Consider the following 115,343-nt stretch of genomic DNA (forward strand, 5'->3'; position numbering starts at 1 on the left):
TTATTTGGATTTATTGTTCTGTAGTTTAGCTAATAAGTCGTTAATTTGTAACTTATTTATAGACAAGAGAAGATATGCAAGTAGAGGCCGGTCCACTATTACAACAAATAAACTATCCATCCGACCTACGGAAATTGAAATCCACGGAACTGGAGAAAGTTTGCGATGAACTGCGACAGTTTATCATCGATATCGTGTCGGTAAATGGAGGGCATTTTGCGGCTAGCTTAGGTGTGGTGGAATTGACCGTTGCGCTTCACTACGTCCTCAATACCCCTTATGATCAGATTATATTCGACGTAGGCCATCAAGCCTATGGGCATAAAATCCTCACCGGAAGGCGGGAGGAGTTTCATACGAACCGCGTATTTGGCGGACTTTCGGGTTTTCCAAAACGTGGAGAAAGTGAATACGATACCTTTGGCGTTGGGCATTCATCAACCTCAATTTCCGCGGCCTTAGGGATGGCCGTAGCGTCGGAATACAAAGGAGAAACAGATAGGCAGCATGTGGCTATCATCGGTGATGGTGCCTTGACAGGAGGGATGGCCTTTGAAGCGCTGAACCACGCCGGAATAGAGAAGTCTAATCTTTTGGTTATCCTAAACGATAACTGCATGTCTATCGACCCCAATGTCGGCGCGATGAAAGAATACCTCACCAGCATTACAACGTCTAAAAGCTACAACAGGTTTCGCGATGATCTTATAGCCGTATTGGCTAAGATATCCAAGAATGGCCCCGATGCGTATGGTTGGGCGAAAAAATTGGAACAAAGTATAAAAGGCACGCTGCTTAAAAGTGCTAACCTTTTTGAGTCGTTGAATTTCCGATATTTTGGTCCGGTTGATGGGCACGATGTAGCAAAGCTGGCCAAAACAATCGAAGATTTAAAGCATATTCCAGGACCCAAACTGCTGCATGCTGTTACCGTAAAAGGTAAAGGCTATGCCCTGGCAGAAAAAGACCAGACCAAATGGCATGCGCCCGGCTTGTTTGACAAGATCACTGGAGAAATAAAAAAGAGCATCGCTGAAAAGCCGCAGCCACCAAAATACCAAGATGTATTTGGACATACCTTGGTGGAGTTGGCGGAAGCGAACGATAAGATTATGGGGATTACCCCGGCTATGCCCTCTGGCTCGTCTATGAACATTATGATGAAGGCGATGCCGAATAGGGCGTTTGATGTTGGTATAGCAGAGCAGCACGCCGTGACTTTCAGTGCGGGTCTAGCTACGCAGGGCATGGTACCTTTTTGTAATATCTACTCTTCGTTTATGCAACGCGCCTACGACCAGGTGATTCACGATGTCGCCTTGCAAAAGCTGAATGTAGTATTTTGTCTGGATAGGGCAGGCCTTGTCGGTGCAGACGGACCGACACACCACGGCGCCTATGATATCGCCTTTATGCGGTGTATTCCGAATCTGGTGGTGTCCGCACCGATGAATGAAGAAGAACTTCGTAATTTGATGTATACCGCACAACTGCCGGATAAGGGACCGGTCGTTATCCGTTACCCTCGTGGAAATGGGGTGATGTCCGATTGGAAACGTCCATTTACAGAAATTGAAATCGGGAAGGGTAGAAAAATTCAAGATGGCGAAGAGCTCGCTATCTTAAGCTTTGGCGCTATCGGAAACGAAGCCTCCAAAGCGATACAGCTATTAAACCAAGATGGTATTTACCCAGCTCATTACGATCTTCGGTTTGCAAAACCGTTGGATGAGGCACTCTTGCATGAGGTTTTCTCTACCTTCACCAAGGTAATTACCGTAGAAGATGGTAGCCTAATGGGTGGTGTAGGATCTGCCGTGTTAGAGTTTATGGCAGATCATGGCTACAATGTAGAAGTAATACGCTTGGGAATTGCGGACGAAGTTGTAGAGCATGGCGAGCAGGTAGAATTATGGAAGTTATGTGGTTACGATGCTGTATCCATTGTTTCTGCGGCCAAAAGATTAGCTACATCGATAAAAACGAGCTCCATGGTTTCTTAAGCGTCTAAGGCTTTCTTCGTTTCAATTTAAACCGAAAATACCAAAATACGATCATACACAATGTTCAGTTTGCCAGCAGTTTTGTTGACGAACTGAACTCGTTTTGTGTAATAAACACGCATCCCATCAAAACGGAGAGGATACCGAGCTCTGCGCAGCATGGTATATAAAATCGCTGTGTGGTGGGATAATTAGTTGTAGTCAATGGTTTCAACAACATCATGAAATATTCAGCCCGCGGCGACTCCAAGCCCGCGGTTTTTTTTCTGTTTTTCTATGACAGAGCAGCATCCTGCAATGCATTCTAGTACAGCATGTAGAGCAATAGCGTACCGTGCGACTCTATTCGTCTAAAAAAAGACCTGTTTCATCGAAAAAAAAAGCGATAAAGCCATGTGCAACCTACTTTTATGCATGGACTAATTAACACAATTAATAAACTAACCTGGAACGATCATGAGGAAATTTCTCAATTTATTTTGGAAAGGGGAACAGAATAAAACACTAAACAATTGTGACGAATTTAAAATGAATGATCAGCATGCGAGCAATCTTTTTGGTGGGTATCGAGAAGCAAAACCCCCGATACATGAGCTAAAGGACACGACACTGGATCTCATGCGTGTCAATGACCTCTTAAGCGACATTGGTATTAAAAAATAACAGCTATGGCAAAAAATGATAAAAAAAATAATCGAAAACAGGCTTTAAAAACAATTCGTTTAGATGAATTAAAAGCATTCGGCATTACCCAAGACCCACAAGTGGGTAATGGGATTGAAGAAATCGATGGAGAAAAATTAGCTGGGGGGAGAAACGATAATTCAGGAACTAGTCTCTGCCAAAACTGGCCTACCGTTGGTTCTCTTGGCGGAGACTAACTGATTGTCACACACCTTCAGTAACCAGACTTTTTATGAGCATCTTTAGAAGCAAATTTAAGTTTTACAAGCAATTGGACTATATGGATTGTGGTCCAACTTGCTTGCGCATGGTATCCGCTTACCACGGAAAGGAGTATGATTTAGATTACCTGCGAGCCAATTCCTATATTACGAAGAACGGCGTAAGCATGCTTGGACTGAGTGAGGCTGCCGAAAAAATAGGATTTAAAACAATCATTGCAAAATTAAGCTTTGAACAACTATCGGAGCAAGTACCTTTACCCTGTGTGCTCCATTGGAACCAAGAGCATTTTGTTGTTCTTTACGACGTTGAAAAAAAGAATCTATTCCGAAAAACCGAAAAGTTAGTGCTGGGCGACCCGGGGCATAATCTTATTCGGCTAGAGCGAAAAGTTTTTGAGAGTTGCTGGCTAAGCGCCGACAACAAAGGGGTAGCATTATTGTTAGAGCCTACACCATCTTTTTATGAGGACCAAGAGGAACATGCGAAAAAGAACAAGGGATTTCGCTTTTTGATCTCTTACCTGAAACCGTATAAGCAATACTTTACGCAATTGATTCTGGGCATGTTGCTCGCCAGCCTGATTAGTATGTGCTTTCCATTTTTAACGCAAAGTTTGGTTGACTTCGGGGTGATGAGAAAGAAAATAGACTTTATACATCTCATCTTACTATCACAGCTTTTGTTGTTCATGGGCGGGATAGCGGTCGATTTGATCAGAAATTGGGTGCTGCTCCATGTTAGCACACGCATAAGCATCACGATTATTTCCAATTTTTTGATCAAGCTGATGAAGTTGCCCATTAATTTCTTCGAATCAAAAAATGTGGGTGACATCACCCAACGAATCAATGACCATCATCGTATAGAGACCTTTCTTACGGGTTCAACGCTTAGCACATTGTTTTCCGTTATCAATTTAATTGTGTTTTCGGTTATTCTAGCGATGTATAACCCGCAGTTGCTGTTTATTTTCGCGATTGGTAGTGCCCTCTCTATACTGTGGATATCCATCTTTTTACGCAGACGCCGCGATATAGATTACAGTAGATTTCAGCGCTCTCGAGAGAATCAAAACAGCCTGTTCGAGATTATAACAGGCATGCAAGAAATAAAACTTTATAACAGTCAAAAGACAAGACGATGGGAATGGGAGCGTGTTCAGGCTAAGCTTTTTAAAGTAAATATACAAAGTCTTGCACTAGAGCAATATCAAGAGATAGGCGCCACCTTCTTTACCCAGCTAAAGAATATCATCATCAGTTACGCTGCTGCAATGCTTGTTATCAATCAGGAAATTTCTCTCGGCGTGATGCTGAGTATATCCTACATTATTGGCCAGATGAACAGCCCGTTAAACCAGATTATCCAATTTATCAAAGGCATTCAAGATGCGAAAATAAGCTTAGATCGTTTGGGAGAGATACATGAAAGGCCAGAGGAAGATTCGGAAGACGACCTGATAGGATATAATGAGAATAATTTTCCACGCATGCCGCAAGAGAAATCCGAAGCGCTTTTCTTGAACCATTCCCGTTTCTTAAAAAATATTAGAGATGAAAAGGGAGGGATTACGATTTCGAATCTTTCCTTTCAATATGGATCGCCGAAAAGTCCGATGATTCTAAAAAACCTCTCTATGCATATTCCGAAAGGTAAAATAACAGCGGTCGTTGGAGCGAGTGGAAGCGGAAAGACGACATTGATGAAACTTCTTCTGAAGTTCTACCCAATCACGATGGGAAATATCTACGTCGATGGGGTGAACTTACAAGATATATCGGCACAGCTCTGGCGAAACAATTGCGGAACCGTTATGCAAGAAGGTTTTGTTTTTTCGGACTCTATCACGCGAAATATTGCTGTCGATGGCGACCGGATTAAGGAAGAGCAGTTTTACGATGCCGTCCGGCTAGCCAATTTAGAGGAGGATATCGCGCGTTTGCCGTTAGGTTTTTCTACCCGCATAGGAAATTCGGGTTCGGGGTTAAGCGGCGGACAAAAGCAACGATTGTTTATCGCGCGTGCAGTCTATAAGGACCCCAAGTTTTTATTTTTTGATGAAGCCACAAGTGCGCTTGATGCAAACAATGAAAAGATCATTATGGAAAACCTGGATGAGTTTTACAAGGGAAAAACCGTTTTTGTAATTGCACATCGTTTAAGCACGGTGAAAAACGCCGATCAAATCATTGTGATGCATAAGGGTGAAATCGTGGAACAAGGAACCCACGAGGAATTAGTGAAAAATAGGGCGTATTATTTTGAATTAGTGAAAAATCAATTGGAATTGGGCGCCGCTTAAAAAAACAGAGTATGCCAAGATTAACGCAAGCATTAGAAAGCGTCAGCAACGAGATGGACGAAATCGTTGGTCGCATTCCGCCATGGATCGTACGTTGGGGTATAACCGTATTGTTCGGGGTCGCTACCATTAGCTTATTTATATCCGGCTTCGTGCGCTTTCCGGATTCTATTGTCGGCACAGTAGTCATCCAAGCGAAGGAACAACCCGGGAAAGTCACTGTACGCAGAGAAAGCGCGAATGAAGAATACAAATTTCTGGTCAAGGAAGGAGATCGGGTAAAACCTGGCGACACATTGCTGTTAAGAATAGAAAAATCCGAGAATAAAATATCTCCCGTAACCACGCCGATGACGGGTTCGATTTATAGGGTAAGCAGTCGAAATACAGACGGTCTTTTAGAAGAAACAATCTGGGTGGTTCCCATAGCCACAGGGTTTCATATGAAAATCAATTATCCAAACAAAGGAGCAGGGAATGTGCAACCTGGGCAGCAGGTACGTATCGCCCTGCATGATTACCCAGATGCCGAGTATGGCTTTCTGGACGGCATCATCGAGTCCATCCTGCCTATACAGACTGATGATAAACATCAAGCGACTATTTCTTTAATCCACAATAAACTATTAACTTCACGGGGAAGAGAAATACCCATACTCCCCTTAATGGAGGGCAGTGGCGAGATACTACTCAACGAAAAAAGTATTTTCTACCGCATTTTTGGTAGCATCCTGCAGTAGTTAATGTTCAAGAAAACAATGGTTTGTGTTTAAAGATTTCGGAAGGTTATTACTTAGGCGTCCTATTTTTACATATGATACCTTATTTGAACCGCAAGGAACCACGCGTTCCCTGCAGGAGCTCGTTGTCGAAAAGTTAAGCGATGATGTCTTTATGGAGAGCCTGCATTGGGCTTCGCCAGATCTCTTCGATCAGGCCATTCGTTTGCGACAAAATAAGATCCCACCAAACAAACAAGCAAGAATCCTTCATAGTTTAAAAAAGTATGTCGTGCGTGCTTGTTCGCGATCTACTCCTTATGGAACCTATGCTGGCTGCAATGTGGTACACTTAGGGGATGGAAATCAAGCGGTTACTTCACATAAAAATCGACATGTACGCCTGGATATGCAGGTGCTGTTTCAACTGCTTCGATCGATAGCGAACAACGAAAGCTTACGGCCAATCTTGCGTTATCAAGTTAACAACTCTGTTTATTTGGTTGGAGATGCTTATCGTTATTTGGAGACACAAGTGACAAATGGACAATTGAACTACCAAATAGCCTCCTTTCAGCGAGATGATCTGCTTGATAAGCTATTAGCCAGCGTTAAAAAACAGCCATGCACACAAACTGATCTTATTCATTTCCTTGATGATCGCTATTCGTTAGCTGAGCGTAAAGCCTACACAGACGAACTTATTCGTGCGGATTTTTTCGTTGCTGATGTTATGTCGATTTTAACGAGTAAAGATCCAATCTCAAAACTACAAGCGTTCCTCCTCGCCGTGGATAAAGTATCTTCCGGTGCCGCGCATCCATACCTATTGTTCCTGCAGCTATGTCAAGAGACCATGGAAAAACTGGCCGATTATCCACTTGGAAAAATTCCGTCCCACGACATCGACGCATGCTTACAGTCCCTGCAAGAATTAGCTATCACGACAGAAACGAAAAACCTATTCCAAGTTGACTTGTCTCATCCAGCCGCAACAACAGACATTTCCCCAACGATCGTTAAAAATATCCAACAGGCCATGGCTGTTTTGGCGAAATTAACACCTTCAGAATCGAGCCACGAACGCAGAATAGCAAGGTTTAAACAACTTTTTGTCGAAAAGTATGGTGATCAATCTGTTCCTTTGATGGAAGCTATAGACGTGGAACTTGGTATTGGCTTTCCTGCGCAAGCAGCGTTGGGCACGGCAGCGTTTAATGAGATGGCAGACAGTTTGTCCAAATCTGGGGGGAAGGAACGGCCACTTCCAGAAAAATCGCTCGGCGCGATCGAAATTTGGCTACAGGAGCAGCTTAGAAACGCCTTGGAAAATGGCGAAACGGAAATTAGACTTTCGCCCGCGGCGTTGGAACAATTTGAAAGCCAACTTCCGAAATTACCACAACAGATCGCTGTTATGGGGCTATTTTTGGCAAACAATCAGCTGCTGCTTCAGAGTGTTGGCGGGGCGAATGGACTCTCGCTTTTGGGACGTTTCGGCTATATGAACGATGAAATTACTGCCCTGTGTAGCGATATTTCCGCGGCCGGGACGGACACCGCCCAGATACATGCCGAAATCCTGTTCTCACCGGAGGGGCGGACGGCGAATATTGCAAGAAACAACGATATTTTGGCATATAAAATACCTTACCTTACTTACCTTTCCGGTCAAGAAGGGAAAAATATCGCCGTTGACGATCTTTATATTTCTGTAAAGAGGGATCGATTATGCCTATTTTCCAAAAGCTTAAACAAGGAAGTAAAGCCCTACCTTACACATGCCCATAACTATATGTTGAGTGAGGTTCCTCTCTACCGTTTTTTAGCATCGATCCAGCATCAACAAAAAATCGGTCTGCACCTTCATTGGGGAAATTGGTCTAATTGGTTGCGGTTTATCCCGCGCATGACGGTTGGAAATGTTGTGCTGCAAAAAGCTACCTGGCAAATCAAGGCCGATGAAATAAAAAACATCAAGCGTGCCGATAATCCATTTGCACGGCTAAAGGAAGCGCTGACGCTGTGGAAACTTCCACGATTTATTTGCTTGGTGGAAGGCGACAACGAACTTTTTATCGATACGGACAATGAGGAGTATCTCGCGCTATTACTACATGAGCTTAAGCCACAGTCCGCGGCCAAACTTGCTGAATGGCTCTTGGACGAACCCAATACAGCGTCATCAAACAACTATGTGCAACAGTTCATTTTGCCGTTAAGCCGGCCAGAAAAGAGCCCGGTTAACAGCTATCATGCAGATAGCGAAGACGAAAGCATACAACGCGTTTTTTTTCCAGGTAGCGAATGGATGTATGTCAAGATTTATTGCGGCGCTTATGTTTCGGATCAGCTGCTGGTTAAGGTCATTCAAACACTTACCGACTCGCTATTGGTCAGTCGAAAGGTAGATCAATTCTTTTTTATCCGCTATAATGATCCACATTACCATATCCGTCTGCGTTTGCATCTTCCTGCCGGGGTAGCGGCTGTATCATCCGGGCAAATATTGCAAGAGCTTGACAGCCTGTTGGCACCCTATCTGTCGACAAGAATGGTGTGGAAAGTGCAGTTAGATACCTACCAGCGCGAAATTGATCGGTATAGCAGCAGCGCCATGTTGGCTAGTGAGCAGGCCTTCTTTCATGATTCTGTAGCTTTTTTAGCCATTTTGCAAGAAGAAGATATCTTCGAAGATGATCGGGCACGGTTTTATGGCTGTTTGCAAAATATAGACAATTGGTTACTTTTGTTTGGTCTCGCTATGGAAGATCGTCGAAACTTCTGTGCTAAGATGGCAAAAGCTTTTTCTTACGAATTTGACAAAGAAACAAATCGACAGATTGATGATCGATTTCGGGCAGAGGAGCAGGATTGGAAAGACATCTTGGGCGGCACGGAGCAAACCTCCGCTATCTTGACCAAACGGAACACGGCATTAGCACCCTTGGACTTACCGCTAGAAAATCTTTCCAGTTATATCCATATGAGTATCAATCGCTGGTTTAGCAGTAACCAACGATTACTCGAGTTTACGCTTTACAAATACGGTGAAAAAATATACAATCAGCTGATGTATCGCCATGATCACAAATAACGAACTGTCATTACTATATACCAAACCCCAAATTCGGATAAGCATTCACCTGCTTTTTTGGGGATGTGTATTTATTTTTCTTTGTTTTTTTAACCACCTCCCTTTATTCAATACCACGTCATTCAGCCGAATCAGCCTGCTCTCTAATGCGACATTTCTGGTCGCGATCATCCTGAACCATTACTTCTTTTTTATCATAATCCTCCCATTAATCCGGCGGAAAAAATGGCTGTTGCTATTTTTGGCAGTTGTTTCTGGCTACATAAGCAGCATCTATTTGGCTACCGTCCCGCTATGGATTTCCCAGATGGCCTACCCGGACAACAAAGCCTACCTCGCTAAACTCAACTTTTATGGCGTCCGCTCGTGGAGCGACCTGTTCTCGTACGGCCCCATGATCTGGGCCTTCACCACGATATTCTTTTACAATTTTGCCACCATTTTATTAAAAACAGCATTAGACTTTTATAAGAGCCAGCGTGAAAAGTTATCCGCACAGAAAGAACGCAATCTTATGGAACTTCACTTCCTAAAAATGCAGATCCAACCCCATTTTCTGTTCAATACGCTAAATAATATCTACGGCATGGTTATCGACAACGAGTTGGCGGCCAACTCCATAACTAGGCTTTCCGATTTACTGCGTTTTTCTATTACAGGATCAAAAAAAGACTGGATTTTGTTGAAAGAAGAAGTGGGTTTTCTGACAGACTACATCAATCTGGAGAAAATTAGGCATAAACCCGAAAAGCTTAACCTAGAAGTCGACTTTCATCATGTATCGGAATCGGAGCTGAAAATTCGGCCGCTACTGCTCATTAATTTTATAGAAAATGCTTTTAAACACGGCGTGAATGCCAGTGCATCAACATCATGGGTTACAGCTTCTCTTGTCGAAAAGGATGGTTTGCTCAAGTTTATCGTTCGAAATAGTAAGCCGGTAATCGTTCCGAAAGATAAAAAAGAGGACGAACGGAGGGTGCTTCGCCATACGCACGAGGGCGGCATTGGCTTGATCAATGTGCGGCGCCGCTTAGAATTGGAGTACCCCGAAAAGCATACACTATCAAGCCGGGAAACAGATACGGAATATTCCGTAGAACTTGTTTTGGATCTTAGGTAGTCAGAAAGAAAGTGATTAACATCTAAAAGAGCTTATATGAACGTATTGATTGTTGACGACGAACCTATTGCACAAGAAATTCTAAAGAAGCTGGCAGCACGCGTTTCATTTATCGAAGTGATCGGCTGTTGCGATAATGCTATTTCTGCGCTGGAATTTATCAATACTGCCAACCCAGATTTGATATTCTTGGATATCCAGATGCCCGAAATGACCGGCGTAGAGATGCTTTCTATGATGGAACGACGAGGTGCTCAGGTGATCTTTACCACAGCCTATCCGGAGTATGCGATAGATGGGTATGCGCTAGACGCTACCGACTACTTATTGAAACCCATTCCGTTTGACCGTTTCCTAAAAGCAGTGAACAAGGCGCATATACGCTTCAAAAACAGCCAGCAATTCAACACAAAGCCCGACCAAGCACATGTCGATATGGACAGCATTTGGGTTAAAGAAGGAAAACGATTGGTACAAATTTACCTGAAAGATATTGTCATGGTGAAAGCGATGGCAGACTACATGGAGTTTGTTATGCTCGACTCCCGTGTCATTGTACATGTCACCATGTCAAAACTGGAGGAGCTTTTGCCAACGCCAACATTCCTGCGGGTTAACCGCTCATGCATTGTCAAGTTATCGGCAATCCGTTCTATTCAAGATTTACAGATCGAAACAATTTTACCAAAAGAACCTAGAATCTCTATCGGTGCCACTTATTGGGATTCTGTTAAATCTCATTTCAAAGAATTGTTTTAGCCATTTCATCGAAAAAAAAGGGCCTTTAGTCGAAAAAAAGCCTCCCGGGTCTTTACGTCTGGTAGTTTAGGGGTAGTACTTATCTAACCCCTTTTATTATGAACACCAAACTAAACTTGAAAAAGAAGATCGTCGTAAAATTGACTAAAGAAACAGGTAGCAAAAATGCTTTCGGGCGAACAACGACGGGCACTGTGAGCGAAACCGTTTCGGGAACCATAGTATTCAATCAGTAAATGGAAAAGCAAATGAAAAAGGTTGTATCGGTTTTTGCCGGTCAGCCTTTTTCGCTTTTAGAGGCTGTACATAACCCCCATCGTTTTGTATTTCATCGAAAATAAAAGTCCGTTCGTCTAAAAATATACCCTCAAATTGCTTTTACCTATTTCTTTGAAATACGTTACCGAGATACTTAAATCTGATATTGATGAAGCGTTTACTAGCACTCTTTTTTATTTTCCTTGTCACTGAGAAGTGTAGTCTAGCGCAAGAGAGCCGAGTGCGGGGGAAAGTGCTTAGTTTACATGCACAAGACATCGCTTTTGCGTCTGTGCGCTTATCAGCAGAGGCGCCAACGGCGGGACGTCAGGACCTAGGGATGGTAAGCAATGAGAGCGGTGAATTTACCTTTGACAAAGTACCTAACGGTGCCTACGTCCTCCAGATCAGTATGGTCGGTTATAAACCTTTGGAAAGAAGCCTTCAGATCCTAAAGGACACCATTCTGCAAGATCTGTATTTGGAGCTAGAGGGCACCTTACTCGAAGAAATCACGGTAACCCATAAGAAACCATTGGTAAGCCGTTTAGTAGACCGTTATGTCTTGAACGTTGGTGAAAGTATTCTTTCGTCAGGACGTTCGACTTTCGAGCTATTAAAATATGCTCCCGGCGTAATGGTCAAGGGTAGCCAGATCAGCATCAACGGAAACACATCAACCAAGGTGATGGTGAACGGCCGACTATTGAGGCTTAGCGGAGATCAGCTCCAAAATTACCTCGCTACGCTCCGCTCGGAAGACATTGCCTCCATTGAAGTTGTTCCAAATCCAGGGGCAGAATATGAAGCGGAAGGCAGTGGTGGCCTTCTGGACATAAAGTTAAAAAAGGGTACAAAATCAGGGTGGAACGGCACCATCGGTCTCGGCGCAACAACACCGATTTGGCCAAGCTACAACGGAAATACACAGTTGAACTACGGCGGCGAGAAATTGCAAGCCTATGGCAGCTATAACTATACGCAGCGAGAAGCCGATGCCACTTTCGGAGACCGGCGTTTTGCTGACCAAAGCACCTACCAAACGGATAGTGAGACCGCATATAAAAACAGAGCGCATAATGTGCGCTTGGGCACCAACTATGCCATCAATGATGCGCATACCGTGGGGCTGGAATACAACGGCAGTTTTAATGACGCGAAAAGCCAAACACAGTCCAGCGCAGTATTAAACGATTTGCGCAACAACCGGTTCAATACTATCTCGGGTGATTTCAATACCGACAATAGGAATCGCTTTAATAATGTTTCTTTCAATTACGATTGGAAGATGGATACGCTAGGCACTACGCTTATTTTCATCGGCGACTATACCAGTCTGTCGAGAACGTCGGGCGCTAATTTTCTATCCCGATATACCGATCAGGGGAACAATTTTCTATTTGACTCCCTTTACCGAAATGCTATACCAACTGATATCGAGAACTATAATGTATCCGCCGACTTTGCCAAGAAAATAGGGGGCCGCGGACAGTTGAAAGCCGGGCTAAAATATACCAAGACGAATACTGTAAATGATGTCCTTTATGAATATTGGGACAATGATGGGTATGTGAAAGACGAGGAAAGAAGCAATACGTTTGATTACCAGGAAGAGATATTTGCGGCGTATGGGCAATACGGGTTTTCGTTGGATAAATTTGCTTTCCAAGCGGGTCTTCGTGTAGAAAAGACGCGTTCTGAAGGAAACTCTGTAGGCCTGTCTACATTCAACCGAGATTATTTGGGTCTATTTCCTTCTATGTATGTTAAATACGATCTCCATCAAAATCACTCCTTGGCGCTGCGCTATAATAGACGTTTGGAACGACCCACGTTTAACATCCTTAACCCTTTTGAATGGCGAACGGATGATTACACCTATGTTTTAGGAAATCCGGGTCTTAAACCGCAATACACCAATGCCATCAACCTGTCGTATCAGCTTTACAAGCAATATGATCTTACGTTCTTTACATCACTCCTGGATGGGACGTTCGGGTCGCTACTGAGTGACGAGCCGTCAAATGGCCTCATTAGCCGATACCGTTGGCAAAACTTAGATCGCGGATATATGTATGGAGTCAATATTTTCGCTCCAATAACCGTAACAAAATGGTGGAGCATGACTAACAATGCTCTTGTTTACCGTCATCAATTGGAGTACGCGGGGCTACGTAATAACCGCACAATCTTCGAAGGAAAGAGCACGCAGCTTTTTAACTTCAAAAACGACCTCACGATTGAGCTTAGTGGGTATTATCAATCGCGGTATATCATCGCAAACCTCGTTTATGTGCCAAACTATTCCGTTGATTTTGCCATCAGCAAAGCCTTTTTCAACAAAAAATTACAAGTGCGCGGCCTTATTACAGACATCTTCAATAACGACCGCATGGACTATAACAGTGTTACCGAAAATTTGCAGCTACAGGCTTATCAGAAATACCTGACGAGGCGCTTTTCGGTCAACTTGATCTACAATTTCAGTTTGGGCAAAAAGGTGAATGTCAAAAAAGTACAATCCGGCAATACGACGGAACGAAATAGGATGAATTAACTATAGTTATGGGGGATCTCGAAAACCCTAAATAGAGTAGAGAATAATGAATAACTTAAAACTTAAAAAAATGGGTAATCAAAAAGAAATCAAAAAGAAAGTATTAGATGTGCTTAAAGAGGAATTACAACCAATCTCCGAGCAAGATGGTGCGGCATTAACAGGTGGTTTCACCGGGGCAGCAGGCAATGCCGATAGCCTTCTGCCTATCGACGACATCAATGTGCCTTGCAATGTTAAAAACAGCGGCTGCCCGACAAACACCGTAGCGAACTGCGGCGGTAGTACAACCTAATTTCCCTACAGCTTTCTTTCCATCATCGGGAGAACGTATCTTCTCCCGATGATTTTTACAACCAAATCACGACCATGAAAAACAGTCAATTTAACTACTTCCTGAAGTATGATAGTAACACCGTCCTTTTTAATACCTTGACGAGCAGACTTGTGCTGATGGACCCCTTGCTGGAAAATTTATACCAGGCTGCGGTAGAAAATGAAGAGGTAGCTGCGCTAAAAGCGTATCACGAGACGTTTTACGATCATCTTGAAAAAAATCGCTTTATCGTTGACAGTGGGTTCGACGAGGTCGAGCAAGTCAGGAAGATCATGAACACCATCGACAACGATGATAGCCGCTATTACCTGATCATCAACCCCACGATGAACTGTAATTTTAAATGCTGGTATTGCTACGAATCGCATATCAAAGCATCGAAAATGGATGAAAACACCGTAGAGAATATCTACAATCACGTCATCAATATCTTTAATGAAAATGATCGTATACGGCAATTGACAATCGGTTGGTTCGGTGGCGAACCGCTGCTCTACTTCGACAAATTGATGATCCCTATGATGGAAAAGCTCGGTGAGTTTTGTGCCGAGAGGGATATATTTTTCGATCAGAATATCACCACAAATGGATTCCTACTCCGAGAGGATATGATCCATTACTTCAAAAAATACAATCTCGGGCATTTTCAGATTACCTTGGACGGCAACCGTTTTGTACATGATACGGTACGTTTTGTTTCCAAAGCACGGGGGTCGTATGACGATATTCTGAACAATATGAAATTGCTCGTTCGTCATGCGCTTCCGGTCACTGCACGGATAAATTTTACCAAATCAAATCTGGACGGTATTGAAGAGATTTACGATGATCTTCACGATATGAGCAGCGAAGAGCGGAAGTATTTTGATATCTCTTTCCATCAGGTGTGGCAAGAAACGGCTACGGACCTGACCGATAGGCTGGACTATCTGATCAACTACTTCCGCGAACGAGGGATCACAACACGAGACGGAAATATTCCCAACAACCTTGTTGGTTCCTGCTATGCGGATAAGAAAAACCACGCGACAATAAACTATGATGGGAATGTGTTCAAGTGCACAGCGCGCGACTTTAACGAGACGAGCAGAGAAGGCATTTTGAATGATGAAGGAAATATTATCTGGAATGAGAAATTTCACAGCAGAATGGATATCAAACTTCGGAATAAACCCTGCCATAGCTGTGGTATCCTTCCTTTGTGTAACGGGGGCTGTTCCCAGGTGGCCATAGAGGCTAACGGGGAAGATTTCTGTGTGTATAATTTTGACGAGGACAAAAAGCGAGAAATTGTATATAGAAAAGTGAAAGATATATTGCATAAACAAGCCGTTCCTGCCTAACCGCGTAAAACACATTGATAAAAGCATGATGGAAAAAACACATGATACCTCAACTCCTATCCGCAGCAATCACTCTTTTGGCGAATATATAGACTCTATTATCCATGATAAATTGGAAAGCGACGGCCAGATCATTCGATTACTAGACCTATACAACGTTGGTTTTGCAGCAAGTAAAAAGGGCGATCTGGTAGAAGCGGGCATTCAATTCGAATTGGCCCATTCGTTGGTTGAAAATACGACTGTGGAATCGCTGCGTTGGGTTACAGCGCTAAGTGGCGGAAACCTTTCTTATTATTTCTATAAAGCGGGTGATTATGATGCGGCGAATACGCAAACCCTCAAGAATATAGAGGCGTCGCAATACATCATGCAAAAATATGCCTGTTGGGGTCTTTTTTGGGGTGAAATACAGCAGTTGCATAATTTGGGGAGGATGCAGCTCAAACAAAATAACGTGGATGCTTTTCTTGAAAAATGTGGTGCAACCTTCCCAAAGATGTATCTCGCCTTTGCGGAATGGAAAGGCACAAGGATCAAGGACGATTGGGAATGGCAATCGTTTACGGCTATCGGTTATGACATGCTTATACAAGTTTTTTCTGAAACGATGCACAGCATCTTATTTGCAAAAAAAGGTAATGAAAAGGAAATAAAAAAAGATCTTTCCGGGTTTTTGCAGGTGCTCTTACCTGCGAAGTATGCCGACATCACCGGCCTACCCGAAAAGTTCAAATTGCTTGATGATTTTATTCTCTTGGTTTACAAAATACTGGAGCACGGCACAGACGCCCTAAATGAAGAGGATTTAAAATTTGTAACGGATACCAAAGAAAACAAAGAGCTCAGCAAGGTTTTGTACAATTTGGTGGTTAGCATCCCTTAGCGGTATTTTAAACAGGGGTTTTGGTATAGCCTTCGTCCCGCAAACTTTTTGCTATCGACGTATTATCGATTTTAGCCCTACCATTCTGTTTACAACGGGCAAGAATAAAAAATAGGGAGTAGATTTCTTTTAGGATTTGTCAAACAGGTCATCATCTGCAAGCGCTTTGTTTGTGGCGTGCCATACTATCGTTAAAAAATTCTGTAGTTTTAGTTCGAAGTGCAGCATGTTGGCGGTCGATGATAACGGATCGTGTTTGGGTGCTGATTGGTATTGTAGGATAACGACAGATAGTTTATTCAAAATCGCTAAGCCACCCACTCAGACTGGACTGAGTATGGGCATTGATGCTTTACCCGAAGAAATTAAAAATTCCCCAATGCTAACAGGAAATAATCTAGGCTTACTAGCACTTGTAAAAACGCTGCCATCTCATGAGGAGGTGGAGGCGTTTAGCAAAACAGATGAAATGAAAGAAATACTTGATGCGAACATGGATACGTATATCCGCACCACACGAATTCATTTAAAAGCCAAGCAGTTATTGGAAAACGGCCGTGTAATGGATGCTTGGAAGGTATTGTTGATGTAATTTGTTCGTACGACCATTTTATCGGCGACGCCAATTTAAAATAGCTTATAAACGTATTCAAAACCGTTTTACGGGAAAACCGATAGAGAAATGATAAGGCTCGGCTCTTTTGGATGTTAAGATCGTTGAAGATTTCAAGCGGCCCTAAGAGCGTAAAAAGCCGTTTCTGCTTTAGAAAAACGGCTTTTTATAAAGTGACCCCGCTGAGGCTCGAACTCTTTTTTGGGAAGATTTGAGGCGGTTGAACAACAGTAACAGCTACCTGATAGGGCTACATTTAAGTCTTACAGATTTTTTAGCAATATCTCCTTTACCTTATTCTGTAATTCTTTTTTATCCGGCAGATAAAGTTGGTACTGGGAAACAAATATCTTATTGGAAATGCCTCCAGTTGCATATTCCACCAACACTTCGTCCTTTTCAGCGGAGAGAATAATGCCAATAGGTTCATTGTCATCTTCGACATTCTCTTCCGTGCGAAAATAGTTTAGATAAAGGTTCATCTGCCCTATGTCATTGTGTTCAACCTGTCTTATTTTCAAATCAATGAGAACGAAACATTTCAGAATACGGTGGTAAAAAACAAGGTCAATGTAAAAATGACGGTTGCGGATAGATATTTTGTATTGCCTGCCAATAAAAGCAAAGCCCTTTCCTAATTCGAGCAGGAACAACTGTAGATTATCGATAATCTTTTGTTCGAGTGCCTTTTCCGTCATACGGTGGCTTTGTGGTATTTTGAGAAAGTCCAGAACATACGGGTCTTTTATCGCTTCAGTGGGGTCGGTAACGATATGCCCTTTTTCTGCAAGTTGCAATATGCCCTTTTTGTCTTTGCTCAAAGCTAAGCGTTCAAACAGGGACGAATTTATTTGTCTTTCAAGTTCCCTATATCCCCAATTTTCCAGTACAGACTGTTTTTCATAAAATTTCCTTGCTGTGTCGTCCGATACCCCCAATAAGGTAACAAAATGTGTCCAGTTCAATTTGGCAGGCACTGCCTGCCATTTTTGGTACATCAGGTAAAAACGTCGCATATCTAAAATGTTCCGCCTGCCATATCCTTTGCCATATCGTTGTTTAAGGTCTTTGGAAAGATTTGACAATAAGTCGCTTCCGTACTCTGCCCGTCCCTTTCCGTGCTGTTCATATTCTACAATGTGCCTGCCAATTTCCCAATTAGCTTTCACCAATTCAGTATTTACAAACTTAATGGCATTCTGTCTCGCCTGCTCAATGGTAACACCAATATTGTCGAGCAGTTGTTCGTATTTCGAGTTTGAAAGTTCCATAGACGTATTTTAAACAAACAAATTTAAACATTCTGCCACGAAATTCACCTTTCAAGCCAATTACAGACAGGCCAAGGCAGACGTAGTGCATATTGTGGAAAGCGATATGGAGTATCATACTGTACGGCCTTCTTTATCATCTTCAAAGAATGGAAGATAGAGATTTAGCCATTTGCGAAGCTAAACGTATTTTGAGAAATAATGAGATCATTCTGGGATTTGCCATTAATTATACAGCATCGACAAAGGTTGGTCTTTTAAATGGCTTAATTCACAAAAAACCATTTTTTGAAATGTACAAAGAAGAATTAACTAGGCCAATTTCTACAAGCCCTATTTGGAAATTAGAAACCGGAGGTGATGTTACGATACACCACATCGAACCCCAAAAACAAATTCAGCATCAACGTATATATGTCAGAATATCAGTAAAATATAAGAAAATAAAAAGGGACAAATCTGCTATTTTCAGACTTGTCCCAAGAGGTGACCCCGCTGAGGCTCGAACTCAGGACCCACAGATTAAGAGTCTGTTGCTCTACCAACTGAGCTACGAAGTCGATGTTTCACAAATGTACTAGCTAGCGCTAAAAATCGCAACGGTTTTGCGTTAATTTTTACCATGTGATATAGCACTGACAAAAAACGAACCTTTGGATGCGGCACAGCTGCCAAACATAGTTCGTGGCTATATTCCGTTATGCACCCGCTCAAGCAAGGCTCAAGCCAATATCCCATGATAAAACAGGAGCAATTTGTTCTTACCAAAATGTGTTCGTTTTGTTATGTCGTAAGCATTACCTAATTTAGAGCGGCTCTACAATTCTTTAAATCATGAAAAAATTTCTGTTCACCATCGCCCTTTTTACCGCTTTCGTTTCTTTTAGTTGTAAAACAGCCAAGCCTGTGCAGGAACAGGAGCGCGAGCGGATGAAAGATGAACTGCGCGAAATGGTCGCCATCGATCAAGTAGCAGCGAAGGTGAGGACAGGGAAATATAAAGATTATACAGAAGAACAGTGGCAAGCCTTTAAGGACAGCGTTTTTCAGACCAATCACAAAGTCCTTGAGGGTTATTTTTCCCGATATGGTTATTTGGGTTACCAGCAAGTGGGTAAAGAAAGCTCCAATCATTTTTGGCTATTGGTGCAGCACTGCGACCATGACCCCGCATTTCAACGGAAGGTGTTAAAGGCGATGCAGAAAGAAGTAAAAAGGGAGAATGCAAACCCGGAGAACTATGCTTATCTTTTTGATCGGGTGCAAGTGAACGCTGGTGAAAAACAGCGCTTTGGAACTCAGGTAGATTATCTGGTGAGGACAACAGGAAGGGCAATTCCGAAATTTGGTTTGTTAGATTCCGCTCGCGTCGATCAACTGAGAAAGGAACACAATCTTGGATCGCTTAAAGACTATTTAAACCTAATGACCCAAATGCATTTTCAAATGAATAAGGCTTCGTATCATGCGAAAGGCATTACCGAGCCAGATCTATACTAGAGGTAACCGGGTAGTCTGTTGTGCGGCATGACGTTCTAGCGCTGACCGCATTATTTTCTTGATGCCTAGCTTTACGCCCCATGGCAGAATGGCCTTGTCAACGGTAATCGTATTGCTGCTATGGCCGAGATGGAGTGCTCGCTTAAACGCCTTGGGATAACTGTTAAAGCAGATGGTAAAGATCATATTTTAAAAACGGACTGATTTAAGATGGTATTAAAAAATTATTCTTTTCTCCATAAATAAAACAACAGACCCATTTCCGTTAGCAACGGCTTGAAGTTTTTGATAAGCGATTTTTGTTTGCCCTGGTACATCCACCGGATTTTGGTTTGGTGCGCTCTCCCGCATCACGATAGGGCGCGCTCTCCTAGTTTTAACGTCAGAAAAATAAAGGTTTCTCTTTGTGATAATTATCTCGTTTAGTGTTTCAAATAAGTGGTGATACACCCTGTGCTGTTATTTATATTTCTTTTATATTTGATTAGGTTCCATTGTGTTTTTGTTTTTTTTCGATTTCTTTTCTTTTTTTAGAATAAATATTTATTTTCGCGACGTTTATTAATCAAAAAAACACATATATAATGCTTAATCAAAACAAATCATTTACATCGGTATTGTTTTTTGTCGGAATAGTCGCGACTTTATCGCTAATTTCGTCCTGTAAGAAAAGTGATGTTCATCATGAAGAAAAAATTTTGTTTCCCGACGATGGGGATGATCGAGAATTTGATAATCTTATTGTAACATACAATGTAAATGGTAATACGATTGTCTTGGATAAGGTTTTTCCAATACCGAGTGACGGGTCTATAGATAAGGAGATCTGGGAAAAACAACAGAAGGCGATAGACGAACATAAAAAGAGATTTAAATTTTTTGCAGACATTATTCCGGCAGCCTATCGAAAGGAAATAACGCGGTTCACGGTATCTTATCCGGAAGAGGGTTCCAATGTATACGCCACTATTGGGCGCCGTAAAAACAGCTCGATAAGTCAATTTTCGCTCAACATATCCTATGATTTTGAAAAGGGTAGAACGCAAATACCGAACTTTTCAGCACCCGATTACAAACACAACACGTTGGGGTATGACATCGCTACATATGCTATGATTCACGAATTTGGACATTACATCACATTGAATAAATCACAAGCTTATTTACAGTATTATCCGGAAAGCGATAACTATGGCGTCAACTATAAAGAGGGCTCCTTTATAACCCAAATGATTGGCATTTCTTGGAACAGGGTGTTTGAATTACCAGAAGAAATATTGATCGCTATGAATAAGAGTGACATTTTCAATGCTTTACCGGGGGAATTTGTCAGTGCTTATGCCTGTAGTTCTTTCGATGAGGATGGGGCCGAGACCTTCACGCATTTCGTGTTGTTAAATGATAAGCCGCAAGATGTCGATGGAAAGAGTAAAAAAATACTTCTTTTTTACCAAGATCCAGAAATGGTAAAAATCAGAACCGAGATTAGACAAAATTTGCAACGGATGGGCATCGCGCCAGGTAAACCCAATATGTAAGTTAATGATTGGCGGTTTAAAAACGAGGTCAAAAATAGATCTCGTTTTTTTTAAACGTACCCCAGGTAGTCGTCAGCACGAGAAAGACATAGAGGAATGTAAAGATTGGCTCCCAAAATCAAATTAAAAACGCGTTGTGAAAAATAGGGCCGCCCCTGAATATGATTTGACTGTAGATTTATAGGAAATTAGCTGTAGTTTTGCAATCAAATTACCCGCAGCATGGATTCACCTTCAAGCACCCCACCCTTACCACATTTCAAAGCAAGCAAACAGCGCATACGCCTTGCCGTTTCTCTTTTCTATTTCGGACAAGGAATAGCGTTCGCGAGCTGGGCGAGCCGCATTCCGATTATCAAGGAACATCTTCATCTGACGGAGGCCCAACTGGGCACGATACTGCTGATGCTTCCCGTAGGGCAGCTGATGACGATGCCCCTCTCGGGTAAGTTGGTCGGCAAATACGGGAGCCACCGTCTCCTGCCGATCGGGGCGCTATGTTACTTGCTGGTGCTTTGTAGCATCTCTTTTGCAGGGAATGCCTGGCAGTTAGGTGGGGCACTGCTCTTATTTGGTGTTTTCGGAAACATCTGCAATATCGCCGTGAATACACAAGGCGTTCTTGCTGAGCGGATGTATGCAAAATCCATTATGTCATCCTTTCATGGTGCTTGGAGCATCGCAGGGTTTACGGGTGCGCTGATTGGCCTGGCTACGCTTAATTTAAGGATTGATACGTCCACCCATTTCTATATTGTTATAGGCCTAATGCTAATCAATATTTTGGTAAACCGTGCTTTTCTAATACAAGATCTTTCGGGGAGCACGGAGAAAAAATCGTTTTCTTTCAAACCGGATAAGCTGCTTATCTCGCTAGGTGTGATTGGTTTTTGTAGCATGGCTACAGAAGGGGCGATGTTTGACTGGAGCGGGGTTTATTTTCACGATATCGTGAAGGCGCCAGACAGTTTGACGACCTTAGGTTATGCTGCATTTATGGTGATGATGGCCGTTGGCCGATTTATCGGTGATGCGGTAATTAGCAGGATCGGCCGTCAGCGTACACTACAAATTAGTGGTGTGCTGATGTTTGTCGGCATGATGAGTGCCGTTGTCTTTCCGGAACTGCTATTCTGCACGCTGGCCTTTATGCTGGTGGGGCTAGGCGTTGCATGTAACGTTCCCTCTGTATACTCCGTCGCAGGGACACACAAAACGATTTCTTCCGGCGTGGCCCTCGCCATGGTATCCAGCGTAAGCTATCTCGGCTTTCTCATGGGGCCGCCACTCATCGGGTATATCGCTGAAATCCTGAACCTACGTTACTCATTTGGCGTCTTCGCCTGTTTCGGTTTGCTCCTGTTTGTGCTAACAAGCCGACTCGCGGTGTTTAAGCCAACGAAAGGAAGTGAATAATAATAAATGGTAGGGCTAGCGCATAAAAACGCGAAGCCTTTCGAAGGCTGCGAAGACATTCGGTGCGTTTTTCACAAGTAGCACCATCTGCATTGGGGCGTGGAAAAAATCTACCTTAGCTTTTTATAAAAATAAGTGGTGCTGCAAAAAGCGCCATCCGGAAATAGCGCATACTCCGGGATGTCGCCTACTTTTATCCACCCCAGTTTTTGATATAAGTAGGACGCCGGGCTTCCTGTTACGGTGTCTAAGACAAGGATATGTTTGCCTATTTTCTTCGCCTCTTCTTCAATCGCGCGCAATAGCTGCTCGCCAATTCCCAAACGCCGTGCTTCGCTATGTACCTGCATTTTTGCTACATCAGCCCGATGGGGCTGATTAGCCGGCTGGTCAATAAGCAATTGTACCGTTCCGATCAATTGTTTGGTATCGGCGTCCTCGGCCGCAAGTAAAATCACTTTTCCAACGATTACCCGATCTAAGACCTGTTGCCAAAAGACCAACGCCTCTTCAAAGCTTAAGGATGCCATAAATCCTATAGAAGCATTGTTTTTAACAACATCGATGGTAAGATTGGCTAACGAGGAGAGGGTAACTTCGTCCCTTACCGCAACCTGTCTTATGGTATAAGTTTTTCCCATATATTTTTTTCTCTGCGTTAGTCGTGGGAGGAAATCCGCTGTGATTCGCCCCTAAGACGATGAATATACAAATTTTGTCGTTTGGGTGATAGAAGTGTATGGTTTTAGCGACGTTATCAATTGGAGGCCAGGCCAACTCCATGTGGGAAAAATAATAGCGATAAAATAATAGTCTATAATGTTGATAGATTAAATATTAATTCGTTTATTTGCACCCATACTACACAATCTATCGAAAAACTATGTTATTATCGAATTTACCACGCTCTTTAGCTTACGCGAATGAATTATTAAAATTTATACCTAATCCCCTCCGTTTATACGACCGAATGCACCAGCGATCAAATTCGTCGGGCTATGGGTTCACGTATTTGGTCGCTGCTATACGCTAGATCTTTAAAAGCAAACCCAAACTTCATGATAGGCATGTCTGTCATTGGCCATTCATGTGTCGAACGAAAGACTTTTAAGGGCATTGTTAAGCACAGCGTCTCCTAAAATTACCGGGATAGATACATCTGTCTGTTCATCTTGAAGTACGCATTTAATATGCCTACACGGTAAGTGTAGGCGTTGACACAGCTATGCCAGGGCAAGCTCATAGCATGAATGTATACCCAGGTCTGCACTAATTTCACGAACAATCAATTTTTAATTTAATGACAAAGAAACTCAAATACTATTTATTTGCCTTCGCCTATATTTCATCTTTCACGCTGCTGGTTGCGCAGACCAGCCGCCAAGGCACCATTGTAGAGGCCGCAACCGGTAAGCCTATCGCCGGAGCCACGATTAAAGTAAAGGGCACGACAACACAGATTAACAGCAATACCAATGGTCGCTTTACACTGCAAAATGTTGCCAGTGGTAGCACATTGATCGTTAGTTCTGTTGGCTACAGCAGCCTTGAAGTTCCAGCCGCAAGCGATTTGTCTTCCATAAAATTAACCCAATCTACAGAGGATCTGGATGAGGTCGTCGTGATTGCTTACGGGACAACAAAAAAATCAGATTTTACAGGATCCGTATCGACCATTAGTGGCGAACAGCTGCAGCGAGCACAAGTGAGTAGTATCTCGAAAGCATTACAGGGCTTGGCACCAGGATTACAATCGGTTTCCAGCAGCGGACAGCCGGGCACAGACGCCACCATCAGAATTCGGGGTATTGGATCTATCAATGCATCCAGTGACCCGCTCTATGTGGTTGATGGCGTGCCCTATGGCGGAAGTTTGAGCGCCATCAATCCGGCTGATGTGGAGTCTATCAGTGTGCTGAAGGATGCTACGGCTAGCGCATTATATGGATCAAGGGCTGCAAATGGCGTGATATTGGTTACGACGAAGCAAGGCCGATCTGGCGTCAAACCAGCCATAGACGCTCGCTTTACACAGGGATACTCATCTAGAGCGGTGAGGGACTATGAGCACGTAACCACCGACCAATATTTCGAACTTTATTGGGAGGGTTTATACAACCAGTTGGTCACCACCAATACGCCAGCAACGGCAGCGCAGTTGGCAAGTGGTCGGGTGGTGCAGGAGCTCGGCATTAATCCGTATGGTACAAATTTTCCACAGCCTGTGGGAGCGGATGGAAAAATAGTGCCTGGTGCCACCCCCTTATGGAATGACAACTGGCAACGCGAACTCGAACAGTTAGCCCCGCGAACGGAAGCAACGCTGAATATTAGTGGCGGAGGAGAGCACAATCAATATTACATATCCGGCAACTACCTAAATGATCAAGGAATCGGTGTAGGTTCAGGCAACCGCCGGTACAATATTCGGAGCAACAGTACGGTAAATGTTACTCCATGGCTCGATGTGGGTGTGAATATCTCCGCAACGGCCACCAAGCAAGATTACCCACAATCCGAAGACAGCCAGGTTTCCAACGTGATAAATTTTGGACGCCGCTTGCCTTCATTCTACCCGGTGTATACCAGAAATCCGGACGGTTCTTATGCCACCGATAGCAATGGCGAACACCTGATTGATTTCGGCTCTTACAGACCGAGTGCGGCCAACCCAAATTGGAATTTGCTCGGGACGTATGATCTGGATCTGCGTGAAACACTAAAAGATGAGGTTTCTACACGAGCATTTGTGCAAGTTAAGTTCTCGGATAACCTTTCCTTAAGAAGTTCTTACAATATTGACTATAGGAACCAAACAGGGCACAATTATACCAACCCACTATTGGGCGGATCCGCTAACATTAATGGATCGGTTTCCAAAAGCAACGCACGAAATGTTTCGTGGACCCAAAACAATATTCTAACCTATGATAAAAGCTTCGACACGGGCCATGCTTTAAAAGTGTTGGTGGGGCAAGAGCTTTTTAATTATAATTCGAGAAGTTTTAACGGTAGCAGACAAAACTTTGTATTGCCGTATCTCTATGAACCGGTTGCGGCCTCGCAGCTTAATAGCTTTACCGGATCATCCCAGGATCATCGGATATTGAGTTTTCTGGGGCGTGTAGAGTACGATTACAATAAGCGGTATCTATTTACAGGTTCCTTACGTACTGATGGCACTTCCCGTTTCTCTCCGGAACAGCGCTGGGGCACGTTTTGGTCTTTAGGTGGTGCATGGAAACTTGCTGAGGAAGATTTTTTACGCGAGTCCAGTTGGATCAATCTGCTTAACCTAAAAGGTAGCTACGGCGGTCAAGGCAATGATAATATAGGTACTTATTACGCCTATGAAGCGCTCTATGCCATTGCCAATAATTTAGGGGAAGGTGGCGTCAGGCCATCACGCTTGCCCACACCCGGCTTGAAATGGGAAACAAACTTAAACCTCAATATCGGTGTTGATTTCGGGTTATTTAACAACCGCCTTAGCGGAACGCTAGAGTTTTTCGAAAGAAGATCGAAAGATTTGCTCTTCTCCAGGCCATTACCACCATCTAGCGGATTTTCAGCTATTGATGAGAATGTCGGCAGTTTGAAAAATACCGGGTTAGAACTGGATTTGCGAGCCACAGCCGTCCGTTCGGCGGATTTCCGTTGGGATATAGCATTTAACATCGCACATTTCCGAAATAAAATCACCTCATTGCCTCAAAAGCAGATTATAAGCGGAACAAAAAGGATGGAAGTCGGGAGATCGGTATACGACTTTTGGCTGCGTGACTGGGCTGGGGTAGATCCCGCAAACGGGAATCCGCTTTGGTACCAAGATATTACCGAGGTTGACGCGAATGGCGTTGCTCAGGTCGTTGGTAAAACCACAACAAGTAACTATTCTGCGGCCACATTCTACTATACGGGCAGCTCCCTTCCCGATGTGTATGGTGGGCTTACCAATACATTTGGATACAAAGGCTTCGAACTATCTTTTCTGTTTAGCTACAGCTTAGGTGGAAAGATTTTGGATGGCGACATACCCGCTTTATACCACAATGGTACGGCAGGCGTGGCTTGGCATAAAGACATGGTGAATCGATGGACAGCGGAGAACACGGAAACCGATGTGCCTCGTTTGGGCGGCGCAAGCGCGCAAGCGGCCAGTCAATCGACACGGTTTTTGTACGACGCGTCCTACGTACGCCTGCGAAACCTGAGCTTAAGCTATACGTTTCCCACGCGCATCGCGAACAAACTTGGACTGGGAAGACTCAGCGCCAACCTGCTCGGGGAAAATCTATTGACATTCTTTGGCCACGATGGGATGGATCCCGAACAATCCGTGGGTGGAACCACCTATTTCCGGTATCCGGCTATGCGTGTCGTATCTGGAGGAATAAATTTTGGGTTTTAAATACGATCACACCTTATCAATACAATGAAAAAGAACATGTTTAACACGATATACCGCCTTTTCACGACCCTGCTAATCGTAGCGGGACTGAGCTCATGCGATGATTATTTGGATACCATACCGACGACATCCGTACCGGAATCTGTTGTCATCGACAACGTTGAAAATTTGCAGACGCTACTAAACGGCACCTGGAGTACGTACATGGATACGTATTTTACATTCGCCAATCCAGGATATGCATCGATCCTGCGCGCTAGTGATGCAATGGGTAGCGACGTCGCAGTAGTTCGCGGGCGTTATGGGTACCTGAGCCCTTACGATTATTTAGAGATGCATACACGTGTTGGAACGCGGGTAAACGCCTTCTGGAGCATCTTGTATACGGCCATCAATTCGAACAACATTATATTGGCTAACGTCGATAATATCCCCGGTGATGATGCATTGCGGCAACAGCTCAAAGGACAATCTTTGGCTTTTCGGGCACATAGCTATTTGACGCTGGCCTCATTTTATCAATTGAGCTATCTAAAAGATCCGGATGTAAAAACAGCGCCTATCTATACCGAGCCGACCGGACCACAAACCGTAGGAAATCCGAAAGCCACATTGAAGGAGATTTTCGATTTGGTCATCCGCGACTTAACAGCAGCGGAAGCCTTATTGGACGGATACCAAAGGCCAGCTAGCCAGAAGTACAAAATAAATAAGCAGGTCGTACAAGCGCTACTGGCTCGTGCATACTTGCAAACAGGAAACTGGGAAGCCGCGGCACAGAAAGCCGCAGCGGCACGTACAGGTTATGCACTGATGTCCGGAGAAGAGTATGGAGCAGGTTTTAACGACTTGGCCAATGCCGAGTGGATATGGGGCCATGGTCAGCGGCCGGATCAAAGCGTGGCTAGCTATCATTTCCATTTCTTGGACGTCACGACACCGGCATCGTATTATTACAGCTTTATGGCGGATCCTCATTTTAAAGAATATTTTGAAGAGCAGGATGTTCGGTCCAGACTTTTTTCCTGGGACAATGCTGCGCCGGCGCGATATGGATTGTTGCGCTATGCAAAATTTAAATTTCGTGAAGACATGACCGGTGATATCGTCCTTATACGTGCCGCCGAAACATACTTGATTCAGGCGGAAGCGTATGCTAGACTCAACAGGCTGGAAGAATCAGCGAGCGCGCTCAACCAATTGCGGACGGCAAGGAACGCGACGCCATTATCGTTAGCGGGCAGAACACAAAATGATGTGATTGCTGAAGTGTTGCTAGAACGCCGGAAGGAGCTTTGGGGAGAGGGCTTTGCCCTGGCTGACATCATCAGAACGCAAGGTAAAGTCGAACGACGCGCCTATACCACGGTCAATCCGCAAGGCGAAACCGTGCCCGTACGGGTTACCATAACCTTGCCGGACGGAAGGACGCAGACCGTAAACGCCATAGGCCATACGACAACGCGAACAGAAAATAATGCCGGTGCAGAATTTACGGTTAACAGCCCGTATTATATTTTCGGGATTCCGGAAAATGAATCGAATAACAATCCGAACCTAAATAACTAGGAGGGCGGATAAATCGCGCCTGTACGTATATTCATTCCCCTGCCCTATGGTGGGGGAATTTTATTTTCTTTCGATGAGTGTGGTCGGTAGTATCACCGTTTGAAAATCGGTAACTGTTTGCTTGGATTCAATTTGTTGGATAAGAAGTTCCGCTGCCCGCTGTCCCATATCGAAAGCAGGCTGCCTTATGGCCGTAATCGTGGGCGAAAAGATATTCACCACTTTAGAATTGGTAAATCCAGCAATAATGATGCTGTCAAGTTTCTGGCTATCCTGTTCGTTCATGGCTTGCAGATAGCCTGTTGTTAACTTGTCCCCCGATATGAAAATGCCGTCATAATCTTGATCGCGCAGTTCTGTTACCACCTTTTCCAGTTCACCTTGGTGCAGGCCGCCATACTCGCAATATTTAACCAGTTCCGGATCAAAATCAAGGTTGTGGGCGAGCAAGCCCATTTTATACCCTTCCAGACGTTCTTTGGTAATGGAGAGCTTTTTTGCGCCCGTTACATGCGCTATTCTTTTACATCCTTTTTTAGACAGATAGCGGACCGCTTCATACCCACCTTGCTTATTGTCTGCAATCACTTTATGCGAACGAATCTGTGCAGGTACGCGGTCGAAAAACACAATGGGGAAACCCTTCGCCATGAGGTTTTCAAGATAGGAGCAGTCGCTTGTTTCAGCCGATAGGGCCATCAGTAGCCCGTCGGTAGATCGCGAGTAAAGGTGTTCCACATTCAGGCGCTCCCGCTCCGCAGACTCATGCGTCTGCGAGATCACCACCTGATAGTTTTTGCTGTAAGCCACCGATTCGATGCCGTCAATTACTTGTGAAAAGAAATTATTAGCAATTTCACTGACAATGATACCGATACTGTAGCTTTTGCGCTCTTTCAAGCTGCGGGCGATGGGGTTTGCTCGGTAATTGATCTTTTCTGCATAGGCCAATACGATTTGCTTTGTTTCCGTGCTTATCTCGTAACTATCCCGCAATGCCCGAGAGACCGTTGAAGGAGAGAGGTTTAAAGCCCTGGCAATATCTTTTATCGTGTAGTTTTCGAACGCCATGTGAGTAAAATTACGTAATGATACCCAAAATAGACGAGAAAGCCAAGCTTGCTGGAGCTTACTCGAATACGTGCGGGCAACATTGCTGTTACCCGCACGAAAAGAGAAAATTAAAAAATATACTTTGTGCTCAGGAAATTTGAACTGTCGTCGCGAACAATTTCGTTCAATAATTTCTTGTTCTTGTCCGTATTTTTGGTGGCTACCAACGACCGTATCGAGAACGAGCGCAAGGCGTCGACAACAGACAAGGTACCCTCGGCGCTATCTTTGCGGCCGGTAAACGGAAAAGTGTCTGGCCCGCGCTGGCATTGGGCGTTGATATTTACTCGGCTCACTTGGTTTACCAATGGATCAATCAAAGAGGATATAACCGCTGCATTATTACTGAAAATACTAACCTGCTGCCCGTGCGAAGATTCGATAAGGTATTCGATTGGCTCTTCTAAGTCGTCAAATGGAACGACAGGAATAACCGGCCCAAATTGCTCTTCGCGGTACAGCTTCATCTGCGCATTGACCGGGTAGACGATAGCCGGATAGAAGAAAGATTCTACGGTTTCGCCGCCATGCTCATTAACAACCTTCGCGCCGTGGCTTCTCGCATCTTCCAGGCATTCGGTCAAATAAGCGGGCTTATTGACTTCCGGTAGCGGTGTTAACGCAACGCCCTTTTCCCAAGGCATGCCATACTTCAACTTCCCTACTTCTGCACTTAGCCTTTTCAAAAATTCCTGTGCAATACTTCTATGCACGTAAATAATCTTCAATGCCGTACAGCGCTGTCCGTTGAACGACAAGGAGCCTAATACGGTTTCCGAAACAGCCAGATCTAGATCTGCGTCTTTGGTGATAATGGCGGCATTTTTTGCATCCAACCCTAAAATAGCACGTAAGCGGTTTACACGGGGGTGCAACTTCTTCAACTCATCAGCCACTCGGCTTGATCCGATCAGCGTCAAAACATTGATTTTGCCGGACTGCATCAATTGCGGAACAATTTTGTTTCCACGACCGTAAATCGTGTTGACAACACCTTTTGGAAAGCTGCTGCGGAAGGCATCTAACAAAGGATAGTGCAAAAGCGTACCGTGTTTCGGTGGTTTGAATAAAAGTGTATTACCCATAATGAGGGCAGGAATAAGTGTGGTAAAGGTTTCGTTCAATGGGTAGTTGAATGGTCCCATACACAGCACAACGCCCAGTGGCGAACGTCTTATTTGCGCGATGATACCCTGCTCAATCTGGAAACGCGAAGAGTCGCGATCGACATCTTTCAAGGCATCGATCGTGGCATATATGTATTCCACGGTTCTGTCAAATTCTTTCACAGAATCAGTGAACGATTTCCCAATCTCCCACATGATGAGCTTGACGACGATATCTTTCTTATCAATCATCTTCTGCGTAAAGCGGTCCACACAGGCAATCCGGTCAGCGACGCTCATCGTGGGCCATTCGCCGCGGCCATTGTCATATGCTTTCACCGCTGCGTCTAAAGCTTCCATAGATTCTTTCTCGGTACATACCGGATAACTGCCGATGCGCTTTCGTTGAAGCCCATCTTTTGTTTTCACACAGATCGGAGAAAACACCTCACTAACCTGGCCCGTCCAGGGCAACATCTCACCATTCGACAAGAACTCGCGTTGATCGATTTGCTCTTGTAATGCATATTCGGCGGGGATATCTTCCTCCCCGTAAAATATGCTTTCTAAATCTAACTCCATTGTTAAAACTATTTAGGTATTAAAATAAGTCGATGTGGTTAATCTTTGATCAACTCCATGCGCGGCACCAGGCTTTTCATGACTACCCAAGCAATCAAGTAAGCAACAGCGCAGAAGGAGAACACAATAAAGTAGCCAGCCTCTTCACCTTGAAAATTCAAAAATGTCATTTGCGTTTCCTTTGCATGATCAAACAATTTTCCAGAGAAAAAATTGATAAACGTGGAGCCCACGCCACCAGCAAGCCCACCGATACCGGTCACCGTAGCTATCGCACGTCGCGGAAACATATCTCCGACAGTCGAGAAGATGTTGGCAGACCAAGATTGGTGTGCCGCACCCGCCAATCCGATTAGCAAAACAGGGATCCAATACGAAATATGGCCTAAGGGCTGCGCGAATAATACAGTCAAGGGAACGAAGGCAAAGATGAGCATGGATTTCATGCGCCCGTCATAAGGGTTTAATCCTTTCTTATCGACAAAGTATGTCGGTAGCCAGCCACCGATAATCGATAGTAAGGTGATCAGATACAATACGAAAATAGCGAGTTGCCCTTCCGTGTCTGACGATTTAATATCATACACGGCGGAAAGATAGGCTGGCATCCAAAACAGGAAAAACCACCAAACACCATCTGTCATAAACTTACCAAAAGCAAAGGCCCACGTTTGCTTGTATTTGAAGCATGTAGCCAAAGACATTTTCTTTTTCACGACAGGGACAGCCATTTCCGGCGTTGTCTCTTCTTCATGATCGCCATCCTGCATGATGTATACCAGCTCGGCGGCATTTACTTTTGGATTTCGATGTGGCTTATTGTACAAGAAGACCCAAAATCCCATCCAGACAAAGCCTAATGCACCAATAATAATGAAAGACATCTCCCAACCCCAATAGGCTGCGATGACAGGAATAGAGAGGGGAGCAGCCAGGGCACCTATAGTTGCGCCGGCATTAAAGATACTGGTCGCTAAGGCACGATCTTTTTTTGGAAAGTACTCCGCAGTAGCTTTGATGGCAGCTGGAAAATTTCCCGCCTCGCCCACGGCTAAAACAAAACGCGCAAAAATGAACAATACGACACTGACATTGATAACTCGGGCTACGTCTTGAACTTGGCCAATGGCATGTTTTGCGCCTTCAAAGCCCACAAACCATTCGCCGGCCACGATTCCTGAGGTTGCAATACCACAGAATGCATGCAATATCGCCCCCAATGACCATACGCCAATAGCCCAAAGAAACCCCTTTTTGGTATCCATCCAGTCCACAAAAGGCCCTGCAAATAGCATACTTACAGCGTAGAAAATGGAAAACAAGGCTGTAATCAGTCCATAATCACTGTTAGTCCAGTGAAATTCTGGACTAATAAAATCTTTCCAGGTCAGGGATAGCACCTGCCTGTCCATATAGTTTATCGTGGTCGCAAAAAACAGGAGGGCGCAGATCGTCCACCTGTAGTTTCCCTTTTTTTCATTAGTCATTGGTAGCTTGGAAATTAAAATGTTAAAATAAAAATATCAAAATTATGGTTTACGACGTATGTGTTGATGTGCTTTCTAAAAAAGGTATGATGGCCTATAAAATCCGTCATCGCAAGAACTTGTAACAACGCAATCAGCATGGTGTTAACGATAAGATTGCGTCGTCATTTGGGCGCTATAGTACCATGACGATAGCCTCCAGCTTTTCAGACGGGTTTTTAACTTTGTTGCGCCTGTTTTACCAAGGACAAAGCTTGCGTTGTTCGTTCTGCGAGTCCATCTACGCGCTTAGGATCAATTAGCTTGCTGCCCATGCCGACGGCACAAACCCCTGCTTTGAACCATGATTGGAGGTTTTCCAGCTCTAGATCTACGCCGCCCGTGGGCATAAAAAGTTGGCCTTTGAACAATTCTCGGATGGCGGATAAAAAGCCGGGTCCGAGAATATTGGCCGGAAAAAGCTTAATCAGCGAAGCTCCATGTGTTTGCGCAAGCGTGATTTCCGTTGGCGTCATACAGCCTGGAATCCATAAAAGCTCCTCTTGATGAACAAGTTCGCCGACGGCAGGCGTAACAATGGGCGCCACAATAAAGTCTGCCCCCAGTGCGATAAACTGGCTAGCCTCGTCCGTATTTTTTATGGTGCCAATGCCTAAATGTAAACCGGGCATTTCTGCATCGCGGGCCGCCAGCAATGCTTCAAATACCGCTGGGGCTTCGCTTCCACGATTGGTGAATTCGAAAACGCGGATGCCCGCTTGATACAATGTGCGCACGATATGCACGCTCTCTTGCACGTCGGTGTGAAAAAATAAAGGAAGCATCCCTTGTGTTGAAATAGCGTCTAAGACCTCTTTTCTTTTAGTCATGTTTTATTCTTTTTTCTATGGTTGATGCCGAACTTACGGTCGCATCACTTGGAATAAATAATTTATCGTAGGCTGCTGCTGTCGCAAACTCAAGCGTATCGCTAGCCGTACGTTCGTGATAAAGCCCGTAGATCAATCCTGCCATAAAGCAGTCACCACTACCTACTTTATCGATAATGTTTTCCGAAAGATACTCATTTGATACCAAAAGGGCATCCTGCACATACAGGGATGTGTAGTATTTTATGCCTTTCTCAAAATGGTTAAAACGGAACGTATTCGCAACATACTGACAGTTTGTATAACGGTCAGTAATCTCTTTGCTGGTTTTGGCCGCTTGTTCGAGCAAGGCTTCTTTTGGATACTCCAGCTGATCAACCTTAAACAGCTCATCAAGGCTTATTCCGAGCATCTTGTGTGCGGCCCAGATATTACCCATAATAAGCTTGCAATGTGCCGCTAGGTCCGGTATTACATCAATAGGATCTTTACCATATTTCCAAAGCTTAGCGCGATAGTTCAGATCCAGCGAAACGGTAATTCCTTTTTCCTTGGCCGCAAGCACAGCGTCCAAGCATATTTCCGCGAGCTCAACACCTATGGCAGGGCAGATAGCGGAGAAATGAAACCAGGTCACGCCATGAAAAACAGTGTCCCAGTTTATATCATTTCTTTTCAGATTCGCAAAGGAAGAACCAGCACGATCGTATACTACCCCCGCATTTTTTACATCCTTGCCCTTCGGCAAGTAGTATATTCCTATCCGATCGCCTTGCCAACGCATGGGCTCGAGGTTCACCCCTTTGTTGTGCAGATGCTGCGCAATGCCCTCGCTGATGGCATTTCGGGGCATCGCCGAGAGGTAGGAGGAAGGCACCTCCCAGAGGGAAAGCGCCGTAGCAACGTTAAGTTCGGCTCCGCCAATGTAAAATGGCAAGGCCCCTTCGGCTACCCAATCCGTCGCCAGGTCTGGACAGATACGTAAGAGGATTTCCCCGAAACTGAGCACGTTTCCGCTATGCATTATTTAAAATTAAAGTATTCTTTTGCATTGTTGTAGCTGATGTCGCTTACAATTTTGCCAATCCATTCCAAATCATTTGGCAATTCGCCTTTCTCGATATCCTCACCGAAAATATCACAGATCAGTCTTCTGAAATATTCATGCCTTGGAAATGATAAAAAGCTGCGCGAATCGGTAAGCATACCCACCAAACGGCTTAGTAAACCCATGTTGGATAGTGCGTTGATCTGTTTGGTCATACCATCTTTCTGATCCAAAAACCACCAAGCCGATCCAAATTGTACTTTCCCTTTTATCGAGCCGTCGTTGAAATTGCCGATCATCGTGGCCATCAATTCGTTATCCGCTGGATTTAAGTTGTAAAGAATCGTTTTGGCCAAGCGATCTTGGTTGTCTAAGCGGTTTAAGAATTTAGACAACGCCCGTGCTTGAGAGAAATCGCCGATTGAATCCCAACCGGTATCGGGGCCGTTTACGCGCAGCATGCGTGCGTTGTTGTTGCGTAAAGCGCCCAAGTGATATTGCTGCACCCAGCCTTTTTCATGATCCCATTCTGCAAATTGGACCAACATGGCCGATTTGAACTTTAGGTTCTCGCTATAGCTTAAAGCTTGCTTCGCACGGATCTTCTGAAAAATAGCTGCGATCTCTTCGTCCGTGTAATCTTCGGCATAAATCTGCTCCAACCCGTGATCCGAAACCGAACAGCCATTTTCTGCGAAGAAGTCATGCCGGCTCTTCAAAGCATCAAGGTACTCATGGTAGCTTCCGATTGATGTATTCGTAACCGACTCTACCTGATCGATATAAGCGTTTAGGGCATCCACGTCATCCGCGTTCATCGCTTTGTCTGGTCGAAAGGCCGGTAACATCTTTAGGCTATTTTGCGCTGCGGCAAACTGCTGGTGGAAGTTGAGCGCATCGATAGGGTCATCTGTCGTACACACGACTTCTACATTCATCTTTTGTAAAAGACCGCGAACGTCATAACCTGGCTCAGCAAGCTTCGCTGCCGTTTCTTCATATATTTTCTCCGCAGTCTTCGGCGACAGCAGATCGGTGATACCAAAATACCGCTGCAACTCCAGGTGCGTCCAATGGTATAAGGGGTTACGCAAGGTGTAGGGCACTGTTTCTGCCCATTTTAAGAACTTGTCTTTGTCAGAAGCATCACCCGTGATGTATTGCTCATTTACACCATTGGCGCGCATAGCCCGCCACTTGTAGTGGTCGCCGTTTAGCCACACCTGGCTGATGTTATCAAAGCGGCTGTTATTCGCGATCTGCTCTGGAATTAAATGGTTATGATAGTCAATGATGGGCAGGTGCTTTGCAAATTGATGATAAAGATCCTGCGCCGTTTTGCTCTGTAATAAAAAGTTTTCGTCTAAAAATGCTTTCATGCTTGTTGTTGTTATAGACTTACTCCGCGTTTCCAAGGAATAAAATCGTCTTGATTTAACTGAACAGCTTTCGGGATTACTTCGCCACTAGCTGCTTTGATACAATATTCAAGGATATCTTCACCCATTTCCGCAATGGTTTTTTCGCCGTCGATGATGGCACCTGTGTTGATATCAATGATATCGGCCATGCGAGCGGCGAGGGCGTTGTTGGTTGCTACTTTGATAACCGGACAAATCGGATTTCCCGTTGGTGTACCTAATCCCGTGGTGAAGAGGATCAACGTGGCTCCGGATGCGGTTTTTCCTGTCGTTGCTTCGACATCATTGCCGGGGGTGCACACCAGGCTGAGCCCCGATTTTGTGGCTTCCTCGGTGTAATCCAGCACATCGACAACCGGCGAGTTGCCGCCTTTTTTTGCGGCGCCGGTACTTTTAATAGCATCCGTAATCAAACCGTCGCGGATGTTCCCCGGTGATGGGTTCATATGAAACCCGGAACCTACGTTTTCTGCCGCTTGGCTGTAAGCTCCCATCAGCGCTATAAATTTATGGGCCGCATCGGGCTCAATGGTACGGTCGATAAGGTTTTGTTCCGCGCCGCAAAGCTCAGGGAACTCCGCCAGCAGCACTTTTCCACCTAAAGCGACCAAGAGGTCTGAGGTATAACCAACGGCGGGATTAGCCGAGATGCCGCTGAAACCATCGCTACCACCACACTTCACCCCTAAGGTAAGCTTACTCAATGGCACGGGTTGGCGGCTGAGCTTATTGATTTCTACCAGGCCAGCAAACGTTTTCTGTATGGCTTCTTTAATCAGTTGTTCTTCGCTTTTCGACTGCTGTTGCTCGAAAACAAACATCGGCTTGGCAAACTGTGGATTCCGCGCCTTGATATCATCCATCAAATCCGTAAGCTGCAAGTTCTGGCAACCCAAACTCAACACCGTTACACCTGCTACATTAGGATGATCGGCATAAGCAGCTAGTAGTTTGCCCAGCACGGCCGCATCTTGACGAATACCGCCGCAGCCGCCTTGATGGTTAAGAAACTTGATGCCATCTACATTTTTGAACACCCGATTCTTCGTATGGGAGGCCACGCTCAGCGCATCAGGAGAAAGGTTGGCAATATCTTGCCCATCCTCATAAGCGGCGAGAAGCTCGTGCGTGAAAGAACGGTATTTGCCGGTTACGGAGTAACCCAACTCATTATAGAGCGCCTCTTTAATGACGTCGAGGTTTCGGTTCTCACAAAAAACGGTAGGAATGAATAGCCAATAGTTTGCTGTGCCTACGCGCCCGTCATTCCGTACATAACCGTTAAACGTACGGCCTTCAAAGCGCGATACATCAGGTGCTTCCCAATGGTAGTTGTACGGCCGGAACGTGTAGGGATCGGCCGCATGCTTGGTGTTATCGGTGTTCATAAGGCCGCCGCGTGGGATGGCATATTGTGCCTTTCCAACCAGTACGCCATACATGTATATCTCATCAGCCTGTTGCATATCTTGCATAAAAAACTTATGCTTCGCCGGAATGTCGTCTTCCAGGATATAGCTTATACCTTCAAATTCTATCGCCTCGCCCTTTGATAGATCCTGCAACGCAACCAGCACGTTGTCTTTCGGGTGGATCCTTAATATTCTACTTGCCATACTGCATTTAACTTTTCAATTGTCTTCAACACACCGTTTTCCGCCATCTCGTCTAGATAGCGCTGTACGGTATGCTCAAATTCTGGGTATTTACTCAAATCTTTACCCCATAAGCTTTCGTCGCGCAATACGCGATGTGCCACGGTGCTTTTATCTTGCCAATAGTCGTGAAGCTGCGGTGCAAATTCATCCTGCAGCGCAATCGTCACATCGCCAATGGTTTGTAAATATTTTCCATCCACATGTTGCGTGTTCATAAATTGCAGATAGGCCGCAAAGCCTAAGGCAATATGCTGCGGAGGAACCAAATTTTTATTGTACCACTTCTCGATGAGCGCAATATTGCGCATGTTCATCTTCGAGGTGAAATTTAGGGCAATATTTTCCCAGCGGTGATCTAAGAACGGGTTACTGAACCGATCGATGACACTGCTGGAAAAGGTATCCACATCAGCCTGTTCAATGTACTGATCTAAAATTGCTTTCCCGATTTCCTGTTGCATAAGCCCACGAACAAAGTCGTTGAAAGCCTGGTTGTTCATCGCTTCTTTTACGGTGACGAAGCCGCTCCACAATGCTGCGGCACAGCTTAGCGTATGGGTACCGTTTAACAAGCGAAGTTTAATTTCCTTAAACTTATCAATGGAATGGACCAGCACGATTCCAGGATCTACGGATGCAAAGGAAAGCTTTTCGCGCACCCGTGGCGAGGCCGTCTCGATCGCCCAAAGGCTAAAGGGCTCCGCCATGATCATCAAGTCATCTTCGTAGCCCAACAGATTTTCAGTATCCTGTTGTTCTGCTGCGGGTAGGCGCCCGGGAACGATTCGGTCGACAAGCGTGTTGCAGAAATCATTGGCGCTTTCCAACCATGAAACGAATGCGGCATCCAACTCATTTTGTGCCGCAAGGCTCAATAAGATTTTCTTTAGCTTTTGTGCATTGTCCGAGATAAGTTCGGTCGGTAATATCACGAGACCTTTCTCCGCGTCACCTTTGAAATAGTGGTAACGCTCAAATAAAAACGCTAATAGCTTACCCGGGAAAGAGGCGGGCGGTACATCGGTCAATTTATCATTACTCATTACAATACCCACCTCCGTGGTGTTAGAAAAGACAGCAACCAGATCGGGGTTCTTTGCCGCCTCTAAAATGCTGTTCCAATCGGTCGACGCCGACAGCACCCGTGATATGGCATTGTTAAGCGTATATTGAATAACTTCCTTGCCGTCTTTTTTTCCTTTAATGCACAGGGTATACAGGCCGTCTTGCTGAGCAAAAGCATCTGCACCGGAACTACTGGTCGATTTCACGACGAGGATGCGGCCGTTAAACACGCCCTGTTTATTTGCCTGATCTACATAATAATCAGGCAAACCGCGCAGCAGCACACCGGTGCCAAACTGCAGCACACGCTCGGGCAGTGCAAACGAGCCTTGCGTGGGCAGCTCCACCTGATTGGCCGTTATTTTCTCTAAATTTTCTTTTGAAAGCAACATGATCTATTCTACTATCTTATTTATCTTTTCTCTTTATTGAAAGCCTTTCTTGGGTCAAAAAATCCTGTCTCCTTGCACCAAAATAGGCTATCAGTTCCTATTTTATTTTGCCTGCTTAACCAACCAGCTCACCAACTCGTTTGCTGCGTCAAAGTTTTGATATGTCTTGGGCAGCTTTCTACCATCGACATATTCGTTGTATAGCCAAGGGTCGCCAATGGCGAATACCGTGCCCTTTCCGTATTTCGCTGTGGCGATGATATGGTCTCCTTGATCTGTCACCAAGGCTTTTGCCGGATCTTTGATTTGCATGGTCGATATTTCCTTAATATAGATGTTCTTCGTCTTCTCGAAAATACCTGTCCCAGCAGGAATGGCGATAGCACCTGTTTCATACTGGTCCCCTTTGACCCGGTTCCGACTATCCTCGTTAAAGGTGATCCCAAACTGCTGAGGAAGTACGTTGAACTTAGTCAGCTCGCAATTTCCCGCATCGTTCAATAATAAAACCAGTACACCACCTTTATGTACCCACTTGGCAACTTCTTTGGCCTGGGCTTCATTCATGAAGTTTGGCTTTGCTGTTTCTTTTTCCGTATCGGGATCGACGATGATGTAAATATCACTTTTGCTTAACGTTTTGGTACTTGGTGCATCCTTAAGGGTGTGTAGTGTTGCACCATGTTGTTCGAAAATTCGACCTAGTAACGAAAAACCATTATTGTCATCACCATTCCATAGGTAATGGTAAGGCTCCAGCTGGCCACTTGGACCTTTTTTGAATTCGTTATTATAGAAATTATCTAGCGTGACCGTGACAGCCTTGTTCTTTTTCGGGAGCTTTGCAAATTCCACTTCCGAAGATGCTAACAGGAAAGCGCCTACACCTTTAGGATCGTTGGTCCGAATCGGTTCGCTCATGTAATACTCGAAGCTTCCGTCGCGGTATTTTTTACCCCCCAGGCCAGACACTTCCACCACACGGTTTAGATCCACTCGATCTTGACCGGCCGGCGTAACAAATTCTTTCAGCAAGCCTGCATACCCTCTGTCTACATTTTTTTGAAATGAAGACGAAACATAGCCTTTTCTTACGGCTTTAGCCATCGCGTATACAAACATGCTGGATGCCGAAGCCTCCAGATAGTTGCCTTCGCGGGTGCCTAGGTCAAGTATATCATACCATACGCCAGACCTTTTATCTTGGAATTTCGCAGCAGCTGTCAAAGTGCGGTTTAGAATTTGAATAAGTTCCTTGCGCCGAGGATGATCTTCTGGGAAGTTATCCAGCACGTCCACCAACGCCATGGCATACCAACCCATTCCGCGCCCCCAGAAATGCTTGGATAGGCCGGTTTTAGGGTCAGACCAGCGTTCTTTGCGCGATTCATCCCATCCATGGTATAAAAGACCCGTTTTCGCATCTCGTGCATGATTTTCCATGTAGGTAAACTGGTTTACCACATCCTCATAGATCTCTGGAATATCCATTAAAGCCGCATATTCTGTATAAAAGGGCTGTGCCATGTACAAACCGTCTAACCACATTTGGTTCGGATAAATATGCTTGTGCCAAAAACCGCCTTCATTCGTTCTTGGATGCGTTTTGAGCTGCGCATATAGCTTTTCGCTTGCTTTCAGATATTTTTGTTTGCCCGTTACTTTGTAAAGAAATAAAAGGGAGCGGCCGTTTTTTACGTGATCGATATTGTATTCTGTCGCTTTATAATTACGGATGTGGCCATCTTCGCTGACATATTGATCCATCCAGTTTTGAATGTATTGGAAATAAACAGGATCCGCCGTATTTCGCCAAACTTCTGCGACGCCTTCCAGCACCACACCCATGTCATAGGTCCAGGTAGGCCCTTTTTCTGGATTCGTAAATCGAGCATCTTTAAAGAGCTTGTCCATAGCCGTGAGCGCCATCTGTTCCGAAACGGCCTTCTGTGCGTGCAGGACCGGCGTAATCAGTAAAAAACAAACAATAACTAGTAAATTCCTTTTCATCTATGCTTGGTCTATGATTTATTTTTTGATAGTAAGTACGGTCTTTTTAGCGCCATTGATAAATTCGCTCTGCTGCTTGACGCTTTGTAAAGCGGAATTGCTCAACGCTATATTTTTATTTTCCGCGCCTTCGACCCGGAACAGCAAATCCGTCGCATTGACAGGCGTCAGGCCATCGATACGGACATTCTTCCCGTTGTGAATATGGACAAGCGGCGTAGAAGACTTGCTGTTAAGCTTCACGTTTTTCAAGTGTATACCATCCGCCTCGATGATATCTATACCTTTTTTTGCTAAAATATTAGTGTTTTCGATCGTGATATTTTTGATATTCATTTCCGGCAATCCGCGTACAAATATTCCTTTATCGGCCCCGTTAACCTGTACATTTCGGATGACAAAGTTTTGGAAACGCGGGGTCTCCTCGGTTACGGGAAGCTTTTGCACTTTTATTTCTTGCTTCTTATCGCCTATCAGCGGCACTGGATCTACAGCGGCGTAATACATATCAAACAAGATGGCTTCGCCAGGAATATCAACCATATTGATGTTGTTGATAAAGATATTCTCGACTACTCCGCCACGACCACGAGTCGTTTTAAAGCGCAGACCGATATCGGTGCCAATGAAAGAGCAATCATCCACCCAGATATTGCGTGCGCCACCGCTCATTTCGCTACCGATTACGAAGCCACCATGGGCGTGGTAAACAATGCTGTTGCGGACAATCACGTTTTCTGTTGGCATCGCACGATCGCGGCCTGCTTTGTCTCGTCCGGATTTGATGCAGATACCATCATCGCCCACGTCGAAGGTACAATCTTCTACCAGCACATTTTTGCAGGATTCAATGTCTACACCATCGCCATTTTGCGCATACCAAGGGTTGCGAACCAATAGTTTGCGTAGCGTTAAGTCTTGACACATCAACGGGTGTAGGTTCCAGGCAGGCGAATTTTGAATAGTCACACCCTCCAGTAATATTTTTTTACAGGATGTAAAAACCAAAAGGTTCGGGCGCAAATAATCTTTTACATCATTAAAATCGGCCACCGTTGTGCCGGGACGTATAACACCGGCCTTTTTCTGCTGTGCGCCTCGCAATGAGCTTTCTGAAGGATACCAGATATTCGCTTTTTCATCAACCACGCCACCCGAGGAAACAAGATTCTTCCATTGTGTTTCGGTCATTTTGCTGCGTTTCACCATACGCCACGCGCCGCCGTTACCGTCGATAATGCCGGATCCGGTGATGGCTATATTTTCCAGGTTTTTTCCAGAGATAGGGTTTTGGTTACGCCAAGCCGGCTCGCCTTCCCAATTTGACTCGACAAGTTTATAGTGATCAAAATTATCGGAAAATAACACAACGGCCTCGCGCGCAACATGGAGATTCACATTGCTTTTCATTTCTATTGGGCCGGTGAGCCATAGTCCAGCAGGCACCAATACGACACCGCCGCCTTGTTGACTGACAGAGGTAATGGCTTTGTTGATAGCTTCGGTGTTTAAGAACTGCCCGTCGCCCTTTGCGCCAAATGTAGCGATATTGGTGGTATCTCGAGGAAAGCTAACTTGTGCTATGGTTGGTCGTGTAGGCTCCTGTGCCGAAGTGTACGATAGGCCAAATAGGCTAAGCAACAGCACGGCTGTCTGCTTCATTCTTTTACCTCTAATTGAATTTCTTATCATCATTATATTGCTTAAAATTGGTAGCGATTCTTTTAACAAGTCTACAGTGTTTGCTGCTCATTGTAAAGAAAAAACTATGCAATCGTTACCGGAGATGAGCATGATCTGCGGAGGGCAAGTCAACCTGCCAATCCCCGAAAACCGCTGTTAGCGAGATGTTTTCCGCTTCTTGTGTGGAAAGCTGTTTTGCCCATTTGACACGACTTTGTGACAAAGCTCCGGCACCGGTATTGTGATACTCCGCAAAAAAAGCCGTTTGCTCGTTACTCGCTTTCCCCCAGTTGTCCCAACCGGCTTTGCTGATAAAAGCCGGGATGCTGCTATGCATGAATACGACTTTCGCATAAGGGCGCCATGGTCGTCCTAAATAAAACGTTTGCACATCAGGCGAGCCTGTTATGGTGCAGTTATTAAATATATAGCCGAATGATGAGGTCTCGGGTGTGGATGCGGCGGTAATGTAGCCGCTATTTTTGCAATGTAGCTCACAACCTTCAAACCAAGCTGTAGAAGACCCGAAAATGTAATCAACCGTGCCCTCGATATAACAATGTACATACAGCTGCCGAGCGCCCTTCCCATACGTGTATAACGTATCTTGAAAGCCTAAAAACCTGCAGTTGATAAAGGTTGCTTTATCTGCAGCAACCCATAAGGCTACTGCTTGCCCCACAGGACCGGCACTATTTTCGAAGCTGATATTTTCTGCCGTAAAGTTATCCCCCAGACAATAGAAACTTGCCGAACCTGAGGTGCCGATGTCTTCTCCGAACAGATTTTTACGCTGTGCGTAGTCATCGAAAGTGAGTATAGTGGCCGATACATCTTCTCCAACCAGCTTAATATGCTGCTTCGGCACTGATAGGATAATTTTTTCTTTGTAGATACCCTTCTTTATAAAAATTGTTGTGGTCTCTTTCCGAAAGGAAGGAACCGCATCGATTGCCGCCTGAACGGTTGTAAATTGCCCGCTACCGTCTTTCGCCACCACAAAATCATAGTCTTTGGCCCAACTGTTTTGGACAAAGAACAGGGCACATAAAAGCAAAAGGCTTACATATTTTATCATACAATCTACTTCCCATCAATTGGTTGCCCCGAAATTTAGCTATTAAATTTTGCTTTACTCCCCCATAGAGCCGAAATTAAGAACGCAAACGTTATCGGTAACGTTTGCGTTGCTGTAGAACGGTCAATGTCGATCCGTTTTTGTGGTTTAACGAAAATAAGGATGCATGCAGTAAGTCTTGCTGTTGTATCCGCTCGCAATGCCGGTTAATCGAATTCGATCACCGTTTTTATTCCAGAGGTTAGGGGCGAGGCCGGATCCGCGAACAGCGCCGATGCTTCCATAAATTTCACCCGCCGCGTAATAAACTGTTCGGGCTTTAATGATTTGTCACGCAAACGTTCCATGACATATTGGAAGTCTGTTCCGACCGCATTCCGACTGCTCATCAGTGTGCCCTCCCGTTTATGAAATTCGGGATGGCTAAAGTGAATTTCCTCTTTTTGTAATCCCACCAATACATATCGTGCGCCGTGTGCCATATACTGAAAAGCATGGTTAATGGCGGCCGTATTTCCTGTTGCATCAAACAATAAGGTTGGCATATCGCCGTTTGTCAGTTTTTGCAGTTGAGCCAAAACATCTTCATCACGTGCAGATACTACATGGCTAGCGCCCAAATTGCGCGCATGTGCTAGTCGCGCTTCATCCACATCGAGCGCGATGACCTTTGCTCCGGCAATATTGGCCAACGCGATAATCCCCAAACCGATAGGCCCCGCACCGATTACAAGAACAAATTCGCCGGGGATAATGCCTCCTCGCTGAATGCCGTGTGCACCGATGGCCAAGGGTTCGACCAATACGAGATCATCATAGTCAAGCCCTTCTTCTTTGCGGATCGCGTGCGAGGGTACCACGACATACTCGGCCATGGCGCCGTCAATATGCACCCCCAAGACGCGCATGTCTGTGCTACAATTTGGTTTCCCCATGCGCGATGCAATGTCTTTCCCCGCTGTAAAGTAAGGAATCACCGTCACTTTATCCCCTTTGCTAAAGCCTGGGGCATCACCTTCAACGTAGTCAGCAGCGACCTCATGACCCAGCACCCGCGGATAGCTGAAAAATGGCTGTCGACCCGCAAACGCATGAATATCTGTTCCGCAGATGCCGATCTTGCGAATACGCAATAGCGATTCTCCAACGCCCGGTGTTGGTATTTCTTCTTCGGTGTACACGAAGGTGCCCGGTTCCGCACAAATAAGTTTTCTCATTATATCTTGTATGTTTTACTTCTTCAATTCTTTCGCCAAGGGATGTCTTTGCCTGCGTAATTCGTTCGCCACTAACGCGGCGATGGATGCCGCCCCTTTTTCATTCAAGTGCGTATTGTCGATAACGCCTTCGGGATAGTTGGGGGAGCCTTTCGGCAGATGCAAAAACAGCTCCCGTGATTTTAGCTCTCCTTCTTTAACAAGTAGCGCTGTGCTAAGTTCTGTCAGATCCAGGAAAGAAGCCTGAAGGCTATCCGCAACTTGGCGAACGGCCGTGGGATAATTCATATGCGTGTCTTGCAATTCTTCATCGACGAACGAGCGACGCGCAATGGGACTTAATAAAATGGGCGTTGCTTTTTTTCCCTGCACAGCCCTTACAAATAGCGATAAGTTTTTCTTGTACTCATCTATCGTAACGCCGGTATTGGGTTTGTGGATCTTCTCATCGTTGTGGCCGAACTGTATCAGCACATAATCGCCGGGCTGTATACCGCGGTAAACCTCGTTCCAAAGACCCTCGCGTATAAAAGACTTCGTACTACGACCGTTTTTAGCCATATTCTTGATCATCACATCCTCATTAAAGAGCTTCGCAAAAGCCACGCCCCAGCCTGTTTCTGGAAACTTGTTCGGAGCCTTGATCGCCATCGTAGAATCGCCCATCATCCAAATCGTGAGCTTCTTCTTCGGCAACATCAATCCGCAACAGATGGTCAGTATGGAAAGAAAGCTTACACCTAAAAAAAATGCCCTATTCATTCGCTGGATTTATAACGTGGTTTACCTGAATTTATGCAGCTGAATTTCTGCATTTTTTTGGATTTATCCACATAATTAAACGCAATCGTTACCGGCAACGATTGCGCAAAACTTTATTTGTTTCGCTGGCCAAATTGCGTATTCTTGTGAATACCACTATAAATCAAACCCCTACCCATGAATAAGTACGTACTATTATCTATTACTGCGCTGCTCATTTCTAGCTATAAAACCATAGCACAAGAGAAAACCGTTTCTTCCGTTTGGGTTGCCGATCTTGGCAATGGCCAGTACAGGAACCCTATTTTGCATGCCGACTATTCCGATCCGGATGCTATCCGTGTGGGCGATGATTACTACATGATTGCTTCTAGCTTCAACCACGCACCAGGACTTCCATTACTCCACTCGAAGGATTTGGTTAATTGGCGTATCCTTTCTCATGTGTTGCCCTACCAGCAACCGGTTGCAGTATTTAATAGCGTGCAGCATGGCAATGGCGTTTGGGCGCCATCGATACGCTTCCATAAGGGTGAGTTTTATATCTACTACCCCGATCCGGATTACGGGATTTATGTGACCAAGACGAAAGACCCGGCGGGTGCATGGTCTGCGCCGATATTGGTTTTTGAAGGGAAAGGATTGATCGACCCCTGTCCCTTCTGGGATGAGGATGGTCAAAACTACTTAGCCTTCGCCTATGCCGGCAGCCGAGCTGGGTTAAAAAGTGTTTTGTCGATAGCGCGACTGAACGAAAGCGGAGATCAGGTCTTGGACCGCGGAACGATCGTATATGATGGGCATGAGCTGGATCCTACGATAGAGGGTCCTAAAGTACACAAGCGGAATGGTTATTATTACCTATTTGCGCCTGCTGGCGGCGTGTCGACAGGTTGGCAATTGGTGCTCCGTTCAAAAAACATATATGGCCCTTATGAGCGGAAGGTCGTGATGGAACAAGGGAGCTCGCCCATCAACGGCCCGCATCAAGGTGCTTGGGTAGATACGCAAACTGGCGAAGACTGGTTTATTCATTTTCAAGATAAAGAAGCCTATGGGCGTATCGTTCATCTGCAGCCCATGAAGTGGCAAAACGATTGGCCGGTCATTGGTGTAGATAAATCAAACACAGGTATTGGTGAGCCAGTTTTGCAGCATCGAAAACCTAACGTCGGCAAAACATTCCCGATAGAAACGCCTGCAGAATCTGATGAATTTGACAGCCCTCGACTCGGCAAACAATGGCAGTGGCAGGCCAACCCCGATGGAACCTGGCTGATGCCGAGCAAAGACGGCCACTTGCGGCTGTATACCAAGCAACTACCTGAAGGGGCAAAAAATTTATTAGACGTTCCCAATGTACTGACCCAAAAGTTTCCCGCAGAGGAATTTATGGCCACAGCAAAGTTGCGTCTAGTAGGCAATGCTAAAATTCCAAATGAACGAGCAGGCTTTGCTGTGGTGGGCGAAGATTATAGCCACCTGTATATCAAGCAGGGGAAGGGAGAGCAAACGCTATTTTTTGGTGTATGTAAAGAGGGTCTCACGAGCGGAAAGGAAACCGCCAAAGAGCTTGCTAAGGTGGGAGACGAAGCTTACGTTTTTTTACGCGTATCAGTAGCCAAGGGCGGCGTATGCAATTGGTCTTACAGCTTGGACGGCAAAACCTATACATCGCTGAAGGAAACATTCGTCGCCAAGCCTGGCAAATGGATTGGAGCAACACTGGGCCTGTATGCCCTGCGCGATAATACCATCAACGATAGTGGCTACGCCGAAATAGATTGGTTTAGAATTGAACCTATACACTAAAAAGATGGACACATATAAAACACTCATCGTATTGCTGCTTTGCCTCGCGAACAATTTTAGCTTTGCACAGACCATCGACAACAGGTATGAGTTGACGGTTTCTCAAACAGGCGACGCAGATTTTAAGACGATACAAGAAGCTATTAACCACGTTCGCGACCATGCGGAGAAACGGGTGACTATCCTTATCAGACCAGGGATTTACAATGAGAAGGTTGTTATCCCTTCCTTTAAGCGCAACATCAGCTTGAAGGGAGGGGGCAGAGACAAAACGATCATTCGTTTTGACGACTATTCGGGGAAGCCCTTTCGCGGCATTGATGTGACCGGAAATACAAAATTTAGCACCTACACGTCATACACCGTGTTCATAGGAGCAAACGACTGTGCACTGGAAGATCTAACGATCGCGAATACGTCTGGCCGTGTAGGACAGGCTGTGGCTTTACACACGGAGGGTGATCGTATTTTAATTCGCAACTGTGCGATTTTAGGAAACCAAGACAGCCTTTATCTTGCTAAAGGAGGCACGCGAAACATGATTGAAAATTGCCACATCAGCGGCACAACAGATTTCATCTTTGGTGGAGCAGCTGCATATTTTCTGAACTGCACGATAGAGAGCTTATCCAATTCTTACCTCACGGCAGCATCTACCAGTCGGGAGGATGCATATGGCTTTGTCTTTCAATCCTGCAACCTGATTGCGCACGATAGTACGGTAACGAAGGTTTTTCTGGGCCGACCTTGGCGCCCGCATGCCCAGACGGTCTTTCTGAACTGCACTATGGGCACACATATCGTGCCGGAGGGCTGGCATGCCTGGCCCGGCGATAAGAATTTCCCGGATAAAGAGAAGACGGCCTTTTATGCGGAGTATGCCAGTGGGGGCAGGGGAGCCCAAGACTTGTCAAAGCGAGCTCCGTGGTCCAAACAACTTCGTAAAAAGGATGTGAAGCGTTATACACAGTCTGCCGTGCTTGCAGGCTGGGATCCTTTACGGAAATGAGTGTACCGCAAGCACCTTCCCTTAAAAAAGGATCATGATGTCATTAACAATCATGACGTACTTTTAGCGCTTCTTTAGGTGGGCATAATCGCCCGGCGAATGCACGCGGGACGATTAGGGAGCTCATACGCCACAACTATTGCCGCTGCCTCGAGTTAACGTTGGAGAGATCGGAGATCCACAGGGTGTCTGCCCCATAAGTAGACGGGTCTGCGCCAGCTTCAATTTCCAAGCGTCCACCTTTTGCAATCTCGTCATGGCGCAGCCAGAGGCGGTTGATATCTTTACCGTTCAGACGGATCCGTTGGATGTACCGATTTTTATCGCCAAAATTGATGACCTCTATAGTAAATGCAGAACGTCCTTTACCTAACGTAACAGCAGGGAACAGGGGCACATTGACATAGTAAATAGGTTCGCCCACCAAGGGTTGGTGTAAGCCGAGGGCAGTCATCACAAACCAACCTGACATCGCGCCGGCGTCGTCGTCCATCGTACGTACAAAAGCCTTGGGCTCGTTTTTGTAAATACGGTCGATATGTGGATCGATCCCACGGCTGTTGTCGTTAAAGTAGTATTGTACCACCGTATCTAGCGCAAGCTCCTGCACAAGCGACTGGTATCGCCAAGGCTTGTCACTCGCATAATAAAGGGTTGGCGACTGTATATCGGGCTCATTTGCTCGGTTGAAATAGTGGTTATCAAAAAAATCATCCAGCTGCTTGGTAAGGATGGCCTTGCCACCTATCAACTGCGTTAAGCCAGCCACATCATATGGAACATTCCATCGGTATTGCCGAATGGTTCCTTGATACATATTTCGCGCTGACATGCGATCGACATCTCTTTTTGAGATGTCTTTAAATTCTTTATTCCAGATGGATGCATACGTTTTGCTGCGGTCTACATACCGTTGTGCATCACGCGGCACAAGTTGCGCCATTGCCCACATATCATACGCCGCTTCTAAGTATTTATCTGGCTTCGAAAAATCAAAGCGGGTGGTATCTTTTATGAGCGAGTCTGTGATACCGCGCACATCGACGTCAAACCCCTTTTTCTTGGCGTCTAGCAATACCACCGCAGCGTGTTCCGTGCGTACGGAGTTTGCGGGTTCGTGTGGTCCGGCGAAATCGTATTTGCCATATCGGTACAGATCAGCAATAGAGCTGCTGATATCTTGATAGCGCTTTGGAAACGCCAGCGCTAGCAAAGGCAATTGCGTTTTGTAATTATCCCAAATCGCCCACCCGTGGTAGCGCTTTCCTTTTGCGCGGTGTAGGTTCCCGTCCGTACCACGAAACGCGCCGTTCTCTTCCGAGGTTTGGTAGGGCGACTGCAATGTGCGGTAAAACAGACTGTAAAATAACTTTTGTCTTTCGGCATCGCCCTTCACCACAATATGGGACAGCTGTTCTTCCCAATGTTGTTGCGAACGGTTTTTCAGCGATTGGTAATCCTCTCCCTGGTTTTTTTGAAGAGCTTGCAAAGCCGATGCTTCATCTACCGCGGAGAAAGCTATCTTCAGGTTTACCTCCTCCAGTTCCATGGGCAAAACAACATCAACGAGCTGCTCACTTCGCCTTACAGTTCCTTCAGGCAGAGCGATGGCATAGTAAATCGTATAGGTTCCTACATGGCATGTCGTTTTTGCTTTTATCTGGCCCAGCAGCAAGCCATCTTGCTGTATGCTGTAGGTGTTGGAAACAAATGCACCGTTGAAAGCATGGTTTAATACAAGTTTGATTCCTTTCTTTCCCTTTTTAAAGCTGTACTGATGAACACCTACATTTTCGTGAACGGCGAAACGCGCCTCAAGGTCTTCTTTCATATGTACTTCATAAAAGCCGGGGCCAGCCTGCTCCTGCGCTTTGTTCCATACATGTACAGAATCGCCCAGATAGGGCTGTACCAAGAGCAGCCCCCCGCTTCCCATACATCCAACACCCTCGAACCTGTTGTGCGTGAAACCGAGAATTTTCTTCGCGTAGTGTTCATAGCCTGCATGTAGGTGTGGCGATGTTTGCGGTGCGATATTCATTTGGTGGAAAGCAGACGAGGCGCCGGGCGATAGCTGCCCGTGATCGCCAGAGGTGCCTAGAAATACGTTTACCTGATCTGTCAATCGTTGCTGGGCTCGCGTAGGAAGTGAACCAATAAACAAAGCGATAGCAAGGGCGAATAGGTTGAGGTTTTGAAGCATGTGCAAGTTGATTTGCGCCTAAATTAGGGAATTAAAACGGTTTAGTCAATGCTATAAAGGGATCACTTCGGTTGCCGATCCATCAAAAAGATAATCCTGAGCGTGTGCTGGCTGCATATCGCCAGGCACAAGCATCAGGATCATAGTTTTTAGCACATTGCCCAGTAACGGATTGGTTTAATAGCCGGGATTTTGATACATCCTTGTCGGATCCAATTGATATTCGTCGAACGGGATAGGATAATAGCGATCTTTCGTGCTGATATTCGAGAGTTGCGCATTTCCATAATCTGCTTGACTTTTGGTTTTGAAATAGTTTACTAAGCCTTGCGCATCATAGTTCCGGATCAAGTCAAACCAACGGTGATTCTCGAAGGCCAGCTCGACGCGGCGCTCGTGCAAAATAGCATCTTTCAAGGTGGGGTATTTCGTATTGTAAACAGGGATGTTTCTTGATGCAGCATAGGATGGTAAACCAGCTCTTTCCCGTACTTCGTCGAGCAAAGCCACAGCTTCGGCCTCTTTTCCGAGGTTCATTTTCGCCTCGGCAAGTAATAACATCACGTCGGCATAGCGAATCAAGATCCAATCGTTTCCGCCCCAGCCTTGCGAACCTGACGCGTCGCTATTGTCTCGAAACTTCGTGATAAACCAGTCGCTTACTTGCGGGTGTTCCGCAAATTTAATGGAGAAATCTTTTCTAAGATCACTGGATTCGTAATCGTTGACCAAATCCATTTTGACATTTCCACCAATACCGGTAGATGGATATCGGGAGTTGATGGTTTCGCCACGCGCCTGATTATTACGGGCGATGGATGAGCTGTAATTTTGATCGCCTTGTAGATACTGCACTTGAAAGACTAACTCCTTACACGTCATCTTGCTATTCACATCAAACACCTGTTCATAGGGTATTTCGTTCAGCTTACCGAATGTCCGCATAGCATACGATGCAGCTAAATGGTTCTCTGCATTTTGGAAGTTTACCGTCTTGTTATCTGTCATGGTGGACCCCATGGTGAGATAGACCTGTCCTAAAATAGCGTTGATGGCTGCTTTTGACGTTCTACCAACAGCATATTCCCATTGCGTGTTGGGCAAATTACTGTCAAGCGCTTCTGTTAAGTCCTTCACAATGTGTTCGTAGATTGCCGCTTCCGGTTGTCTGTAGGCTAGCTCGCGCGCTTGCTCTTTATTGGTTACTTCTACAGTAGCCAGCGGTAGATCGCCAAATTTGCGTACCATGTGGAAATAGAGTAGACCGCGTAGAAACTTCGTTTCAGCAAGGTAACGCTTTTTGATGTCTTCATTGCTGAAGGAGACTTGGTCAATTCTGGACAAAATAGTATTGCATCGCGCAATACCATCATACATATTTGCCCAATGTGATTTTAAATAGGAATTACTGGGTAATATGGAGAAATCGTTGAATTGAAATGGCTCTCCCGCGTTTGATTGGTTATCATCACGTCCTGTATTATCTGATCGTTCTTCGCTAAATAGCGTGCTACTCTCACCCAGATTGTTTCCTGAGCGTAATGCCTGGTAGGCACCATTGACAGCAAGCAATACATCATTTTCAGTTTCAAAAAATTTTTCCACAACAACCGCATTGGGGTCGAGCTGATTCAGAAAATCTTCTTTACAAGACGCTAAGCTCAATAGAAGAAAGGGTACTATATATCTTTTTTTCATGACAGTATTTTTTTAAGAGTAAGCTCTTCCAAAGGGGACGAGCTTACTCGAACAATTTTTTAGAATGTTACTTTCAGGCCTAAGTTGTACCCTCTAACCAAGGGGTATAAACCATAGTCTACACCAGGCGTTAAGTTTCCCCGCTGGTCGTAGTCAGGCTCAGGGTTATAGCCTTTATATTTCGTGATGGTAAATGGGTTTTCAACGCTAGCAAATACGCGTACGCCAGCAATCTTTAACTTGCTTGCTAAGGCTTGTGGCACGTTGTAACCGAGCATGACGTTTGTCATCCGTAAGAAGGAGCCATCTTGCAGGTAAAAAGAAGAAAGGCGAGTGCTGTTACTTTGGGTGCCTGCACGGGAAGCGCGATACACGCTGCCGTTTCCTGGATCGGCGGCAGAGCGGTAGCGCTGCGCAACGTCTGCGTATTGGTTTCCAGAACCCTCCATATTGTACAAGTAATAATCGTATCCATCCAAAACCATATTGCCTTGGGATCCGTTAAAAGACGCCCGAATATCGAATTGCTTGTAAGAAGCATTCAACGCAAAACCATAGGTGAAATCAGGGTGGGGGTTGCCGATCACGCGCTTGTCAGCATCATTCACGACACCATTGCCATCTACATCTTCAAAGTATAGATCGCCAGGCTGCATGGGGTTTGTGGAGCTTGCGGAAGGCGCTACCGTTTTATAGTTTTCCTCCGTGGCTACACCCAAAACCTGAAATCCATAGAACATGCCAATAGGGCTTCCTTCTTGGGTAATATGGGTGATATAGGATCGTTCGGCGCCGTTGGTCATAATCGTTGCCGCACCTCCTAAGTCAAGCACTTTGTTCCGGTTCACATTGATATTACCGCTAAAGCCCAATTGGAAATCTCCCGTTCGGATTAATGTGGCGTCCAGCTGTACGTCAAATCCTTTGTTTTCCACTTTGCTCTCGCGCAAGTTTGTCAAAATAGAGGTGGCTCCAGAAAGAGCAGACACGGGTTGATTGAACAAGAGGTTGAACGAGCGACTAAGGTAGAGGTTCGTCATAATATTCAGGCGCCCATTAAACAACCCAATATCTATCCCGCCGTTGTATTGCGAGGTAGACTCCCATCCCAATCCGGTATCCTGGAAGTCATTAGGCCAATAGCCCGTGGCGACCTGATCACCGATAATGACTCCTCCTGGCGAGCTCATCGTTGTCATGTTTCGGTAATCTCCAATGTTGTTGTTACCACTTAAGCCCCAGCTCGCTCTTAGTTTTACGGACGAACCGTTTCCTAACCAGCTAGTATAGAACTCTTCATTAGACAGTGTCCAGCCGGCAGATACGGATGGAAACGTGCCCCACTTTGTTTCGGATCCAAAACGCGAAGATCCATCTGTACGAAACGATGCCGATAGAAAATATTTAGCATCGTAATTGTACATGACCCGACTAAAATACGACTGTAAGGTTGTTACTCTTTTAAAAGCATCTTGTAAGGTGAAATTAGTTGGATCTGCGCCTTTATCCGTGATTTCCCCAATTTTGTCGTTCTGGAAGCCATTGGCTCGTACATGCTTGAGATCCGTATCTGTACGTTGTGCCGAATAACCCAAAAGGGCGTTTATCTGATGTTTTCCGTTGAACGTCTTATTGTAATTCAGCGTGGTCTCCACCAATTTATCGATTTCACTTCTGGTCCGTGCATCAGCGTACGCACCTGTTATTGCTTGAGCAGAATACGGTGGATTATTTCCATTGGAGATACTCGTAGGGCGGAAATAATCGTACTTTTCATCGTAGGTAGATAATCCCCCATTTATTTTTAAGTTCAAACCGCTTAAGATTTCAAGATCGGCAAAAGCGTTGTATAACCCACGTTTACCACGGCGGTTATTCTTGATCATGGTTACGTAAGCCAATGGGTTTTCCGGATTTTGAATACCGAAATTATTCGCCGATAAATCCGCCATTAAATATTGGGCATAGCTCCCGTCTTCGTTGTAAACGGGCAGCGTCGGCAGGTAAAGCAACGCTGCCATTGATGGGCTGCGGTCGTAGCGACCAGTTGTTACTTCGTTGTTGTCATTGTATGTAAACGACACGTTCGCGCCTACAGTCAAGCGGTCATTGACTTTGGAGTCAATGTTCGTGCGGAAGTTAAATACCTGCTGGTCTGTACCGAGCATGATACCATCTTGGTTTTGAAATGATCCGCTTACCAAATATCGTGTTTTATCATTTCCTCCATAGGCAGATAAGTTATGGCGTTGGAAAGGCGCATTTCGGTATAATGCATCTTGCCAGTCGGTATCGTACTGCGCACGCTTTGCCGTACCCGTTGCAAAATCGTAATACTCTTCCGGGATGGATACCGATCCTGCGTTTCCGACGCGACCGACCCGCGTAGCGTTGTTGTCCATGCGCATCGCATCATTCCAGGTACCGCCTCTGTTCACCACAAGATCTTTGTAGGCATTATTCCGCCCATCGATCAATAGGTCAATAAATTCCTCAGCATTCAGGAGGTCGATTTTCTTGGAGAGCTGGCCAAAGCCTCCCACAACCTCGTAGTCGATATTACTTTTTCCCTCTTTTCCGCGCTTTGTCGTGATCAGAACAACGCCGCCAGCTGCTCGCGATCCGTAAATCGCTGCCGAAGCGGCATCTTTTAGCACGTCGATGGTTTCAATATCATTAGGGTTGATATTTAAGTTGTTGCCCGCAGGGTAGCCGTCAATAACATATAAGGGATCGGAACCCGCGTTGATAGAGCCCATGCCACGCACCCGTATCTTTGTGCCATCGTATGGCGCACCGCTAGTTTGCATCACCTGTACACCCGCAACTTTACCCACTAAAGCTTGCGATAGTTTAGGTGCGTTTAAATTGAGCTCTTCCGCCTTGACACTGGCAATAGCGCCAGTAACGTCCGACTTGCGAACGCGTTGATAACCGATGGATACGAGCACCTCATCTATCGCTTGGGACTGCGATTCCATGGAGAATATCAGGTTATCCTCCTTTGTAATGTGTTGATCGACCGGATTAAACCCGATATATCGAACCGAAATCGTGTCGCCCGCAACCCCAGGCAACGTAAAGGTTCCATCGTTACTCGTTTGTACACTTTGTTTCGTACGGCTGTTGCTTACGGTAGCGCCAGCGATAGGATTGCCTTGAGAATCTAGAACTTTACCGCGTAAATTTTGTTGATCTTTTTCAATGTTTGTTTTTAAGCTATTGCTTTCTTTACTATAGGCGCTCCCTGAGATTGAAGCGGTACTGATTGAAAGCAACAACCAGAGTAATCTGGATGGTTTAGGATACATTTCTTCACGTATTAGTTGCCGCAAACCTAGCAGTCTAATATTATGAAAACGTTAATAAAACTTTATAATATTATTAGGTAAATCGTATTAGCTATACATCTCCTGATCAGTCCTGATCAAAAGATTTTAGCGAGCCGTCAGCATTGAATTCTATCGTGTATCTCGATCGATCACTTGTAAGTGAACGGGGATACCACCTGATTTTGTTATTTGATGTGATTGCGTACACGTTGTAATCTTTTGATTTGCTCTCAATTTCTATAAGTTTATCTTGTATAATGCGGGACACACGATGCGCATTCTTAAAAGGTAACTCGTTTATGTTGACTATATTTTTGGAGACAATATCCCTTTTAGAAAGGATGACAGGTTTAGAATCAGACCATCTGCCCTTATCATAATGGTAACTATCTACATATTTTGGGTTGTCCGGGTTTTGAATTTTTAGATAAATGCGGTAGTCGTCATAAAACTGGATAGACATGTATATGAAAATCTCCTTGCCGCGTAGCTCCGGACGATTTCGCAACGCTTCTTCCGCTCGCAGCAAAGCGGATGTATCCATCAAAAAGCCATGGTTTGGCGTGTCAATAGGAGCACTATGCTCGTTTTGAGATTCCGCTTTAAGCGCATTTGACTTTTCGCCGGAAGTTATGTTTTCATTTCGGGTTGCTCCGCTTTTGGTTTCTTCAATCGTCTTTACAAACGAGTCACAGCCGTTGAATAAAACCAGCAAAGCACACAAAACTGTCATGAACAGGATATTTTTTCTCATACAATGTTTCGTTCATTCATTAAGTCTTCCTCGAACACCACCCGTTTTGGGTTTTCAGGGTCATAGAACAACATTTTTTCTTTGCTGTTTTTAATGGTTCCCAGATCTATTAACGATACTATTTTCTTAATGGTCGGCGTATGAAGGTTTCCATGCGCATCATGAAATTGAACATGGAAGCGCACCTCAGGCTGATCATTAATAGATGTTCCTGTTTGCTCAATCTGTCCAATAGATGCAAGCGCTCTTTTGCCTTTGAATTTCAATACGGTCGCTTCTGGGCCAATGTTCATCTTTTTGAATACAACATATCTAAGTATTAAAAAGATGATCCCGGGAAAAAAAATAATGCAAGCAGGTATTACGACCAAGGGGTGCCAAGTGGATAAAAAACGCCAACCAAATCCCCCATTTTCAAGATCATAAGAAAATGTAAAATAATACAATACCGCGGCTAGGAACATACACCATACGACCATGAGAAACCAGCTTACGCTAACCAAACTTTCTTCCAAAACAACATAGGGGCTAGTTTCAAACTTTGGATCCACACGTAAGTAGCACATCTTGCCAACTTGGTACCTGTTTTCCTCAGGCTTTGTATCCGTAAAGCTCATGCTGTGCCAGATTGTTTCCCCGGCAAGGTTTGCTAATTTCAAAACAATTGTTTGAGTTTTAAATTTAGCATGTGCTGATTTAAGCGGTTTCACTTCTACAATTTCTCCCTGTAGTCGCTTACCCGTATTTAAAAGCTTTTTGAGATTCCTTTTGGCAACAACGGTGTATCTTAGGATGAGCCAAATCGCGATCGTGAATACTGCTGCCCATAGCATGAAACTTAGCGCCAGATTGAACAATGCGAAGTTCGGATTGACAAGATCAAGGTTCGTATTTCTGAATTCTGTATTGTAATATATAATTGCCGGGTGCGCAAAAATAAAGTATAAAAAGAATAGCAACCAGAAAATTCCAAATCCTTTACGCATAAATTGACTTCATTTTTTGCAAGATTGTAGTGCTAAAAAAGGTGTAGCAAGATTTTTATCAACATAACCCAAACGCCCCATCCAAATTAAGCGAATACAGTATGTTTATCAAAAACTTTGCCAAGTGAATTGTGGTACGAAGGTTGCTGAGTAATTGTGATTTAGAAAAAATGTGCCATAAAATTCCGTTGCATAGATCTTTTTTAAAGGACTTTTTTTTTGATTTAAAAACCCGTATATTTAAACACGAAGAGTAGTCAATAGTTTTCCACACCCAACAGCGCCCTCGTGCAATTTTGACTCCGAAAGACTTGTTGTAATCAAGAAGGAGCTGTGCTGTTGAAAACTAAAAAAGAAAATTTTTCTTTAGCAAAATAACCGATAAAAATTACTTAAACACCTGACTAATAGTGTATTTACCTTTTTTTAAATTTTTAATTTTTTAGCTCGGCTTTTTTTGTCATCTTCGTCTTAAGCGAAAGTTTTAAACAATTTTTTTGTCAAATATTGGTTTTCAAGTTATTAACAATTTAAGAATGGAAAAAACGTGTACAAGTGTCTGGAATAGCTGTCTTCAAATCATAAAAGACAATATTCCTGCGCAAAGTTTTAAGACCTGGTTTGAACCCGTGAAAGCGGTAGGTCTAAATGGAAACGTTTTGACTATTCAAGTGCCTTCTGTATTTTTCTACGAGTGGTTAGAGGAACACTATGTTGGGATTCTACGCAAAACGATCAAAAAGTTCTTAGGTGAGCAAGGTCGGTTAGAGTACAATATTATTGTCGATAAGTCATCTGCCAATACGCCCTATACCACGAATATTCCGTCAAACGGCAATGGTGCGGAAGGCAAAAAGCAATCTATTCCTGTCCCTGTAGCGTTGAACAAGAATATCAAAAATCCTTTTGTTATTCCCGGCTTAAAAAAGCTACAGGTGGACCCACAGCTGAACCACCACTATACCTTTGATAATTTTATCGAAGGGGAATGTAACAGGTTGGCGCGTTCCGCCGGATTTGCCGTAGCAAACAAACCCGGAGGCACGTCCTTCAACCCCTTAATGGTGTATGGCGATGTAGGCTTGGGTAAAACGCACTTGGCGCAAGCTATCGGTAACGAAATCAAAAGAAATCTACCCGATAAGCTGGTGATTTATGTTTCCTGTGAAAAGTTCTGTCAGCAATTCGTGGACTCTTTGAAGAATAATACGATCAATGACTTTGTAAATTTCTATCAGGCTATGGATGTGATTATTATGGACGATGTGCATAATTTCGCAGGGAAAGAGAAAACCCAGGATATTTTCTTCCATATCTTTAATCACTTGCACCAGTCAGGAAAGCAAATCATCCTTACTTCTGATAAGGCTCCTAAGGACTTGTCAGGATTAGAGGAGCGCTTGTTGAGCCGCTTTAAATGGGGATTATCGGCAGATATCCAAATTCCAGATCTGGAGACCAGAATGGCTATCTTGAAGAAAAAAATGTATTCCGATGGTATTGAACTACCAGAGAACGTGATGGAATACGTTGCCACTCAAATTGACAATAGTGTACGTGAACTTGAAGGCGCTATGGTGTCCCTTCTGGCACAATCTACCTTGAACAGAAAAGAAATCGACTTAAACCTGGCCAAATCCATGCTAAAAAACTTTGTGAAAAATACGCACAAGGAAATTTCCATGGAATATATCCAAAAGTTGGTTTGCGAGTATTTTGAGGTGCCTGTGGAGATGGTGAAATCAAAAGTGCGAAAAAGAGAAATTGTGCAAGCTCGTCAAATTTCGATGTATCTGGCAAAAAACCACACGAAATCGTCTCTGAAATCTATTGGTAGTTTCTTTGGCGGCCGCGATCATTCCACCGTGATCTATGCCTGCCAAACAGTAGAGGACTTGATAGAGACCGACAAGAAATTTAAAACGTATGTACAGGATATCCAGAAGAAGCTTAAAACTTCATAAAGGTCTGTTGTACATTTTTTGAACATGAACATGCGAAGCCTCATCGGTTTCGCATGTTTTGTTTACGGCCGTCTTTCCCAGCGTGCGGCGCATTGCCGTTCAAGCGCTATCTTGTGCTTGCATAGCAAGGCTGTTTCAGCAAAGACACTATAAAAAATGGGAGCACGAATGGCTCCCATTTTTCATTTGTTCAACGTAATTCCCAAAATGGAAATCTATTTATAGCGATTATAAAGATGTGTACTATCTATTGTTTCGCCCTTACTCTGGCAGCGCATGGGGCGCAGGTACAGGCTTAGCAGCCTTTTCCTTCGGACGTTCAGAAGCAAGTTTTTTGTACAGCGGTTTTTGCGCATCGGATAGCTGTTCTTCAACCTGTGCGTCTGCGCTCGCTTGTATTTTATGCAGCGATTCTGCAAGAACCTCCGGAGATAGTGTTGCATCTTCCTTAGCGATTTCTTTTGCTTTAGCTCCCTCCCAAACAATCTGTAAAACACGTGTCTGCTGATCTTCCGTGAGCGTTAATTTTTCGGTAAGTAATGCTACTTCCTGTTTTGCCAATTCCTCCGGATTGCCTTGCGCCATTGTCAAGGTCACGGCAAATAATAAACTGATACCTGTTAGCATTAATTTTTTCATTTCTTTCAAATGTATTGTTCAACCATGTATACGCTTTTCACTGCTATTATAACAGCAGAACACGTACATTTATTACTCCAATTGTATCAGGTATGTTACTATTTAACGTTCATTAACGATTCGACCACGTCATGCTTCCAAGATGTCTCATGCGCTAAAGCACAAAAACCAAAGGCGATTAGTCATGCTAATCGCCTTTGGTTTTTACTAGATCAAGAAGGGCTCATGACGAGCGGCCAGCTCTACCTTGCGGACGGCGCTGCTGCAGTGTGTCATATTTTTTCGCTTGCTCTTCGGTTAGAAACGCCCGTATTTTGCTCCGGTATTTTTCCCGCGTAGTTTGCATGCTTTGGCGCACCGCCTGCCTGTCGCCACTGCTTTTGCTAAAGATTTCCTTTTCCTCCGTCGCCTGCGCAAAGACTTGCTTATAGATAGAATCTTGTTGTGCGCTGCTCAATTCCAGCTCCTCGGTCAATCTTGTAACCGTGGTTTTGGCTCGATCGGCCGGGGCTAACTGTTGCATGCCTCGCCCTTGCCGCTCTTGTGCAAAACCCATCATACTCATCCCGAACATCATCGTTACTAGTAGTCCTGTTAACTTTTTCATATGTATAAAATTTGCTCTTCCATTATCATTATGGTATATACACTTCGTTTATTTAGCCATGGTTGCATTTTCCTTTTTTCTCGCTACACGCCGTTTACGTGGCAATACACATCTAGCCTTGCAGCGATTCAGATATTCTTTTGTTGGTATCGATCGTATCGGCTATGTATTGCATCGTTAAAAATAGTACATATTGAATTAATTACCTCATGCAGAGAAAGTTATTTAGGATAGTTTAACCTCTATTAATAGTATTTTACACTTCGCTGGGGCGAAAGGCGCTTTTAAGCAACTGATCGAAGACGGGAGCATCCCCAAACATGATTTGCTGTTGGATAGGAACAAAATATACGGGATACTGGGCGAGAAAGGGTGCCGGTAAGCGCTGCAGATCTTTTTCCGTACAGATGATGATTTTATGTTCACCTTGTAGCGTATGGAACTGCTGGGCAATGTCGACCAGATCTGCCGCTGTAAAGGGATGGTGATCACCATAACGGAGGTGCTCCAAGTGTTTCAGCTTCAATTCGAGGTATTGTCGTAGCGGCTCGGGCTTTGCAATACCGGTTACCAGTAGGGCGGTCGTCTCAGCAAGCGGGGGGGCGGCTGTGCTGTGCCCTGTGCTATGCTGAATAGCTTGGTAAGCAATTTTAGAAAAGAATAGAGGAGCTTGACTATGCCTGCCGAGCTTTGCCGTTATTGCAGATTTTACCGTAGCGTCCAGTATTTCCGGGCATTTGGTCACGACTATGCAGTGGGCGCGTGCAGTCTCTCGCAATACATCCCGGAAGTTGCCTGTAGGAAGCGGAAGCATAGGCTGTAAAAGCGATTGGTAGTCGAATAGAAGGATAGAGAAGCTTGGCTTCAATGCCCGGTGTTGGTAAGCATCATCTAGCAGCACCGCTTTGCAGTGTGGAAGGAGTTGCTGAATACCCTGCACCCGGTTTTCACAGACGGCCACGGTAATCTCGGGAAACTTACGTTTAATTTGAAGGGGCTCATCTCCACTTTGAAAGGCTTCATCGTCGATACGGACGTCGCGAAAACCTTTGGTTTTTCGACCATATCCACGACTAAGTACGGCTACATCGCTACTTGATTTCAACGTACGTAACACATATTCTACCATCGGACTTTTGCCGGTACCACCCACGGCCAAGTTTCCAATCACCACTACCGGAATTTGGAACGACGTGCTTTTTAGTACATGGAGATCATATAATCGATTTCGTAGCCAAACTACGCTGGCATATAAGAGCGAGAAAGGAAAAAGAAGCCAACGTATGAGCAAGATCATGGCTTTTCTACCACTTTTAGTCCAACATCAGCGATTTCCTTAAGTGGATTTTCCCGCATGTTTTGCTCAATAGCGAAGCTATAATGGCCCGTATCGGGGAACATCACGTCTTTTTTGACAAGGCGTTCGCTTGCATAGAGATTGCCGGCGCTACTTCCCGTCCAGCGACCGTCAGCTTCGGCGAGCTTGATTTCGTAACGCTGCACGGTGTCTTTTAATCCCGGACCATGCTGCCGCAACAGGATGAAAAGGTTGGAATATTTGTAGTCATTCGTATGGCGTACGTTCACCCATATATCGTATTTCCGCCCAGCATCTGCAATGTGGAAATCGAAAGTCGGAACATCGCTATAGCTCCAGCTACGATTGGGAATGCTTTCGTTGCGTTCAAACAACGCCGAATCACCGCATGCACTTCCTAACAAGAGCATGGATAAAAAAAGAAGTCGTCCTAAGAGATCTTTCATACTATATGTCTAAAACCTGCAAAAGCGCGAATTAGGGCCAGAAGGCTAGGTTTCCAAGGGCAAGTGGAAGCACAACCATGACCGCTGCTACCAGCAACGGTATGCGCACTACTTTGAGCGTGAGCTTCAGGGGGCTGCTAGAACCAATCAGCCATTTTTACAGACCAAGGATCGCTTCGTCGCCGTTTTTACGCTTGCCACGCCGTTTCCATCTTGCTTCGAGAAAAGCCTTGCCGGTTAAGATTCGTTTCCGGCAGGTCCCTTATTGTTTTCTGAGGCTCTATTCTTGTTCCTGTTTTTATTGCGGTTAAAGCGTTTTTTCGGCTTGTTCGCTTGCTCTGCACCTTCCCGGTTTGAATCCCGATTGGCAGGCGTTGCGGATTTATTTTCCTTTGCTTCCGGCTTTTTAGGCTCTACACGTCGTTGTTCCGGTGCTTTGCTTTCCTGTCCAGGCTCTCGTCTGCCTTTCGGTTTTTTCCTTTTCTTGCGTTTGTTCTTATCGTCCAAGCGGGTCAGTGAATCCTGTCCCACAACGTTTTCGTAATCGTAGGAAACGGGTTTTTGCACCTCTTCCGGAACAAAGTTTATCGTCAGGTCTTGCGACTTACGGCCGTCTCTGTTTATTTCGGCATATTCCCTTACCTTTTTCACCTCAACTGGAATCCAATTTTCCGCACCAGGGTAAGAGTACCACATAATCTTTTTGAAAATATCCGTTTTCTGCAGGTAGGCTGTGCCGACCTCCGTGTCCAAGCGTTCTACGTTGGTCGGGATATCGCGCAAAGCATCCATGTAACTATCCAATTCATAGTTTAGGCAGCATTTCAATTTCCCGCACTGGCCGGCCAGCTTTAGTGTATTCAGCGATAGGTTTTGGTAACGCGCCGCCGAGGTTGATACCGTTTTGAAATCGGTAAGCCACGTCGAACAGCAAAGCTCGCGTCCGCAAGAACCAATTCCGCCCAAACGGCTAGCTTCCTGCCGCATGCCGATTTGCCGCATCTCAATCCGAATCCGAAAAGCTTCGGCCATCCGCTTGATTAGCTCGCGAAAATCTACCCGACCTTCAGCCGTGTAGTAGAAGGTTGCCTTTGTTTTATCGCCTTGATAATCGACATCAGATATTTTCATCGATAGGCCAAGCTCCAGCGCTAGATTGCGCGCTCGGTGCATAGTTTCCCATTCCAGGTCTTTCGCAGCGTTGTACTTCAGTACATCGGTTTCATTCGCTTTCCGATAGATCTTTTTGGCAATATCTTCGATTTTGACATTGTTCTTTTTGAGCTGTAAGCGTACGAGTTCACCTGTTAAGGACACATGGCCGATATCAAAGCCACCCGTAGAGGGCTCCACGGCAACCATCTCGCCCATCTCCAAATAAAGGTTATCCGTATTGATATAAAAGTCCTTTCGAGAGCCTTTAAATCTTACTTCTACAATGTCAAAAGGTTTATAATTTGATGGCAAATCCATATCGGATAGCCAATCGTAAACATCTAATTTATTACATCCGCTAGTCATGCAAGAGCCATTATTTTGGCATCCTGCAGGGGTTTTTCCAGCAGTAGTTGTACTACTACCACACCCACCTCCGGATGAGCAACTGCCACATCCCATATTTTCTTCTTTTATATATATTGAGTCCCTTGTGGGAACGTTTGATATTTAAATATTAAAACCAATTGCAAAGATAAATCTAAAAATAAAATTTTAGGATTTGCATTGCGCTCTACTTTGTAATGCGTTTTTTCCAACATATCAATCGCCATCTCCAATTGATCACCGGTAAAATTTTCACTAAATTTTCGAACAAAATCTAACTCCTGACCCTGTAAAAGCACTAATTGTTGAAGGCCCTGTTGTATCAGGATGATTTGCCGTAACATATTAATGGCATAAAGTAAGAAATTTTTCTGGTTTTCGCGTCCGAGCTTCGGAAAGTCCTCTTCGCAAAACCGAATGATATTAAGCCCAGAATCTGTCACCACAAAGCGCAACCACTGTATCAATACATCAAAATAGGGGTTTGCTTCTTCGTCGAGCAGATCTATTGCCGCCTGGATGTTGCCATCAGCAATGAAGGCAATTTCGTTAGCGCGTTGCGCATCCACGTTAAAATCGCTGATCAGGTATTGTTTCACCTTTTCGTGATCCAGTTTGGATACTTTGACCAACTGGGTCCGGGAAATAATTGTATTTAATATGCGATCTTGATTTTCGGCCACCAAGAGAAACAACGTTTTCGCAGGCGGTTCTTCGATTAGCTTTAACAGGGCATTGCCCTGCACGTCCAGAAACTCCGGTAGCCACATGATAAGAACTTTGTACTCTGCTTCAAAAGCTTTTAGACTCAGTTTTTTAATGATGTCGTGTGCTTCAGCAATATTGATATTTGCTTGTTTATTTTCGGCGTCCAAATTTTGACGCCAAAAATCCAGCCCCATGTAGGGGTTTCCAAGAAATGCCTTGCGCCATTCTTCTAGATACGTCACGGCCACCTCATCTTTACCCTTCGCAAAAAATGGATAAGAGAAGTGCAGATCTGGATGGATCAATTTTTGGTATTTTTTGCAGGAGCTACAGACGCCGCAGCTATCCAGTTCTTGCTTATTTTCACAGTTGATATACTGCGCATAGGCCACAGCCAGGGCCAGGCTTCCCGAACCTTCCGGTCCTAAAAAAAGCTGGGCATGACTCACACGGTTGTCCTTCGCCGTATGGAGCAAATGCGCCTTCACCTCTTCGTGTCCTATGATATCGTTGAACTGCATATTCTATGGTACAAATGTACTAATTAATTAAATGGCGACAGGAATTAAGACACATTGTGTTTATAATATGTAGATTCTTTTCTGTAATATTGCATATAAAAAAAACTATAAAATTCAGGAAATGAGATTTATTGTATCCACTTCAATTTTATTAAAACAACTACAGGCAATTAGCGGAGCTTCAAGCAGCAGTACGGTCCTTCCCATCCTTGAAAATTTCTTGTTCGAAATCAAAGATAATTTGTTGACAATATCGGCAACAGACCTTCAAACGAGCATGGTGACCTCTCTACAAATCGAGGCGAAGGAAGAGGGTCGCGTGGCTATGCCATCAAAAATTTTGATTGAGACGCTCAAGACACTTCCCGATCAGCCTGTCGCTTTTTCTGTGGATACCAACACCTTAGCGATTGAGATTAGTGCAGGCGACGGTAAATATAAACTTAGCGGCGAAAATGCGGATGATTTTCCAAAGATTCCCGTTGTGGACAATGTTTCCAGTGTTTCTTTAGACGCTTCTATTCTTTCCGAAGCCATCAACAAAACGATTTTTGCAGTAAGTAACGATGAGTTGCGCCCAGCGATGTCAGGTGTGTTGGTACAGCTTGCTGAGCAGGGCATTACCTTTGTATCGACGGATGCACATAAATTAGTGCGCTATCGCCGCATGGATGTAACTTCAGAAAAGCCGACTTCACTGATTCTTCCCAAAAAGGCGTTGACCTTGTTGAAGTCATCGTTACCTTCCGATGAAACCGTGGTGGCGATTGAATATAACAACACCAATGCATTCTTTCAGTTTGGTAATATCCACTTGATCTGTCGTTTGATTGATGAGCGTTACCCGGATTACGAAGCTGTCATTCCACAGGTAAACCCCAATAAGCTTACCGTGGATCGCTTGTTGTTTTTGAATACGCTGCGTCGCGTGGTGATCTTCGCGAATAAAACTACCCACCAAGTGCGGTTGAAAATTTCAGGAAGTGAGTTACACATCTCTGCCGAGGATCTGGATTTTGCCAATGAGGCCCACGAGCGCTTGAGCTGTCAATTTGAAGGACAAGACATGGAAATAGGTTTTAACGCTAAATTTTTAGTGGAAATGCTGAATAACTTAAGCTCTAGTGAAGTGGTCATTGAGATGAGCACACCAAACAGGGCCGGGCTATTGATTCCAGCGATAAAAGAAGAGAACGAGGATATTTTGATGCTCGTGATGCCTGTCATGTTAAATAACATCTAAACGCGCCGTTTTGGAAATCATTTCGTCTGTCATTGATTTCATCTTGCATATAGATGATCATTTGGCCGCTCTTATTACCGAGTATCATTATTGGATTTACCTGATCTTATTTCTGATTATTTTTGTCGAAACTGGATTAGTGATTATGCCATTCCTGCCTGGTGACTCACTCCTATTTGCAACAGGGATGTTTGCCGCGCAAGGCATGCTGGATATTTATACCAGTATCGGGCTGATGCTCGTTGCCGCAGTTCTTGGCGATGCCTGCAACTATTTGATCGGTAAATACGCCGGCGACAAATTTGTCAAGCTCCGTTTGTTTGGAAAGCAGTTGGTCAAGCCGGAATACATTGTAAAAACACACGGCTTTTATGCCAAGCATGGCCCACAAACTATCATCATTGCCCGTTTCGTTCCTATCGTACGCACCTTCGCTCCTTTTGTTGCGGGTGTCGGTAAAATGAATTACGGCATATTTCTGACGTACAACCTTATTGGTGGCGTGCTATGGGTGGTCGGTTTAACCTTAGCTGGGTATTTCCTTGGAAACATTGCTTGGGTTCGCGACAATTTCGAGAAAGTCGTTATCGGTATTATCCTTATTTCGGTATTACCCATTCTGTTCGGATTTATAAAAGAAAAATTTAGTACGAAAAAGGAAGCTCTGTAGGGCTTCCTTTTTGCTTACATAGGTTTGTACAGTCGCTCAGCGATGTTATTTTTTTCTTTGCCATTGTCTTCCCAACAAGACGTTATTTGGCGGCGTAGGTTCGCTATCATTAAACAATCGTTGTAAACCAAAGTCTATCTTTTTAAAGGAACATGATAATGCGTATTTTCTCTATTTTTGTGATGTTGTTGCTGATGACGGATTCCTATGCGCAGCGAAAAAAGATAACTGTAGATCGGGCTGCAGCAAAGGAAGCCTTCGCGTACCTGCAAGCATTTCGGGACAACCCGAAAAAGATGATGCGCGCCTTGGGTGTCCGGTTTGATGCTAGACAGGTTTCGACAATACGATTAAGGTGGAACGATGATTTGGCTAAGGCGGCTGAGCGCCGCGCACGCGACATGGCCGAGCGAAACTACTTTGATCACACTAGCCCCGAAGGGATTGGCCCCAATCACTACATTGTCCAATCCGGCTACACGTTAAACAACGCTTGGTTGAAGAAGCGCTCGGCAAACAATTTCGAGTCTATAGCAGCCAATCACCCGACCGCTGTAGACGGAATCAAGGCTTTCATTATTGGCAAAGGTTCGCCAGGCTTTATGCATCGGAAACACGTGTTAGGCCTTGACGCGTGGAATGGTTCGCTACAGGATATTGGGATCGGTTTTGTACGCATCCCAGAAGGGGCAACGTATAAAACCTACTTGAGCGTTATCATCGCCAAACACGATTGGTAGAGCGCCTCCCGCTAGCAAGCTGTTCTAATTTCATATTTACACGCAATTATCACAGTTTTAATTTTCACTTTTCATACCTTTGCGTATGATAAAATCTATGACAGGGTATGGTATTGGCTCCCAGGAGAATGGGAAGGTTAAATATACCGTCGAATTAAAATCCCTGAATTCGAAATTTCTGGAATTAAATCTTCGTTTGCCTAAGGCCGTTTCTGATAAAGAGTTTGCTTTACGATCAGAATCCAGCAAATTGATTGAACGCGGGAAGGTCAACATTTTTGTGACGGCGGAGTATGCCGATCAAACCGCAAAGGCTTCGACAATCAATGCGGCACTGCTCACAAAATATTATAAGCAGCTTAAGGAGGTGGCTACGCAAGTAGGTGAGGAGCACGCTTCTCTTTTTGAGATGGCCCTTAACATGCCAGAGGTTGTTACGTCCAATGAGGATACCGTTGATGAAGAAGAAGGAAAGGTACTCATGGATGCTTATCATGCAGCAGTAAACCAATTTAACAAATTCAGAGCAGATGAAGGCGAGATCCTGAAAGACGATCTGGAAACCCGTGTACAAATGATTCTCTCTTACCTCAAGCAGGTAGAAGGCACCGAAGGAGATCGCATTCCGCTCATTCGCGAGCGAATAAGCCATTATCTAGACGAGACGGTAGGGAAGGAAAATGTAGATATGAACCGCTTTGAGCAAGAGATTATTTTCTACATCGATAAGCTCGATATCACCGAAGAGAAAGTACGACTTCGGAGCCACTGCAACTATTTCGTTCAGGCATTAAATGCCAGTGATTCAAACGGTAAAAAGCTAGCCTTCATATCGCAGGAAATGGGTCGCGAGATTAATACATTGGGTTCTAAGGCAAATGATGCCGGCATACAGCAGATCGTGGTGCGTATGAAAGAGGAACTCGAAAAAATAAAAGAACAACTGCTTAACGTATTATAGCATGAGCGGCAAACTAATCATATTTTCTGCGCCTTCCGGTGCCGGGAAAACAACTATTGTAAAGCGACTGTTGGACAAGCATGCTGATAAACTGGCTTTTTCTATATCGGCCAGCACGCGCCCCCCCCGAGGTGCCGAGGTTGATGGCAAAGATTATTACTTTATCAGCAAAGAGGATTTTCTACATAAAATAGCGAAGCACGAGTTTATTGAATTTGAGGAGGTGTATGCAGGTACATTTTATGGCACGCTGCGCAAGGAAGTGGAGCGTATATGGGCAGAGGGCAAATCTGTTATCTTCGATATTGACGTTGTCGGAGGGCTTCGTTTAAAATCTAAATTCCCGGAGAAAGCGCTGGCTATTTTTGTAAACCCGCCATCCTTGGAGGTATTGAAAGATCGTTTGCGCGGCCGCGGTACCGATACGGAAGAAAAGTTGCAAGAGCGCTTTGCAAAGGCAGAAAGCGAGCTTAGCTATGCAGATAAGTTTGATGTGGTGCTCAATAACTTCGACTTGGATACAGCCTGCGAGGAAGCTGAACAGCTCGTCGTGGATTTTCTAAATAAGTAATCTTTGCAATGAAAAAGATAGGCTTATTCTTCGGTTCCTTTAACCCTATCCATGTGGGGCATCTGATCATTGCCAAATACATGCTTAATTTTACGGAGCTCGACGAGGTATGGTTTGTCGTATCGCCACAAAATCCCTTCAAGGAAAAGAAGAGCTTGAGCAATATGTACGATCGGCTGGAAATGGTTAACCTGGCCTTAGCGGGTGAGGATAATCTGCGCGCCTCGGATATTGAATTTAGCCTTCCGCAACCCTCTTATACGGTTGATACCTTGACACATCTGCAGGAAAAGCATCCAACTAAGGAGTTTCTGCTGATTATGGGTGAAGACAATTTGCAAGGGTTTTCCAAATGGAAGAATGCGGATGTTATCCTTCGGGATTATAAGCTTGTCGTTTACCCCCGCCCGGGCTATGACGCTGCTGAACTCAAGGCGCACCCCTCCGTAATCATGACAGAAACACCACTCATGGAACTTTCCTCTACCTTCCTTCGGAAATGTATTAAAGAAAAGAAAGATATTCGATATTACACCGTGGATAGCGTGCGGGAGTTTATTGATAAAAAGGGATTGTATCTGTAATAAAAATGGGAACTTTTAAGTTCCCATTTTTATTACTTTACCTCCCCATCCAGCCGCCGTCGACAGTAAGGATCGTACCATGCACGTAGTCAGAAGCGTCTGATGCGAGAAATACCGCCGGGCCCTTAAAATCTTCGGGTTGCCCCCAGCGCGCCGCTGGAATCCGCGATAAAATGGAGGCCGAGCGCTCCGGATCGTCACGTAAAGCTTCCGTGTTGTCGGTAGCAATATAGCCTGGAGCAATTGCATTCACATTGACGCCCTTACTAGCCCATTCGTTAGCAAAGGCTTTTGTCAACGAGCCAATGGCGCCCTTTGATGCGGCGTAACCAGGCACGTTGATGCCTCCCTGAAAAGTCAATAAAGAAGCTGTGAATACAATTTTTCCCGTTCCACGTGAAAGCATTTCTTTTCCTATTTCGCGGGTTAAAATAAACTGCGCGTTTTGGTTTATTTCAATGACCTCGTCCCAAAATTCGTCAGAATGTTCCGCCGCAGGTGTACGAAGAATGTTGCCCGCATTGTTAAACAAAATATCGATTACCGGATGATCGGCCTTTACTTTCTTGATAAAAGCGTATAGCGATGCGCGGTCAGAAAAATTACATTGGTAGGGATAGAAGTTTCTACCTAAAGATTTGATAGAATCGGCTACTTTAGAATTTTCCAATTCCAACGAGGCGGATACACCGATAATGTCTGCTCCGGCTTCGGCTAAGGCCTCTGCTAGCGCTTTTCCAATACCACGTTTACATCCGGTAACGAGGGCGACCTTTCCCGTCAGGTCAAATTTATTTAATATAGACATGCTGTATGAAATCAAAAAATGAATTAACGTAAATCAGTGATGGCGCATTTGTCCATGTCGTCATAGTCGAGGTTTTCGCCTGCCATACCCCAGATAAACGTATAGTTGCTAGTTCCTGCCCCGGAGTGAATCGACCAAGGCGGCGAGATCACGGCCTGCTCATTTTGCATCCAAATATGACGTGTTTCGTCGATTGGGCCCATAAAATGGGAAACGGCCTGCGCCTCGGGCACCTCGAAATAAAAGTATACCTCCATGCGCCGATCGTGCGTATGGGAGGGCATGGTATTCCATACCGAGCCGGGTTTAAGTTCTGTCATCCCCATTTGTAATTGACAGGTGTCGACAACTTTGTTCAACAACATTTGGTTGATGGTGCGGTGGTTTGCCGTTTCCAACGAACCCAATTCTATTTTATTGGCCTCAGCCTTGGTAACACGTTTTGTTGGATAGCTTTGATGCGCCGGCGTAGAATTCAGGTAAAACTTAGCCGGATTGCCCGAATCATTACTGCTAAAGAACACCTCTTTCGCGCCTTTACCGACATATAAAGCTTCTTTGTGGTTAACTTCATAAGACGTTCCGTCCACTTCAATTGTTCCATCTCCACCCACGTTGATAACGCCCAGCTCCCTGCGGGATAAGAAATAGGGCTCTTTTAAAAGCTCGTCTATGGTTTCCAGTTGTAGCTTGCCTTGAACGGGCATTGCTCCGCCAGCCATATAACGGTCATAATGGGTATAAACAAAGTGTATCTTATCCGCGGAAAACACTTTTTCGATAAGGAAATTTTCGCGAAGGCCTTTCGTGTCTAATGATTTAGTCTCGTTGGGGCCGATAGCGTAACGACTTTCGAAAATGGTATGACTCATAATACGTATTTAATAAACAAAGATTGATAATCTATCGAAGATAGTGTTTAATCGTGGAGCTCGGTAGGCTTATCTTCGGAAACGTTGCCATTCTTGCCGACAATTTTACTTTTCCCTTCCGCCGATAAGCTAGGTATGACCTACAAGGCATGCGTAGCTTTTGAGGCTTTTTGATCGCTGTTCCTGTAATAAATTCCTAAATGTTTTTGTTAAATTCGCATATGGCAAAAAAGAAACCGACAATTCTGGTTGTAAACGACGATGGAATAACCGCTCCCGGCATCAAAGTTTTACTCGAGGAGATGCAAAAAATCGGAGATGTGGTGGTCGTCGCACCGGATAGTCCACAGTCTGGGATGGGGCACGCTATTACGATTGGAAAGCCCCTTCGATTGGACAAGATTGATCTCTACGCAGGCGTAGAGATGTATAAATGCTCGGGCACGCCTGTAGATTGTGTCAAGCTGGCCGTCAACAAAATATTTAAAGGCAAAAAGCCAGACCTATGCGTCTCCGGGGTCAACCACGGTTTAAATTATTCCATCAATGTGCTGTATTCTGGAACCATGTCTGCTGCGGTCGAAGGCGCTATAGAAGACATTCCGTCCATCGGGTTTTCGTTGGATGATTTTTCGCATCAGGCAGATTTTTCGCATTGCCGGCCGTACATTCGTGCTATCGCCGAGCAGGTGCTAGAAAATGGCTTGCAGAAAGCGACCTTGCTCAATGTCAATTTCCCGCATCGGAGTAAAGAAATCAAGGGGATCAAAATCTGCAGACAAGCTACGGCAAAATGGTTTGAGGAATTTGATGAGCGGGTAGATCCGTACGAACGTGAATATTTTTGGATGACAGGAAAATTCCAGCTACTGGACAAGGGTGAAGATACCGATGTTTTTGCACTAAGCAACGGTTATGTATCCGTCGTTCCGACACAGTTTGATATGACTGCGCATCATGCGATCACGGATTTAAATTCCTGGACATTCGATATCGATCATGCGAGATAGTATATGGATCGGCGTCGGTCTGGGAGCCGTGTTTCCTTTGCTCGCGTATGCGCTCACGACATACACCAGCCTGCCTACACAGCTTTTTCCAACAAAGCCCTTTGCGTTTTACGTTGTTGCGGCAGGCATCAATCTCGTGCTGATGCGTGTTTTTTATAAAAGGGCCGTGCCTTACGACCAGACGGCGAAAGGCATTGTTTTGATCACATTTTTGGGTATGCTGCTATTTTTGTATTTTTTCAAGCTTCGCATGTAAATGCTCAACAGCAGCTACGTTGCCAAGAAAAGAAGCGACAGCGCGGCAAGGTAGCGTACTAGAGTAGCTCGTGCATGTATGACATCCCCCCCACAAAAAAGAATAGAAATGAAATTAACATTGGGTTTTTCTCCTTGTCCAAACGACACCTTTATATTTGACGCGTTGATCCATCATAAGATCGATACCCAAGGGCTTACCTTCGATGTCGATTATCAAGACGTCGAAACGTTAAACCAAAAAGCTTTCCAAGGCGAATTAGACATTACCAAATTAAGTTATCACGCGTTTGCCTATGCAGCTAAAGAGTACGAGTTGCTGGATGCCGGAAGTGCGCTTGGCTTCGGCGTGGGCCCGCTTCTCATTACGAAAGATGAAGCGCTAGCCACACGGCTACGACAGCTTTTGGAAGCTGGCGGCAACATGTCAGAACATGAGGAAAAGCTTAGCATTGGAATCCCTGGGCGCTATACCACGGCAAATTTCCTCTTGGGTCTAGCATTCCCCACGTTACAAAACAAGGTTGAACTGGTCTTTTCGGACATAGAAAACGCGCTTTTGGGGGGCAGGATCGATCTTGGACTGATCATCCATGAAAATCGCTTCACGTATCAGGTAAAAGGCTTGCATAAAGTTGTCGACTTAGGCGATTATTGGGAGCGGACGACTGGCAGCCCGATCCCGCTAGGCGGTATTGTAGTAAAACGCAGTTTGGATAAAGCGCTGAAACTGCAGATAAATTCCCTTATTCGGGAGAGCGTTCAATTCGCTTTTGAACACCCGAGGTCGGCAATCGATTATATTCGTTCACACGCCCAAGAAATGGAAGAGGCGGTGATGTACAAACATATTGAGCTCTACGTAAATAAATACTCGGAGAATTTAGGCCCCCAAGGTCGTGAGGCTATCCAGCAGATGTTTGATAAAGCTGTCGCATTGGGTATTATCCCCCAATTCACAGACGAGCTTTTCTTGACGCGATAGCCTTAGCATGGCGCTGCGGCACGCCGGGAAACCGCTACGTAACAAAACAAAAAAATAACTTGTAATTCTGTTAGTTATCACATCTAATAAGTAAATTTGCCCGATTGGTGCCAAAATGTCTGCAAAATAGGATTGGAGTCATTATTGCACAGCGGTAAACGGAGAAAAAAAAAGAATATGTTACAATTTCTAAGTAAATTATTTGGCAGTAAGTCTGAACGAGATATCAAATCCATACAGCCTATTGTAAACAAAATAAAAGAAGAATACGAAAAGCTATCCTCATTATCTAACGATGAACTACGTGGCAAGACCCTAGCCTTCAAAAATAGAATCAAAGAATATTTAGCCGATATAGACAACGAAATAGCTTCACTGAAAGCAGAAGCGGATCAGGACGATGTTGATATGGGCAAGAAAACGGAACTGTACGAAAGGGTAGACAAGCTTTCTAAGGACCGGGATAAAAAACTAGAAGAAGTATTATTAGAAATCTTGCCAGAAGGTTTTGCAGTTGTGAAAGAGACCGCTCGCAGGCTTTCGGAAAACAAGGAAATAGAAGTTACCGCAACGGAGTTTGACCGGGAGATCGCAGGGCGCAAGCCAAACGTAACCATCCAAGGGGATAAGGCCATCTGGAAAAACTCATGGTTGGCTGCAGGAACGGAAGTTACCTGGAACATGGTGCACTATGATGTTCAGTTAATCGGTGGTATCGTGTTGCACCAAGGAAAGATTTCCGAGATGTCGACAGGTGAAGGTAAAACATTGGTGGGTACATTGCCAACCTATTTAAATGCTTTGTCGGGGCAGGGAGTACACATTGTGACCGTGAACGACTACCTAGCACGTCGTGACTCCGAGTGGAACGGGCCACTTTTCGAGTTCCACGGCTTAAGCGTCGATTGTATCGATAAACACCAACCGAACTCTCCACAACGCAGAAAAGCATACCTGTCCGATATTGTTTACGGTACCAACAATGAATTCGGTTTTGACTATTTGCGTGATAATATGACGCAGTCTCCTGATGCTATGGTGCAACGTAAACTGCATTTTGCCATGATCGATGAGGTGGATTCTGTCTTAATCGATGATGCACGGACACCTCTTATTATCTCTGGACCAATTCCACGTGGCGATCAGCACGAGTTCTACCAATTGAAACCGCGCATTGAGCGTTTAGTTAACGCACAAAAAGCCTATATCAACACGGTTTTCAATGAGGCGAAGAAAGCCATCGCAGCGGGCAATAGCGATGCTGAAGGCGGCGGTATGTCATTACTGCGTGCTTACCGTGGACTTCCTAAAAACAAGGCATTGATCAAGTTCCTGTCGGAGAGCAACCACAGACAGCTTCTTCAAAAAGTAGAAAACTACTATATGCAAGAACAAAACCGCAATATGCCCAAGGTAGATGCGGAATTGTTTTTCGTGATCGATGAAAAGAACAACCAGGTAGAATTAACGGAAAAAGGTATTGAGTTGATCACGGCGTCTGGCGAAGATCCATCATTCTTCATCCTTCCCGATGTAGGCTCTGAAATAGCCGATATAGAACGTTCTGATCTCTCGCTAGAAGATAAAGCGCAGAAAAAAGAAGAGTTGTTGCGCGATTATTCGATCAAATCAGAGCGCATACACTCCATCAACCAGTTGTTGAAGGCCTATACCTTATTTGAAATTGATGACCAATACATCGTTGATGAAGGGAAAGTAAAAATTGTCGACGAGCAAACGGGTCGTATTATGGAAGGCCGTCGTTATTCGGATGGTTTACACCAGGCTATCGAAGCGAAAGAGAATGTAAAGGTAGAGGATGCTACGCAAACCTACGCAACCATTACCTTACAAAACTACTTCCGGATGTACCATAAGCTGTCAGGGATGACGGGTACAGCATCTACAGAGGCAGGTGAGCTTTGGGAAATCTATAAATTAGATGTAGTTGAGATTCCGACTAACCGTAATATACAGCGTGATGACCGTCAAGATTTCATCTACCGTACCGCACGCGAAAAATACAATGCGGTGGCTCAAGAGATCCAACGTCTTACGGAAGAAGGCAGACCTGTATTGGTCGGTACTACATCCGTCGAGATCTCGGAATTGCTAAGCCGTATGCTGAAACTACGCGGTATTAAACATAACGTATTAAATGCAAAACTCCACCAAAAGGAAGCCGATATCGTTGCCGAAGCTGGTCGTCCTGGCCAGGTTACGATTGCGACGAACATGGCTGGTCGGGGTACCGATATTAAGTTAACAAGCGACGTTATCCAGGCCGGCGGTTTAGCCATCATCGGTACCGAGCGCCACGAGTCTCGTCGTGTAGACCGCCAGTTGCGTGGTCGTGCTGGCCGTCAGGGAGATCCGGGATCGTCACAGTTTTTTGTGTCGTTGGAAGACAACTTGATGCGCCTTTTCGCGTCAGAACGTATATCCAACATCATGGTGAAAATGGGTGTCGAGGAAGGCGAAGTGATGCAACACAGTATGTTAACGAAGTCTATCGAAAGAGCCCAACGTAAGGTAGAAGAGAATAACTTTGGTATTCGTAAACGCTTGTTGGAGTATGACGATGTGATGAACTCGCAGCGGACAGTAATCTACTCGAAGCGTAAAAATGCCCTTTTTGGTGAGCGTTTAGACGTCGACTTAAACAATACCATTTTTGATGTGGTGGAGGATGTGGTTATCGAAGCAAAAGAAGGAGGCACGTATGAAGAGTTCCAAATCGAAGTCATTCGTTTATTTGCCATTAATCCTGAGGTAACGGCTGAGGAGTTTACACAAACAAATACAGTGAATCTAACCGATAAGCTGTTCCAGCAGATTATCGAACACTATCACGATAAGGCGCTACAGATCGCCGAGCAAACGCTGCCTGTACTGACCAATGTAATGGCGGAACGTGGTGCCATGATTGAGAATGTGGTTGTTCCGTTCAGTGATGGTATTCGTGGCATACAAGTTGCAACCAATCTACAGAAGGCCGTAGAGTCAAATGGACGTGAAGTTTTCAAATCTTTTGAAAAAGGTATAGTACTGGCGCTTATCGACGAAGCGTGGAAGGAGCACCTTCGCGAAATGGATGACTTGAAGCAATCGGTTCAAAACGCCGTTTACGAACAGAAAGATCCCATCATAATCTATAAGATGGAAGCCTATAACTTGTTCAAGAGCATGTTGGCCTCTATGAATAAAGAGATTGTAAGCTTCTTGTTCAAAGGTGAAATTCCGGGGCAGCAGCAACAGCCGCAAAATATCCAAGCCGCTCGTCCGGTTCCGGCTCAACCGGCGCAGGTTAAGGCAACTAAAGCAGAACTATCTTCGCCCACCGGCGTTTCTGAAGAAGACAGCGATACGCGTGAGCAACAGATTACGCAGCCCATCCGTAAAGAGCAGACGGTAGGTCGCAATGACGAGTGTCCCTGTGGCTCTGGTTTGAAATATAAAAACTGTCACGGTAAAAACAGTTAAAAAGAATATTGAAATGTTATATAAAGGGTTGATACTAGGTTTCGTTCTTGTTGCATGTGTTCAAATAAGCAATGCCCAAACGGGTGTGGTCGAAGTACAAAAGGATTCGCTGATTGGCGTATTGCAGCAATATAGAGCAGAGAATGGTATCAACCCCACCACAGCGCGTATGGTAAGCTTGGGTTCTAAAGTGGTGGATAAGAAGAATGCGAAACGCGTGAAAGTGCGTGGTTTTCGTGTACAGATCTTCTCGGGGTCCAGCCGAAATGAAGCCTATGCTGTCCAATCGAGATTCCAGAATGCCTATAAAGATATGGGGAGCTATGTTACCTATAACGAGCCCAATTACCGCGTGAAGGTAGGTGATTTCCGCAGCAGAGCGGAGGCTACGAACTTCATGCGCGTGTTGCGTTCCCAATACAGCAATGTGTTTGTCTTTACAGAGGATATCTGGGCTTACGAATAAAAACCTCCATGCACCATGTTAAAAGATAAAATAAAGCAACTTGCTGAAGTATTTTTTGATGAAACGGTTGCCATCAGACGTCATTTGCATCAAAATCCGGAACTTTCTTTTGAAGAGTACCAAACCGCAGCTTTTGTGCGGCAAAAGCTCGATCAATTAGGTATTCCGCATGAAACGATGGCCAATACCGGTGTTGTCGCACTTATCCACGGCGAGAAGCCCGTTGGAAAGGTGTTGGCATTACGTGCAGATATGGACGCGCTACCTATACAAGAAGTTGAAGGAAGAACCTATGGCTCGCAAAACGAAGGCGTGATGCACGCTTGCGGGCATGATGTTCATACATCATCGTTACTCGGCGTGGCAGCTATTTTGCAATCGTTGCGCGCGGAGTTTGGCGGCACTGTAAAGCTTATATTTCAACCGGGTGAGGAGCGCCTTCCTGGTGGTGCATCCATCATGATCAAAGAAGGCGTATTACACAATCCGGCGCCAGCAGGCATTATCGGTCAACATGTCATGCCACTTATTGAGGCCGGAAAGGTCGGATTTCGTTCCGGGAAATACATGGCATCCTGCGATGAGCTGTTTATGACGGTGAAAGGACGTGGAGGACATGGTGCACATCCGCATCAAAATATCGATCCTATTGCTATCACGGCGCAGATCATCACTGCTATGCAGCAGATCGTCAGCAGAAATGCTGATCCGCGTATACCGTCCGTGCTGTCGTGGGGCAAAATTATTGGCCAAGGGGCTACCAACGTGATCCCCGATGAAGTGCATCTGGAAGGTACGTTTCGTACGTTTGATGAGACTTGGCGAGCCGACGCGCACGAGCGTATGGTCAAAATGGCCGTGGGCATTGCCGAAAGCATGGGTGCAACATGTGACTTTGAAGTGCGAAAAGGATACCCTTTTTTAATTAATGAACCGACCATCACCGAGGCATCGCGTGGTTATGCTATCGAATACTTAGGCAAAGACAATGTGGTGGAGCTGGATATCTGGCCGGCGGCAGAAGACTTTTCGTACTATTCGCAAGAGATTAGCGCTTGTTTTTATCGACTGGGCACAGGGAATAAGGAAAGAGGAATTCAATCTGCTGTTCATACCCCATCTTTCGATATTGATGAGCATGCACTTAAAACAAGCATCGGCCTGATGGCTTATATCACCTTGAAGCAGCTGGGCGAATAAGAATGTGTTCCGTGCAAAAATAGCCAACAGGCGAGAGCATAGTTTATAGCGTCCATTCAACTCAAAGTTTATCACAGATGTCATCCCATCATATTGTCAGAGAAAATCAAGAACCTGCACTTATCGTAGCGACTAGCGAAGCGTTAGATAGCGAGCAGTTAGGACAGCTACTGGAGTGGAGCCCCACTATTTTGACAGACAATTATACAATCGACTTTCTATTGGCCCAAGGGATAAAGGTCGATATCGTTTTTACGCATCAGGAAACCAACTATGCCCAAGAGCAGATTAAGCAATTTTCTATTCAAAAAGACTTTATCACCGAGGCGTTGGAATATCTCATTGCCCATCAATATAAAGCAGTGAATATTGTCTGTGATTCGCTACACCCGTCGTTTTTGCATGTTGCGGATGCGATTAATGTCGTGGTCTTTGCTGCGGGAAAACGTCTGGTGTATGTGCAGCATACGTACGAGAAATGGAAGGTGAAAGGGGATCGGATTTATGTGGATGAAACGCAACTGAAATCCGTAGTTGGTTTACGCAAGGTCACAGATAACGTTTTTGAAACCGAGCAAGATGGCTTTTTTTATCTCGGGTTTAATTCCGACAGTTTTGTAGCGGTAGGAGAGCGCTTGTAATGCAGTTCGTCGAGGCACAGGAAGCCGACTGGCCGATCATCGAAAAGCTTGCTCAACAAAGCTGGTGGCACGGCTACGCGAACGTGCTATCCGATCAGCAAATCCAATTTATGCTGCAGCAACTCTATAGTGAGGAAGGAATCCGTAAGGCGATGCAGACCGGCCAGCGCTTCTATTTGGCCACCGAAAACCACAATTCTATTGGTTTCATGGCTTTACAGCATAAGCAACCCGATATTTTGCGTATAGAAAAGCTATATCTGCTTCCGCAGGTACAAGGCAAAGGCTACGGTCGTGCGTTACTGGATTTTGCGCAACAGCGAGCGTTGGCGCTGCAGATTCACACGATAGAGCTGAACGTTAACCGTAAAAACAAAGCCTACTTCTTCTATCTAAAACAGGGTTTCCATATTGTCGAAGAAATTGACATCCCCTATTTTAATTTCATATTGGATGATTACATCATGCAGAAAACTATACCCACAACATAGGCATTGCTAGGCAGATCAGCTACTTGAGTTTTTCTACCCGCGACGGCGTTTGCTCGCCCTTTATAATTCCTTCTACCCCTTTCGCAATCGCTTCAATACTGGATTTAATGTTCTGGATATCCAGCGTGGACACTTCGTCTTTGACGGTGTGGTAATAGCTATCCTTATCAATTTGTGAGGTAGAGAACGTATGTGCTGGGACACCTAATGCCGCTAACACCGCATTATCGCTTCGGTAAAAGAGGTTTTGCTGCGGGTAGGGGTCTGGATGAAAGGTGAATTCGGTTCCTCGCAGGTGCTCCTGCATCAGCTTGGCCAGATTGGAGTTTTCGTAGCCCGTTACATAGAGCGAGTTTGGCCCAAATTTTGAATCCTTGCCGATCATCTCGATATTGATCATGGCCACCACTTTATCGGCGTCGATATGATTGGAAAAGTATTTCGAGCCGAACATGCCGATTTCCTCGGCCGTAAAAGCCACAAAGATCAAAGTCCGCTCATTGATATCCGCTTTTTTAAAATACTTGGCCAGCGCAATCATCGCCGTCGTACCCGAAGCATCGTCGTCGGCTCCATTTGCAATGGAGTCCTGCCCGACAGCATCTAAAATTCCGATATGGTCATAATGCCCGGAGAACACCACAAATTCTTCAGGCTTAGATTTTCCGGGAATGACTGCAGCAACATTAAACAGTGGAAAATCCACACGCGAGGTGGATGCACTGATCTCATAACTGCTTGCTGCAGCTTTTTTCAGGATAAACACCTTGCTGGGACCGTCGCTAGTTTGCTCTTGTTTCGGTACCACATTTTCACGGGAAAATATCTTTTTAAAACGAGCTAACATCGGCGCAAAAGAAGCATCAACCCAAACAATGCTGTTATTTGGATTCTCGCGTACGATCTGGCGAAAGCGTTGTGAAAAATCTTCACCAGCTTTAATTTCCAGATTTTCTATGCTTGATGCCGTATTCCAGGAAAGCGTGCCCGCGTTGCTGAGCAGCACAAATTCGTCCTCTTTTAAAGGTTTGCCATTTATCTTAACTGCTTGTTTGCCGTTCGTAATCTTTGTCACCTCAAAAGACTGCCTATAGTTATCTTCCGCGTAGGGCTGTAAACCCGCCTCGCGAAATTCCGAAGCAATGAAGTCAGCGGCGCGGCCAATATCTGTGCTCAGCGAGGCACGGCCACGCATCTCATCCGATGCTAATGTTTCTACCATCCGTTGAATATCGGATAATTCTGCCACCTGCGCCTGTGCCGATGGAAGAAGCGAGGCTGAATATAAAAAGGAGAGCAAAGCGCTGTATACGAATGTTGTTTTCATGTTTATTTCGTTGTCTTGGTCCGGCTGTTTTGCCCCAATTGGAGGGTAGCAGCCTCATCGCTGCTAAAAATAGTACATTTCGCTTATAATTGAAAGTCTCGATAGGGGTAAACCTCCAATGCTGACGCGAGCACATGCTGTAATTATAATTGCATATCCACGTAACTTTACTTAAGTTTATCGTAGATAAAAGGAATTAGATATGAAAGAAGTTACAGTTCAAGAATTGAAAGACATGCTGGATCGTCAAGATGAATTTCAATTGATAGATGTTCGCGAGCCGTTCGAATATGAAGTTTCTAACCTGAACGGCCTCAATATTCCCTTGGCCGGCATCGTCATCGAATCCGATAAGATTGATAAAGATAAGCCCGTCATTATTCAATGCCGTAGTGGAAAGCGAAGCGCGCAGGCAGTGATGGTTTTGGAACAGCAAGGTTTCGACAATTTGGCCAATTTAAAGGGCGGAATTTTGGCGTGGAAAGAAGAGATTGATCCCGAAATGGACGTTTACTAGTCTGTATCGCGAATACACCGAGTTGAAAGGAGGCCTATATGGCCTCCTTTTTGGTTGCAGTAAGGGTATATCCGTTACGAAATTGCCACGTTAGACCCGCATTTTTTACCTCTTCTAAAACAAAACGCCTTTTTAAACGTAAAAAAGGTAAATGTTTTAGCGAAGTGCTCAAATGATAAATAGATAAGCTAAAGTTTTATAAATTTAATTTCTGAAATAAAACCAACAGTAAACACAAAAATCGAAGGTATGGCAATAATGAACACAGAAAACAATACTTTTTTTGAAAGCGTTCAACGAAATTTTGACAAAGCGGCGGCCCACACGCGCTTTGACAAGGGCGTATTGGCCCAGATTAAGGCGTGTAACTCTATTCTGCGGATCAAGTTTCCGGTGAAAATAGGCGATCAGGTAGAGGTTATTGAAGCGTATCGGGTACAGCACTCGCATCATAAATTACCGTGCAAGGGCGGTATTCGTTTTAGCATGGAGGTCGATCAGGAAGAAGTCATGGCGCTTGCCGCATTGATGACCTACAAATGTGCGATTGTGAATGTTCCGTTTGGTGGTGGTAAAGGTGGGATCAAGATTGATTCAAAAAAATATACAGATTTTGATCTGGAAAAGATCACTCGCCGCTATACTTCCGAGCTGTGCAAAAAGAATTTTATTGGTCCAGGTATCGATGTTCCTGCTCCTGACTATGGAACAAGTGCACGCGAAATGAGCTGGATATTAGATACGTACTCTTCGTTGAACCCCGGCGATATTAATGCGCAGGCTTGTGTAACGGGTAAGCCGATTTCGCAGGGTGGTGTGCGCGGGCGCACAGAGGCCACCGGTTTAGGTGTATTTTTTGGTATTCGCGAAGCGGTCTCGTTTGCAGATGATATGGAGAAGCTTGGTTTGACGACGGGTATTGAGGGGAAACGTGTCATTGTGCAAGGTCTTGGAAACGTGGGTTATCATACCGCAAAGTATTTTCAGGAAGCTGGGGCCAAGCTTGTCGGCCTTATCGAGTTTAACGGTGCCATTTACAGCGAAGAGGGCTTAGATCTAGATGCTGTTCAGGCGCATAGACAGACAACCGGTGGTATTCTTGACTTTCCGGGCGCCATCAATTTTACCGATCCTGCTGCAGGCTTGGAACAAGATTGCGACATTCTTATTCCGGCCGCGTTGGAAAGTGTTATCCATAAAGACAACGCTGATCGAATCAAAGCAAAAATTATTGGTGAAGCAGCGAATGGACCTATAACAGCCGAGGCGGACGAAATATTGAACAGTAAAGGCATTCTAGTGCTCCCCGATGTTTATCTAAATGCAGGAGGTGTAACGGTATCCTACTTTGAGTGGCTTAAAAACTTGAGCCGTGTACGTTATGGCCGTTTGGAAAAGCGCTTCAACGATAACATGTACAAAGAGCTTATCGATATTATCGAATCGATGACGGGTAAGCGGGTCTCTGATTTGGAGAGGAAGACCATTTTGCGCGGACCAGACGAGATTGATTTGGTGCACTCCGGTCTGGAAGATACGATGATCGGTGCTTACCGCGAAATCCGCGACATCCATGTTTCACTGGAAGGGAAAGGCGATCTGCGAACAGCCGCATTCATCTGCGCGATCAACAAGATCGGTGTAGCTTACGAAGAATTGGGCATTTTCCCATAACGGGGGGCTTTCTAAAGCAAGTCTTGGTCTGATGAATAGGCAACGCCGGAAAGAGATCCGGCGTTGCTTTTATTGGCGAGGATTCCGTAATTTTATCCCATGCGGAATCTCATACAGCAAACTCGTCAAGCATTTTATTTTAGTCTCGGCTTTTATATATTAGCCATCGCCCTAAAACTCTTCCAATTTACTTTTGCCGATGTGTTGATTAGTATCGCTCTGCTACTCTCGCTGGTATGGACGGTGTTGGTGCTTCGCGAGGTCATGCTTTCCCAAAATTTGACAAACGTCGAGCGCTTGTTATTAATAATTTTTATCATCTTTGGCAACATCATCGCCGGTATCGCTTACTTTTTCTTTATCCGCGAGCGGGTGGTGCCAGGACAGGGGAGTAACAAATCATGACAAAATTCTTTATATTAAATGTTGTTTTAAACTTTGCCATTGCGTTTTTAGTGTATAGTGGTATTAAGTCGTTTCAAGCAAACAACCATCTTTTTCTTTTTATTTCTATTGCGGTTATGATCGTTTTGATCTACCTTAAAGTTGTGCTACTCAAGGTCGTAAAAAAGAACGCCGCGACAAAGGCACAAGCACCTACGAAACTGAAAAAACAGAAAAAATAGCACAAGAAGCGTTTTTTATAACGTACAGTGCAAAAGCAAACAGCACATCGGTCGCTAAACCGATGTGCTGTTTTTTCGTGATGTCACTATGCGCGTATCGGATGTTTTTTCTAAAGCGTGTTATTTAACAAAAGGCGCTTTGCGGACTACCGCCTTAATAGGTTGGTTCCGTATAGAAACAAATATTTCCGTTCCGTCTTTTGCGAACGCTGTGTTTACATAGCCCAAACCGATTGATTTTTTCAATGTTGGTGATTGCGTGCCTGACGTTACACGGCCGATCTTGTTACCAGCAGCGTCCACAATTTCGTAGTCATGACGAGCAATGCCGCGGTCGATCATTTCAAAGCCAACAAGCTTGTGGTCTACACCACGCTCTTTCTCGGCCTTCAGGTTTTCGCTATTCACAAAGTCTTTGGAAAACTTGGTTACCCAGCCAAGGCCGGCCGCTAATGGAGAGGTATTATCATCAATATCATTACCATATAAGCAGAAGCCCATTTCTAAGCGCAGCGTATCGCGAGCGCCAAGACCGATTGGCTTGATGCCATACGATGCACCGGCTTCAAAAATAGCGTCCCAAACCTTCTGTGCGTCTTCATTGGCCACATAGATCTCGAAACCGCCCGCCCCCGTGTAGCCGGTAGCCGATACCAACACGTTATCTACACCAGCAAAGGTGCCTTTTTGAAACGTATAATACTCCATGGGAGCAAGCTCGATATCGGTTAATGATTGCAAGGCTTCAGCAGCTTTAGGTCCCTGCACAGCAAAAAGCGACGTTTGGTCGGATATATTTTTCATGTCCACCCCATCCGTATTATATTTGCTAATCCAGTCCCAGTCTTTTTCAATATTAGAAGCGTTGACTACTAAAAAGTAAGTCTGCTCATCAATGCGATATGTCAAAAAATCATCTACGATCCCGCCCGTTTCATTGGGTATATAGGCATATTGTACCTTGCCATCATACAGCTTAGCGACGTCGTTCGACGATATTTTCTGCAGCAAATCCAGCGCTTTCTCCCCTTTCACGATAAACTCACCCATGTGGCTCACATCGAAGACGCCAACCGCCGTTCGTACTGTTTCGTGTTCATCATTAATTCCGGAGTACTGAACAGGCATGTTGAAGCCTGCAAAAGGAACCATTTTTGCACCTAAGGTTTGATGGTGCTCGGAAAGCGCGGTGTTTTTAATCATAGCAATCTGATAAATTCTATTTTTTCCAAAAATAGGCAAAAAACGGGCATTAATAGACTAAAAATAGTGGTTAGTTTAAAAATCCGCCATCGATTATCGTTTTATTCGAACCTTGTAGATCGTGGATGATGCCGTATCGTTGTCTGGATCTTCGCATAGCAAAAACTCGACAGCCTGTCTTGTTTTACGGTAAGGGGTAATGCCTTCAAATTTATGGCCGAGTGCTAAGGTTTCGGTATACTCCACCGCCCTGCTTTTCGGATCCAACCGCCCGATCACAGTACCTTTTACTTCCCCATCGTGGTAGCTGGAATTGCTATCTTCCGCTGCTGCTATAAAATATATTTTCCCATCCATTTGGGTGGCATCGGTAAAGCCAGTGCTTACCCCTTGCAGGGTAGGGAGCGCGACATGGAAAAAAGCTTTAGGGGCAAAGGTGTACTTATCCAATATAAATATCCCATTCTGCTTGCCAGGACCATTTCCGCGGTTGAACAGCCAAAGTTCTTCGCCGTAGGGCAGCGCACCTTCGATGTTGAAATCTTGATCAGCAATAGAAAAATCTGTTTTTAGTTGCTGATAAATAGGGCCTAGATCAACACTGTCTTTTGTACCGAGCTTCGGATCATAGCAAACCATACTGTTCCGGTTTTTGCCGGATCCTGACCCAAACACATAGAGCTTGGCGTCAATCTCGGTGATTGCTTCGAAGTCGGCTTTCTCTTTTTTTGGAATATTTTCCAGAACATCTCCCGAAAGCAATGTCATGGTATCGAGCTTTTTTTGCTTCAGATGATAGGTATACAACAACTTACTGTTATCAGAGATAACCGTTATGGCGTCGTCTTTAAACAGCAGCCCAGATGCAGCAGCTATTCCGTGTATGGTTAGCCATACATCCAAAATCAATTTTTTCATGCTTGTAGCTTTAATAAGTCCAGTACACGCTGAAATTCGCTATGTAGCGGGGCTTCAATGACAATTTTCTCTTGTGTGCGGGGGTGCGAAAAACAGAGCTTTTGTGCATGCAATAGCATCGTGTCCATGGCAAATCGATCTTTCCACATTTTATTTTGCTTATTGCAGCCATGGGGTCGGTCTGCTATGATTGGATGAAAGACGTGCGCGAAATGTTTCCGGATTTGATGCATTCGGCCTGTCTCAGGGATCGCTTCGACCAGCGAATAGCGCGACGTTTCGAATTTGCCAAGGGGGATGTTCACCTCCGCCCGGGAAATGGTCTTGAAATGGGTTAGCGCCTCTTGGACCGTTCCGTTTTCTTTTCGAAGCGGATAATCGATGCTGCCGCTATCTTCCATGTATCCACGCACAACGGCGAGGTAGGTCTTGTCGATGCGCCGATCGGCAAAGAGTTGTTGCGCCATGCTATCCATTTCCTTATTGAGAGAAAACAGAAGCACGCCGCCTGTTTTTCGGTCTAGCCGGTGCGCCGGATATACCGTTTTTTGGATCTGGTTGCGGAGGATCTGTAGCGCAAATTCGGATGTGTCAGCCGCGATAGAGGAGCGGTGTACCAACAAACCATGCGGCTTGTTTACGGCGATAAGCTCTTCGTCTTGATAAAGAATATCTAACATATTATCGGGCTTTGATCATGTCCACAATAGCTGCGGCCTTTTCGTCGATCTTTTTGCTCAGCCAAACGTGTTGGAAAGCCCCCACTCCCAGGATAGTTTCCTGATTATCCCAATGCACTTTCGTCACCGAAAACAGAAAGTAATTGTCTGTCTTGATGTGGTTTTTCATGAATTGATCGATCAGCGTATTGCCAAAAAGCTGCACGCCGAAATCAACGATGCTCTGGTTTTCTGAGCCAGCCTGCTCTTTTAGCAATACAATAGCTTTTGCACGTACGGCGTCTTCGTGCTGCTCTTTGGTTGGGTTTGTCCAGAACGCCAACACCATCAGTATAATGACGGCTAGGGCGAATATTCTTGTTTTGCTCATCCGTACAAAAATACGATTTTACTTGAGCAAAGTGAGGGGGTAGGAATTTATAAGGGGCTGTCCAAAAAGATAATTGATCAACTTCAAAATGCGTCATTGCGAGGAAGTATGACGACCGCCGAAGGAAACCAATCTGCATTTTTATTTTCTAAGATTGCTTCGCCGTCGTTTCTCCTTCTCGCAATGACGAAAGGTAGTAGTTTTTAAACAGCCTCTTCTGTATTTATTATCCGATGTGCTTGAAAAAGGCACATCCATTGACTTTAATTTATAATAGCTCAAAAATGCCGTCAATATTGCAGATCAGCTTGATTGGGCGTACGCTAATATCAAGACTCTGCTCCATGCCACCTGCCATATCAGCCGACTCCATTTGCACTTTAGCCATGCTGTAGGCGCGGGGCGAAGGCATGATGTCGTTCCAGCCGAAAGAGCTATTGTCATTAATGGCTAATACCTTGCCGATCTTATCTCCGGTAGCTGTTGCGATGATCTCGGCATTCGCGCGCGCATCTTGCACGGCTGCCACCTTTAATTCCTTTTCAATCTGGCGCTTTTGCGAATGGTCGTAGCCGTTGATTGACGTGCTTTGCACCCCCTTAGGATCAACCTTATCCATCATCCCATTTAGGCCATTCAAGTTCGAGATTTTGAGGCGATATTGCTTGGCTTGCAAAAGCTCATTGTTACCCTTCTTTTTCGTGTCATAATTGTAGCTGTACACGTTTTGTATGGTAAAGTCCTCTTTCTTGACGCCAATAGCGAGCGCCGCGTTGTACAACTGTTTCTCTAAGGTTTCGATGTCTACCTTTTTCTTACTGTTCCCATCTACAAAATACTCCCTAAGCGAAATCGATAGGTATACGATATCGGGTGTAACTTCCCGTTCTGCGTAGCCTCTTGTAGAGACTTTTCTACTAAACTCGTAGTTGCTGTTCTGTGCGCTTGCGATTGTTACCATACAGAGTGCTAAAAGTAAACCTGTCAATTTTTTCATGTTCTTTGTTTTATACTTCTTACAAATATGTTTTCAATTTGTTTGACCACAAAAAAAAGTTTTCGTTTAAAATTTTCGGAAGAAATAAAGAGACATTGAAAAATAATTTATACCTTTAGTTTTAATACAAAACAAAATTAACAATGCAAGAAGGCGTAGTAAAATTCTTTAATGAGACCAAAGGTTTCGGTTTCATCATTCCTAACTCTGGCGAGAGCGAAATCTTCGTTCACGTGTCAGGATTAGTAGACAAAGTTCGTGAGAATGACCATGTGTCATTTGAAATCGAGCAAGGCCGTAAAGGTCTTAATGCGGTAAATGTAAAGCTTATCTAAAATAGATTTCAAATATATTTATTGTGAAAAAGCCAGATCCTATAGATCTGGCTTTTTTATGATTAAGGGTTGGGGTTATTAAACGGATTATTTGGTGTTGGCGGGAAGTTGGTAAAAGGGTTTCCTCCGCTTTCACCCGTTTTTGGATCGGGACCAAACTCATTCGGGCCAACATCGCCTTCTTTGATCATCAAATACAGATAGTACAGATTGACGAAGGGGATGAAGTTAAAAATAATATACCAAGTTGGGCAACCCGTGTCGTGTAGACGACGCACACCAACGGCAAGGGTCGGGATAAGTACAGCTAAACCTACCAAAGATAGAAGACCGGTAAAAATCATGCCTAATGACTCACTGATAAACGTTAGTATACCGCCTACAATCAGTAATGCAATATAAATACCGATCATAACGAGAACAAACATCCAATACTCTTTGCGTCGTGCTCGCCCTTCAAAATTCGCGTAGTTGTCTCTCACAACTTTTAGAAACCATTCCATAGGTAATATTATTTTAATTATAAAAAATTTGTTACTTATCCTGTTTCTCAACAAAATAGGTTCCAAAATGTTTGTCCAACTAAAAAATTATTGAAAAATCTCCTCAAAAATGTACAGGGAGTGTACGCTACCAAAATTTTCAGTATGCAACTTATAGAATTCCAGCACCTTCTCTAACAAGTACTTTCGTTCTGTTTTAAGCATCCGTACCTGCTGCGAGTCTTCGAAGCTTGTTTTCAATAGCTGTTGAAAAATAGAAGTGTGCGGCTCTTGAAGAACATGGCTGTGGGCAGGCAGGTTGTGGCAAAAAACACCGTCAAGCAAGTCAAAGTAAGGGAAAGATTGCGTGGTATGCTGGAGTGGAAGGAACCCTAAAAATCGGCTTAATCTAACTAAAAATATAAGATGGAAGTTGGCTAGGCCGGTAGGTGTTGTATCAAACCATAATATGGCTTGCACGATAAAATGAAAAAGGAAGGGATCAGCAGATTGTTGACGGAGCACCTTGTATAATATTTCATTGATAAACATAGCCACTGCGCTTTTGCGCATATCAAACGGAATCTCGTGCAACAGCGGCAGTTGCCGAACTTCTTGTATACGCTGCAATCCACCCGCATCTTTATGGTAGACCACCATGTCTAAAGGGTGTAAAGGCTGGAAGAGATTGGCCGATATTTTAGCTTTAGGTTTCTTCGCGCCATTGATCAGAAACGCTTGCATACCAAAAGCTTCAGTAAATACATGTGCTACGATGCTACTCTCTGAGTAGCTCGTCGTTTTTAAGGCTATTCCTTTTGTTTTATGGAGCATTCCGTTTTGTTGATCGCTCAAATATACAAAGGAATAAGAAAGGCGCGTAAGGCATGGATGTGAATTGTGGAAAACTATTTGTTCGGCGATCGGCCGATTCGGGTGGAGAAAAAGCTTACTTTTGCGATATACAGCAAGGTGCTTCCCAAAATTTAAAAATTATTATTTCCCTTCCTTGCAATTCCCAAAAGAAATATTGATATTTGCAAACTCTTTGTGAAAAGAGGAAAAAGACAATAGATAACATTAAAAATCAAATATCATGTCAAGAATTTGTGATTTAACAGGCAAGGCGGCATTAAAAGGAAATAACGTTTCGCACTCAAACGTAAAGACTAAGCGTAAATTTTACCCGAATTTACAGACTAAACGTTTCTACATTCCAGAAGAAGATCGTTGGATTACGTTGAAAGTATCAACATCTGCAATCAAAACTATTAACAAGAACGGTATTACAGCAGTTATCAATAAATTTATCCAAAAAGGATCTATTTAATTAACACCGCCTGTTATCAAAATATTCATGAAATCTATCTGTCAGCTGGCGGATTAAACAACGTAAAACAATGGCTAAAAAGGGAAATAGAGTACAAGTAATCTTAGAATGTACTGAGCACAAGGAAAGTGGTCTTCCGGGCATGTCTCGTTATATCACTACGAAGAACAAAAAGAACACAACAGAGCGTTTGGAATTGAAAAAATTCAATCCTGTGCTTAGAAAAGTAACTGTTCACAAAGAAATTAAGTAATTCACTTTCGAGCATTTTGCTCGCTTAAAAATATAAAACAATGGCAAAGAAAGCAGTTGCATCGTTACAAAAAGGGGGTGGTAAAGAGTTTACTAAGGTTGTCCTTACCGCTAAATCTGCAAAAACTGGAGCCTATACTTTCAAAGAGAGTATGGTGCACAACGATAAAGTAAAAGAGGTTTTAGCAGCAGCTTCTAAATAAGCTAAGCAGGAATTTTCCTTTTTTAAAGTTTATCTTTAAAAAGAAAGAAGCCGTTTTGGTATACGCCGAAAGGGCTTTTTTAGTATAGCTGATTTTGCCTATATTTGGCAGGTTGTAAGCAAGGCATAACCATTTCTAATAGGTTACATATGGGATTATTCGATTTCTTTAAGAAAAAGCAGGAAACAGAAGAGGCACAAGAAGCTCTTGATAAAGGTTTGGAAAAAACAAAAGAGGGTTTTCTTTCCAAAATTACCAAAGCAGTAGTCGGTAAATCGACCATCGATGATGAGGTACTGGATAATCTGGAAGAGGTGTTGGTGATGTCGGACGTAGGGGTAACCACAACGCTGAAAATTGTTGACCGTATTCAGAAGCGTGCTGCACGAGATAAGTATGTCACAACAGATGACCTGAACCGCTTGCTGAAAGAAGAAATTCAAGACCTGCTTGCGGAGAATAATAGCAATGATTTTGAAACTTTTGAATATGGTAGCCATAAGCCCTATGTGATCATGGTTGTGGGCGTAAATGGCGTGGGCAAAACCACGACCATAGGCAAGCTTGCACATCAGCTTAAAGAGGCGGGCAACAAAGTGGTCCTGGGCGCTGCCGACACCTTTCGTGCTGCGGCTGTTGACCAAATACAACTTTGGGGAGACCGCGTCGGTGTTCGCGTTGTCGCGCAACCCATGGGTTCTGATCCCGCATCCGTTGCCTACGACACGGTTAAGTCTGCTGTAGCAAACGGCGACGATGTGGCAATTATTGATACTGCCGGACGTTTGCATAATAAAGTCGGCTTAATGAACGAGCTGACGAAAATTAAAAACGTCATGCAGAAAGTAGTGCCCGATGCACCGCATGAAATATTATTGGTGTTAGATGCTTCTACCGGGCAGAATGCTATCGAACAGGCGACGCAATTTACGCAGGCCACCGATGTGAATGCGCTAGCGTTGACCAAGCTAGACGGTACCGCTAAAGGTGGCGTTGCCATCGGCATATCGGACCAGTTTAAAATTCCCGTGAAGTATATCGGCGTAGGCGAGAAAATCGGCGATTTGCAACTGTTCAATAAGAAAGACTTCGTCGAAAGTTTGTTTAAATAGGGAAACGTTTCACGTTGAACCGGAATACAGCGGTTTCTTCGGGAGCGCAATAAAGGAAATTGAGGATACGCTCGGATGCTTGCCGAAAAGCGGGTAGCCCGAACGCTGAAGAGAAGAAGATGAAAACAAAATATGCAAAGGTAGCGTCCCCGGTCAGTAAACCGCGGGTCAATGTCGTGACATTGGGCTGCTCCAAAAATATCCATGACTCCGAAGTCTTGATGGGGCAGTTGAAAGGCAACCAAATGGAAGTTGTGCACGAGGCTTCCAACATTCGTGCTCATGATATCGTCGTGATTAATACCTGTGGGTTTATCGACAATGCTAAGCAGGAGTCTATTGATACGATCCTACAATATTCAGCACTTAAAGACCAAGGTAAAGTTAATAAAGTGATTGTTACGGGTTGTCTTTCTGAACGGTATAAGCCTGAATTGCAGGCCGAAATTCCGAATGTGGACGCCTACTTTGGAACGAATGATTTACCCGAATTGTTGTCGACACTAGGCGCTGATTACCGGCATGAGCTGTTGGGCGAGCGCCTGCTAACGACACCTTCCCATTTTTCATACTTCAAAATTGCCGAAGGCTGTAACCGGCCTTGTTCGTTTTGCGCCATTCCGTTAATGCGCGGTAAACATGTGTCTAAATCTATAGATGATTTGGTGAAAGAAGCGAAGTTTTTGGTGTCAAATGGCACGAAAGAGCTGATTCTTATAGCGCAAGACCTCACCTATTATGGTTTGGATATCTACGGTAAGCGAAATTTGGCTGATTTGATGCGGCATCTGTCAGATGTGGATGGTATCGAATGGATTCGATTGCAGTACGCTTATCCGTCCGGCTTCCCGATGGATATCTTGGATGCGATGAATGAGCGCTCCAATATTTGCAATTACCTGGATATGCCCCTACAGCATATCAGCGACAACATGTTAAAATCCATGCGCCGCGGTACCAGCAAGCAAAAGCAAATTGATCTGGTTAATCAGATCCGTGATAAGGTGCCGGATATCGCGCTACGCACTACGCTGATTTGTGGATACCCCGGAGAAACAGAGCAGGATTTTGAGGAGATGCTGGAATGGGTGGAGGCTTCTCGCTTTGATCGTTTGGGATGTTTTACCTATTCCCATGAAGAAAAGACCCATGCTTTTAGCTTAGTCGATGATATTGCTGAGGAGGTGAAGGAATCTCGTGTAGAGCAAATCATGGAAGTACAGCAAGGCATTTCGTTTGAGAAAAACCAAAACAAGATCGGAAATACCTATAACGTATTAATCGACCGTCTTGATGGCGACTATTTCATTGGCCGTACGGAGTATGATTCGCCCGAGGTCGATAACGAAGTGGTGCTGAACGCAAAAGATAATTATGCCCGTATTGGCGACTTTGTTCAGGTTCATATTGATCGGGCGGAAGACTTCGATCTTTACGGAACAGTAATAAAGTAAAGATGCCTCCATACAAATCGCGAGCCCTACAGCTCGCGATTTGTATTTGATACGCTGTGGATCGGATAAGCTTGTATAAAGCTATTGTCAAATAAGCACTAAATTGGGATGTCATCTTCGACCTTTTCTGAAAATTATGTAATTTGACCAACTGTTCGGTGATACTCAAATTCGTTTTATCGATTGATTAGTATGCGTAAGAAGTTCATTCTTCACATCTTTTGATCCCGACGCAACAAAGTAGAAGAGATAAATGAAAGCAACCTATATCGATTACAGCGATACCGCAAGTTTTTCCGACACCTTACTGGCCTATCTGTCGAATGATGAGCAACTGAAGCCATTTTACGGAGAGCGACCAGATTTTGAAGGATTTCGCGCACAGATCGATCGGCGACAAGATTTCCCGCATCGGGAGCTGTTGGTTGCCCAGCTGAAGGAACAATATGGCGCGATCCTGGAACAATCGCCGCGTGTAGCGGCGCATGTGTCCCTGCTGGGCGAGCGGAATACATTTACGGTAACTACAGGGCATCAGCTCAATATATTCACTGGGCCGCTTTATTTTATCTTCAAAATCGTAACCGCCATACGCTTAGCGAAAGACTTAAAGGCAGCTTTTCCAGCCTATAACTTTGTGCCCGTTTATTGGATGGCTACCGAAGACCATGATTTTGCGGAAATTAACCATACGCGGGTCTTTGGGAAGAAGATCAGCTGGGACATTCCGGCTGTCTCGGGCACCGGTAGGATGTCTACAGCTAGCATCGCCGATACGGTAAAGCAATATTGCAACACCTTTGGGTTATCGCCCAATGCCGATCGGCTGAAGGCCATTGTTGAGCAAGCCTATCTGCAAGGTTTATCCTTAGCGGATGCCACGAGAACGATGGTTAATGAACTTTTCAAACAGCAAGGGCTTGTGATTATTGATGCAGACCGGGAAGCCTTCAAGCGCGTTTTCATCCCTTGCATCGAGCAGGACATTCTGGAAGAAAAGAGTGTGAAAGCCATCGCGAACGCTTCGAAGAAGTTGGAGGATTTGGGCTTTCAAACGCAGGTTCACGCGCGAGACATCAACTTCTTTTACCTGACGGATGAATTCCGCGAACGCATTGTCCGCCTGCAAGATGGCCGTTTTGAAGTCCTTCATCAAGATCTATACTTCAGCCCCGATGAGCTTAAAGCGGAGATTGAAAACCATCCGGAGCGGTTCAGTCCAAACGTGGTTATGCGCCCGTTGTATCAAGAGATTATTCTGCCGAATTTGGCCTACATAGGCGGGGGGGCAGAAATTGTGTATTGGCTGCAACTGAAATCTAATTTCAATCAATATGATGCGCCGTTTCCTATCTTGGTACCCCGCAATTCGGCGATGATCACCGACGATAGTGTCACGAGTAAAATATTCCGTTTAGACCTCACCTTTAAAAGTATTTTTAAATCAGCAGATGCGTTGAAGAGTGAATACGTGCGCCGGCATACCAAACACCGTCTCAATTTACGCGACGAGTGGATGGAACTCAACTCCATCTTTGGCAAAATAAAGCTGCGCACGCATAAGATTGATCCAAGCTTAGGAGCCAGCACGGAAGCCGTAAAAGCGCGATTGAAGAAAGCAATCAATAGCTTGGAGAAGAAGCTCCTTAAAGCCGACAAACACAATTACGAAGATGCGCTGATCCAAATAGAGCGCGTCAAGGATAAGCTTTTCCCCAACGGCGGTCTGCAGGAGCGATCGGAAAACTTTGCCTCGCTATATGTTAAGCACGGGGAGCCTCTGATAGACGAGCTGGAAAAGCACTTCAATCCGCTCGACTTTAAATTTACAATCCTATACTAGTGGATAACGCCGCACATATTTTGCAAGATAGCCGCTTCTATACCTACTACAGGGAGAAGGGTGGCTTATCGCGCGATGATTTTGAAGCGCTCAAGCCGTACTATGCTTTCAAGACGGTACCGCATAACACCTACCTCTTGCGTGCAGGTGAAGTTGGTCACTATGCCTTCTTTGTGGAGAGTGGTTTATTGCAGTCTTTCTCCTTGGACGAAAAAGGGGGGGAGCACATCTTGCAGTTTGCACCGGAAAATTGGATTATAGCGGATAGAGCTAGTCAATATTTTAACAAGCCCTCGGATTATTACATTAAAGCCATTGAGTATTCCACGGTGGTGTATATACAGCCCACATTTATGGAAAAAGCTTCGCAACGGCGCACTGAATTTGCCTGCTTTCTGGAAAATTCGCTGCAGCGCAATATTTACATACAGCAGAAACGAATCAACTCCCTGCTGGCGATGACGGCGAAGGAACGTTACCTCTCGTTCATGGACATGTATCCCGGGTTGCTCCTGCGGGTGCCACAATGGATGATTGCTTCGTATTTGGGTATTACCCCGGAAAGTCTTAGCCGTGTGCGTCGGGAACTTCTTAGCGACCGGTAGGCAATTAATAAAATACTTCTGCAACCATACAACGTGCGCTACCGCCACCACCTTGTTCTATCGTGCCGAGTGGGGAATGTATGATACAGCCATATTTTTCGAGCTCCTTTATCTGCGCGGCCGTAAAGCTGTGGTAGGCCTGCGTACTCATCACGATATGCGGCTCGCCTGTTATAGCATGTACCTCTAAAATGTTTCCGGCGAAATTTGTCATCTGTTGTTCGCTAATTTCGACAATGCTTTTTCCACTATCTTGCAAGCGGGTGATCAGTTGCTCCCGAGCGAGGAGATTGTCTACCGCCTCCAGGCATACCACGGCGAAGGCCGTCCCGATGGAAAGCATCACATTGGTGTGGTAGATGGCTTTGCGCAGCCCGTCAACGGTTTGATTTGCCTCAAAGATAAAGGGATCATATCCTAAATCCAGACAAAATTGATGCACGATTCCGGCATCTGCCCGGGGTGATAATGCGCAGTATGCTATTCGCTTCACTCGATCCAAGATCAAACTTCCTGTGCCTTCCAAAAAGCGATGTTCCCGTTCATAGGCCGTGTAATCTATTAAATCGTCAAATGCTAAGCCCCATTTTTCCAGCGCTTCCACATAGTTTAGTTGCCGTTCGCGGCGGCGATTATCGGCAAACATCGGGTACAGCACGGCAGATCTTTTGTGGAAGGATATGCAATTGTTTGGAAAAACACTGTCAGGTGTGTCAAACAATCCCTCATCCTGCAGCACCAGTGTATTGATTTTATGGTCGCTAAGTTGCTCTACAAAGCGATCAAACTCCTGCAGGGCTAGCTCTGCGGCATTGTGTGCGGTGATATCTGCTTGAAAATAGTTGTTTACAACCGTCTCCTCATTCTTTCGGAAACGGTATGGCCTAACCAATAGAACAGTGTCTGTCGTCTGTTTCATAGCGTTAATCTCTATAGAGTGGAAGTGTCGAGCATCGTAACAAGCCCTCTTGTTTGCCTATTTCATGGTATGGAATGGTTTCTACATGAAAACCTTGTTCCCTCAACCATCGGTTCAAGCGATCAAACCGCTCTTCCGTAACAACCGTCTCTTCGGAAATTGAAAAGACATTGCTAAACATCTGGTACATTTCGTCCGCGGTAATATGAAACAAGTTTTCTTCACCAAATAGGCTTTTAAGGTACTCGTATTCATCAGGATTTCGAAAACCTCCCTTAAAGATAATGGCTTTATCGGTGCCCACCGGTTGAAAACAGCAGTCGAGATGCAAAGCATTGCTACGGGCGTCAATCATGGATTTTATCAGATCGAAGGCAATCACTTTTTTTTCAGGAAAGAGTTCTCGAAGGAAATGTACACCTTCCATATTGGTTCGTGCGGTGTTCAGGTCGGCGTAATCGGCACCAAGGTAGGTGCCTACAAAAAGGAATTCGTTCCAAACGAGCACGTCGCCACCTTCAATATGCACTTCTTCTGGCGGAACAATTAGTTGCGCTGGTGCAAGCTGCCGCACGATGTGCTGGATAGCTTGCCATTCGCCGGCTCGATCAGGCAGTATGTTCGCTTTGATAAGCATATCGTCGACAACGAAGCCTATATCGCGTGAAAAAATTTGATTTAAATCAGGGATAATTTCTGGCCGGTATACGCTGACGTTATGCCGCTCCAAGACTTGTAGAAAACTATGCATCTCGTGCTGCATCGCGGCTTCAAGCGGATAGGTTCCTGCTAGGATATGTTCCAGCGATTTTGGATCGTAGGCTTCACTTGCGTCCGGTGTTGGTCCGTTCTGATCGGCCGTTCCAAGAATAACAGCCCGTAATCGACTCGTCTCGTTTTTTACAGAAAGCTTCAACATAACAATGAATGTAGGTCGCAAATATGAAATAAAGATAGTTAATTATTTTGATCACTAATCTGTAGCGTGGGTGTTATTTTTTTCGATTAATGAATAAATTATCTTCACGAGTTGGAACTTTATGACCGTGTGTATGCGGACTGTGCGCGCTGTTCAGACGGTGTGGATTATATCGTGACGATCGATGATGGGACACGTATTATCAAACAAAGTATCGGTTTCCAAAACCAAGGAAAAGGCTTGGCCGCTTTCCGGTCATTTCTAGACAAATTATAGGCTATAATCGTTTTGTTACGTTACAAAGGTGGGGGAATTACGCCTTCATAATCAGCAGTTTGTTGCGGTAAAGGGCTACAGAAACAGCCGTGATATTTTTGTCGGAAAGAAATGAAACGCTCGGCTATTTATTAGCAGATAAAATCGTATTTTTGCACTCTCAAAACGTATATGAAAAAAGTGTCTTTCTATAGACCTATTTGGATGGACTTAGGACGACGCAAAGCAAAAAGTTAAGCGCAACAATGAGCAACGTATTTTATCAAGAAAAATTTCAAGATCGTCATAACGGCCCGAGGGCAGAAGAGGCGCAAGAAATGTTAGCCTTCTTAGGCGTATCATCGTTAGATGAACTGATCGAGCAAACTGTCCCCAGCCAAATCCGACTGAAGAAACCACTAGCACTGCCTGAAGCGTTGAGCGAAAAAGGCTATTTAGCCAAGGTGAAGCAGCTTGCAGATAAAAACAAGGTCTTCAAATCCTACATCGGTCAAGGCTATTATGATGTAACAGTGCCTGGCGTTATCCAACGCAATGTTTTGGAAAATCCAGGATGGTATACGCAGTATACACCTTATCAAGCGGAGATCGCACAAGGACGTTTACAAGCGTTGCTCAACTTCCAGACGGCAGTTTCTGATCTTACTGGATTAGAGGTGGCTAATGCGTCGCTACTGGATGAAGCTACTGCTGCCGCAGAGGCGATGTTTATGCTTTACAGTGCACGCAAAAACAAGGCTGCCCATGTTTTTCTTGTGACGCCCAATGTATATCCGCAGACCTTAGACGTTTTGCAGACGAGAGCCATGCCCTTTGGCGTGGAGATTCGCGTGGCCGATTTAGAAGAGTCAAATCTGAGCGATGACGTTTTTGCTGCATTTATACAGTATCCTGCGGCTGACGGATCCGTTGCCGATTTCGCGAACTTCACCGCTGCTGCGCACGCTCAGCAAATAACCATTTGCGTTGCGGCAGATCTTCTCTCTTTGACGTTGCTTACGCCTCCGGGCGAATGGGGTGCTGATGTTGTGGTGGGTAACTCGCAGCGTTTCGGCGTGCCGATGGGATTCGGTGGTCCGCATGCCGCTTTCTTTGCTACAAAAGATGCATTTAAGCGCAACATTCCCGGCCGTATTATCGGTGTTACTTCGGATGCAAATGGCGACTACGCACTACGTATGGCTTTGCAAACACGGGAGCAGCATATCCGTCGTGACAAAGCATCTTCCAATATCTGTACAGCGCAAGCGCTATTGGCGATCATGGCTTCTTTTTACGCAGTATACCATGGCCCGCAAGGCATAAAAAATATTGCTAGCCGCATTAATGATTTAGCCAAGTTGCTGGATCAGGCACTACAAGCGCTCGGCTACGAGCAAACAAACGCTGCGTACTTTGATACACTGCGCGTGGTGGTAGGCGACCATGTGGGCGCGCTAAAGGGCGAAGCGCTCAACAATGAATTGAACTTCTTCTATAACGAAGGCACGGTGGGTATCTCCATCGATGAGACGACCACCTTCGAAGATATACAGACCATTGTGAAGGTTTTTGCAAAAATCAAAGCAAAAAGCCTGAATGATGTGGATCTAAACGGCTTGGCTACGGAACTTACTTCGTCGATACCAGAAGCGCTTGTTCGTACATCGGCGTACTTGACTCATCCAGTTTTCAACAGCTACCATTCGGAGAGCGAAATGTTGCGGTATATTAAATCGCTGGAGTCAAAAGACCTTTCTCTCTGTCACTCGATGATTCCACTTGGGTCATGCACCATGAAGTTAAATGCAACAACGGAGATGGTTCCATTGACGTGGGCACATTTCGGTGGTTTGCATCCTTTTGCGCCGGTAGACCAAACATCAGGCTATATGCAACTGATCAATGAGCTAAATGATTGGCTGTCGGAGATCACTGGTTTTGCAAAGATGTCTTTCCAGCCCAACTCAGGTGCTCAAGGGGAGTATGCAGGGCTGATGGTTATCCGCGCTTACCATGAAAGCCGTTCGGAAGGCCACCGTAATATTTGTTTAATTCCAGCATCGGCACACGGGACGAACCCGGCGTCGGCTTCGATGGCCGGTTTGAAAGTCGTCGTCGTGAAGTGTGATGAACTTGGTAATATTGACGTGGCCGATCTTCGTGCCCGCGCAGAAGAGCATGCCGCGAATCTTAATTCCCTGATGGTGACATATCCGTCGACACACGGCGTGTTTGAAGAGTCGATTATCGAGATTTGTGAAATTATTCACGCTAATGGCGGTCAGGTGTATATGGACGGCGCAAACATGAATGCGCAAGTTGGCTTGACAAGCCCAGGCTTTATTGGCGCTGACGTTTGTCACTTAAACTTGCACAAGACGTTCTGTATTCCACATGGAGGCGGTGGACCAGGCATGGGGCCTATCGGTGTGGTAGAGCACTTGGTGCCTTTCCTTCCCAACCATGAGGTGATTGCCGTTTCTGGAGACGAAGGTATTTCGGCGGTATCTGCTGCACCTTTTGGATCAGCATCTATCTTGACCATTTCATATGCATACATCGCCATGATGGGTGAAGACGGATTGACCGCTGCTACAAAAACTGCGATTTTAAACGCCAATTATATCAAAGCTCGTCTAGAAGGGCATTATTCCGTTCTTTATGCCGGAGCCAATGGCCGCTGCGCACACGAGATGATTTTGGATTGCCGTGGATTTAAAAATGCAGGCATCGAAGTCGCCGATATCGCGAAGCGATTGATGGATTACGGTTTTCATGCGCCCACCGTTTCTTTCCCGGTTGCGGGTACCTTGATGGTCGAGCCAACGGAGTCCGAGTCGAAGGCGGAGTTGGATCGCTTTTGTGATGCATTGATTGCCATCCGTGCAGAAATTGCCGCTGTGGAAGCTGGCGATGCTGATCAAAAAGATAATGTTCTGAAACATGCGCCACACACGGCAGAGGTCGTTACAGCTGATGCTTGGAACAGGCCATATAGCAGGCAGACCGCGGCCTATCCGTTACCTTATTTAAAGGTGAACAAGTTTTGGCCTTCGGTAGGGCGAGTGAATGATTCGCAAGGCGATAGAACCTTAATTTGTTCTTGCCCGCCTATTGAGGAATACGCTGAAGCTTAATTTGCGGTTAGTCTTTTGCTGAAGAAGCTGTAAAAAATTGATTAATTTTCGTCATTGCGAGAAGAAGTAACGACGACGAAGCAATCTTACCATACACAAATGCAGATTGCTACGTCATACTTCCTCGCAATGACGTATTTTGAGTTAATCGATTATCCCTCTAGCCTTTCTAAAAGGATAAGCGATACTACAAATATTTCTTAAAAATAGCGTACAAGATTTTCAGGTCCTGTGCTGTTAAGATGGCGGTTGTTGTATCTCGCTGTATATAGTGAATTTTGAAGGCTTTGATGGCGGCATCTATATTCTTCACATCATATCCGATCACGCGCAAAGCCAACTTCGGATCAAAATTCAGCGGGGGCTCCTCTAACACCTCGTCATACCAAAATCCAAACCCGCGATCGGCCAATTTTTTCCACGGGAACCGAGATGGGTCGTTTTTACGCGTTGGGGCGTAATCCATATGACCAATGAAATTTGCTTGGGGTATTTTATAGGTCTCTTTGAGCTGCTGTAATAAGCTAAGCAAAGCTGCCACCTGCGCATCAGGCCAAGGATCGGTCGTGCCGTTGTTATCCAGTTCGATACCGATGGAGGAAGAGTTGAGGTCGGTGTCATTTCCCCAACGACCTAAACCCGCATGATGACCGCGGTAAAGGTCGTTTAGCATTTGTACGATCTTGCCATCTCGGCTAATAACGTAATGCGAACTAACACCTACTTTCTCGTTGTGAAAGGTTTTAACCGTTTGGTCGAGCGAGTTCTGCGCGGTATGGTGTATCATAACATAATTAGGCTTGCGTACGCCAAAGTTGGTGGAAGCGATCCACTCTTTGTTGCCGGAAAGCACTCTATCCAATTGTCCTTCTACGGGTGCTTGACTATATTGCGCAGCAAAATTTTTCGCTTTTTCTTTGTAAACTTTTTCTGTTGCTGCGTACTTCCCTCCTCCACATGATGCGGCGATCAACAGCAGTGCCGGGAAGGCATAATATATTCTTTTCATATGTTGTCTTTTTCCAAATGTACAAACAAAGGTTGAAAAGCTATACCGATTCATGCGTTTAAGGTGGGAGGACTATGAAAACAAAAAAGGAGGCGTGCCAAGCAATCCTCCTTTTGTTAGTACCGGTGCTACACCGTTTTTACATATTTCTCGTCGTAATTTTCAATATCGACAATGTATTTATTCTGTATCAGAAAGTCGAAAAGATGCTGCGCTTCGTCCGCTACCGGCATGTTTCGCGTGGTAACGATCTCGTTTGATTTTTTATCCAAATACGGGTAGGCGTACAGCCGCACATCTTTGCTGAACATGCCCGAGATGTAGGAGAGAAGCTCGTTTGTATACTCTTCTTTATTGTATTGATGGGTGTTAAAGATGTTTTTCAAGTTGGAGACGTTGGTCGCAATACCCACATGTTTGGGCTTGAAAGACTTCACGAACTCTGCCAGGTAGTTGTTGCGGTGGAAGTTGGACACCATAATGTTATTTCCTGTCGAACAGAGGTACTCGGCACGCTCGGCGAAGTAACGTAGGTCTTCATCGGTGATAGCGTTGTCTTCATCTAGCGCGTTACTCATTAATACCTCAATCAAGACCACGGTGTCTGCTGGGGTGGCGCCGCTATTCTTTTCAAACTGCTCCACCGCAAGGTTGAACAGGTCGAAGTTCGGATTGGATTTCTGACGGTATTTGGTGCGTAGAATAATGATGTTCTTCTTATAAAGATAGTCTTTGATTTGTGCTGCTTTTGCATCCGGCCGGAAAATCGCTGCTTTGGCGAAGCCCTTCGCGATGAGGTACAGATTGAGCAAACGTTCATTCGCCTGTTCAAACACGGGCCCCGATACTTTAACCAAATCAATTTCTACAGAGCCGATCGATAAATTGTCTACCAAGGACTCGATCATCGTCTGCGGATCTTCGGCGTAATAATAGGCAGCAAAAATGAGATTGACCCCCAAGATACCCAGCACTTTGGACTGTAATCGGGAGTCGCTATCCAACAACCTGACGTGGATAACGATGTCATTCACGGGGCCACCGACTTCGTGCTGAAAGCGTACGCCGATCCAGCCGTGCGGCTCATTGGTTTTCGTGAAGTTTAAGGTGGTAACGGTGTCGGCAAAAGCGAAGAACTTCTTCGAGCCATACTTCTCGCCGTATAAGCGTTCGGTAAGCAGGTTAAATTCATGGTGAAGCATCTTGTTTAGTCGCGTGCGACTCACGTAACGGCCAGACTCTTCGACCCCATAGATAGCGTCACTAAAAGCCATATCGTAGGCCGATATGGTTTTGGCAATGGTGCCGGATGCTGCACCTGCTTCAAAAAAATTACGGGCCACTTCCTGCCCTGCACCAATTTCCGCAAAGGTGCCGTAAATATCTGGATTTAAGTTGATTTTTAATGCTTTTCGCTTCGTTTCAAAGATTTCTCTCGCCATATGGCAAAGGTACAAAAATCATGGGGATTATTCGGGGAGGGGATGTGTTTAGGGAATAAAATTAGGTTTGCTCACAGCAAACCTAATTTTTGAAAAGTATAAAAAAGTGCAGAGCTGTGTAAGGCCTGGCCGATTTTATTGGCCAGCAAAAACTGCTTTGCCTCGTCTATAGACATGCGCACCACATCGATATCTTCGGAAGCGTCTAGTTCCTGCTCCTGTACCTTACGGCCACCGGTCAGCAGGTAGGTATAAGTTACGTTACCACTTGTTGCTGGGTTCGCATAGAGCGCGCAGATCTTTTCTATCTTGTCAAATGCATAGCCGGTTTCCTCCAGCAGTTCGCGATGGGCGGCCAATTCCGGATCTTCGCCATCTTCAACCACACCCGCAGGCAGTTCAACCATGATCTGTCCGGCACCATGCCTGTATTGCTGTACGAAGAGCACTTCGTTATCTTCGGTGATGGCGACCATATTAACCCAAGTGGGATATTCCAAGACATAGTACTCATCTTTGATCGTCCCGTTGGGCAACTGCAGCTTATCGACGCGCAGTGTTGCCCAAGGTCGTTGAACGAGGTATTTTGATTCCAGCAACGTCCATTTTTCCATCCTTAGTCTTTTACAATGTCCGCCATGATATTCCTTACTTTTTCTTCCAGCTTCTTGGCTGTTTCTTCATATTGTGAACGGTTTGCTAAGCTTTCCTTTACCGAGCAGTAAAATTTGATCTTTGGCTCCGTGCCTGATGGGCGGGCAGAGATCACATCACCATCTACGGTGATAAACTGCAAGACATCCGATTTAGGTAGGTCAATGGTCGATTGGCTGCTGTCTGCCAAGATTGTCGACACACCGTTTTCATAATCGCGGATCTCCTTCACGGCGACGCCGCCTAGCGATTGCGGAGCGTTAGCACGCAGGTCAGCCATCATCTGTTTAATTTCATCAGCCCCTGCTTTTCCTTTTTTCGTTAATGAGATTAATTTTTCCTGGTAAAAACCATAGGTCTCGTAGATTTCCAAGAGGACATCAAAAAGTGATTTCCCTTGGTTTTTGAAGTATGCTGCCATCTCGGCAATAAACGCACAGGCGTTCACGGCATCCTTATCGCGTACCAAGTCGCCCACTAAAAAGCCGTAGCTTTCTTCGCCCCCGACCAGGTAGTTCTCTTTGCCTTGCACTCGGGTAATAACCTCGCCGATAAATTTGAAGCCGGTTAAGGTTTCATAGTTTTTAACGCTGAAACCAGTCCCGATATCGCTAATAAGGTTGGAGGTAACGATCGTTTTTACGATGAAGTCATTGTCTTTTAACGTGCCATTTTCTTTTTTCGAGGATAGCACATAGTAGGTAAGTAGACTGCCGATTTGATTGCCGTTTAATAACTGTATCTCGCCGTTGTGGTTCTTCACCGCTAAGCCGACGCGATCAGCATCAGGATCAGTCGCCATAACGACATCCGCATCGATATCCTGGCCCTTTTGCTTGGCCATGCTCATGGCTTCTTCTTCTTCGGGGTTTGGGTAAACGACTGTCGGGAAATTTCCGTCTGGTGTAGCCTGTTCAGCAACAACTTGAACATTTTTAAAACCCCATGCTTCGAGCATTTTTGGAACGATGGTGATGCCCGTGCCGTGTATCGAAGAAAAGACGATTTTCAAGTCGCTTTGCGCGGCAACAGCTTCCGGGTGAATGCTCAGTTGCTTGTTGGCATCGATATACAGTTGATCAAAATCTTCACCGACCAGGGTGATATTTTCCGCTACGCCATCAAATTTTATTTCATTTACAGACTGGATCGCATTGACCTCGGTAATGACGTTTTTGTCATGTGGCGCAACAAGCTGCCCGCCATCATTCCAGTAGGCCTTATAGCCGTTGTATTCCTTTGGGTTGTGCGATGCTGTTAACATCACGCCGCCCTGGCAACCAAAATGGCGCACGGCAAAGGATAGCATCGGTGTAGGGCGAAGTTCCTTAAAAAGGTATACGTGAATTCCGTTAGCGGCAAATACATCCGCCACCAGCTGGCCAAACTTTTGCGAATTGTTACGGCTATCATAGGAAACCGCCACTTTCACCGCTTGGTTCGGGAATTGTTTTTTAAGGTAGTTGGCTAAACCTTGTGTCGCTTTTCCAATGGTATATTTGTTCATGCGGTTGGAGCCCACGCCCATAATGCCGCGTAATCCTCCTGTTCCGAATTCCAGCTCTTTATAGAAGGAATCGATCAATTCTGTTTCTTGTTTATCGTCCACAAGTTTCTGTACCTGTCCAACGGTTTCTGCGTCGTACTCCGCACTTAACCATTGGTGTATGCGATCATTTGTGGCTTGGTCAATAGTATTCATTATGTATAGATATTTAATGCCTAAATATAGGCGTTTCTTTTTAATCAGTGAGGGTGTATATATTAAATTAATGTATGCGCTGGCGTAGTCCTGAGCGCATTTTATGCGCTATGCATCGCACCAACCGTAAGCGCGGTCCAGTACGATAACATACCAAGATCCTTCAAACTTTTTGATATGGAAAATGAGATTTTCCGCATTGGTTAACACCACGCGGTAACTGTCTTTTTCCAACGCTTTGATGTTGCTAACGGTACTGGGATCGACCTGTTCAAACTCCTGCTGGAAAGCCGTAATTTGGGCGAGCTGGTTCGCCTGCTTGGTGGTGTCGCAGAAGAAACCTAGTTTATCCCACTTCTCGCCTCCACAGTCGTAATGCGGAGTCTCCGCAAAACTCAGCACGTAGTCATTCTGGAATGTGGTATAGGGAAAATGCTCGGGCACGGGCTTTTTAAAATCTAAACGATCGACATGTTTATAGGCGTCCATAGCACCCGGTCGATAGATAATATACAGGCCAAGCTCCGGATGGATCAGGGCATTTGCTTTCTCATTATCCTGACTCAGGTAGGCCCGCGTAAATCGGGTAATCACCTCGGTCATGGCTTGTGCTTCTTCGCTCGGGCGCAACGTTGTCGAGACAGAGTCTGTCTTTTCTTCGCTTTTTTTGTTGGATGAATTGCAGGAGGCAAGGAACGTTGCCACACAGCAAAAAGCCAAGGCTATTTTTTTCATGATTTGTTGTTTTGTCTGATAGTCTCCGCTATGCTGTCCCACATCTCGTTGGGGATGGCTTCCAGATTGTTGAACTCGCCGGCACCCTGTAGCCATTCGCCGCCATCAATGGTAACGACTTCTCCGTTGATAAAGCCGGCAAAGTCTGAAAGGAGGAAGGCTGCTAGATTGGCCAATTCCTGATGTTCGCCAACACGTTTTAGCGGCACCCGGTTTTTAAAGTCAAACTTTTCCATAAGTTCGCCGGGCAGCAGCCTGTCCCACGCGCCTTTGGTAGGAAATGGTCCCGGCGCGATGGCGTTGTTTCGGATACCATATTTTCCCCATTCAACGGCTAGCGATCGGGTTAAAGCCAAGACGCCGGCCTTCGCAATAGCGGACGGTACTACATAGCCCGATCCCGTGAAGGCGTAGGTGGTCACGATATTCAATACGGAGGCTTTTTGCTTTTTGGCAATCCAGTTTTTTCCAAAGGTCAGCGTACAGTTTACCGTGCCTTTCAAAACGATGTCGATCACGGTGGAAAAGGCATTGGCAGAAAGCCGTTCCGTAGGTGAAATAAAATTTCCCGCCGCGTTGTTAACAAGCAAGTCTACCTGAGAGAATGCCTCCTCGCTCTTCTGAAGAAGTTCTTCAACCTGTGCGACGTCTCTGACATCGCAAGCTATGGGCAACACGCGGTTTCCCGTAGCAGCACTTATTTCTTTGGCTGTTTGGTCAAGCACGTCAATTTTTCGACTTGTGATAATCACATGGGCACCAAGTTCGGAAAAATAATGCGACATGGCTTTGCCTAACCCCGTTCCGCCGCCGGTAACGACAATTGTTTTGCCTTGCAGTGCGTCGGATTTTAATGCGCCTTGTACCATGTTTTACCCCCTTTTTTTTGTGAGATTGTCAATTATCGTTTTCAATATGTGTCGTGTTGACGGTCGCCACCACTGCTCTAACACCTGTTGTATGGCTTCTGTTTTGTTTTCTTTAATTTTTCGTAGCAGTTCCTGCCGCAGGTTGATCTTAGTTTCTCCCCATGCGGAGCGGTCAAACTGTGTCCAGCTTTTGGCCTTGCGCGCGGCTAGTGTTTGGATGCGGTTTGCTGCCGTAAGTTCATCCACCAAACCGATGTTAAGCGCTTCGGCAGGAGACAGCAGCTTTCCTTCCAACAGGTTTCTGTAGGCGTTGGGTTGGCCGATCCAGAAGCTGTAAAGCGCAAAAATGCTGTGGGGTACGACAATGCCGACGGGCACTTCGTTTAAGCCAATCACGTAATCGCCTTCTGCAATAATGCGGTAGTCGCAGCAAAGAGCCAGCACACAGCCACCAGCAGGGCTATGCCCGGTGACGGAGGCGATAACAGGCTTTGGAAAGGCGGAGAGGTCGTAAATAACATCCATAAAGGCTTCCCAGAAACGCAGCATGGTCTGCTCATCATATCCATAAAGGGTGATCAGATCCAAACCCGAAGAAAAGAAACCTTCTTTGCCATGCAGAACAAGGGACTCAACGGCAGGATCGTTTCGGTGTTGCAACAATTCCGCATGAAGCTCTTGAAGCATTTCTAAATGCATCGCGTTTGATTTGCCGCGGTCTAAACCAACGTAGGCAATATGATCGGTAATTTGAGTTTTTATGAATTCCGCCATAATCACTTTATACTAGTTTATGGAAAAATACACAAAAAATCATCCAAAATTTAATGAACCCTTGTTTTACTTTTAAACACATGATGATGGCAGACTTTACAAGTAACAACAGCACTGGAGGAAAAAAACAGCGGAGAAGTATCAGCAGTAGGCCTATGCCTAAGGTTGATTTAACGGCAATGGTGGATTTGGCGTTTCTCCTGATTACTTTTTTTATGTTGACGACCTCGCTGCAAACACCCAACAGCCTGGATGTGGCTATGCCCGACAAAACAGGCCCGCTGAGCGCCCCTATTCTCTTGAGTGAAGAGCGTACACTGAACCTTCTTTTGGGGGGTAACAACGAGCTTACCTATTATCGGGGCGCATCCGAGTCTCCTAAATCGAGTCCGCAGAAAGTGGGCTACGGCAAACTGGGCTTGGGCGAACTGTTGCTGAAAATGCGGGAGCAGGTAAAGCACTCAACCAATGGGGAAGATCTTATTGTGCTGATCAAGCCTAGCGAAGATGCTGTAACGCGCAATCTAGTGGATGCGCTGGATGCCGTCCAGCGTGCGTCGATCAAGCGGTTTATGATTGCTAAGTTGGACGCCGAAGAGCAACGCATGGTTCGATAGGCTAGACGAGAACTAAGCAAAAATAGAAATAGAGCAGAAGCACCCGCTCTATTTTTGAACAGATTATTTCACGTCTAGCGTTAGCGTCTTATGCACGATGCGGCCATCGAAGTCAATCCCTTCAATGGTAATTAAATATTGCCCGCCTTCATCAGACGTATAGAAATCAAATGTCGCTTTGCCCTCTTTATTCGTGATCAGGTTTGGTTCCCAATGGATGGTCGTACGGAAATCCTGGTTTAACGTTGTCTCCGAATCCGGTTCGTAAACCGGTTTGTAGAACGTTTTGTTCAGATGAAAACCTTCGGGCTGTACCGTCAAAATTCCTTTCGGGGTGTAGTTCCGCAGCGCATCCCGTCCCGTTTTCGTGGTGATGATCAGCAATCCGTTCGCGCCATATGATCCGTAAATGGCCGTATGATTGACGTTCCGCAAAACTTCAATACTTTGGACATCCATCGGGGTGATCATCGATAGCTGATCGCCCTCGATGTACATCCCATCCAGCACCACCTGCATGGGGCCACCGCCCCGGGTCGTATACGGCACGCCATTGCGGAACGTTACCCCCAGTAGTCGACCGTTCAGACACATGTCCAAAGTGGGGCAGGTTTCCAGATCTTCTGCAGAGATGATTTGATCGGCATTGCCGGGCCCATTGAGGTTGGCCGAACTTTCGGATGCCTTATTCTTGGGTCGCTGGGCCGTCACCACGACTTCCTCTATAGCAATACTTTTCTCCATCAGCCCCTGCGACTCTAGCCCGGCAAAATACTTCTTGCTCTGCAACAGCTCGTCAAGCAAAAGGCTGTTTAAGTCGTTTTTTTCGGTGGCTTCGTTTTTATTGATGCCGACGGTAGGCTTAGTAGCAGGTGTAACGACTATATCGATATTGTTTTTCCCCTTGTCGTCCTTGGCCGTAATCAAAAATTTGATACTATCCGGAAAAACCAGGTTGTCGAATACGAATTCGCCATTGTCGTTCGCCACGGTATCGATAAAATCCATAAAATTTTGGGTGGATACCAACGTCATTTTCGCTCCGGCAGCGGGAGCCTTACGCCCAAGCTTGCGTGCCAGACCCTTGATACTGATATCTTCTTCTGGCGAGAAATTGGCTTGATTGCTGTCCAGCGTTCCCGACCAGTCTATCTTGCGCCATGCTTGGGTCAGCAGGAGGTTATCGAGGTCGTTAAGACGACCTTCTTCGAAATAGTAGCGCGGGTTTTCGATATGGCCTTTTACATCTGCGCTCAGCAATAAACTGGATAAGATACTGCTTGCGTTCAGGCTGTCGATTGATGTTTTGTTGAGGTTCACCACCGATGCCGAAAGGGCAGCATAGCGAACACTATCCGAAACATTTCCACTTTCCAACGCGACAGACACTTTGGCGCGGGTGGCGGCCGTCTTGCTGCTGAGCGTCGCCTGCAAAGGGAGTATACTCTCTTCTTTGTGGATAAAGATAGGGCGCTCTATCAGCGGCTGGAGCTGCGCATTGAGGATGCTGATTGTCAATACGCCACTCGGCAACTGCTCTTTGGGCAAGGAAAAGATTAGCTCGCTTTTGGAGGCTGCTTGTTTGGAAACGTAGTAAACACGGCCCAGGTATTGCAGCACGAAATAAATGTCGCTTTTGTCTTGCTTGTCAGCACTCAGGTTAACTTGCGCAAACAGCTTCGAGCTGTTGCCATTATTGACCTGTATGTTATACCCCGACTGTTGTATGTCTTCCAGCTTGCTTGCTGTATGTGTTCCATCAGCGAAGGTGGTGTGCGTAGTAAATTGTTCATTGTTAGTGATGAAGATGGGGGTGGAGCCCATTCCCAGCGCATTGGTTGACACCACGGCAGCCGTGTCGCCTTTTGATGTCGTGATGTGTGTTGTCGCGGCAATGCCCAAGCCATTGGGCTGCAGGGTCTTCACCGCGATTTTGTTAATCGTGCCGCTTAGCAAAACGCCACCCTCTGGGAAAAACTGTATACTATGTTGTGCCTGTGGGGCGGCGGGAAGCTTAAATATCTTTTCGATTGGTGCCTGTTCCCTGTTGTCGAAACGGAGGGAAAGTTTTGCCCGGGCATATTCGGGGCGAAAGGGGATGTCGATTTTACCGTCTTTACTCGTTTTGAGGCGACCTCGTTTTAGGCTTTTTTCGCCGACCATGATGTCGTAGCGCACATTAGCGTCAGCAAGCGGCTGATCGTTTAAGTTTAGCAGCTGTACGCTGTAGTTTTCACCCTGTAAGCCTGATTTTGTCAGCACATTGTCCAGACGCCCATTGCTGATCTCGATGTTTTGATTGAAGAAATACGTTGCGCTATCGTTGCGCATCCAGTTGCTATAGGCCCGCAGGCGATACGTGCCCTCGATCAGTGTGTCCTGCAGGGTAATATCGCCCAGACCAAGACCGCTCGTCAATGGAATTTTGATCGCCGTGATGATGCGGTTTTTGGGGTCGATGAGATCGATGTAGGCAATCTTACTGATGTTAGACATCATATTCTCAACACCCACGACTTCATATGCTTTAAACCATATTGTTTCGCCTGCTGTATACCTACTTTTGTCAAGGTGGAGGTGTATTTTTTCAATAGGCCTGGAATCATGATAGGCATTGATTTTATCCAGCAGACCTTGGATGTCCTGCGATCTGGAGGCGCTGATGCTGAGCATGAAAAGGAGGAGTAAAGAGGATCTTATCCACATCATAACGGTCAAAAATTTACGGAATTTACAAAAAAAATCGTACACGGAATTAATTTTTGTTGATTATTGATTTACATCGGTATCTTTGTCGATATGAACATTTTAATTATTGGATCAGGCGGGAGAGAGTCTGCCTTTGCATATAAATTATCAAAAAGTCCGAGACTAAACCAATTATTTATAGCACCGGGTAATGCCGGCACGGGTCAATATGGACAAAACATAGATTTAAAGGTTACTGATTTTGAAGGGATAGCCGCTTTCGCCTTGGGGAATGCTATCGATATGGTGTTGGTGGGGCCCGAGGAACCGTTGGTGAAGGGTATTCACGATTTCTTTTTGGGTCGGGAGGATCTGAAACATATTCCGGTTATCGGTCCGCAACAGGAAGGAGCACAGCTAGAGGGGTCGAAGGATTTTTCTAAAGAATTTATGTTTAGGCACAATGTGCCTACAGCGGCTTACCAATCTTTCGATAAATCAAATCTGGAAGAGGGCTTGGTTTATTTGGAATCACAGAAGTTACCGATTGTTTTGAAGGCAGACGGATTAGCTGCAGGTAAGGGTGTACTTATTTGCGAAACGTTGGATGATGCGAAGGCGGAGCTTACCGCGATGATTGCTGATGCAAAATTTGGCGATGCGAGTTCGGTTGTGGTTATTGAGGAATTTCTAAAGGGCATCGAGCTTTCGGTGTTTGTGTTAACGGATGGTAACTCGTATAAAGTGTTGCCTTCGGCAAAGGACTACAAACGTATTGGAGAGGGCGATACGGGCTTAAATACGGGCGGAATGGGGTCTATTTCTCCGGTTCCTTTTGCCGATGAAGCGTTTCTTGCGAAGGTGGAGGAACGTATTATCAAGCCTACGGTGGAAGGTCTTAAAAAAGACAACATACCCTACAAGGGTTTTATCTTTATTGGTTTGATGAATGTGGATGGTGAGCCTTTTGTCATCGAGTATAACGTTCGTATGGGCGACCCGGAGACGGAGTCGGTATTACCGCGTATCGAGTCGGATTTGGTTGATCTGTTGGAGGGTGTCGCGCAAGGGAACTTAGATGAGCGCTCTTTTACGGTGAGCCCGAAAACGGCCGTAACGGTTATGTTGGTGGCTGGAGGCTATCCGGGAGATTATGAGTCGGGGAAGGAAATCAACAATATAGAAAATGTGGAAGATTCGATCGTGTTTCATGCGGGTACCAAGGAAGTTGATGGCAAAGTAGTAACGGCCGGCGGTCGGGTGTTGGCGGTAACCACGCTTCAGGATAACCTGTTTGACGCGCTACAACAGGCTACGGCAGACGCCGGCAGGGTGTTTTTTGAACGTAAATACTTCCGTAGAGACATCGGATTTGACCTTATCTAAAAAATAATCTTTTCAATTTCAGCCTATTATAAAATAGGCTGAAAAAAACATTTTGGAGTTAGATTTAGAGCGCTTATATTTGCATCACCAAAAGCAAATGGCCCGTTCGTCTAGGGGTTAGGACGCAAGATTTTCATTCTTGAAACAGGGGTTCGATTCCCCTACGGGCTACCAGACTTGAAGTCAAAACTTACAAAAGCCTGCAAATGTGTTGTTTGCAGGCTTTTGTGTTTTTACGGAGAATCGGTTTTTTCAAAAATTCCCAAAGAAAAATATTCCCTGTCCTTCTTCCTTAAGAAGCCTAAAAATTACAAAAGCGGTCCAAAGCCCATCTACCTGCGGATTACCGTGGATTGCCAGCAGAAAGAAATTTCGGTTGGTCGTCAGTGTGATCCTTCCCGTTGGGACTCGCATGCCAACCGTGTAAACGGATCTAAAGAAGATGCCCGTTCCATCAATTCCTATCTTGATACCGTTGCACATAAAGTTGCAGAAATACATCACACATTCGTTAGGAATGAAACGACCGTTACTGCAGAGATCATGAAATTGAAATTTCTAGGGAGAGACATTGAGCGTAAAAAGTTACTGGAGGTTTTCGCCGAGCATAATGCGCAGGTAAAAGCGTTGCTGGGCCGCGGTTTCAAACCCAATACGCTTAAAGGTTATAATACTTCAATTTCTCACCTGCGCAGCTACTTAGAACAGGGGCTTAAGCGTAGAGATATTGAGGTTAACAACATTGATCATTCATTTGTGGTGGGGTATGAATTTTTTCTGCGAGCAAACTTAGGTTGTTCGGAAGTTTCTGCAGCCAAGTATATCAAACATTTCCGTAAGATTATACGGATATGCATAGCTCATCGGTGGATCAGACACTAAGCAGCTCGTTAAGTATGGCCAATTCGGATTCTGCCAATAGGAAAGTTCTTTTGACAAGGTGATCGATAAAAAGATTTAAGTTCTTTACAGCTAACTAATAGTATTTAGACTCAATCTTCATATTTAGTGAACTTACCGGTACCGTACGAATTTATTATTAGAAGGCCTTCCTCACCATGGCCAGCGTAGCCGTAATAACCAATAAACTTTATAAAATAATCAGTACCCTTTATTTCATACAAGTCGCCAGGACCATCGGTTATAGAAACTTCATATCTACCAGCTTTAATTTGATCCTCTGTGAAAATAAAGTCAATCTCTTCCCCGTCCTCATTCAGAGTTCCCGAATCCAGCTCAACTTTGGAATAAATTTGATCAATAGAATATTCCTCTAATAATTTATTTTTATCAATTTTGAACGATGTAAATAACATCAGAACTATCGCTAGATATCTCATTTTTATTCTTCTTAAAATTCTCTCCTTGTTCTTATGCATCCCTATACACACCATCCTGTCTGATCGGAGGGTAGCCATATTAATGTAATTTGACGATGATGTACACTTTTACTGACAATTTGCACTTTAGATCTGTGAATTTATAGGGACATTCACAGAGAATTTTTAAACTCTCTGTATAGATACATCGCAAAAATATTGAGATAAAAATGCTTAATAATTTGAAATAAGTTATCCTGATAACCAGGATTGCTATATTATTCTTGTGTTAAATGGCATATTTGCACTCCCTAATCTTAAATGCTTCTTTACCACCTTCAAGTCGTAATAATTTATCGCGATTTT

102 protein-coding genes and 2 tRNA genes (1 of these 104 running past the window's edge) are annotated in these 115,343 nt (G+C 45.0%); 54 read left to right on the forward strand and 50 right to left on the reverse strand.

Annotated features, from left to right (window positions below):
- Window positions 1-74: 74 nt before the first annotated feature.
- From dxs to B0I21_RS20370, 14 genes are all read left to right on the forward strand, one after another.
- Window positions 75-2,003: a 1-deoxy-D-xylulose-5-phosphate synthase gene (dxs, locus tag B0I21_RS07635; protein WP_133639873.1), complete on the forward strand. Its 1,929-nt coding sequence runs from the start codon at window positions 75-77 to the stop codon at window positions 2,001-2,003.
- 456 nt (window positions 2,004-2,459) lie between these two features.
- Window positions 2,460-2,666 carry a hypothetical protein gene (locus tag B0I21_RS07640; RefSeq protein WP_133639874.1) on the forward strand — a complete coding sequence of 69 codons (207 nt, stop codon included), beginning with the start codon at window positions 2,460-2,462 and terminating at the stop codon, window positions 2,664-2,666.
- Window positions 2,667-2,671: 5 nt separating this feature from the next.
- A complete protein-coding gene (locus B0I21_RS07645; RefSeq protein WP_133639875.1) occupies window positions 2,672-2,884 on the forward strand; it encodes a hypothetical protein in 213 nt (70 codons plus the stop codon).
- A gap of 35 nt (window positions 2,885-2,919) precedes the next feature.
- Entirely contained in the window at window positions 2,920-5,214 is a 2,295-nt protein-coding gene (locus B0I21_RS07650; protein WP_133639876.1) for a peptidase domain-containing ABC transporter, read from the forward strand.
- Window positions 5,215-5,225: 11 nt separating this feature from the next.
- The gene (locus B0I21_RS07655; RefSeq protein WP_133639877.1) at window positions 5,226-5,954 is read left to right on the forward strand and encodes a phosphohexomutase domain-containing protein; all 729 of its coding nucleotides are present in this window, start codon (window positions 5,226-5,228) and stop codon (window positions 5,952-5,954) included.
- Window positions 5,955-5,979: 25 nt separating this feature from the next.
- Window positions 5,980-9,030 carry a lantibiotic dehydratase gene (locus B0I21_RS07660; protein ID WP_133639878.1) on the forward strand — a complete coding sequence of 1,017 codons (3,051 nt, stop codon included), beginning with the start codon at window positions 5,980-5,982 and terminating at the stop codon, window positions 9,028-9,030.
- Window positions 9,017-10,153 carry a sensor histidine kinase gene (locus B0I21_RS07665; protein WP_133639879.1) on the forward strand — a complete coding sequence of 379 codons (1,137 nt, stop codon included), beginning with the start codon at window positions 9,017-9,019 and terminating at the stop codon, window positions 10,151-10,153. Before B0I21_RS07660 ends, B0I21_RS07665 begins: the two co-directional genes overlap by 14 nt.
- A 36-nt stretch (window positions 10,154-10,189) precedes the next feature.
- The gene (locus B0I21_RS07670; protein WP_133639880.1) at window positions 10,190-10,912 is read left to right on the forward strand and encodes a LytR/AlgR family response regulator transcription factor; all 723 of its coding nucleotides are present in this window, start codon (window positions 10,190-10,192) and stop codon (window positions 10,910-10,912) included.
- Window positions 10,913-11,010: 98 nt separating this feature from the next.
- Entirely contained in the window at window positions 11,011-11,148 is a 138-nt protein-coding gene (locus tag B0I21_RS20085) for a hypothetical protein (RefSeq protein ID WP_166637805.1), read from the forward strand.
- A 191-nt stretch (window positions 11,149-11,339) separates the two neighbouring features.
- Window positions 11,340-13,727: an outer membrane beta-barrel family protein gene (locus tag B0I21_RS07675; RefSeq protein WP_133639881.1), complete on the forward strand. Its 2,388-nt coding sequence runs from the start codon at window positions 11,340-11,342 to the stop codon at window positions 13,725-13,727.
- A gap of 70 nt (window positions 13,728-13,797) precedes the next feature.
- Window positions 13,798-14,022, forward strand: a complete 225-nt coding sequence (locus B0I21_RS07680) for a hypothetical protein (RefSeq protein WP_133639882.1) — start codon at window positions 13,798-13,800, stop codon at window positions 14,020-14,022.
- A 74-nt stretch (window positions 14,023-14,096) separates the two neighbouring features.
- Window positions 14,097-15,407, forward strand: a complete 1,311-nt coding sequence (locus B0I21_RS07685) for a radical SAM/SPASM domain-containing protein (RefSeq protein WP_133639883.1) — start codon at window positions 14,097-14,099, stop codon at window positions 15,405-15,407.
- 25 nt (window positions 15,408-15,432) lie between these two features.
- Window positions 15,433-16,293, forward strand: a complete 861-nt coding sequence (locus B0I21_RS07690; RefSeq protein ID WP_133639884.1) for a hypothetical protein — start codon at window positions 15,433-15,435, stop codon at window positions 16,291-16,293.
- A gap of 379 nt (window positions 16,294-16,672) precedes the next feature.
- Complete coding sequence (locus B0I21_RS20370) at window positions 16,673-16,885, forward strand: hypothetical protein (RefSeq protein WP_243835977.1); 213 nt, start codon at window positions 16,673-16,675, stop codon at window positions 16,883-16,885.
- A gap of 284 nt (window positions 16,886-17,169) precedes the next feature.
- On the opposite strand, the gene B0I21_RS07700 is transcribed toward B0I21_RS20370, so the two are convergent.
- Both B0I21_RS07700 and B0I21_RS07710 read right to left on the reverse strand, forming a co-directional pair.
- Window positions 17,170-18,177, reverse strand: a complete 1,008-nt coding sequence (locus tag B0I21_RS07700) for a PDDEXK nuclease domain-containing protein (RefSeq protein ID WP_133639885.1) — start codon at window positions 18,175-18,177, stop codon at window positions 17,170-17,172.
- A gap of 487 nt (window positions 18,178-18,664) precedes the next feature.
- Window positions 18,665-18,737: transfer RNA gene (locus B0I21_RS07710), tRNA-Lys, on the reverse strand.
- Between the two features lie 274 nt (window positions 18,738-19,011).
- Between B0I21_RS07710 and B0I21_RS07715 the strand changes: the two genes are divergently transcribed.
- On the forward strand, window positions 19,012-19,677 hold the full coding sequence (locus B0I21_RS07715; protein ID WP_133639886.1) for a DUF6624 domain-containing protein: 666 nt from the start codon (window positions 19,012-19,014) through the stop codon (window positions 19,675-19,677).
- On the opposite strand, the gene B0I21_RS20275 is transcribed toward B0I21_RS07715, so the two are convergent.
- Window positions 19,669-19,863: a hypothetical protein gene (locus B0I21_RS20275; RefSeq protein ID WP_208292287.1), complete on the reverse strand. Its 195-nt coding sequence runs from the start codon at window positions 19,861-19,863 to the stop codon at window positions 19,669-19,671. The genes B0I21_RS07715 and B0I21_RS20275 overlap by 9 nt on opposite strands.
- A gap of 398 nt (window positions 19,864-20,261) precedes the next feature.
- On the opposite strand from B0I21_RS20275, the gene B0I21_RS07720 reads away from it, so the two are divergent.
- Complete coding sequence (locus B0I21_RS07720) at window positions 20,262-21,215, forward strand: hypothetical protein (RefSeq protein WP_133639887.1); 954 nt, start codon at window positions 20,262-20,264, stop codon at window positions 21,213-21,215.
- 222 nt (window positions 21,216-21,437) lie between these two features.
- The gene (locus B0I21_RS07725; RefSeq protein WP_133639888.1) at window positions 21,438-22,631 is read left to right on the forward strand and encodes an MFS transporter; all 1,194 of its coding nucleotides are present in this window, start codon (window positions 21,438-21,440) and stop codon (window positions 22,629-22,631) included.
- A gap of 110 nt (window positions 22,632-22,741) precedes the next feature.
- Here B0I21_RS07725 and B0I21_RS07730 read toward each other — a convergent pair whose 3' ends face one another.
- Window positions 22,742-23,272, reverse strand: coding sequence for a GNAT family N-acetyltransferase (locus tag B0I21_RS07730; protein WP_133639889.1), 531 nt, complete (start codon window positions 23,270-23,272; stop codon window positions 22,742-22,744).
- Window positions 23,273-23,931: 659 nt separating this feature from the next.
- Here B0I21_RS07730 and B0I21_RS07735 point away from each other — a divergent pair.
- A complete protein-coding gene (locus B0I21_RS07735) occupies window positions 23,932-27,042 on the forward strand; it encodes a SusC/RagA family TonB-linked outer membrane protein (protein WP_133639890.1) in 3,111 nt (1,036 codons plus the stop codon).
- Between the two features lie 24 nt (window positions 27,043-27,066).
- Window positions 27,067-28,611: a RagB/SusD family nutrient uptake outer membrane protein gene (locus B0I21_RS07740; protein WP_243835978.1), complete on the forward strand. Its 1,545-nt coding sequence runs from the start codon at window positions 27,067-27,069 to the stop codon at window positions 28,609-28,611.
- 60 nt (window positions 28,612-28,671) lie between these two features.
- Here the strand turns inward: B0I21_RS07740 and B0I21_RS07745 are convergent, their stop codons facing one another.
- From B0I21_RS07745 to B0I21_RS07805, 13 genes are all read right to left on the reverse strand, one after another.
- Window positions 28,672-29,682, reverse strand: coding sequence for a LacI family DNA-binding transcriptional regulator (locus B0I21_RS07745; RefSeq protein ID WP_133639891.1), 1,011 nt, complete (start codon window positions 29,680-29,682; stop codon window positions 28,672-28,674).
- Window positions 29,683-29,792: 110 nt separating this feature from the next.
- Window positions 29,793-31,412 (reverse strand): NADP-dependent glyceraldehyde-3-phosphate dehydrogenase, encoded by a 1,620-nt coding sequence (locus tag B0I21_RS07750; protein ID WP_133639892.1) that lies wholly within the window; start codon window positions 31,410-31,412, stop codon window positions 29,793-29,795.
- A 38-nt stretch (window positions 31,413-31,450) separates the two neighbouring features.
- The gene (locus B0I21_RS07755) at window positions 31,451-32,899 is read right to left on the reverse strand and encodes an MFS transporter (RefSeq protein WP_133639893.1); all 1,449 of its coding nucleotides are present in this window, start codon (window positions 32,897-32,899) and stop codon (window positions 31,451-31,453) included.
- A 218-nt stretch (window positions 32,900-33,117) separates the two neighbouring features.
- Window positions 33,118-33,768 (reverse strand): beta/alpha barrel domain-containing protein, encoded by a 651-nt coding sequence (locus tag B0I21_RS07760; protein ID WP_133639894.1) that lies wholly within the window; start codon window positions 33,766-33,768, stop codon window positions 33,118-33,120.
- The gene (locus B0I21_RS07765; protein WP_133639895.1) at window positions 33,761-34,792 is read right to left on the reverse strand and encodes a sugar kinase; all 1,032 of its coding nucleotides are present in this window, start codon (window positions 34,790-34,792) and stop codon (window positions 33,761-33,763) included. The genes B0I21_RS07760 and B0I21_RS07765 overlap by 8 nt, the downstream gene beginning before the upstream one ends.
- Window positions 34,792-36,195, reverse strand: coding sequence for a glucuronate isomerase (uxaC, locus tag B0I21_RS07770; RefSeq protein ID WP_133639896.1), 1,404 nt, complete (start codon window positions 36,193-36,195; stop codon window positions 34,792-34,794). The genes B0I21_RS07765 and uxaC overlap by 1 nt, the downstream gene beginning before the upstream one ends.
- An 11-nt stretch (window positions 36,196-36,206) precedes the next feature.
- Window positions 36,207-37,853, reverse strand: a complete 1,647-nt coding sequence (locus tag B0I21_RS07775) for a UxaA family hydrolase (protein ID WP_133639897.1) — start codon at window positions 37,851-37,853, stop codon at window positions 36,207-36,209.
- Window positions 37,835-39,352 (reverse strand): tagaturonate reductase, encoded by a 1,518-nt coding sequence (locus B0I21_RS07780; RefSeq protein WP_133639898.1) that lies wholly within the window; start codon window positions 39,350-39,352, stop codon window positions 37,835-37,837. Before B0I21_RS07780 ends, B0I21_RS07775 begins: the two co-directional genes overlap by 19 nt.
- A gap of 102 nt (window positions 39,353-39,454) precedes the next feature.
- Complete coding sequence (locus B0I21_RS07785; RefSeq protein WP_133639899.1) at window positions 39,455-41,362, reverse strand: glycoside hydrolase family 88 protein; 1,908 nt, start codon at window positions 41,360-41,362, stop codon at window positions 39,455-39,457.
- Window positions 41,363-41,380: 18 nt separating this feature from the next.
- Complete coding sequence (locus B0I21_RS07790) at window positions 41,381-43,024, reverse strand: glycoside hydrolase family 28 protein (RefSeq protein ID WP_133639900.1); 1,644 nt, start codon at window positions 43,022-43,024, stop codon at window positions 41,381-41,383.
- A gap of 115 nt (window positions 43,025-43,139) precedes the next feature.
- A complete protein-coding gene (locus B0I21_RS07795) occupies window positions 43,140-44,123 on the reverse strand; it encodes a pectinesterase family protein (protein WP_133639901.1) in 984 nt (327 codons plus the stop codon).
- Between the two features lie 206 nt (window positions 44,124-44,329).
- Window positions 44,330-45,340 (reverse strand): zinc-binding alcohol dehydrogenase family protein, encoded by a 1,011-nt coding sequence (locus B0I21_RS07800; RefSeq protein WP_133639902.1) that lies wholly within the window; start codon window positions 45,338-45,340, stop codon window positions 44,330-44,332.
- Between the two features lie 15 nt (window positions 45,341-45,355).
- Window positions 45,356-46,102 (reverse strand): rhamnogalacturonan acetylesterase, encoded by a 747-nt coding sequence (locus B0I21_RS07805; RefSeq protein WP_133639903.1) that lies wholly within the window; start codon window positions 46,100-46,102, stop codon window positions 45,356-45,358.
- Window positions 46,103-46,279: 177 nt separating this feature from the next.
- Between B0I21_RS07805 and B0I21_RS07810 the strand changes: the two genes are divergently transcribed.
- Both B0I21_RS07810 and B0I21_RS07815 read left to right on the forward strand, forming a co-directional pair.
- On the forward strand, window positions 46,280-47,914 hold the full coding sequence (locus B0I21_RS07810; protein ID WP_133639904.1) for a glycoside hydrolase family 43 protein: 1,635 nt from the start codon (window positions 46,280-46,282) through the stop codon (window positions 47,912-47,914).
- Window positions 47,915-47,918: 4 nt separating this feature from the next.
- The gene (locus B0I21_RS07815; RefSeq protein WP_133639905.1) at window positions 47,919-48,923 is read left to right on the forward strand and encodes a pectinesterase family protein; all 1,005 of its coding nucleotides are present in this window, start codon (window positions 47,919-47,921) and stop codon (window positions 48,921-48,923) included.
- A gap of 136 nt (window positions 48,924-49,059) precedes the next feature.
- Here B0I21_RS07815 and B0I21_RS07820 read toward each other — a convergent pair whose 3' ends face one another.
- From B0I21_RS07820 to B0I21_RS07840, 5 genes are all read right to left on the reverse strand, one after another.
- Entirely contained in the window at window positions 49,060-51,126 is a 2,067-nt protein-coding gene (locus B0I21_RS07820) for a glycoside hydrolase domain-containing protein (protein WP_133639906.1), read from the reverse strand.
- A 177-nt stretch (window positions 51,127-51,303) separates the two neighbouring features.
- Window positions 51,304-52,824, reverse strand: a complete 1,521-nt coding sequence (locus B0I21_RS07825; RefSeq protein ID WP_133639907.1) for a RagB/SusD family nutrient uptake outer membrane protein — start codon at window positions 52,822-52,824, stop codon at window positions 51,304-51,306.
- A 59-nt stretch (window positions 52,825-52,883) separates the two neighbouring features.
- Entirely contained in the window at window positions 52,884-56,135 is a 3,252-nt protein-coding gene (locus B0I21_RS07830; RefSeq protein ID WP_133639908.1) for a SusC/RagA family TonB-linked outer membrane protein, read from the reverse strand.
- A 106-nt stretch (window positions 56,136-56,241) separates the two neighbouring features.
- Window positions 56,242-56,910 carry a hypothetical protein gene (locus B0I21_RS07835; protein ID WP_133639909.1) on the reverse strand — a complete coding sequence of 223 codons (669 nt, stop codon included), beginning with the start codon at window positions 56,908-56,910 and terminating at the stop codon, window positions 56,242-56,244.
- The gene (locus B0I21_RS07840) at window positions 56,907-57,896 is read right to left on the reverse strand and encodes a hypothetical protein (RefSeq protein WP_133639910.1); all 990 of its coding nucleotides are present in this window, start codon (window positions 57,894-57,896) and stop codon (window positions 56,907-56,909) included. The genes B0I21_RS07835 and B0I21_RS07840 overlap by 4 nt, the downstream gene beginning before the upstream one ends.
- A 536-nt stretch (window positions 57,897-58,432) precedes the next feature.
- On the opposite strand from B0I21_RS07840, the gene dnaA reads away from it, so the two are divergent.
- Window positions 58,433-59,860 carry a chromosomal replication initiator protein DnaA gene (gene dnaA, locus B0I21_RS07845; protein ID WP_133639911.1) on the forward strand — a complete coding sequence of 476 codons (1,428 nt, stop codon included), beginning with the start codon at window positions 58,433-58,435 and terminating at the stop codon, window positions 59,858-59,860.
- Window positions 59,861-60,121: 261 nt separating this feature from the next.
- Here the strand turns inward: dnaA and B0I21_RS07850 are convergent, their stop codons facing one another.
- The 6 genes from B0I21_RS07850 to B0I21_RS07875 all read right to left on the reverse strand — a co-directional run bounded on the left by B0I21_RS07850 (window position 60,122) and on the right by B0I21_RS07875 (window position 65,641).
- Window positions 60,122-60,499 (reverse strand): hypothetical protein, encoded by a 378-nt coding sequence (locus B0I21_RS07850; protein WP_133639912.1) that lies wholly within the window; start codon window positions 60,497-60,499, stop codon window positions 60,122-60,124.
- A gap of 223 nt (window positions 60,500-60,722) precedes the next feature.
- Window positions 60,723-61,106, reverse strand: coding sequence for a hypothetical protein (locus B0I21_RS07855; protein ID WP_133639913.1), 384 nt, complete (start codon window positions 61,104-61,106; stop codon window positions 60,723-60,725).
- Window positions 61,107-61,362: 256 nt separating this feature from the next.
- Window positions 61,363-62,403, reverse strand: coding sequence for a tetraacyldisaccharide 4'-kinase (gene lpxK / locus B0I21_RS07860; protein ID WP_133639914.1), 1,041 nt, complete (start codon window positions 62,401-62,403; stop codon window positions 61,363-61,365).
- Window positions 62,400-62,870, reverse strand: a complete 471-nt coding sequence (locus B0I21_RS07865; RefSeq protein WP_133639915.1) for a gliding motility lipoprotein GldH — start codon at window positions 62,868-62,870, stop codon at window positions 62,400-62,402. Before B0I21_RS07865 ends, lpxK begins: the two co-directional genes overlap by 4 nt.
- A 237-nt stretch (window positions 62,871-63,107) precedes the next feature.
- A complete protein-coding gene (locus B0I21_RS07870) occupies window positions 63,108-64,391 on the reverse strand; it encodes a PSP1 domain-containing protein (protein WP_133639916.1) in 1,284 nt (427 codons plus the stop codon).
- 107 nt (window positions 64,392-64,498) lie between these two features.
- Entirely contained in the window at window positions 64,499-65,641 is a 1,143-nt protein-coding gene (locus B0I21_RS07875) for a DNA polymerase III subunit (RefSeq protein WP_133639917.1), read from the reverse strand.
- A 121-nt stretch (window positions 65,642-65,762) separates the two neighbouring features.
- On the opposite strand from B0I21_RS07875, the gene dnaN reads away from it, so the two are divergent.
- From dnaN to nadD, 6 genes are all read left to right on the forward strand, one after another.
- Window positions 65,763-66,884, forward strand: coding sequence for a DNA polymerase III subunit beta (gene dnaN / locus B0I21_RS07880; protein WP_133639918.1), 1,122 nt, complete (start codon window positions 65,763-65,765; stop codon window positions 66,882-66,884).
- Between the two features lie 10 nt (window positions 66,885-66,894).
- Window positions 66,895-67,554 (forward strand): DedA family protein, encoded by a 660-nt coding sequence (locus B0I21_RS07885; RefSeq protein ID WP_208292289.1) that lies wholly within the window; start codon window positions 66,895-66,897, stop codon window positions 67,552-67,554.
- Window positions 67,555-67,706: 152 nt separating this feature from the next.
- A complete protein-coding gene (locus tag B0I21_RS07890) occupies window positions 67,707-68,294 on the forward strand; it encodes a CAP domain-containing protein (RefSeq protein ID WP_133639919.1) in 588 nt (195 codons plus the stop codon).
- Between the two features lie 85 nt (window positions 68,295-68,379).
- Window positions 68,380-69,255: a YicC/YloC family endoribonuclease gene (locus B0I21_RS07895; protein WP_133639920.1), complete on the forward strand. Its 876-nt coding sequence runs from the start codon at window positions 68,380-68,382 to the stop codon at window positions 69,253-69,255.
- Window position 69,256: 1 nt separating this feature from the next.
- A complete protein-coding gene (gene gmk, locus B0I21_RS07900) occupies window positions 69,257-69,826 on the forward strand; it encodes a guanylate kinase (protein WP_133639921.1) in 570 nt (189 codons plus the stop codon).
- A gap of 8 nt (window positions 69,827-69,834) precedes the next feature.
- On the forward strand, window positions 69,835-70,410 hold the full coding sequence (nadD, locus tag B0I21_RS07905; protein WP_133639922.1) for a nicotinate (nicotinamide) nucleotide adenylyltransferase: 576 nt from the start codon (window positions 69,835-69,837) through the stop codon (window positions 70,408-70,410).
- A gap of 37 nt (window positions 70,411-70,447) precedes the next feature.
- Here the strand turns inward: nadD and B0I21_RS07910 are convergent, their stop codons facing one another.
- Both B0I21_RS07910 and kduI read right to left on the reverse strand, forming a co-directional pair.
- Window positions 70,448-71,212 carry an SDR family oxidoreductase gene (locus tag B0I21_RS07910; RefSeq protein WP_208292299.1) on the reverse strand — a complete coding sequence of 255 codons (765 nt, stop codon included), beginning with the start codon at window positions 71,210-71,212 and terminating at the stop codon, window positions 70,448-70,450.
- Between the two features lie 29 nt (window positions 71,213-71,241).
- Entirely contained in the window at window positions 71,242-72,090 is an 849-nt protein-coding gene (gene kduI / locus B0I21_RS07915; protein ID WP_133639924.1) for a 5-dehydro-4-deoxy-D-glucuronate isomerase, read from the reverse strand.
- A gap of 221 nt (window positions 72,091-72,311) precedes the next feature.
- On the opposite strand from kduI, the gene surE reads away from it, so the two are divergent.
- The 8 genes from surE (at window position 72,312) to B0I21_RS07955 (ending at window position 80,621) form a co-directional block, all read left to right on the forward strand.
- A complete protein-coding gene (surE, locus tag B0I21_RS07920) occupies window positions 72,312-73,100 on the forward strand; it encodes a 5'/3'-nucleotidase SurE (protein ID WP_133639925.1) in 789 nt (262 codons plus the stop codon).
- Window positions 73,090-73,356 (forward strand): hypothetical protein, encoded by a 267-nt coding sequence (locus tag B0I21_RS07925; protein ID WP_133639926.1) that lies wholly within the window; start codon window positions 73,090-73,092, stop codon window positions 73,354-73,356. The genes surE and B0I21_RS07925 overlap by 11 nt, the downstream gene beginning before the upstream one ends.
- Before the next feature lie 108 nt (window positions 73,357-73,464).
- Window positions 73,465-74,340 carry a menaquinone biosynthesis family protein gene (locus B0I21_RS07930; protein ID WP_133639927.1) on the forward strand — a complete coding sequence of 292 codons (876 nt, stop codon included), beginning with the start codon at window positions 73,465-73,467 and terminating at the stop codon, window positions 74,338-74,340.
- Window positions 74,341-74,517: 177 nt separating this feature from the next.
- Complete coding sequence (secA, locus tag B0I21_RS07935; RefSeq protein ID WP_133639928.1) at window positions 74,518-77,823, forward strand: preprotein translocase subunit SecA; 3,306 nt, start codon at window positions 74,518-74,520, stop codon at window positions 77,821-77,823.
- A 13-nt stretch (window positions 77,824-77,836) separates the two neighbouring features.
- Window positions 77,837-78,289 carry an SPOR domain-containing protein gene (locus tag B0I21_RS07940; protein ID WP_133639929.1) on the forward strand — a complete coding sequence of 151 codons (453 nt, stop codon included), beginning with the start codon at window positions 77,837-77,839 and terminating at the stop codon, window positions 78,287-78,289.
- A gap of 15 nt (window positions 78,290-78,304) precedes the next feature.
- Window positions 78,305-79,489: a M20 metallopeptidase family protein gene (locus B0I21_RS07945; RefSeq protein WP_133639930.1), complete on the forward strand. Its 1,185-nt coding sequence runs from the start codon at window positions 78,305-78,307 to the stop codon at window positions 79,487-79,489.
- Between the two features lie 77 nt (window positions 79,490-79,566).
- The gene (locus B0I21_RS07950) at window positions 79,567-80,130 is read left to right on the forward strand and encodes a hypothetical protein (protein ID WP_133639931.1); all 564 of its coding nucleotides are present in this window, start codon (window positions 79,567-79,569) and stop codon (window positions 80,128-80,130) included.
- Complete coding sequence (locus B0I21_RS07955) at window positions 80,130-80,621, forward strand: GNAT family N-acetyltransferase (protein ID WP_133639932.1); 492 nt, start codon at window positions 80,130-80,132, stop codon at window positions 80,619-80,621. The genes B0I21_RS07950 and B0I21_RS07955 overlap by 1 nt, the downstream gene beginning before the upstream one ends.
- A gap of 19 nt (window positions 80,622-80,640) precedes the next feature.
- Here the strand turns inward: B0I21_RS07955 and B0I21_RS07960 are convergent, their stop codons facing one another.
- The gene (locus B0I21_RS07960; protein WP_133639933.1) at window positions 80,641-81,948 is read right to left on the reverse strand and encodes a M20/M25/M40 family metallo-hydrolase; all 1,308 of its coding nucleotides are present in this window, start codon (window positions 81,946-81,948) and stop codon (window positions 80,641-80,643) included.
- A gap of 202 nt (window positions 81,949-82,150) precedes the next feature.
- Here B0I21_RS07960 and B0I21_RS07965 point away from each other — a divergent pair, with 202 nt between their 5' ends.
- The 4 genes from B0I21_RS07965 to B0I21_RS20545 all read left to right on the forward strand — a co-directional run bounded on the left by B0I21_RS07965 (window position 82,151) and on the right by B0I21_RS20545 (window position 84,765).
- On the forward strand, window positions 82,151-82,465 hold the full coding sequence (locus B0I21_RS07965) for a rhodanese-like domain-containing protein (RefSeq protein ID WP_133639934.1): 315 nt from the start codon (window positions 82,151-82,153) through the stop codon (window positions 82,463-82,465).
- 249 nt (window positions 82,466-82,714) lie between these two features.
- Window positions 82,715-84,139 carry a Glu/Leu/Phe/Val family dehydrogenase gene (locus B0I21_RS07970; protein WP_133639935.1) on the forward strand — a complete coding sequence of 475 codons (1,425 nt, stop codon included), beginning with the start codon at window positions 82,715-82,717 and terminating at the stop codon, window positions 84,137-84,139.
- A gap of 99 nt (window positions 84,140-84,238) precedes the next feature.
- Window positions 84,239-84,544, forward strand: a complete 306-nt coding sequence (locus B0I21_RS07975; RefSeq protein ID WP_133639936.1) for a hypothetical protein — start codon at window positions 84,239-84,241, stop codon at window positions 84,542-84,544.
- Window positions 84,541-84,765: a DUF6358 family protein gene (locus B0I21_RS20545; protein ID WP_394346347.1), complete on the forward strand. Its 225-nt coding sequence runs from the start codon at window positions 84,541-84,543 to the stop codon at window positions 84,763-84,765. Before B0I21_RS07975 ends, B0I21_RS20545 begins: the two co-directional genes overlap by 4 nt.
- 120 nt (window positions 84,766-84,885) lie before the next feature.
- Here the strand turns inward: B0I21_RS20545 and gcvT are convergent, their stop codons facing one another.
- From gcvT to B0I21_RS08000, 5 genes are all read right to left on the reverse strand, one after another.
- On the reverse strand, window positions 84,886-85,965 hold the full coding sequence (gene gcvT, locus B0I21_RS07980; protein ID WP_166637814.1) for a glycine cleavage system aminomethyltransferase GcvT: 1,080 nt from the start codon (window positions 85,963-85,965) through the stop codon (window positions 84,886-84,888).
- Between the two features lie 96 nt (window positions 85,966-86,061).
- A complete protein-coding gene (locus tag B0I21_RS07985) occupies window positions 86,062-86,886 on the reverse strand; it encodes a DUF6929 family protein (RefSeq protein WP_133639938.1) in 825 nt (274 codons plus the stop codon).
- The gene (locus tag B0I21_RS07990; protein WP_133639939.1) at window positions 86,883-87,566 is read right to left on the reverse strand and encodes a pseudouridine synthase; all 684 of its coding nucleotides are present in this window, start codon (window positions 87,564-87,566) and stop codon (window positions 86,883-86,885) included. The genes B0I21_RS07985 and B0I21_RS07990 overlap by 4 nt, the downstream gene beginning before the upstream one ends.
- A gap of 1 nt (window position 87,567) precedes the next feature.
- On the reverse strand, window positions 87,568-87,936 hold the full coding sequence (locus B0I21_RS07995; RefSeq protein WP_133639940.1) for a DUF4359 domain-containing protein: 369 nt from the start codon (window positions 87,934-87,936) through the stop codon (window positions 87,568-87,570).
- Between the two features lie 268 nt (window positions 87,937-88,204).
- Window positions 88,205-88,933 (reverse strand): SIMPL domain-containing protein, encoded by a 729-nt coding sequence (locus B0I21_RS08000; protein ID WP_133639941.1) that lies wholly within the window; start codon window positions 88,931-88,933, stop codon window positions 88,205-88,207.
- Window positions 88,934-89,076: 143 nt separating this feature from the next.
- On the opposite strand from B0I21_RS08000, the gene B0I21_RS08005 reads away from it, so the two are divergent.
- Window positions 89,077-89,268 (forward strand): cold-shock protein, encoded by a 192-nt coding sequence (locus tag B0I21_RS08005; RefSeq protein ID WP_037497624.1) that lies wholly within the window; start codon window positions 89,077-89,079, stop codon window positions 89,266-89,268.
- Between the two features lie 62 nt (window positions 89,269-89,330).
- Here B0I21_RS08005 and B0I21_RS08010 read toward each other — a convergent pair whose 3' ends face one another.
- Both B0I21_RS08010 and recO read right to left on the reverse strand, forming a co-directional pair.
- Window positions 89,331-89,771 carry a DUF805 domain-containing protein gene (locus tag B0I21_RS08010; protein WP_133639942.1) on the reverse strand — a complete coding sequence of 147 codons (441 nt, stop codon included), beginning with the start codon at window positions 89,769-89,771 and terminating at the stop codon, window positions 89,331-89,333.
- Between the two features lie 87 nt (window positions 89,772-89,858).
- On the reverse strand, window positions 89,859-90,584 hold the full coding sequence (gene recO, locus B0I21_RS08015; RefSeq protein WP_133639943.1) for a DNA repair protein RecO: 726 nt from the start codon (window positions 90,582-90,584) through the stop codon (window positions 89,859-89,861).
- A gap of 262 nt (window positions 90,585-90,846) precedes the next feature.
- Between recO and rpmB the strand changes: the two genes are divergently transcribed.
- The 7 genes from rpmB to B0I21_RS08050 all read left to right on the forward strand — a co-directional run bounded on the left by rpmB (window position 90,847) and on the right by B0I21_RS08050 (window position 96,549).
- Complete coding sequence (gene rpmB, locus B0I21_RS08020; RefSeq protein ID WP_037497627.1) at window positions 90,847-91,080, forward strand: 50S ribosomal protein L28; 234 nt, start codon at window positions 90,847-90,849, stop codon at window positions 91,078-91,080.
- Window positions 91,081-91,150: 70 nt separating this feature from the next.
- Complete coding sequence (rpmG, locus tag B0I21_RS08025; protein ID WP_002998409.1) at window positions 91,151-91,333, forward strand: 50S ribosomal protein L33; 183 nt, start codon at window positions 91,151-91,153, stop codon at window positions 91,331-91,333.
- Between the two features lie 40 nt (window positions 91,334-91,373).
- Window positions 91,374-91,535, forward strand: coding sequence for a DUF4295 domain-containing protein (locus B0I21_RS08030; protein ID WP_133639944.1), 162 nt, complete (start codon window positions 91,374-91,376; stop codon window positions 91,533-91,535).
- A 149-nt stretch (window positions 91,536-91,684) separates the two neighbouring features.
- Window positions 91,685-92,647: a signal recognition particle-docking protein FtsY gene (gene ftsY / locus B0I21_RS08035; RefSeq protein WP_133639945.1), complete on the forward strand. Its 963-nt coding sequence runs from the start codon at window positions 91,685-91,687 to the stop codon at window positions 92,645-92,647.
- Window positions 92,648-92,766: 119 nt separating this feature from the next.
- Window positions 92,767-94,101, forward strand: coding sequence for a 30S ribosomal protein S12 methylthiotransferase RimO (gene rimO / locus B0I21_RS08040; RefSeq protein WP_133639946.1), 1,335 nt, complete (start codon window positions 92,767-92,769; stop codon window positions 94,099-94,101).
- A 253-nt stretch (window positions 94,102-94,354) separates the two neighbouring features.
- Window positions 94,355-95,944 carry a bacillithiol biosynthesis cysteine-adding enzyme BshC gene (gene bshC / locus B0I21_RS08045; protein WP_133639947.1) on the forward strand — a complete coding sequence of 530 codons (1,590 nt, stop codon included), beginning with the start codon at window positions 94,355-94,357 and terminating at the stop codon, window positions 95,942-95,944.
- Window positions 95,944-96,549, forward strand: coding sequence for a Crp/Fnr family transcriptional regulator (locus B0I21_RS08050; protein WP_166637806.1), 606 nt, complete (start codon window positions 95,944-95,946; stop codon window positions 96,547-96,549). Before bshC ends, B0I21_RS08050 begins: the two co-directional genes overlap by 1 nt.
- Before the next feature lie 4 nt (window positions 96,550-96,553).
- On the opposite strand, the gene ctlX is transcribed toward B0I21_RS08050, so the two are convergent.
- Both ctlX and B0I21_RS08060 read right to left on the reverse strand, forming a co-directional pair.
- Window positions 96,554-97,468, reverse strand: coding sequence for a citrulline utilization hydrolase CtlX (ctlX, locus tag B0I21_RS08055; RefSeq protein ID WP_133639949.1), 915 nt, complete (start codon window positions 97,466-97,468; stop codon window positions 96,554-96,556).
- A 4-nt stretch (window positions 97,469-97,472) separates the two neighbouring features.
- Complete coding sequence (locus B0I21_RS08060; RefSeq protein ID WP_133639950.1) at window positions 97,473-98,387, reverse strand: dimethylarginine dimethylaminohydrolase family protein; 915 nt, start codon at window positions 98,385-98,387, stop codon at window positions 97,473-97,475.
- 111 nt (window positions 98,388-98,498) lie between these two features.
- On the opposite strand from B0I21_RS08060, the gene B0I21_RS20090 reads away from it, so the two are divergent.
- Together B0I21_RS20090 and gcvP are read left to right on the forward strand one after the other, a co-directional pair.
- The gene (locus B0I21_RS20090; RefSeq protein ID WP_166637807.1) at window positions 98,499-98,663 is read left to right on the forward strand and encodes a hypothetical protein; all 165 of its coding nucleotides are present in this window, start codon (window positions 98,499-98,501) and stop codon (window positions 98,661-98,663) included.
- 245 nt (window positions 98,664-98,908) lie between these two features.
- Window positions 98,909-101,782, forward strand: coding sequence for an aminomethyl-transferring glycine dehydrogenase (gcvP, locus tag B0I21_RS08065; RefSeq protein WP_133639951.1), 2,874 nt, complete (start codon window positions 98,909-98,911; stop codon window positions 101,780-101,782).
- 187 nt (window positions 101,783-101,969) lie between these two features.
- Here the strand turns inward: gcvP and B0I21_RS08070 are convergent, their stop codons facing one another.
- The 7 genes from B0I21_RS08070 to B0I21_RS08100 all read right to left on the reverse strand — a co-directional run bounded on the left by B0I21_RS08070 (window position 101,970) and on the right by B0I21_RS08100 (window position 108,967).
- Window positions 101,970-102,791 carry an N-acetylmuramoyl-L-alanine amidase gene (locus tag B0I21_RS08070; RefSeq protein ID WP_133639952.1) on the reverse strand — a complete coding sequence of 274 codons (822 nt, stop codon included), beginning with the start codon at window positions 102,789-102,791 and terminating at the stop codon, window positions 101,970-101,972.
- Between the two features lie 128 nt (window positions 102,792-102,919).
- Window positions 102,920-104,233 (reverse strand): nicotinamide mononucleotide adenylyltransferase, encoded by a 1,314-nt coding sequence (locus B0I21_RS08075; RefSeq protein WP_133639953.1) that lies wholly within the window; start codon window positions 104,231-104,233, stop codon window positions 102,920-102,922.
- A 71-nt stretch (window positions 104,234-104,304) separates the two neighbouring features.
- Window positions 104,305-104,847 (reverse strand): NUDIX hydrolase, encoded by a 543-nt coding sequence (locus tag B0I21_RS08080; protein ID WP_133639954.1) that lies wholly within the window; start codon window positions 104,845-104,847, stop codon window positions 104,305-104,307.
- A 2-nt stretch (window positions 104,848-104,849) separates the two neighbouring features.
- Window positions 104,850-106,589, reverse strand: coding sequence for a phospho-sugar mutase (locus tag B0I21_RS08085; protein ID WP_133639955.1), 1,740 nt, complete (start codon window positions 106,587-106,589; stop codon window positions 104,850-104,852).
- Window positions 106,590-106,697: 108 nt separating this feature from the next.
- Window positions 106,698-107,324 (reverse strand): hypothetical protein, encoded by a 627-nt coding sequence (locus B0I21_RS08090; RefSeq protein ID WP_133639956.1) that lies wholly within the window; start codon window positions 107,322-107,324, stop codon window positions 106,698-106,700.
- Window positions 107,321-108,193: an SDR family oxidoreductase gene (locus B0I21_RS08095; RefSeq protein ID WP_133639957.1), complete on the reverse strand. Its 873-nt coding sequence runs from the start codon at window positions 108,191-108,193 to the stop codon at window positions 107,321-107,323. Before B0I21_RS08095 ends, B0I21_RS08090 begins: the two co-directional genes overlap by 4 nt.
- A gap of 3 nt (window positions 108,194-108,196) precedes the next feature.
- The gene (locus tag B0I21_RS08100; RefSeq protein WP_133639958.1) at window positions 108,197-108,967 is read right to left on the reverse strand and encodes an enoyl-CoA hydratase/isomerase family protein; all 771 of its coding nucleotides are present in this window, start codon (window positions 108,965-108,967) and stop codon (window positions 108,197-108,199) included.
- A gap of 86 nt (window positions 108,968-109,053) precedes the next feature.
- Between B0I21_RS08100 and B0I21_RS08105 the strand changes: the two genes are divergently transcribed.
- Window positions 109,054-109,584 carry an ExbD/TolR family protein gene (locus tag B0I21_RS08105; RefSeq protein ID WP_133639959.1) on the forward strand — a complete coding sequence of 177 codons (531 nt, stop codon included), beginning with the start codon at window positions 109,054-109,056 and terminating at the stop codon, window positions 109,582-109,584.
- A 63-nt stretch (window positions 109,585-109,647) separates the two neighbouring features.
- On the opposite strand, the gene B0I21_RS08110 is transcribed toward B0I21_RS08105, so the two are convergent.
- A complete protein-coding gene (locus B0I21_RS08110; protein ID WP_133639960.1) occupies window positions 109,648-112,293 on the reverse strand; it encodes a TonB-dependent receptor plug domain-containing protein in 2,646 nt (881 codons plus the stop codon).
- Between the two features lie 90 nt (window positions 112,294-112,383).
- Here B0I21_RS08110 and purD point away from each other — a divergent pair, with 90 nt between their 5' ends.
- The 3 genes from purD to B0I21_RS08125 all read left to right on the forward strand — a co-directional run bounded on the left by purD (window position 112,384) and on the right by B0I21_RS08125 (window position 114,540).
- On the forward strand, window positions 112,384-113,658 hold the full coding sequence (gene purD / locus B0I21_RS08115) for a phosphoribosylamine--glycine ligase (protein ID WP_133639961.1): 1,275 nt from the start codon (window positions 112,384-112,386) through the stop codon (window positions 113,656-113,658).
- 99 nt (window positions 113,659-113,757) lie between these two features.
- Window positions 113,758-113,832 (forward strand) — tRNA-Glu (locus B0I21_RS08120).
- Window positions 113,833-113,883: 51 nt separating this feature from the next.
- Window positions 113,884-114,540 carry a phage integrase SAM-like domain and Arm DNA-binding domain-containing protein gene (locus B0I21_RS08125; RefSeq protein WP_262708483.1) on the forward strand — a complete coding sequence of 219 codons (657 nt, stop codon included), beginning with the start codon at window positions 113,884-113,886 and terminating at the stop codon, window positions 114,538-114,540.
- Window positions 114,541-114,650: 110 nt separating this feature from the next.
- On the opposite strand, the gene B0I21_RS08130 is transcribed toward B0I21_RS08125, so the two are convergent.
- A complete protein-coding gene (locus B0I21_RS08130; RefSeq protein WP_133639962.1) occupies window positions 114,651-114,998 on the reverse strand; it encodes a hypothetical protein in 348 nt (115 codons plus the stop codon).
- Between the two features lie 268 nt (window positions 114,999-115,266).
- Window positions 115,267-115,343, reverse strand: partial view of a TrlF family AAA-like ATPase gene (locus B0I21_RS08135; RefSeq protein ID WP_133639963.1) — the 3' end only. It continues 2,632 nt past the right edge of the window; only the last 77 of its 2,709 coding nucleotides appear in the window; the start codon falls outside the window, past its right edge — the gene reads right to left on this strand; the stop codon is at window positions 115,267-115,269.

Origin of the sequence: Sphingobacterium paludis (genome assembly GCF_004364125.1) — a bacterium.
Lineage (GTDB): Bacteria > Bacteroidota > Bacteroidia > Sphingobacteriales > Sphingobacteriaceae > Sphingobacterium > Sphingobacterium paludis.

Excerpts from the sequence above, each read along its gene's own strand:
- dxs (WP_133639873.1), top strand. The coding sequence starts at position 75 with ATGCAAGTAGAGGCCGGTCCACTATTACAACAAATAAACTATCCATCC.
- B0I21_RS07640 (WP_133639874.1), top strand. The coding sequence starts at position 2,460 with ATGAGGAAATTTCTCAATTTATTTTGGAAAGGGGAACAGAATAAAACA.
- B0I21_RS07645 (WP_133639875.1), top strand. The coding sequence starts at position 2,672 with ATGGCAAAAAATGATAAAAAAAATAATCGAAAACAGGCTTTAAAAACA.
- B0I21_RS07650 (WP_133639876.1), top strand. The coding sequence starts at position 2,920 with ATGAGCATCTTTAGAAGCAAATTTAAGTTTTACAAGCAATTGGACTAT.
- B0I21_RS07655 (WP_133639877.1), top strand. The coding sequence starts at position 5,226 with ATGCCAAGATTAACGCAAGCATTAGAAAGCGTCAGCAACGAGATGGAC.
- B0I21_RS07665 (WP_133639879.1), top strand. The coding sequence starts at position 9,017 with ATGATCACAAATAACGAACTGTCATTACTATATACCAAACCCCAAATT.
- B0I21_RS07670 (WP_133639880.1), top strand. The coding sequence starts at position 10,190 with ATGAACGTATTGATTGTTGACGACGAACCTATTGCACAAGAAATTCTA.
- B0I21_RS20085 (WP_166637805.1), top strand. The coding sequence starts at position 11,011 with ATGAACACCAAACTAAACTTGAAAAAGAAGATCGTCGTAAAATTGACT.
- B0I21_RS07675 (WP_133639881.1), top strand. The coding sequence starts at position 11,340 with ATGAAGCGTTTACTAGCACTCTTTTTTATTTTCCTTGTCACTGAGAAG.
- B0I21_RS07680 (WP_133639882.1), top strand. The coding sequence starts at position 13,798 with ATGGGTAATCAAAAAGAAATCAAAAAGAAAGTATTAGATGTGCTTAAA.
- B0I21_RS07685 (WP_133639883.1), top strand. The coding sequence starts at position 14,097 with ATGAAAAACAGTCAATTTAACTACTTCCTGAAGTATGATAGTAACACC.
- B0I21_RS07690 (WP_133639884.1), top strand. The coding sequence starts at position 15,433 with ATGATGGAAAAAACACATGATACCTCAACTCCTATCCGCAGCAATCAC.
- B0I21_RS20370 (WP_243835977.1), top strand. The coding sequence starts at position 16,673 with ATGCTAACAGGAAATAATCTAGGCTTACTAGCACTTGTAAAAACGCTG.
- B0I21_RS07700 (WP_133639885.1), bottom strand. The coding sequence starts at position 18,177 with ATGGAACTTTCAAACTCGAAATACGAACAACTGCTCGACAATATTGGT.
- B0I21_RS07715 (WP_133639886.1), top strand. The coding sequence starts at position 19,012 with ATGAAAAAATTTCTGTTCACCATCGCCCTTTTTACCGCTTTCGTTTCT.
- B0I21_RS20275 (WP_208292287.1), bottom strand. The coding sequence starts at position 19,863 with ATGATCTTTACCATCTGCTTTAACAGTTATCCCAAGGCGTTTAAGCGA.
- B0I21_RS07720 (WP_133639887.1), top strand. The coding sequence starts at position 20,262 with ATGCTTAATCAAAACAAATCATTTACATCGGTATTGTTTTTTGTCGGA.
- B0I21_RS07725 (WP_133639888.1), top strand. The coding sequence starts at position 21,438 with ATGGATTCACCTTCAAGCACCCCACCCTTACCACATTTCAAAGCAAGC.
- B0I21_RS07730 (WP_133639889.1), bottom strand. The coding sequence starts at position 23,272 with ATGGGAAAAACTTATACCATAAGACAGGTTGCGGTAAGGGACGAAGTT.
- B0I21_RS07735 (WP_133639890.1), top strand. The coding sequence starts at position 23,932 with ATGACAAAGAAACTCAAATACTATTTATTTGCCTTCGCCTATATTTCA.
- B0I21_RS07740 (WP_243835978.1), top strand. The coding sequence starts at position 27,067 with ATGAAAAAGAACATGTTTAACACGATATACCGCCTTTTCACGACCCTG.
- B0I21_RS07745 (WP_133639891.1), bottom strand. The coding sequence starts at position 29,682 with ATGGCGTTCGAAAACTACACGATAAAAGATATTGCCAGGGCTTTAAAC.
- B0I21_RS07750 (WP_133639892.1), bottom strand. The coding sequence starts at position 31,412 with ATGGAGTTAGATTTAGAAAGCATATTTTACGGGGAGGAAGATATCCCC.
- B0I21_RS07755 (WP_133639893.1), bottom strand. The coding sequence starts at position 32,899 with ATGACTAATGAAAAAAAGGGAAACTACAGGTGGACGATCTGCGCCCTC.
- B0I21_RS07760 (WP_133639894.1), bottom strand. The coding sequence starts at position 33,768 with ATGACTAAAAGAAAAGAGGTCTTAGACGCTATTTCAACACAAGGGATG.
- B0I21_RS07765 (WP_133639895.1), bottom strand. The coding sequence starts at position 34,792 with ATGCATAGCGGAAACGTGCTCAGTTTCGGGGAAATCCTCTTACGTATC.
- uxaC (WP_133639896.1), bottom strand. The coding sequence starts at position 36,195 with ATGAAAGCATTTTTAGACGAAAACTTTTTATTACAGAGCAAAACGGCG.
- B0I21_RS07775 (WP_133639897.1), bottom strand. The coding sequence starts at position 37,853 with ATGGCAAGTAGAATATTAAGGATCCACCCGAAAGACAACGTGCTGGTT.
- B0I21_RS07780 (WP_133639898.1), bottom strand. The coding sequence starts at position 39,352 with ATGTTGCTTTCAAAAGAAAATTTAGAGAAAATAACGGCCAATCAGGTG.
- B0I21_RS07785 (WP_133639899.1), bottom strand. The coding sequence starts at position 41,362 with ATGAAAAGGAATTTACTAGTTATTGTTTGTTTTTTACTGATTACGCCG.
- B0I21_RS07790 (WP_133639900.1), bottom strand. The coding sequence starts at position 43,024 with ATGAAGCAGACAGCCGTGCTGTTGCTTAGCCTATTTGGCCTATCGTAC.
- B0I21_RS07795 (WP_133639901.1), bottom strand. The coding sequence starts at position 44,123 with ATGATAAAATATGTAAGCCTTTTGCTTTTATGTGCCCTGTTCTTTGTC.
- B0I21_RS07800 (WP_133639902.1), bottom strand. The coding sequence starts at position 45,340 with ATGAGAAAACTTATTTGTGCGGAACCGGGCACCTTCGTGTACACCGAA.
- B0I21_RS07805 (WP_133639903.1), bottom strand. The coding sequence starts at position 46,102 with ATGAATAGGGCATTTTTTTTAGGTGTAAGCTTTCTTTCCATACTGACC.
- B0I21_RS07810 (WP_133639904.1), top strand. The coding sequence starts at position 46,280 with ATGAATAAGTACGTACTATTATCTATTACTGCGCTGCTCATTTCTAGC.
- B0I21_RS07815 (WP_133639905.1), top strand. The coding sequence starts at position 47,919 with ATGGACACATATAAAACACTCATCGTATTGCTGCTTTGCCTCGCGAAC.
- B0I21_RS07820 (WP_133639906.1), bottom strand. The coding sequence starts at position 51,126 with ATGCTTCAAAACCTCAACCTATTCGCCCTTGCTATCGCTTTGTTTATT.
- B0I21_RS07825 (WP_133639907.1), bottom strand. The coding sequence starts at position 52,824 with ATGAAAAAAAGATATATAGTACCCTTTCTTCTATTGAGCTTAGCGTCT.
- B0I21_RS07830 (WP_133639908.1), bottom strand. The coding sequence starts at position 56,135 with ATGTATCCTAAACCATCCAGATTACTCTGGTTGTTGCTTTCAATCAGT.
- B0I21_RS07835 (WP_133639909.1), bottom strand. The coding sequence starts at position 56,910 with ATGAGAAAAAATATCCTGTTCATGACAGTTTTGTGTGCTTTGCTGGTT.
- B0I21_RS07840 (WP_133639910.1), bottom strand. The coding sequence starts at position 57,896 with ATGCGTAAAGGATTTGGAATTTTCTGGTTGCTATTCTTTTTATACTTT.
- dnaA (WP_133639911.1), top strand. The coding sequence starts at position 58,433 with ATGGAAAAAACGTGTACAAGTGTCTGGAATAGCTGTCTTCAAATCATA.
- B0I21_RS07850 (WP_133639912.1), bottom strand. The coding sequence starts at position 60,499 with ATGAAAAAATTAATGCTAACAGGTATCAGTTTATTATTTGCCGTGACC.
- B0I21_RS07855 (WP_133639913.1), bottom strand. The coding sequence starts at position 61,106 with ATGAAAAAGTTAACAGGACTACTAGTAACGATGATGTTCGGGATGAGT.
- lpxK (WP_133639914.1), bottom strand. The coding sequence starts at position 62,403 with ATGATCTTGCTCATACGTTGGCTTCTTTTTCCTTTCTCGCTCTTATAT.
- B0I21_RS07865 (WP_133639915.1), bottom strand. The coding sequence starts at position 62,870 with ATGAAAGATCTCTTAGGACGACTTCTTTTTTTATCCATGCTCTTGTTA.
- B0I21_RS07870 (WP_133639916.1), bottom strand. The coding sequence starts at position 64,391 with ATGACTAGCGGATGTAATAAATTAGATGTTTACGATTGGCTATCCGAT.
- B0I21_RS07875 (WP_133639917.1), bottom strand. The coding sequence starts at position 65,641 with ATGCAGTTCAACGATATCATAGGACACGAAGAGGTGAAGGCGCATTTG.
- dnaN (WP_133639918.1), top strand. The coding sequence starts at position 65,763 with ATGAGATTTATTGTATCCACTTCAATTTTATTAAAACAACTACAGGCA.
- B0I21_RS07890 (WP_133639919.1), top strand. The coding sequence starts at position 67,707 with ATGATAATGCGTATTTTCTCTATTTTTGTGATGTTGTTGCTGATGACG.
- B0I21_RS07895 (WP_133639920.1), top strand. The coding sequence starts at position 68,380 with ATGATAAAATCTATGACAGGGTATGGTATTGGCTCCCAGGAGAATGGG.
- gmk (WP_133639921.1), top strand. The coding sequence starts at position 69,257 with ATGAGCGGCAAACTAATCATATTTTCTGCGCCTTCCGGTGCCGGGAAA.
- nadD (WP_133639922.1), top strand. The coding sequence starts at position 69,835 with ATGAAAAAGATAGGCTTATTCTTCGGTTCCTTTAACCCTATCCATGTG.
- kduI (WP_133639924.1), bottom strand. The coding sequence starts at position 72,090 with ATGAGTCATACCATTTTCGAAAGTCGTTACGCTATCGGCCCCAACGAG.
- surE (WP_133639925.1), top strand. The coding sequence starts at position 72,312 with ATGGCAAAAAAGAAACCGACAATTCTGGTTGTAAACGACGATGGAATA.
- B0I21_RS07925 (WP_133639926.1), top strand. The coding sequence starts at position 73,090 with ATGCGAGATAGTATATGGATCGGCGTCGGTCTGGGAGCCGTGTTTCCT.
- B0I21_RS07930 (WP_133639927.1), top strand. The coding sequence starts at position 73,465 with ATGAAATTAACATTGGGTTTTTCTCCTTGTCCAAACGACACCTTTATA.
- secA (WP_133639928.1), top strand. The coding sequence starts at position 74,518 with ATGTTACAATTTCTAAGTAAATTATTTGGCAGTAAGTCTGAACGAGAT.
- B0I21_RS07940 (WP_133639929.1), top strand. The coding sequence starts at position 77,837 with ATGTTATATAAAGGGTTGATACTAGGTTTCGTTCTTGTTGCATGTGTT.
- B0I21_RS07945 (WP_133639930.1), top strand. The coding sequence starts at position 78,305 with ATGTTAAAAGATAAAATAAAGCAACTTGCTGAAGTATTTTTTGATGAA.
- B0I21_RS07950 (WP_133639931.1), top strand. The coding sequence starts at position 79,567 with ATGTCATCCCATCATATTGTCAGAGAAAATCAAGAACCTGCACTTATC.
- B0I21_RS07955 (WP_133639932.1), top strand. The coding sequence starts at position 80,130 with ATGCAGTTCGTCGAGGCACAGGAAGCCGACTGGCCGATCATCGAAAAG.
- B0I21_RS07960 (WP_133639933.1), bottom strand. The coding sequence starts at position 81,948 with ATGAAAACAACATTCGTATACAGCGCTTTGCTCTCCTTTTTATATTCA.
- B0I21_RS07965 (WP_133639934.1), top strand. The coding sequence starts at position 82,151 with ATGAAAGAAGTTACAGTTCAAGAATTGAAAGACATGCTGGATCGTCAA.
- B0I21_RS07970 (WP_133639935.1), top strand. The coding sequence starts at position 82,715 with ATGGCAATAATGAACACAGAAAACAATACTTTTTTTGAAAGCGTTCAA.
- B0I21_RS07975 (WP_133639936.1), top strand. The coding sequence starts at position 84,239 with ATGCGGAATCTCATACAGCAAACTCGTCAAGCATTTTATTTTAGTCTC.
- B0I21_RS20545 (WP_394346347.1), top strand. The coding sequence starts at position 84,541 with ATGACAAAATTCTTTATATTAAATGTTGTTTTAAACTTTGCCATTGCG.
- B0I21_RS07985 (WP_133639938.1), bottom strand. The coding sequence starts at position 86,886 with ATGAAAAAATTGATTTTGGATGTATGGCTAACCATACACGGAATAGCT.
- B0I21_RS07990 (WP_133639939.1), bottom strand. The coding sequence starts at position 87,566 with ATGTTAGATATTCTTTATCAAGACGAAGAGCTTATCGCCGTAAACAAG.
- B0I21_RS07995 (WP_133639940.1), bottom strand. The coding sequence starts at position 87,936 with ATGAGCAAAACAAGAATATTCGCCCTAGCCGTCATTATACTGATGGTG.
- B0I21_RS08000 (WP_133639941.1), bottom strand. The coding sequence starts at position 88,933 with ATGAAAAAATTGACAGGTTTACTTTTAGCACTCTGTATGGTAACAATC.
- B0I21_RS08005 (WP_037497624.1), top strand. The coding sequence starts at position 89,077 with ATGCAAGAAGGCGTAGTAAAATTCTTTAATGAGACCAAAGGTTTCGGT.
- B0I21_RS08010 (WP_133639942.1), bottom strand. The coding sequence starts at position 89,771 with ATGGAATGGTTTCTAAAAGTTGTGAGAGACAACTACGCGAATTTTGAA.
- recO (WP_133639943.1), bottom strand. The coding sequence starts at position 90,584 with ATGCTCCATAAAACAAAAGGAATAGCCTTAAAAACGACGAGCTACTCA.
- rpmB (WP_037497627.1), top strand. The coding sequence starts at position 90,847 with ATGTCAAGAATTTGTGATTTAACAGGCAAGGCGGCATTAAAAGGAAAT.
- rpmG (WP_002998409.1), top strand. The coding sequence starts at position 91,151 with ATGGCTAAAAAGGGAAATAGAGTACAAGTAATCTTAGAATGTACTGAG.
- B0I21_RS08030 (WP_133639944.1), top strand. The coding sequence starts at position 91,374 with ATGGCAAAGAAAGCAGTTGCATCGTTACAAAAAGGGGGTGGTAAAGAG.
- ftsY (WP_133639945.1), top strand. The coding sequence starts at position 91,685 with ATGGGATTATTCGATTTCTTTAAGAAAAAGCAGGAAACAGAAGAGGCA.
- rimO (WP_133639946.1), top strand. The coding sequence starts at position 92,767 with ATGAAAACAAAATATGCAAAGGTAGCGTCCCCGGTCAGTAAACCGCGG.
- bshC (WP_133639947.1), top strand. The coding sequence starts at position 94,355 with ATGAAAGCAACCTATATCGATTACAGCGATACCGCAAGTTTTTCCGAC.
- ctlX (WP_133639949.1), bottom strand. The coding sequence starts at position 97,468 with ATGAAACAGACGACAGACACTGTTCTATTGGTTAGGCCATACCGTTTC.
- B0I21_RS08060 (WP_133639950.1), bottom strand. The coding sequence starts at position 98,387 with ATGTTGAAGCTTTCTGTAAAAAACGAGACGAGTCGATTACGGGCTGTT.
- gcvP (WP_133639951.1), top strand. The coding sequence starts at position 98,909 with ATGAGCAACGTATTTTATCAAGAAAAATTTCAAGATCGTCATAACGGC.
- B0I21_RS08070 (WP_133639952.1), bottom strand. The coding sequence starts at position 102,791 with ATGAAAAGAATATATTATGCCTTCCCGGCACTGCTGTTGATCGCCGCA.
- B0I21_RS08075 (WP_133639953.1), bottom strand. The coding sequence starts at position 104,233 with ATGGCGAGAGAAATCTTTGAAACGAAGCGAAAAGCATTAAAAATCAAC.
- B0I21_RS08080 (WP_133639954.1), bottom strand. The coding sequence starts at position 104,847 with ATGGAAAAATGGACGTTGCTGGAATCAAAATACCTCGTTCAACGACCT.
- B0I21_RS08085 (WP_133639955.1), bottom strand. The coding sequence starts at position 106,589 with ATGAATACTATTGACCAAGCCACAAATGATCGCATACACCAATGGTTA.
- B0I21_RS08090 (WP_133639956.1), bottom strand. The coding sequence starts at position 107,324 with ATGAAAAAAATAGCCTTGGCTTTTTGCTGTGTGGCAACGTTCCTTGCC.
- B0I21_RS08095 (WP_133639957.1), bottom strand. The coding sequence starts at position 108,193 with ATGGTACAAGGCGCATTAAAATCCGACGCACTGCAAGGCAAAACAATT.
- B0I21_RS08100 (WP_133639958.1), bottom strand. The coding sequence starts at position 108,967 with ATGGCGGAATTCATAAAAACTCAAATTACCGATCATATTGCCTACGTT.
- B0I21_RS08105 (WP_133639959.1), top strand. The coding sequence starts at position 109,054 with ATGGCAGACTTTACAAGTAACAACAGCACTGGAGGAAAAAAACAGCGG.
- B0I21_RS08110 (WP_133639960.1), bottom strand. The coding sequence starts at position 112,293 with ATGATGTGGATAAGATCCTCTTTACTCCTCCTTTTCATGCTCAGCATC.
- purD (WP_133639961.1), top strand. The coding sequence starts at position 112,384 with ATGAACATTTTAATTATTGGATCAGGCGGGAGAGAGTCTGCCTTTGCA.
- B0I21_RS08130 (WP_133639962.1), bottom strand. The coding sequence starts at position 114,998 with ATGAGATATCTAGCGATAGTTCTGATGTTATTTACATCGTTCAAAATT.